This is a genomic window from Ereboglobus sp. PH5-10 (assembly GCF_029504735.1).
In the GTDB taxonomy this organism is placed as follows: Bacteria; Verrucomicrobiota; Verrucomicrobiia; order Opitutales; family Opitutaceae; genus Ereboglobus.
Genome location: NZ_JAQFIP010000002.1, coordinates 287265 through 391083 on the forward strand (window position 1 = coordinate 287265; position 103819 = coordinate 391083).

A 103819-nucleotide genomic window follows, 5' to 3' on the forward strand; every position below is an offset into this window, starting at 1 on the left:
GACATTAGCGGCTCCGCCGTCACCATCGCCACCGCCGGCGGCGCGCACGACATCTCCCCCCCGTCCACGGGCTCCTACACGACCGCCATCATCAACGGCGACGCCATGAGCGACAACGCGATGAACGTCTCCTACTTCCCGCTCATCGCCACCTCCACCGGCGCGCCCTACGCCGGCGTTTACGAACGCACCGAGTTCTGGAGCGAACAAGTCGTCCCCGACCAGGAAATCAAGCAAGGCATCGTCGCCGACGAGGCCAACCCCGCCAACCGCACCGAACCCGAGGCGCAGCAACTTCAGGAAGTCCGCGCCGCCGCCGCCGAGGCAGCCTTCCAGCAAATAGACGCCGAAACCGCCATCAGCGCCGCCACCGGCTCGCAACTCCGCAAACTCGGCATCTTCCCCCGCCCCCTCACCCCGCAAGAACGCAACGAACTTGGCGCCCGCTTCGGCACCCTCCGCCAGATCATCCCCTCCGAAATCCGCGCGCCCGAAAATTACCAGGTCGCCGACGGACGCCTCTCCGAGCAATCCGCCCGCGCCGCCATCGCCGCCTATGAGCGCGCCTTCGAAACCGCCGACGGCGCATCCCGCATCCCCGACCTCCAGGCCGCGATCCAAAAAACCTACCGCGAATTTCGCGCCGCCAACCCCGGCGCCCCCGCCGCCCAATACGTCCGCTACATCGACACCATCGCGCCCGGCACCGAGGAAACCCGCGCCCTCCACGCCTTCTTCGAGGACGTCCGCGCCCTCTTCCTGCGCATCGACCGACTCGGCCTCACCAACAACGAGGCGCTTGTATCCAAAAACGTGATACTGCGCCCCCTCCGCGTCCAGGGCGCCCCCTCCGCCCTCCTCGCCCCCCTCATGCAGGTCGCCCCCGACACCGCCCCCCTCGTCACCGCGTCCTATTGACAAATCCCAAAATCTCAAATGCCGAAATTTCAAAAAAAATATCAAGTCACGCTTGCGCCGGAGCGGCGGTTTTCAACCGCCGGACGAGGCGCGGCCTCGCCCCTTGGCATTTTGAAATTTTGCCCTTTGAAATCTGAAAATTTGGGATTTTCCCCTCGCTCGGTTTGCCCACCCCAATTCATTTAACCGAAAACTTCGCCCCGCCCATGAACACGCGCAACACAACCGCCGCCCGCATCTTCCGCCGCCTGAAACGCGAAGCGGATTTCACCCTGCGCGCCATCCTCTCCGCCGCCATCCTCACCCTCCCCGCGACCGGCCTCCGCGCCGACACGCCCGTGGGCACGGTGGTCTCCGGCGAGGCCTCCTTTGATTACAACGGCAACAAAACCACGATCACCGCGGGCAACAACGCCATCATCGAGTATCCCAAGTTTAACATCGACCGAAACGAAACCGTGCAGTTCGTGCAGCCCACGGACACCTCGCGCGTATTGAACCGCATTACCGGCGGCGATCCCTCCTCGATCCTCGGCAGCCTCCAGGCCAACGGCATCGTTTATTTTGTGAACCCCGCCGGCATCTATTTCGGACAGCACGCCACCATCGACGTCGGCCAGTTCTACGCCGCCGCGGGCAACCTCTCCAACGCCAACTTCCTCGCCGGCCGCGACAACTTCGAGCGGCTCTCCGGCCAGGTGCACAACGAAGGCACGATCAACGCAAGCGCCATCCACCTCATCGGCCAGAACGTGCGCAACACCGGCAACCTCAACGCCCCCGCCGGCCTCGTCATGCTCGCCGCCGGCGACGACGTGCTGATCGGACGCCGTGGCGAGCACGTTTTTGTCAACGCCACCAAAACCACGCCCGACGCCGCTTCCGCCACCGCCGGCGTTGAAAACGCCGGCAACATCAACGCGGAGGGCGGACGCGCCCTGCTCGCCGCCGGCGACCTCTACGCGTTGGCCGTGCAAAACTCCGGAGTCATCAAGGCGCGCAACGTCGAACTCGCCGGCCAGGGCTCCGGCGAAGTCTGGAACCGCGGCGCCATCGACGCCGCCAGCGCCGACACCGAAGGCGGTCGCGTCGAAATCACCGGCCAATACATCGGCATCGATGAAAACGCCATCATCGACGCGAGCGGCGCGCACGGCGGCGGCGAAGTCCTCATCGGCGGCGACTACCAAGGCGCGAACGCCGGCATCCGCAACGCCACCGCCACCTACGTCGCCGAGGGCGCGGCCATCCGCGCCGACGCCACGACCAGCGGCTCCGGCGGCAAGGTGATAGTCTGGGCCGACGAAACCACCCGCTTCCACGGCAGCATCTCCGCGACCGGATTCACGAGCGGCGGTTTCGCCGAGGTTTCCGGCAAGCAAAACCTCCTCTACACCGGCCTCGCCGACCTGCGCTCCGCCGATGGCTCCGCCGGCACCCTCCTCCTCGACCCTGACAACCTCACCATCTCCACTGCTGCCTCCACCCCCGGTGTCATCCCCGGCAGTGTGTTCACCGCCCCCGTCAGCGATACCGACTGGAATCTCAACACCAGCGACCTCGTCACCCAACTCGAACTCGCCAACGTCACCGTCCAAACCCTTACCGGTAACATCACCGTCGCTGATGCCATCGCATGGACCAATCCCTACTCCCTCACTCTCAACTCCGGCAGCGACATCCTCATCAACTCCCCGATTACCGCCGATGCCGGCGACCTCATTCTGCTTGCCGCGCGCGACACGATTCTCTCCGGGGCGGGCGCGGTCAATGTTGGCGGCATCTTCTCCGCCACCTCGAGATTCTTCGAATCCGCCTCCCTTGAAAACACCATCACTGCGGGCGGTGACATAAGCATCGCCACTCCGCAAGCCACTGGAAACGTCAGCATTGGCGGCACCATGATATCGAATGCCGGCGACATCAACATCAGCACCATCGGCCTTTCCATTTGTGCGCCCCTCATCACAAACTCAGGTGACGGCGACATCACCCTTGGATCAGGTGCCCACGGCGGCACCACGATTTCCGAAGCCGGCCTCATCAACTCCGGCGGCAAATTCACCGCAAACGGCTCCACCTTCACGACAAGCAGTGCCACCAATACCATAACCGCCGGCGGCGACATTTACATTAGGGCATTCTACGTCTTGACCGGATATATCCACATCGGCGGCACCGTAACATCGACAGGCGGAGGCATCACGACCGAATCCTATAGCGAAACTGTCATCAGCGCCCCCCTCATCGCGGACATTGGCGGCACAAACGGTGTCTCGGTCGCCGTTGCGTGTGGCAGCCTGACAGTCGGCGACGTCACCAGCGGCGGCGCGCAAACCTACACCATCTCCGGCGATCAGGGCCGTTATATCGCCGCTGCCACAATCACCGGCACCGGACTCCTCAAGACCACCAGTGCCGCCGCGGGCAACATCACGATATCCTCGGGCTCCGGCAGTTCGTTCCTAACCGACGGTGGACGCATCGAGTCAGCCCGCAACTTCACGGTCACCGTCGACACGGCGGATTTCTCCACCGCCGCCGCCAACACCATCACCGCCGGCGGCGACATCTCCATCACCGCCACCGCCGGTAACATCACCCTTGCCGGCAACCTCACCGCCGGAACTGCGGGCTCCGGTGCCATCACTCTCACCTCCACCAACGGCAACCTCTCCCTCGCCGGCATCACCGCCACCTCCAACGGCGACCAAACCTACTCCGCCGGAGGCTCCCTCATCCTCCCTTCCGTGATCAACACCGGCACCGGCGGCATCCTCGCAAACACCTCTGGCGACCTCACCCTCGAATCCATCATCTCCGGCAAATCCTTCTCATTCACCGGTTCCAATATCTACGTCACCAACACCCTCGCCACCACCAACGCCGCCGATGGCGACATCACCCTCAAAGCCACCGGCACCATCACGCTCGTTGACGGATCGACAACCGATGGCCTCATAAACGCCGCCGGGGCCTTCTCCGCCACCTCCGCGTCCTTCCTCTCCGAAAACGCCGCCAACACCATCACCACCGGCGGGGCCATCAGCATCACCTCCCCTAATGTTTCTCTCAAAGGCAACGTCTCCTCCACCACGGGAGGCATTACAGTAAAAGCAGGAGCTTTCTTTCGCAGCACTGGAACGATATTCTCCGATATTAGCGGCACGCATGGTGTCAGCATCAACGAGGATCTCGTCGGCGGGGGGCGGATATCAGAACTGGGCGATGTCATCTCGGGCGGTTCGCAAACCTATTATGCCGCCGACACGATTGACATTAAAGGTTTGCTCAAAACATATGACGCCGAGACCGGCGACATTATGATCGAAAGCGATTCCAGAATTTCCCTCAATAATTCCGGCGAGATCGACTCCGCGGGCAAAATTACAGTCAGCTCAAACGATGTGTTTGTCACGCAAACCGCCGCGAACACCATCTCTGCAATGGGTGATATTGACATTTCAGGCGCCAGCATTGCCCTCGGCGGCGGACTCACCGCTGATACCGGTAATATCACCCTGAGCGCCATACATTCCCCCCTTTCCTCTGACTCCGACATCACAGCCGGCGGCAACATCACCATTGACGGCAGGAGCGGCATCACGCTCAACGGTGCTCTCACCTCCTCCACCGGAGCCATCGCCATCAACAACATCGAAGGCGCCATCACACTTGGCAACGCTATCACCGCCGCCACCGACATCTCCATCGCCACCACATATAACGGCAGCATCACACTTGGCAACGCTATCACCGCAGGCAACGACATCTCCATCGCCACCACATATGACATCACCGTCAACGGCAACCTCACCTCCGGAACCGCGGGCTCCGGAGCCATCACCCTAACCTCCACCAACGGCGACCTCTCCCTCTCCGGCATCACCGCCACCTCCAACGGCGACCAATCCTACTCCGCCGGCGGCTCCCTCATCCTGCCCTCCGTCATTAACACCGGCACCGGCGGCGTTTCCGCCGCCACAACGGGCGACCTCACCCTCGAATCCATCATCTCCGGCAAATCCTTCTCCTTCTCCGGCTCCAACATCTACGTCACCAACACCCTCGCCACCACCAACGCCGCCGACGGCGACATCACCCTCAAAGCCACCGGCACCATCACGCTCGTTGACGGACCGACAACCGACGGCCTCATAAACGCCGCCGGGGCGTTCTCCGCCACCTCCGGCGTCTTCATTTCCGAGAATACCGCCAACACCATCACCACCGGCGGGGCCATCAGCATCACCTCCCCTAATGTTTCTCTCAAAGGCAACGTCTCCTCCGCCACGGGAGGCATTACAGTAAAAGCAGGATCTTCATTTCGCAGCACTGGAACGATATTCTCCGATATTAGCGGCACGCATGGTGTCAGCATCGACGGGGGATTCGGCGGCTGGGGGTATTTGGAACTGGGCGATGTCATCTCGGGCGGTTCGCAAACCTATAATGCCGGCGGCACGATTGACATTAAAGGTTTGCTCAAAACATATAACGCCGGGACCGGCGACATTACGATCGAAAACAATTCCGAAATTCTCCTCAATAATCTCGGCTCGATCGCCTCTGCGGGCAAAATTACAGTCCGCGCAGACGGTGAGTTTGTCACGCAAACCGCCGCGAACACCATCTCTGCAATGGGTGATATTGCCATTTCAGGCGCCAGCATTGCCCTCGGCGGCGGACTCACCGCTGTTACCGGCAGTATCACCCTGCTCTCCATACATTCCTCCCTTTCCTTTGACTCCGACATCACAGCCGGCGGCAACATCACCATTGACGGCAGGAGCGGCATCACGCTCAACGGTGCTCTCACCTCCTCCACCGGAGCCATCGCCATCAACAACCTCGAAGGCGCCATCACACTTGGCAACGCTATCACCGCCGCCACCGATATCTCCATCTCCACCACATATAACGGCAGCATCACACTTGGCAACGCTATCACCGCAGGCAACGACATCTCCATCACCATCTACAACGGCAGCATTGGGATCGCCGGCGACATCACGTCCACCGCCGGTGACATCACCCTCAACGCAAAATACGGCGATATCCTCGTCACTGCCGACGGCCGCATCGACGCCGCCGCCCAATTCACCGCCACCGCCGCCACCTTCACCGCCACCGCCGCCGCCAACACCATCACCTCCGGCGGCGACATCGACATCACCACAGCGGGAGTGGTCGGCAACATCATTCTCAATGGCGATCTCACCTCCACCGCCGGGGCCATTTCCCTCAACGCAGTGAGCGGCGACATCACATCCAACGCCCTGATCTCCGCGACTAACTCCACCGTCACAACCAATGCCGGCGCAATAGGCTCGATCACTCTTGGCGACGTGTTGAGCGGTGGCGCGCAATCGCACTCTACCGCTAACTATTTTACCGGCACAGGACACCTCAAAGCCGGAGGCGACATCACCATCGCCGCCAACCACAACATCACCCTCGACGGCGACATCACCGCCGCCGCCGGAGGCGGCTCCGGCGGCATCACCCTCACCTCCACCATTGGCGACATCGCCCTCTCCGGAATCACCGCCACCTCCAATGGCGACCAGGCCTACTCCGCCGGCGGCTCCCTCATCCTGCCCTCCGTCATCAACACCGGCACCGGCGGCGTTTCCGCCGCCACAACGGGCGACCTCACCCTCGAATCCATCACCTCCGGCAAATCCTTCTCCTTCTCCGGCTCCAACATCTACGTCACCAACACCCTCGCCACCACCAACGCCGACGACGGCGACATCACACTCCTCGCCACCGGCACCATCACCCTCGTCCACAACGTCACAACCGACGGCCTCATCAACGCCGCCGCCAAATTCACCTCCACCTCCGCCTCCTTCGTCTCCCAAGACGCCGCCAACACCATCACCGCCGCCAAAGGCATCGCCATCACCTCCACGGCATCGACCGGCGGCATCATGTTCGCCGGAGACCTCCTTTCCAACGCCGGCGACATCACCCTCGCCTCCAGCGGCAGCATTGTCTCCACCGCCGGCATCACCGCCGACGGATCGTTCTCCGCCACCGCCTCCAGCAACATCATCCTCGTCAACGTCACCAGCGGCGGCTCCCAAGACTACACCTCCACCGCTGGTAGCATCACCCACACCGGCACCATAAGCACCGTCGGAGCCACCTTCCGCGCCCCCGGCGGCCTCACCCTCGACAGGCTCATCTCCGGCTCCAATGTTTCCCTCACCGCGGGCTTCATCACCCTCAACGACCTGCTCCAAACCACCAGCGCCTCCGCGGGCGACATCACCCTCGACGCCACAAACGGAAAAATCCTCGTCACGGGCGACGGACGCATCGACGCCGCCTCCGTTTTCTCCGCCACATCCAGGGTTGACGGCTTCACCACAGAAACCGTCGCCAACACCATCACGGCGGGCACCGGCATCAACATCACCACGGGCGGCGCCGCCGGCCTCGTTCTCAACGGCGACCTCGAATCCACCGCCGGCAACATCACGCTGGTCTCAAGCGGCAGCCTCGTTTCTACCGCCGCCATCACAGCCGCCGCGGGCGCGCTCACCGCCACCTCCGGCTCCGACATGACTCTGGGCGACGTCACCACCGACGGCGCGCAAACCTACACCTACTACAACATCTTCACTGCCACCAGCGGCACCCTCAAAACCACCGGCGCGGGCTCTGACATCGCCCTCAAGCAACTGGTTAAAATCCCCGGCACCGACGAATACTCCGGCGACATCCTCATCAAGGACGTAAGCGCCGCGGGCGCCTTCTCCGCCACCTCCGGACGCTTCACCCTGCTCGGAGGCGGCACCATCGCCGCGATCGGCGACATCTCCATCTCCAATCCGGTGCCCTCGGGCTACACCTACGTCACCGCATGGTATACCAATGTGCACGGCACGATCGACTCGTCCGCCGGCTCGGTCAGCATTATAAGCGGACGCGGCGGCCTCAACATCAGCGGCACCATCGCCTCCTTCGGCGCACAGTATTACGAATCGTGGAGAACCGTCGCCCGCGGCACATTCATCACATCCGACACCGACACTGGCGACATCACCTTCAATTACAACGGCAGTTGGGGAGCGCCTGCCATAAGCTTTGAAACAACCACGATTGTGGACGCCGCCCGCGACATCAAACTCCACTATCCTCCAAACGCCGGCGCGCACTCGGGGACGATCACACTCCCCGCCGGCGCCGTTTTCAACGCAAACAACGCAATCATCATCGACACCGCCGCGGTCTCATTTGTGTCACTCCTTGCCGACCTTAATTCCGGCGCGGGCGGCATAAACGTCAATGCCAGCGGCACCCTCATCCTGGGCAACGCCACCACCACCGGCACCCAGTCCTTTGCCGCTGGCAACATCACGCTCACCGGCACGCTCGGCGGCTCCGGCGACCTCGTCCTCGCCAGCACCACCGGCTCCATCGCCCTCACGGGTGAGGACGCCCTCATCGACATGGGGGGCGACATCACCGTCACCGCCGCCACCACCTTCACCACCGCCGCCGCCGTCAACACCATCACCGCGGGCACTAACATCGCCATCACCGCCAACGACGACATCACCATCAACGGCAACCTCACCGCCGCCTCCGCCGGCGACGCCGGCGCGATTACCCTCACCTCCAACGCGGGCGACATCTCCCTCCTCAAAGTCACCGCCACCTCCAACGGCGACCAAACCTACACCGCCGCCGGCAGCATTCTCCTCACCGACATCCTCGACGCCGGAGCCGGCTCCATCACCGCCAACGCCGGCGGCGACCTCACCCTCCCCACCATCACCGCCGACAACGCCCTCAGCTTCACCGGCTCCAACATCTACATCACCGGCACCCTCGAAACCACCAACGCCGCCGACGGCGGCATCACCCTCGTCGGCACCGGCAGCACCATCATGGTGCACACCGCCACCACCAACGGCCTCATCGACGCCGCCGGCGCGTTCACCTCCACCTCCGCCGCCTTTGTTTCCAACTCCGCCGCCAACACCATCAACGCCGGCGGCTCCGTGAAAATCGAGGCAACCACCGACGACGTCGTCCTCAACGGCGCGCTTACCTCGGGCAACACGATCATGATCGTCTCGCAAACCGGCATCACCAGCGGCTCCCTCGCCACCATCACCGCCGACGGCTCCATCACCATGCGCAACGCCAACGCGCACATCATCCTCTATGGCGACATGGAATCCGCGTCCGGCGGCATCAACCTGCAAAGCCGCGCTCAAGTCTTCCTGCGCGGCGATGTCAAATCCGGGGTCACAGGCACCGACGGCATCCGCGTCGAATCCTCCATCGCCTCCATCGAAACCAAAAACGTCCTCACCGGCGGCGCGCAAACCTACGTCATTAAAGGCAGCGACAGATGGTATTTCAAGGCCAACGGCGCGCTCACCTCGCTCGACGCCGCCACCGGCGACATCACCATCATCGCCCGCCCCTCCGAAGGCGTCACCTTCTCCGGATCAAGCAAAGTGAACGCCGCCGGCAAGTTCACCTCCACCATGGGCGGCGCGTTCACCACCGTCGGCGCGGCAAACACCATCACTGCGGGCGGCCTCATTACCATCAGCTCCACAAGCATCGCCCTCAATGGCGCCGTCTTCAACGACGCGGGCATCCTCCTCACGGCGAACAACGGCTCCATCACGACAACTGCGCAAATCACCGCCACGACGGGCAACGTCATCATGAACGCCGGCGCCGGCTCCATCACCGCCAACGCCGGCATCCTCAGCGGCGGCACCCAATCCTACACCGCCGGCAGCCTCACCGCCAGCGGACAGCTTCGCACCACCAGCGCCGCCACCGGTGACATCGTCATCAGCACCACCGGCGCGACACTGCTCACCGGCGACAACCAAATCGACGCCGCGCGCTCATTCACCGCCAACGCCCGCGAACTCACCACCGCCTCCGCCGCCAACACCATCGCCGCCGCCGCCGACATCACCATCACCACCACCGACGACATCACCATCAACGGCAACCTCACCGCCGCCTCCACGGGCGACGCCGGCGCGATCACGCTCACCTCCAGCGCGGGCGACATCTCGCTCATCAAAGTCACCGCCACCTCCAACGGCGACCAAACCTACACCGCCGCCGGCTCCATCCTCCTCACCGACATCCTCGACGCCGGCGCCGGCTCCATCACCGCCACCGCCGGCGGCGACCTCACCCTCCCCACCATCACCGCCGGCAACGACCTGCGCTTCACCGCCGGCAACAACATCCACGTTGTCGGCACGCTCGCCACCACCAACGCCGCCGCCGGCATCACCCTCGCCGCCGCCGGCACCACCACCCTCGTCCACACCGCCACCACCAACGGCCTCGTCGACGCCGCCGGCAAGTTCACCTCCACCTCCGCCGCCTTCCTCTCCGAAACCGCCGCCAACACCATCACGACCGTCGGCGACATCACCATCACAGCCACAAGCAACGCCGGCATCGCCATCTACGGCGACATCCTCTCCACCGCCGGCTCCCTCCTCACCGACTCCTACGGCAACACCACCGTCAACGCCAGCGTCACCACCTCCGGCAGCCAGATTTACGAAACCATGCACGGCACGGGCGGCATCACTATCACCGGCACCCTCGCGACCACCAACGCCTCCGACGGCGACATCCGCCTCCTCTCCCACAACACCGCGACGCTCTCCGGCGACGCCCTCATCAACGCCGACGGCGCCGTTTACGTTGACGCGCTGACCCTCGTCACGGCGGGCTCCGCCAACACCATCACCGCAGGCAAATGGATATCCGTCCACGCCACCACCGCCACCGGCGACGCCGTCACCCTCAACGGCGCGCTCACCGCCATCAACGACAACATCCAAATCGTCACCGCGGGCGGCAACATCACCGCCAACGCCACGCTCACCGCCGACACCTCCGCCGTCGAACTCGACGCCGGCTCGAATGGTAACATCACCGTCGGCAATGTCCTGACCGGTGGCACGCAAGCCTACGCCGGCGGCAGCTTCACCGGCACCGGCCTGCTTAAAACCACCTACGCCAACGACGGCGACATCGTCATCAACACCACCGGCGCGACATTGCTCACCGGCGATTACGGCCTCATCAACGCCGCCGGCGCGTTCACCTCCACCTCCGCCTCCTTCCGCTCCGAAACCGCAGCCAACACCATCACGACCGTCGGCGACATCGCCATCACAGCCACAAGCAACGCCGGCATCGCCATCAACGGCGACATCCTCTCCACCGCCGGCTCCCTCCTCACCGACTCCTACGGCAACACCACCGTCAACGCCGGCGTCACCACCTCCGGCAGCCAGGTTTACGAAACCATGCACGGCACGGGCGGCATCACAATCACCGGCACCCTCGAAACCACCAACGCCTCCGACGGCGACATCCGCCTCCTCTCCCACAACACCGCGACGCTCTCCGGCGACGCCCTCATCAACGCCGACGGCGCCGTCTACGTTGACGCGCTGACCCTCGTCACGGCGGGCTCCGCCAACACCATCACCGCCGGCAAATGGATATCCGTCCACGCCACCGCCGCCACCGGCGACGCCGTCACCCTCAACGGCGCGCTCACCGCCATCAACGACAACATCCAAATCGTCACCGCGGGCGGCAACATCACCGCCAACGCCACGCTCACCGCCGACACCTCCGCCGTCGAACTCGACGCCGGCTCGAATGGCAACATCACCGTCGGCAATGTCCTCACCGGCGGCACCCAAGCCTACGCCGGCGGCTCCTTCACCGGCACCGGCCTGCTTAAAACCACCTACGCCAACGACGGCGACATCGTCATCAACACCACCGGCGCCACCCTCATCACCGGTGACGACGGTCGCATCGACTCCGCCGCGCAACTTACCGCCGCCGCCGACTCATTCACAACCTCGTCAACAACCAACACCATCACCACCGTCGGCGACATCACCATCGCCACCCTCACCGACATCGCGCTCAACGGCAACCTCGACACCTCCGCCGCGCTCACCCTCACCTCCACCGCCGGCAACATCGCCCTCACCGACATCAACGCACTCTCCAACGGCGACCAAACCCACACCGCCGCCGGCTCCATCCTTCTCTCGAACACCCTCAACGCCGGCTCCGGAGGCATCACCGCCACCGCGGGCGGCGCGCTCACCGTCGTCAACGCCACAGGCAGCTCCGCCATCGCCCTCACCGGCTCGCAAATCACCCTCACCGGACTGCTCGCCACCGCCAACGCCTCCGACGGAGCCATCACCCTCAACGCCACCGACGCGGGCATCACCCTCGCCGACTCCGGCGCGATCAACTCCGCCGACACCCTCTCGGCCACCGCCAACGGCACCTTCCTCTCCACCGCCGCCGCCAACACCATCACCGCCGCCGGCAACATCGGCATCACCATTGCGCAAGACGGACTAGGCGCCAAGGGCGACATCCTGCTCAACGGCGCGCTCACATCCACCGCCGGCGGCATCACACTCAACGCCCACGAACGCAACATCACCGCCACCGCGCAAATCACCGCCGACACCACCGGCGCCGGCGGCATCACCGCCTACGCGGGATGGGGCGACATCACCCTCGCCGGCGTCCTCACTGGCGGCGCGCAAAACTATTTCTCCGCCGGCTTCACCGGCACCGGCCACCTCCAGACCACCAACGCCACCCACGGCAACATCAACATAGACGCCCGCGGCATCCTCATCACGGAAGCCGGCGGCCAAATCACCGCCGCCAATTCGCTCAACGCCACCGCATCCCTCGGCGGCTTCACCACATCCTCCACTGCCAACACCATCACCGCCGGCAACGCCATCACCATCGCCACCGCCAACGACATCCAACTCCACGGCGCCGCGACCGCCGTCAACGACATCAAGCTCACCAGCACAACCGGCGACATTCTCTCCACCGCGCGGCTCACCTCGTCCGCCGCCGGCCTCGCCGCTACCGCCAACAACGGCGACATCACCCTCGGCAACGCGCAAACCTCCGGCACCCAAATCTACGCCGCCACCACCCTCACCGGCACCGGCCTCCTCAAAACCACCGACGCCGCCACCGGCGACATCGTCATCAACACCACCGGCGCCACCCTCATCACCGGTGACGACGGAGCCGTGGACTCCGCCCGCGACATCAACATTACCGCCGACACCCTCACCACCGCCGCCGTCGCCAACACCCTCGACGCCGCCCGCGACATCGCCATCACCACCACCGACGACATCACAATCAACGGCAACCTCACCGCCGCCTCCACGGGCGGCCCCGGCGCGATTACGCTCACCTCCGCCGCGGGTGACATCTCGCTCATCAAAGTCACCGCCACCTCCAACGGCGACCAAACCTACACCGCCGCCGGCAGCATCCTCCTCACCGACATCCTCGACGCCGGCGCCGGCTCCATCACCGCCAACGCCGGCGGCGACCTCACCCTCGCCACTATCATCGCCGACAACGCCCTCAGCTTCACCGGCTCCAACATCACCATCACCGGCACCCTCGAAACCACCAACGCCATCGGCGGCGACATCACCCTCGTCGGCACCGGCAGCACCATCATGGTGCACACCGACACCACCAACGGCCTCATCAACGCCGCCGCCGCCTTCACCTCCACCTCCGCCGTCTTCGTTTCCAACTCCGCCGCCAACACCATCAACGCCGGCGGCCCCGTGAAAATCGAGGCAACCTCCGACGACGTCGTCCTCAACGGCGCGCTTACCTCGGGCAGCACGATCATGATCGTCTCGCAAACCGGCATCACCAGCGGCTCCCTCGCCACAATCATCGCCGCCGGCTCCATCGTCATGAGCAACCCCCTCGGGCATATCATCCTCAATGGCGACATGGAATCCGCTTCCGGCGGCATCAACCTCTGGAGCAATAATGACGTCCTCCTGCGCGGCGATGTCAAATCCGGCGTCACAGGCACCGACGGCATCCGCGTCGAATCCTCCGTCGCCTCCATCGAAACCAAAAACGTTCTCACCGGCGGCGCGCAAACCTACGTCATTAACGGCAGCGAGAGCCGGCATTTCAACGCCACCGGCACGCTCACCTCGCTCGACGCCGCCACCGGCGACATCACCATCATCACCCCCCCCTCCGAAAACACCACCTTCACCGAGTCGGGAAATGTGAACGCCGCGGGCAAGTTCACCCACACGGGCGGGATGTTTCTCACCGAAGGCGCCGCCAACACCATCAACGCCGGCGGCCTCATCTCCATCAGCGCCACAAGCATCGCCCTCAACGGCGCGGTCTTCAACGACACGGACATCCACCTCACTGCGGACGGCGGAGCCATCGCGACAACCGCGCAAATCACCGCCACGACGGGCAACGTCATCATGAACGCCGGCGCGGGCGACATCACCACCGCCGGCGTCCTCAGCGGCGGCACCCAATCCTACGCCGGCGGCTCCTTCACCGGCACCGGCCTCCTCAAGACAACCAACACCGCCACCGGCGACATCGTCATCGCCACCACCGGCGCCACCCTCATCACCGGCGACGACGGAGCCGTGGACTCCGCCCGCGACATCAACATGGCCGCCGACACCCTCACCACCGCCGCCGCCGCCAACACCCTCGCCGCCGGGCGCAACATCACCCTCGCCGCCAACAACGACATCACCATCCAAGGCGACATCACCGCCGCCGCCAACGCCGGCCACGGCGCGATTACGATGACCTCCACCGCCGGCAACATCGCCCTCCTCCACATCACCGCCACCTCCAACGGCGACCAAGCCTACACCGCCGCCCTCGACATCACCCTCACCGACCTCATCAACACCGGCTCCGGCTCCCTCCTTGCCGACGCCGGCGGCCTCCTCACCCTCCACTCCGTCATCACCGGCGGCACCCTCGCCCTCACCGGCTCCAGCCTCCTGGTCACCGGCACCCTCCGCACCACCAATCCCGCCAGGGGCTCCATCGCCCTCACCGCCACCGGCGCGGACATCACCTTCACCGACGCCGGCTCGATCATCTCCGCCGACACGTTCACCGGAACCGCGAAAGGCAATTTTCTAGCCACCACCGTCAGCAACACCCTCGCCGTCGCCAGCACGCTCTCCATCGCCGCCGAAGCCGGAATGGAACTGCACGGCGCGCTCAACGCCGGCAACGCCATCACCCTCGCCAGCGACGGGGGCGACATCCTCTCCACCGCGCAAATCACCTCCGCCAACGCCGGCCTCGCCGCCACCGCCAACAACGGCGCCATCACCATCGGCAACGTCACCACCTCCTCCGCCCAAACCTACACCTCGCTCACCCTCACCGGCACCGGCCTCCTCAAAACCACCAACGCCTCCACCGGCGACATCCTCATCAACGTCACCGACACCGTGCTCCTCACGGGCCAGGGCGCGATCAATTCCGCCGGCGTCATCACCGGCACCGTCGGCGCCATCACAGCGGACGGCGCGGCCAACACCCTCACCGCCGCGAAAAACATCAACCTCACCGCCGCAAACGACATCTCCCTCGCGGGCGACCTCGCCTCCGCCACCGGCAACATCCTCGTCAACACCACCGACGGCGGCAGCGTCACCCTCACCAACCACCTCTCCACACCCTCGGGCGAAATCAAACTCACCACCACCGGCACGGGCGCGATCACACTCCACAACGCCACCAGCAGCGGCGACCAAACCCACGCCACCGAGGGCGGCAACATCAACGTTACCGGCACCCTCGCCATCGGCTCCGGGGCCACGATGCGCTTCTCCACCACCTCCGCCACGGACACCGGCACCACCGTCATCGATGCGGGCGCGGCCCTAGTCGTTCCCAACACCACGCTCCTTGTCCAAGGCGGCATGTTCCTCGACGAAAACGGACGCATCTCCGCCCCCGTCGGAATCGACATCCAGGGCGCGGGCGCGGGCGTCACCTTCAACGCGGCCCTTGGCGGCGCGGGCAATCCCCTCGCCACAATCAACATCGCCGGAGCCGGAGCCATCGACATCAACGGCGGCATCGAAACCACCGGCGCGCAAACCTACAACACCGACGGCGGCGACATCAACATCACCTCCCTCCTCCGCGCCACCGACAACGGAGCCGCGATCACCTTCGACACCCACAACCCCAGCGGCACCACCGGCATGACCACCGTCCACACCGGCGGCATCCAAACCAACAACACCACCGTCACCTCCACCGGCGGACTCACCCTCGCAGCCGACACCACCTTCGACGCCGGCGGCGGCAGCCTCTACATCGACGGACAGGGACGCGCCGCCTCCCTCGGCATCGACCTCGAACTCCCGCAAATCAACATCCTCAACGCAGGCGACATCCACCTCTCCGGAGTCACCACCACCGGCGACCAGTATTACCACTTCGACGACGGCGCCGCCATGCGCCTCACCGGCACGCTCCTCGCCACCGGCAACGGCAGCTCCATCACCATCGAAAACACCCGCACCGACCACGCCGAATGGGCCACCATCTTCGCCGTCGGCGGCAACGGCATCCACATCGAGACCCTCAACGGCGACATCACCATCTCCAAATACAACACCCTCCTCTCCTACGACCCCGACAACGGCGCCGCCTCCCCCACCGCGGGCGACATCTACATCCGCGCCTGGAACGGCCTCGCCACCGTCCCCGACATCTCCGCCTCGCACCAAGTTGACCTCATCGCGCTCGCCATCACCCTCAACGGCACCCTCTACCAAAGCGGCGGCATCAACATCCTCGGCATGGACGGCGCCCCCATCAACTCCGGCCTCTTCACCATCGACGAACCCTCCGTCAACATTGTCGCCATCAAGAGCCGCTCCCTCTACCCTCCCCTGGTGGGAATCAACTCCTACGCCTACCTCCCCTCCCTTTACGACGAAGTCACCCTCCGGGTCACCACCGATTTCTTCAACACCGACACCCCGCCCCCCGCCGGCAGCATCTTCAACGAAATCTACTCAAGCGACTTCCGCAGCTGGATGTATCTCTACACCGAACTCGTCCAGGTCAACATCGCCGCCAACACCTTCGACAAATCCCTCGAACTCTCCGCCGTCGAGGAAAACATGCGCAAGGCCACCGCCGGCTATCTCGCCAGCAACGACGCCGCCAACCGCATCACCGGCGCCACCAAGGAGCACCTCTACAACGTCGGCATCTTCGCCCGCGGAGCCACCGACGCCGAGCGCCTCTCGCAACACCACCACCGCGGCCTCTTCCAGCAAATCATTCCCAGCGAAATCCCCTCGCCCGAGCACCGCAAGGTCGTTGACGGACGCATCTCCGAAACCAGCGCCCGCGAAACCGTCGCCCTCTATCAGGAAACCTTCATGACCATCGACGACGACGGACGCCCCGTTTCCCGCACATCCGAAATCCTCGCCGCGCTCACCGCCACCTACAACGCCTACCGCGCCACCACCGCCACCCCCGGCCCCGTCGGCTTCGGACTCTACATCGACGACAACGCCGCCACAAACACCGACGCCGCCGTCTCGCAAAAATTCGTCCGCAGCCTCCGCACGCTCTTCGCCGCGATCGAGCGCATCGGCCTCACACGCACCGAAGTCGCCGTCGCCAAGTCCGTCCTCCTCCGCCCCCTCCGCTCCCCCGCGATCCCCGGCGCCACCCTCCGCGGACTCATCGAACCCGACACCATCCTCGCCAGCGCGCCACCAGCCGGGGCTCCCAAAATCACCGCCAACTTCTGAATAATTTTCGATTCTCGATTCTCGATTTTCGATTGCGCGTTACCACGCGACAGCGAAATCAAAACGAAACAAAAATCCTTCAAATCAATCGCAAAAACCCGGATCCAAAATCTGAAAGTTCAACCGCATTCCGATCTCCGCATTTTTCACCACTAAAAACCTCGCAACTCTTTGCCGTCGGAGCGGAAGCTCCCAATCAATCGAAAATCGAGAATCGAAAATCCAAAATACCAACACCATGAACATCGACAAATACCTGTCCCCCATCCCCGGCGATGATCCCGCCGGCGCCGACCTCTCAGCCAGCGGCGCCATCTACGAGCTCGACCGCCTCATCGCCGGCAAACCTGAAACGCAATTCGCCCCCGCCGAGGAGGCCGACTGGCGCGCCGTCCGCGAAAAATGCGAGGAACTCCTCGCTCAGTCAAAAGACCTCCGCGTCGCCGCCGCCTACGCCAACGTCCTCCTTCGCCTCAAAGGCTGGGAAGGCTTTGCCGCCGGCCTCCTGCTCATCCGCAACTACCTCGAAACCGCATGGGAAGGCATCTACCCGCGCCTCGACCCCGACGACAACAACGACCCGCAGGAACGCGTCAACGCCCTCAACGTCCTTGGTGCCCCCGTCGGCACCGCGGGTGATCCCTACAAAACGATCGCCGTCCTCCGCACCACCCCCATCACCCAATCCGTGCAAGCCGGCAACTGGGGCCTCGACGCCATCCTCGCCGCGCGCGACAACGTCCCCATGCTCGACGGCAACCCCGCCCCCTCGACCGCCATCATCGACGGCGCGTTCAGCGAAAGCCCGCCCGACTTTGTCTCGGCGACCCTCGAAAACATCACCACCGCGCTCGATTGCGCCCAGGCGATCAACAACTACTTCACCGACACCCTCTCCGCCTCCGCCTGGCCCAACTACGAAATCCTCATCGCCGACCTCCAGCGCATCAAAAACACCATCGACGCGCACCAAAGCGGCGCCGGTGCGTCCGCCGACTCGGACGACTCCGCCGCCGCGCCGGCCTCCGCAGGAGGAGCGACCCCCGCCCGCGCCTCGGCGCCCGGCGGCATCTCCTCGCGCGAGGACGTTGTCCGCACCCTCGACCTCATCATCCGCTACTACGCGCAAAACGAACCCGCGAGCCCCATCCCCCTCATGCTCGAGCGCGTAAAACGGCTTGTCCCCATGAGCTTTATGGAAATTATCAAGGACATGACCCCCGACGCCATGGACCGCGTAACCCTCATCACAGGAGCCAAACCACCCGAGGAAGAATACTGACTCCAAATCCCTTTTATTGCGGGCACAAACACCGCCTTAAAACAACTCGTTAGGAAACCAACAAACAACTAACCAACCACAACAACAACCAACCCCCCTAAAACAACATGGCAAAAGCAAGCAGTCAGAAGTTCATCGCGCGCAATCGCGCCCCCCGAGTCCAGATCGAATACGATGTGGAACTCTACGGCTCCGAGAAAAAAGTTCAGCTCCCGTTCGTCATGGGCGTCATGGCCGACCTCTCGGGCAATCCAGCCGAGCCCCTCGACCCCGTCGCGGACCGCAAATTCCTCGAAATCGACGTCGATAATTTCGACGAGCGCATGAAATCGGCCAAACCCCGAGTCACGCTCCAGGTGCCCAACACCCTCACCGGCGAAGGCAACCTCAACGTCGAGCTCAACTTCGAGTCGATGGACGACTTCTCGCCCGCCGCCGTCGCCCGCAAAGTGGACGCCCTCAACAAGCTCCTCACCACCCGCGAGCAACTCTCGAACCTCCTCACCTACATGGACGGCAAGACCGGCGCCGAGGACCTCATCACCAAGCTCCTCAACGACCCCGCCCTCCTCCAATCCGTCTCCGCCGCCGCCAAACCCGCCGACGAAGCCAAATAACTCCAAACATTAAACCCTAAACTCTAAACTAAACAAAACCATGGCCGACGAAGCCCAACAACAAGCCGCTGGCGGCGGAGCGACCGCCGAATACAGCGAATTCCAATCACTGCTCAACAAGCAGTTCAAACCCAAGACCGACGAGGCCAAGACCGCGGTCGAGGCCGCCGTGCAAACCCTCGCGCAGCAGGCCCTCTCCGCCACCACCCTCATCTCGGACAACGCCATCAACACCATCGAGGCCATCATCGCCGAGATCGACAAAAAGCTCACCGAGCAAATCAACCTCATCCTCCACCATGAGGACTTTACCAAGCTCGAAGGCGCCTGGCGCGGCCTCTCGCACCTCGTCAACAACACCGAAACCGACGAGTCCCTGAAAATCCGCGTCCTCAACATCTCGAAAAAGGACATCGCCAAGACGCTCAAAAAGTTCAAAGGCACCGCCTGGGACCAGAGCCCCCTCTTCAAGAAAATCTACGAGGAGGAATTCGGCATGCCCGGCGGCCAGCCCTACGGCGCGCTCATCGGCGACTACTACTTCGACCACTCGCCCCCGGACATCGAAATGCTCCAGGGCATGGCGCAGATCGCCGCCGCCGCGCACGCGCCCTTCTTCGCCGCCGCCGCGCCCACGCTCCTGAACATGGAGTCCTGGCGCGAACTCAGCGACCCGCGCGACCTCACGAAGATATTCCAGACACCGGAATACGCCTCGTGGCGCTCGCTCCGCGAATCCGACGACGCCATGTATCTCGGCCTCACCCTCCCGCGCTTCCTCGCCCGCATCCCCTACGGCGCGAAGACCAACCCCGTCGAGGAGTTCGCCTTCGAGGAGGACATCACCGGCAACGACCACAACAAATACGTCTGGTCCAACGCCGCCTACGCCATGGGCACGAACATCACCCGCTCGTTCAAGACCTACGGCTGGTGCTCGCGCATCCGCGGCGCCGAGTCCGGCGGCATGGTCGAAGGCCTCCCCGTGCACAGCTTCCCGACCGATGACGGCGGCGTGGACATGAAATGTCCCACGGAAATCGCCATCACCGACCGCCGCGAAGCCGAGCTCGGCGCCAACGGCTTCCTCCCGCTCTCGCACTGGAAAAACACCGACTACGCCGTGTTCGTGGGCGCGCAATCGCTCAACAAACCGCAGCAATACGAGGACCCGGATGCCACCGCGAACGCCAACCTCGCCGCGCGCTTCCCCTACCTCTTCGCCACCTGCCGCTTCGCGCACTACCTCAAGTGCATCGTCCGCGACAAGATCGGCTCCTTCAAGGAAAGGGAGGACATGAAAAACTGGCTCTCCAAGTGGGTAAACCAATACGTCACCACCGATCCGACCGCCTCCGAGGACGCCAAGGCCCGCTTCCCCCTGGCGGCCGCCGAAGTCGTGGTGGACGACGTCGCCGGCAACCCCGGTTACTACTCGGCGAAGTTCTACCTGCGCCCGCACTATCAACTTGAAGGCCTGACGGTCTCCCTCCGCCTCGTCTCCAAGCTCCCCTCCGCCAAGAAATAACCCTCAACCGGATTCGGCGCGCGGCGGCCATACACGCCGCGCGCCAGCCCGCCTACTCTCCACCTTTTTTCGGCACGGCAGCGCCCTAACTGTAAACAGTAAACTGCAAACCCGCGCCGCGGTCATTACAAACAAACCGTCTCATTGTAATCACAAAATCATTTATTCCCCCGCACCGCCCCCCACCTTCAATTTAATATTAAAACTAAAACCACTGCTCCCTGCCCATGTCCTCAAAAGAAACCCTCATCGACGCTTATATGAAGTGTGACGATATCGAAGGCAGCTACTGTGTCGACAAAACCCACGACGAAAATGGCGGCCTGCTCGATCTCATCACCAGCTTTGCCAAACAGAAAGAGCCGCACGAGGGCTGGTCGGAAGTATATGGATTCAACTATTCACTGGCCAAAGAGCATCCCGAAATTGAAATCACAAAACCCATCGATGCGGCATCCAATGAATTGTTCATCCGCTGCATGAAAAAGAACTCCTTGCAAAACCAAGGAGGGAAAAATGCGTCCGCCCACATATTTCAGGAAATAACCCTGCACATGTGCCGCTGGGTCGACACGGATGAAGATGGTGTTATCGACACATTCCAGACGTTTCTTGAATACGTTTTCTACGAATGTTCCATCACAAGTTACGACACCGACATCGACTTCGAGGCTGACGATATTCCCGAGGAAAAAATCTCCATTACATTCAAGAAAATGAAAATGAGACATTTCCACCCGGAGGAATCCACGGAGTTCGGCTGGGATTTCGGCACGCAAGCGGAAATCCAATAAAACCCCTATTCAACCACGCCCGCGCCCAACCTGCAACCGACATGCCAATCTACGCCTATATAAAAATTCCCGGAATCCAAAACTCCGAGTCCACGGACGAAAAATATGGGAAGGAATGGATACCGATCCGCTCATTCAAATTCAAGACCGAGGCCAGTGTCGAAGATGAAACCACGAACAGGCAGAGCGGGGAAGACGATGCCCCGAGTGAGACAGGCGCGGGCGTGCCGCGCCAAACCAGCGATTCAAAGAAGAGGTTCAATCATATCAAAAACCGCCTGGAAAGGTGGGCTCGCGGGGAAAGATCACCGGCGATGAGGGAGAGTGCCGCCGAAGCGGACGGAGAAATAACTGTCGACAAGTGGCTCGATGCCACCAGCCCCAAACTGCACAACCTTTGCCAGGAATGCTCAAAATTTGCCACAGACCAATATATTAAAGGCATGGTGGAGGTTCATATTTGCCGCCAAATCCAATCCGAAGAAGGAGACAAGGCGAGCCGCGAAGCCTATTTGGGATATGTATTGGAGAACTGCCGAATATCCAGTCTCTCCGTCACCGCCTCCACAAGTTCCAACATGGTGGAGACGTTCACCATAAAATTTGAAATGGTGACCTCCTGCATAAGGCAGCCCAAGCAGAACTTGTGGCAAAACTTGAAATGGAATTTTCTCTCCGAGGACACGGATTCCGCCAGTAAACTCTCAACCCCGTAACAACCCTGTCTTCACATGATTTTCTGGCGCCGCGCCGCCAGTCTCCTGACACAAAAAACCGCCTCACGCGCGTAAGGGCAACCAAACTCACAACCTTAGAAAATATATAAAACATCATGGCATTCGATGCATACATGCGGTTTCTCGAACCCAAAGTGGAAGGAGAGGCCAAACTTAGTGCGAATTATCAAACGGACAGCGCCGACGGCAATTCCGGGTGGATAGACATATCCGACTACGGTTTTTCCGCCACCATGGCGGTGACCCCGGCCCGCTCGGGCGGCACAGGCGCCGCCACCACGGGAAAAGGCAAACTCGAGCCTTTCAACTGCAAGAAAAGAGCGGACGCCACCAGCATGAGCCTGGCGTTTCACGCCGCCGCGGGCACCATCTTCAAGCGAATCGTGGTTAATCTTTTTGCCACGCTCGACGAGGGCGGCGCAAAGCACAAGCCCCACCAATTCCTCACCGTCGTCTTGCAAGGCGCGGTCATCAGCGCCTACAAGTTTTCCGGCTCGGCGGGCGATGACCTTCCCGAGGAGGAGATATCGATCACCTACGGTTCCATTGAATACAAATACAATGGTTTTAGCGTGGATGAGGAAACCGGGGCCATCACTCCGGGCGGCAAAAAAAGCGTGTTCAGTTGGAGCACCATCAAAAACTCGGGAAGCAAGGCCTGAGATCAATAATATCAACCAATATACAATTAAAACCAACTCTATAACATCATGGCATTAGAAGCATATCTATACATTGAGGGCGTTCAGGGCGACTCCACGAGCGAGGTGGGCAAGAGCGCCTCGGAGATCCCGGCGGGCGCGGGCCCCATCGAAATAAACTCGTTTTCACTCGACCTCAACATGCCCCTCGTTGAAAACCGCTCGGGAACTGGGGCTGTCACAGTGGGACGCGCCAATTTCGAGGATTTCGAAACTGGAAAGTCGCTGGATATCTCCTCGGGCACCCTTCTTTTTTATTGCCTCTCCGGAAAGCATATAAACAGGGCGGTTGTCATGGTTTATCGCGCCGCTGGCGAAGGCGACCAAGGCAAACCCACGCGTTACCTGAAAATCACATACAGCAATATCGTGATCACCGAAGTCAATATTACCGGAAGCGGCGATGAAATGCCCTCGGAAACGTTGAAGTTCAACTACGGCAAGGTTGCCTATACCTATTATAAGACCGACGCCAGAACTGGCGCGGCCACAGGTCAGCTTGCCAACTTCTTCTGGGATCGCGTCGAAAACTCCGGCACGAAAGCCGGTTGATCGTTGTGATAGCCAGCATATCGCACAGCGCAGCGCAGGAGCCCGCCCTGCGCTGCCTTGCGGGCTTTGCACGACGCGGGTTTCATATCCGTTTGCCGTAATTTCCCTCCACCCTCCGCTTTTCCATCATGTCCGATCCCGCCGACCACCTCAAGCAAGCCGACCTCGACGCCACGCTCGCGGCCGCCAACGCCGCCGTCCGCGCCAACCCCGCCGACCCGAAGGCCCGCGCATTCCTCTACCAGCTCAACTGCGTGCTCGGCCGCTGGGAAAAGGCGCTCGACCAGCTCGCCATCTACGCCGGCCTCATCCCCGACGACCCCGACGCGCGCGTCACCACGCGCCTCCACCAAATGGCAATCCAGTGCGAGGTTTTCCGCGCCGAAGTTTTCGCCGGCAAACGCACCCCGCTCATCCTCGGCGAACCCGACCAATGGCTCGCGCCCCTCATGCAGGCCAACCAGCTCCTCGCACAAGGCAAGCCCGAGGCCGCCGCCGCGCTCCGCGACCAGGCCTTCGACGCCGCCCCCGCCACCTCGGGCAAGATCGACGGCAAACCCTTCGAGTGGATCGCCGACGCCGACACCCGCCTCGGCCCCGTTATCGAGCTGCACATGGAGGGCAAATACTACTGGGTGCCCATGAGCCGCATCAAACGCATCGCGCTCGAAGCGCCGGGCAACCTCATCGACCTCGTCTTCGCGCCCGCGCAATTCGTCTGGAGCAACGGAGGCGAAGGCGCCGGCTTCATCCCCGTGCGCTACGCTCCCGTCGGCGCCCCCGACTCCGCGCCCGACTCCAAGTGCGCGCTCTCCCGTCTCACACAATGGACCGACCTCCCGGGCAACTTCACCGTCGGTTCCGGCCAGCGCATGTTCGCCACCGACGAAACCGAGCACCCCATCCTCGACCTCCGCATCATCGACCTGGAAACATAAAAACATTTTCGATTTTCGATTCTCGATTTTCGATTGGGAGCTTCCGCTCCATTTCCGACCTCGAGATCGCGCGGTAGCGCGCAATCGAAAATCGAGAATCGAAAATCGAAAATTAAATTTCCTCCGTGCCGCCCGACGACCAACACTTCAAACGCATCCACCCGTGCCTCCTTGACCGCCTGCTTGACGACAATTCCGCAAGCAAGGTCGAGGGACGCAACGCGCGTGTCATTTCCTCGCAAGCCTACCGCGAGGGCGTCCTGCGCGACCTCACCTGGCTCTTCAGCACCAGCGCGCACCTCCCCGTCGAGGGATCGCGCCCCGGAACCGAGTTTCGCATCGGCGATTTCCCCGAAGTCGAGCGCTCCGTTTTTAATTTCGGCATCCGCCACCTCTTCGGCCTGACCGCCCCCGACATGGGCGCGCTTGAGGATTCCCTCTACGACGCCATCTGCGTCTTCGAGCCGCGCATCATAAAAAGCACCCTCTCCGTCCGCGCCACCATGCTGAACCAGCTCGTCAGCTTCGAAATCCGCGGCGACCTCTGGGCCAACCCCATCCCCGAAAAACTCTTCATCAAAACCCAGGTCGACATCGAAGCCGGCGCCGGCCAGGCCATCAGCAGCTTTAGCGCGCGCTGACGCGCGCTAATGAAAAATGCATAATGAATAATGTATAATGAAAAACCCTCCGCCCTATTAAACTTAATCTTAAAAACTAGCTCCCAACGGCGCGGCAGCGCCCCATTACACATTATTCATTTTTAATTATAAATTAGACCGAAGGTCGAAACATGGACAAACGCTTCCTCGATTATTATAACAACGAACTCCGCCACCTCCGCGTGTCGGCGGCCGAGTTTGCGCAGGAGTTCCCCAAGATCGCCGGACGCCTCGCGCTCGACACCGCCGGCGCCGACACCTGCCCCGACCCCTACGTCGAACGCCTCCTCGAAGGCTTCGCCTACCTCGCCGCCCGCGTCCACCTCAAGCTCGACGCCGAGTTCCCCCGCTTCACCCAGTCGCTCCTCGAAACAATCTACCCGCACTTCCTCACCCCCATCCCCTCGATGGCCATCGTCCGCTTCGCCGCCGACGAAAAGGAGGCCAACCTCGCCAAGGGCGCCGTCATCCCACGCGGCTCCATCCTGAAAAGCATCCTCGGCAAAGGCGACCGCACCCCCTGCACCTTCCGCACCGCGCACGACGTCAACCTCCTCCCCGTCCGCATCGAGGAAGTCCGTTACTACACCCGCGACGTCGCCGCCCTCAACCTCCCCCGCAACCTCGGCGCCAAGGCCGCCATCCGCATCCGCATCAAGGCCACCGCCGGACTCACCTTTAACAAAATCGCGCTCAACGAACTCGTCCTCCACCTCACCGGCGCGAGCGACCTCCCCGCCTCCATCTTCGAGCAAATCATCGCCCACCAGCTCGGCGTCGTTGTCCAGTCCCCCGCCCGTCGAGGCAAAATCGTCTCCATCTCCGGCCCCGAGCACGTCACCCGCGTCGGCCTCGAGGAAAACGAGGCGCTCCTGCCCCCCAGCCCGCGCTCCTTCGAGGGCTACCGCCTCCTCCGCGAATACTTCGCGTTCCCCCAGCGCTTCCTCTTTTTCAAAGTCGGCAACCTCTCTGAAAACCTCGCCGCCGAGTGCGCCATCGACACGCAACTCGACATCGTCATCCCCCTCGCGCAACAGGAACCCCGCCTCGAAAACCGCATCGACGCCTCCAACTTCGCCCTCCACTGCGCCCCCGTCATCAACCTCTTCCCCAAGTCGCTCGACCGCATCCAACTCTCCGAATGGCTCTCCGAGTTCCACGTCGTCCCCGACCGCAACCGCCCCCTCGATTTTGAAATCTTTCAAATCGACTCCGTGCGCGGCCTCGGCGAAACCGCCGACGAACAACAAACCTTCAACCCCTTCTATATGGCGAAGGACACCGACCTCACCTCCGCCGCCTACTACACAAGCATCCGCCAGCCCCGCATCCTCACCGCCCGCGAAAAACAATTCGGCAAAAAAAGCGACTACACCGGCACCGAAGTCTTCATCTCACTCGTCGATGCCAACGCCGCCCCCTACCGCGCCGACCTCCGCCAGCTCGCCATCCAGGCCCTCTGCACCAACCGCCACCTCCCCATCCAAATGGCCATCGGCGTCACCACCGCCGATTTCACTATGGAAACCAGCGCGCCCATCACCGGCATCCGCTGCATCGCCGGCCCCACCGAGCCGCACCCCTCCATGGCCGAGGGCCGCTTCACCTGGCGCCTCATCAGCCACCTCTCGCTCAACTACACCTCGCTCGTCAACTCCGCCGACGGACGCAACTCCACCGCCCTCCGCGACATCCTCAAACTCTACATCGAGGACGACAACCGCGAGCTCGCCCGCCAAATCGAAGGCCTCACCGCCGTGCAAGCCCGCCCCGTGATCCGCCGCTCGCCCACGCCCGGCCCGATCACCTTCGGCCGCGGCCTCGAAGTCACGCTCACCTTCGACGAACCCGCCTTCGAAGGCACCGGCGTGTTCCTCCTCGCGAGCGTCCTAGAGCAATTCCTCACCAAATACGCCACCATAAACTCCTTCACCGAAACCGTGATCCGCACCGAACAACGAGGCGAAATTGCCCGATGGAAACCCACGGCGGGAAAACGCGCGGTGCTCTAGGCGAAAAACCAGCGACAGCAGCCAGCACAACAACCCAAACCCAATAATACCATCATGGCAAAAATACTAAAAAAAGGCGTCAACAACGACTACGTCACGATCCTCCAGGAAATACTCAACGAAAAGTGCAAGGCCAACCCCAAACTCAAACCCGATGGAGACTTTGGCCAGGCAACCGAAAAAGCGGTCGCGGCCTTTCAGTCGAAATACAAAATCAAAGGCGACAAGAAAGGCACGGTTGGCCCTGAGACGGCGGCAAAACTGCTTGAAATCACGAGCAAGGCCAAAAAACTCGCCGTCTATTGCGGTGTGGTTGCGGAGGAAAAAGCCGAGGAAAAAAAGGAGGCCAAACCGGAAAAAATGGAGCCGCTTTGGGACTTGGCTGTCCGGCACGATGTTATCGCTAACATGCTGCAAATCACAAAAAGAAAAGGCACCGGGATCTGGAGCAATTTGTTCAATGACGGGAAAAAAGCCACGATATGCCACAATTGGCTCAATGGCTATGGCAAGGGCTATGCGGACTACGGCAGAAAGCAAAGCTGGAAGAAATGGGCCATCTTTACCAAAGGGCAAATCCACCCGAATTATGCCAAGGACATCGCCGAGTATCTTGCCCCGCTGTGGCCGCTTTACGAGCTGGATGCGAAGTTTGCCCACTGCATCCCCTCCGCGCTGGTGACTGCGCTGCCCGTCAACGTTGACCTGAAAACGAAAGACGTGGAGTCCGCGATCAAAAGAAGCGGCGCCATCAGGGTTCTGCTCTTCGCATCCCTGAGCAATGCCGGCACGAAACACATGCACAACCTAAGCGGAGCTTCCGGGCAGGCGATAGCCAAGCACACAGCCGAATATTTCTACAAACACTGCAAGGACGCCGTCAAAACCCTGCTCACGGAATCAGGAAGAAAAGACCTGCTCAAAAAAGCGGGCCTTGCATAACACCCTCCGCCTGGCACGGCGGCGATTTTGAGCCCCGCCAAAATCGCCGCCATCCGTCCCATCCGTCCCACCGGTTCCACATAGTCCCATTCCGCAATGTCCGAGCAAACACCAGCCTCCCCCGAGTCCTCCATCACCTCCATGGACTTCTACCGCGCGGTCCGCATGCTCGACGCCGCGCACCCCGACCTCCCGCGCACCGGCGAAGCCTACACCCCCGCGCAAGAAGCCATCCGCTTTGGCCAGAAACCCGAACTCGTCTTTGCCCGCACCCCCATCGAGTCATTCTCCCCCGCGACCGAAACCGCCCCGCCGCGCCTCTACGTAAACTTCCTCGGCCTCTTCGGCCCCAACGGCCCCCTGCCCCTCCACCTCACCGAACACGCCCGCAGCCGCGACCGCCACCACGGCGACCGCACCTTCGCCGCCTTCTGCGACATCTTCCACCACCGCATGATCGCGCTCTTCTACCGCGCATGGATGGTGAACCAACTCTCCGCCGACCTCGACCGCCCCGACCGGCAAACCTTCTCCCACTACATCGGCGCCATGTTTGGCGCGGCGGACGACGCCTCCGCGCCCACCGAAAACGACAGCATCCCCCTCAACGCCAAACTCTACTACACCGGACGCCTCTCCTGCCCCACGCGCAACATCGAAAGCCTTGAGTCCATAATCTCCGAGTTCTTCAGCGTCCCCGCGACCATCGAAACCCTAGTCGGCCGCTGGATACCGCTGCCCGAGGACTGCTACTGCGGCCTCGGCGGACGCACCACCGATTCCACGCTCGGCCAGAACGCAATCATCGGCACCCGCGTCTGGGACACCCAGCTCAGCTTCCGCGTGAACCTCGGCCCCATGCGCTACGCCGATTACAAGCGCCTCCTGCCCCGCGGCGAATCCTTCCGCCGCCTCCGCGACTGGATATTAAACTATGCCGGAGCCGAACTCTATTGGGACGCCCGCCTCGTCATCCGCGCCGACGAAATCCCCATGCTCCGCCTCGGTGGCGCGGACGGCGGCCAGCAACTCGGCTGGACCACCTGGCTCCACTCCAACCCGCCCACCCGCAACCACGGCGACCTCCTAGTCACGCCAAAAACCTGACGGCCCTCGCCCTGTGGATTACAAACAAAACCGCCCATTGTAATCACAATATATTTCCGCTCCGCCCCGCGCCCGGCATTCTTCCCCTTGAAAACCACGCGAGACACCCTCCGAAAAAACAAGCCTCGCATAACACAACATTAACAAAAAACACCACCACAATGCCGCAATTCAAACAACCGCCAGCCCCGCCCAGTATTGACGTAAACTCATGGAATAAAAAACGTGAGCTTCTCTCTAAGAAAAAACCATCGGGCGTTACCGAGGCCATCAAAAGCTTTCAAGACGCGTATAAAAAAGCGGACTGGACCGCCTATAAAAAAATATCCGGTTACGTAATCAAAGCTGACGGACTCGCCGGCAACGCCGGCCCCTCCGTGATCAAGGAATTTAACATGCTGAGGCAAACGGTGGCCGCCCAAAAAGCCTCCGTCGAAAGCGGCCCCATGTCCAAACTATACAAGGCCGCCATCAGCCTCCACAAAACGGCAAAGGAAGCCTCCAAAATGTTTGCCGACGCCAAATACCCGAAAGCCTCCAAGGCCGCCGCCGAAATCGCCGTCGACGCCCTCTTCTTCTCGGGGGAAATCAAGCCCGATGTCATGGTGAAATTCTGGGACGACCTTCTCAAGGAATCCATCACCGAGCTGAACGGCAAAATAGCATACGCCCTCACCATAAAAATAGGCTCCTGCGCCGACAAAAACATCGCGTTTCTAGCCAACATCGGCAAGCAGCTCAAAACCGATAAAAAGGGAGCCGTCGAAGCCTTCAACAAGGCATCGGATGATAACATCGCCCGTCGCACTCTCGTCCAAGTATGCGCTCGCATCACCATGGCCGAACTCTTCAACATCTCCTCATACCCTCTGGCGAAAGCCAAAAAAATTCAGCAAGACCTGAGCCCCTGGGCAATGAGCCACAAGAAAGTCACCGAAGACACACTCTCGGAAACGCTCTTCCTTGTGGTTTCCCTCCTCAAAGACGCCAAGACACTCCCTGACGACGTCGGCCCGATAAAACTGTGACGATGACACCACAACGCCGCGCCCAATTCTAAGCACGCGCCCTCCGCCTTATATCCCCCAATAATACATGACCGCGGATTACACGAATAAACACAGTGGGGGGGCGTCGCTTGCGACGCCCGGTTTGTCATCGGGGATAATCCGTGTAATCCGTGGTCAAAATAAAAACTCGAAACTTCGGTTGCGGCTGCGCCGCGCCAAGTAATCCGCGGCCAAAATATTATCCCCCATAGCCACTAATTAAACAACATCGGCTCCAGCCCCCTCAAAAACAATCAACAAAAACTGCACCACCATGCCCTCTCCAATTCTCATCCCCAAAACTCTCACCAAATCCAACTGGGACAAAAACAAGGGTCTCATGGCAAAACTCCAGGGAGCCACCGGCATCGGCCCCGCCATGGAAAAGCTCGACTCCGCGCACACTGCCATCGACTGGTCCGTCTTCACCCCCCGCGCCACCCGCGACTGGACCGACGCCCTCATCGACGACCTCAAAAAACGCGCCGACACCGAGGCAAAAAAAATCAAACCCCTCGCCGCCGCCGCCCAAGCCCTCGTCACCACCGCCTCCAAAACCGAGTCCGACTGGAAAAAATCAAAACCCATCCCCAAAAAATCCCTCGACCTCATCGTCGCCATAAAAGCCGACGCCCTCAAGCTCGTCTCCGCCATCACCGCATACAACTTCATGGCAGACATCTCCAAGCTCAAACCCGGAGCCTCCGCCGCCCTCCAAATCGACGGAATCACCAAGTTTGAAAGAAACTACGGCGACATCGGGAAAAAGATAAACGACGCCACCAAAAGCAAAGTCTTCACCCTCCCTCCCTCCCTCGTCGTCACCTACATCAGCATGCCCGACATGGGCGGCAAGGAAAACGCCTACATAACCGCCGTCATCTCCGACGCCATGGGAACCGCCGTCACCGACACCATCAGGGACATCACCAATATAATAACAAACGCGGACAAGGTTTTGCCCAAATTCCAGACGGACGCCCGGGTCTCCTTCACCGACAAGGTTAAAAAGACCGTGGAGTCGAAACTCGACGCCCTCTACACGCAACTCGACAAAATCCCCCAGGAAAAATGGCGCGAGTTCACCGCCGCGAAAAAACAATACAAGGCCTACAAGCTCGAAAGCAAAAAGAAGGTCGCCAAAAGCGGCCTCGGCGTCGCCCTCTCCGCCCTCAAATTCGCCGGGGCCAGCGGCCCCGCCGCCATCGCCGGGGCCATCGTCGGCACCCTCACCGGACTCGCGAAACTGGGCGCGGTTTTATACAGCCTCGGCAAGGAGGTCGAAAGCTCCGGAAAAAGCGTGACAAAAACCGCCGCCAAACTGCTCGCTAAATATCAAACCGCCGCGAAAAAGGAGGCCTACCTCAACCTCGCCATCGACACCCTCGACATCCCCCTCCTCGACACCGCCAGAAAACTCAAGGACGAGGTCGAGCTATGGGACAACAAAACCGCCGGCCTTCATTACAACGCCGCCAAGGCCGCCAAGGCGCTACCCCCGCTCATGGAGTCCAATCTCGAATTCAGCGTCAATGGCGGCGACCCGAAGGCCATGGCCAAACTGGAGGCCAAACTCGACGCCCTCCTGGAAAAAATAATCTCCCTCTCCAAAAGATACTCCAAGAACAAGTCGAATATTAAAAAATGCGCACCCGCCGTTGAGATTATATTAAAGAAGGACAAGGAGGTTCTCGGCAAACTCACCATGCTCCCCGAAATAGTGAACCTCGTCACCTCGGTCGTCAGCCTCAAGGACGCCGAGGACATGATCGACGTCGCCCAGGGCCTGATCGACCTCAAGGACAACATCTCCGACTTCAAGAAAGCCGCCAAGGAAGCGTGATTCGCAATACACGCAACAATCCATTAAAATAATATAAACAACACACATACCACTGCGATGAAACTCTCACTCCCCCCCCTCCTCAAAAATCTCAAGAAAAACGACTGGAAACTCCTCAGCTCCAAAAAATCCAAAGTTCCAGCCCTCCTCACCGCCGTCGAAACCGCCTACGCCAACATTGCCCCGGACGATTTTGATATTCCCGAAAACCACGTTGATATTAAGAACTGGAACGCCGTCATGGCGGCGCAAGTCAAGGCCCACATAACGCCCATGCGCGCGGCGCTGAAGGCGCTGGGCGACGCCGCGATCGCCGAATCCGCCGATTATAAAGTCGGCAGCGGCCTCGCCAGCAAGTCTGACGCCCAGAAAATAAGCAAAGCCGCCGGCCAGATGGAGGCGCAACTCAACAAGGCCGTCCTCGATCTGAGCAACCATTACAGGCCCCTTGGCCAAAATGTGGCCGAAGCCTACGCGGCCTATGAAAAATCCCTCGGCACGCGCAAAATGATGATCGCCCGCTTCAAGCTCATCGCCTCCGGCGCCAAGACGCTGATAAAAAACATCAACGATATTATAAACGATAAAAACCGCCAAATCACGGAGGCCGAAATCAAAAACTTCGCAACCCGCATCGATGCCTTGAAAACGGACGTCAAGAACGGTGTGAAAATCATAGATGCCACGCCCGGCGCAAGAATAGCGATGCCCGCCGGCATCTCGATGTATAAAAGCTATTTCAAATCGCTTCACGATGAGTGCCAAAAGGCCATGGCTCCGTTCACAGATGCTCTCGGCAAGGCGCCCGCCCTGATCGACGCCGCCGAAACCCTGCTCAAGGCGGCCAAGGGCAAGCGACCCAAAACCAATGTGAAAGAGTTCGATCTGCTGGATAAGTATTATGCCAAATTGAAGAAGCTGGAGGGGGCGGTGGACACGGAAACGGATAAACTCGTGGCGGAATGGAAAAAAAGAAAAGGGCCAGTGGCCATGATGGCGAAAAACCCGGAACTGCGCCGCGACGCAACCTCCAAGATAAAGGAGATCAAGAACATGGTCGCAAAGCTCTCAGCCTCGGCAAAGCAACTGCAAACGCTCACGGCTGCCTTCATGAAGACAAAAGAATACAAGATCGTCGAAGCCAATTCCATGGCTGTTTATACAAACCTCGCAAAAACCTGCATTCAAACCGTCAACGAAGCCGGGGAAACCATCGGCGGCGCGAATGCTTGGATCGCCGAAATGATTGCGGAAATCAAGGCGTGACACCCGCACCCAAGGCGCCATCAAGCCGGCGACACATACACAAATCAAAAATACAAATAGAAGGACTCCAACCATGCCCAACGTGCAAAAAATCATCGTCCCCGCCCTCTTAACCCGTGCCCAATGGCAAGCGTATAAAAAGTCGAAAAAGACGAAAAACATTCCCGAAAGCGACCTCGGAAAAGCACTCGAATCGCTCGAAAAAATAATCGCATCCGTGAAATGGGACTACTTCTCCGAAAAGAACTGCGCCGCGCTTGCGAAAAAGAAAAACCCCGGCGAAGTCGCCACGCTTTTGACCAACTATTGGAACCCATTTGGGGAAAAAGCGAAAAAAGCCGTGAAGGAAATCATCGCCACCGCCAGTTATCTAAAAAAACTAACGGACGGCGAGGTTGCCAAGCACCTGAATTCCATCAGCAGAACAGCCGGCGATTTTTATGATTTTGAAATCAAAACATTCGTGCCTGACGCCAATTCGGTGACGGGACAGGCAAGGGCGGACACGCAAGGCTCGGACGCCGAAATCATCAAGCAAAGGGATCGCCTCAAAAAAGCGTTCTTGGAAACACAAATGCTCACAGGAAAATCCACCAATGCCGACATCGACGCCGTAATTGCCAAAATCGACCATCCCCTCCGGGATTTGGCCGTCAGCATGGGCAATGCAATTTCGCGCAATAACGCCCCCGCGGTCATCAACAAGGCTCTCGTGCTGAAAGCCGCCAAGGCCCAGCCCAAAATCGTCACTGCGCGCGCCGAGCTAAATAAGGCATGGGACAAATACATGACGGCAAGGCAAACCCTGCTCTCCAACATAGAAAAGGAAGTCTCCGAGCTGCTGGGCGAACTCCAATCCCTCCGCTAAACACTCCTCGATCAACAAGCGCACCCATAGAAAGCACACACCATGGCGCTCCCGTCCAAACTTGATTCAAAATATAATTATACCGCTTGGAAAAAAAGCGGCTACGCCGCCCCGGGAAAACGCCCTCCGGGTTTTTCAAAAGAACTCCCAAAGATCGAGGGTCTGCTGGGAGTTAAAAAGAAAAGCGCGGCGAATCTCAAGGAACTGCAAACCCGCCTTGAAAAGGCCGCTTCGATCGCCAGGGAACGAAGGCTGGATCTCATGACCCCGCTGGCAAGCATGAGCACAAAGAAAGTAAGGGAATTAAAAAATTACCTCGATGCCGCCCAAGAATACTACAAGGACCTGCGAGCGCAGATTACTCAGAAGATGATAGATGAGGCGGAGGAAAAGGATGAAAAAAAGAGGACAAATGATACCAACGAACAAAACGCTTATCGTTCCTGCCTTGCGAACCTAAAAGCTATTCTCAGTGAGCTGACTGCAAAGCGTGACTCCTATAAAGCTGACAAACCGAAGCTAAAACAAGCGCTCGCCAAGGCGAGGGATTATCTAAAAAAAATAGCGCCGGAGGCAAAGAAGCGCAAGGGGGCGCTTCAACTTGATGATGCGGCATTCGGCGCTTTTGATGAGGCTTATCTGGCAAGCGTTGTGCGCACTTATTGGGGGTTCGATGAGAAAGCGTATAATGTGAGTGCTGAATACGACAGGAGAATAAAAGAAATTCTTAAAGACGCCTCCGTTATCGGCAAAAAAGAATATAAGAAGGAATTAGGCGCTCTCACATCAAGCATCCAGTCTTGTCACCGCGAATGCGCATCACTCGCCAAGGAACTCGCGGGATTGCAGGCGCAACTGGCCAAATATTACAAGGACGGACCAATTATCTACAAAGCTTACAGCGGAAGGGATTTCAGGCTTCCTGGAGCCCACTGACAAATTCAAGTAACTATAAATATTATATAACATCATGGCCACGCCAAAACAATTAAAACTCCCCTACACACATGCCCAATGGTCCGCGTATAAGAAAAACGCCAGGAAAAAAAACGGGGCCGATTTGACAACAAAGGTGGACTTCGGTCCCCGGCTTAAAAAAATCGAGTCTTTGTTCGGTAAAATACAATGGACCGAGCTTGAAGCCGCGACTGGTGACAAAATAGACGGACTGTGCGCCAGGCAGCTGGCGCCTGTGATTGAAGCCGTGAGGAAATTGGCCGATGACATTAAAACGGAGGCTGTCATTCCCGCCGGTGTGAAAAAACAAATCATTCCGGGATTTCTCGCCGATTTGATTAACTACGAAAAGTCCATCAAGGAGCATTGTAACAAACTGGACGCCAAAATTGAAAGGGACATGGCCATACTGGACGAGGCCGCACTGGCAAAATTGGTGCTTTCAATAAAAAAACTCATAAAGGAGGCGGACGACTGCGATGAATACCGCCTCATGAATAACAAAATTAAAAACACACGCGCGCTCCCCGGAATAAACAACCGGATTCAACAATTAAACGCTCAAAGGGACGATATTCAAAAAGCCATCAAGGCCTTTGAGGGAGCCATCCGAAATCTCTCGAAACGCCTGGAATCCGCCAACAAAGTTCAGAGGCATAAATTCGAAGTTGCCTTCACCATTCACAAAACGCTTCGGCAGAGCTTCGAAAGGCTCAATTCCAAGCTGATGGAACTCACCGCTATAATCGCCGGTGACATGAAGGCGGGCATCAACGACGAGAAGTTGCTGGAAAAAACCCAAAAAACAGCATTGGACTCGCTGGACACCATGCTCAAATCCGCCGAGGCCGCCCGAAAGGAATTGGCGTCCATTGTCAAAAGCAAAAATTTACTTTTGGGAAAAACCAAGAAAATCAAAAAAAACGACTTTGTAAAACTGGCCTCGCGAATTGTGGACCGCCTGAATTCATTGAATGTCAGGGTGCAAGATTTGAGCGGACGGCAGATGGGCCACATCAGCCAATATGTGGACGCGCTGGCGAAAAAAGAGCCCCTGCGCGGCAAAGAAACAGTGGCGGCGGCTCGCGCTAAATTGAACCAATTCGGGCAAATCTCAGCCAACACAGCCGCCGATATTGATGAGGAACTAAAATTTGTTAAAAAACTATTCAAGGCAAACACGGCAATGGATGTCATTGAGCGAGCAAACATGAGCGGCACAAATATTCGGCAAGAAAAAAAAGTCCTCACAGATTGAGGCATGCTAAGACAAACTGATTCTCTTTTATCATTTCTTAATCACAAAATACAAAAGCCATTCGAGAATAATCCTGTTTTCATTTCACATTCCATCACCACCCATGCCATCCATCCAACGCTCCACCCTATTCGGTAAACTCAATCCGCTCGCGTATAAGGCACTCGAAGGCGCCACCGTCTTCTGCAAAATGCGCGGCAACCCCTACGTCGAGCTCCTGCACTGGATAAACCAAATCTTCCAGACACAGGACACCGACCTGCACCACATCGCGCGGCACTTCTCGCTCGATGCCTCGCGCCTCGCAGCCGACCTCACCGCCGCGCTCGACCGCCTCCCGCGCGGCGCCACCGCCATCAACGACTTCTCGCCGCACATCGAAAACGCCACCCAGCAAGCGTGGACCTACTCCTCGCTCCTCTTCGGCGAAAACTCCATCCGCACCGGCCACCTCCTCCTCGCGCTCATCAGCACGCCCAGCCTCCGTTCGCTGCTGCTCCAGTTCTCGCCCGAGTTCGGCAAGGTCAAGGAGCAGGCGCTCACGGACAACTTCGCCGACATCACCTCCGGCTCTCCCGAGGCGCGCATGTCATCCCCCGCCTCCGACGCCACCGGCGGAGCCGCTCCCGGCGAGGCCAGCGGCGCCATGTCGCCCGCCCAACTCGGCAAACAGGAAGCCCTCAACCGTTACACCACCGACCTCACCGCACAGGCCCGCGAAGGCAAAATGGACCCCATCCTTTGCCGCGAGGACGAAATCCGCCAGATCGTGGACATCCTCATGCGCCGCCGCCAAAACAACCCCATCCTCACCGGCGAGGCGGGCGTCGGCAAAACCGCCGTCATCGAAGGTTTCGCGCAACGCATCGTCAAAGGCGACGTGCCCCCCTCGCTCCGCGACGTCACACTCCGCTCCCTCGACATCGGCCTCCTCCAGGCCGGGGCCAGCATGAAAGGCGAGTTCGAACAGCGCCTCCGCCAGGTCATCGACGAGGTGCAAGCCTCCCCCACCCCCATCATCCTCTTCATCGACGAAGCCCACACCCTCATCGGCGCCGGCGGCGCGGCCGGCACGGGCGACGCCGCCAACCTCCTCAAACCCGCCCTCGCCCGCGGCACCCTCCGCACCGTCGCCGCCACCACCTGGGCCGAATACAAAAAGCACATCGAAAAAGACCCCGCCCTCACGCGCCGCTTCCAGGTTGTCAAAGTCGACGAACCCGACGAAGCCGCCGCCATCGCCATGATTCGCGGCCTCGCCCCCGTCCTCGAAAAACACCATCGCGTGCAAGTCCTCGACAGCGCCGTCGAGGCCGCCGTCAAACTCTCGCACCGCTACATCCCCTCGCGCCAGCTTCCCGACAAGGCCGTCAGCCTCATCGACACCGCCTGCGCCCGCGTCGCCGTCTCGCAGCACGCCACGCCCGCCGAAATCGACGACACCCGCCAGCGCATAATAATCGAGGAAGCCGAGCTCGAAATCCTCGCTCGCGAATCCAAGCTCGGCGCCGACCACGCCGAACGCGAAACCAGGCTCCGCAAAAACCTCGAAGACGACAAAACCCACCTCGCCAAACTCGAGGCCGACTGGACCAAGGAAAAAGAACTCGTCGAAAAAATCATCGCCCTCCGCCGTCAAGTCACCGAAGCCCAAAAAGAGGAAACCCCCGCCACACCTGGTCAGTCCGATCCATCCACTCAGTCAGATCAGTCCGAGAAAAAAACCGGCAAAAAATCCAAAAAGAAAAAGTCCGCCAAGAAATCCGCGAAGTCAGCCCCCGCAAAAACCGCGACTCCCGCCGATCCCCTCATCGCCGAACTCCGCGACCTCGAAACCCAACTCTCCGCCCTCCAAGGCGAGACGCCGCTCATACTCCCCTCGGTCAACGACCAGGCCGTCGCCGCCGTCGTCGCCGATTGGACCGGCATCCCCGTCGGACGCATGGTGAAAAACGAGATCCAGTCCGTCCTCAACCTCGCGGACAACTTGGAAAAACGCATCATCGGCCAGCGCCACGCGCTCGAAGCCATTGCGCGCCGCATCCAGACCTCGCGCGCCAGCCTCGACAACCCGAGCAAACCCATCGGCGTGTTCATGCTCGCCGGCACCAGCGGCGTCGGCAAAACCGAAACCGCCCTCGCCCTCGCCGAAGTCCTCTACGGCGGCGAGCAAAACGTCATCACGATCAACATGAGCGAGTTTCAGGAGGCGCACACCGTCTCCACGCTCAAAGGCGCGCCCCCGGGCTACGTCGGCTACGGCGAAGGCGGCATCCTCACCGAGGCCGTCCGCCGCCGCCCCTACTCGATCGTGCTCCTCGATGAAGTCGAAAAAGCGCACCCCGACGTCCACGAAATCTTCTTCCAAGTCTTCGACAAAGGCTGGATGGAGGACGGCGAGGGCCGCCTCATCGACTTCAAGAACACCATCATTCTCCTCACCACCAACGTCGGCACGGACATCATTACAAACCTCTGCAAGGACCCCGAGCTCATGCCCGACGCCGACGGCATTGCCAAGGCGCTCCGCCCCGCGCTCCTCAAGACCTTCCCCGCCGCGCTTCTCGGACGCCTCGTCACCATCCCCTACTTCCCGCTCAGCGACGAAATGCTCCGCGCCATCATCCGCCTGCAACTCGGCCGCATCGTCAGGCGCATCGCCGCCAACCGCGGCATCGCACTCACCTACACCGACGACGTCGTCGCGCTCATCGCCAGCCGCTGCACGGAAAACGAAAGCGGCGGGCGCATGGTGGACGCCATCCTCACCCAAACCCTCCTCCCCGACATCAGCCGCGAAATCCTCACCCGCCTGATGGAAGGCCGGAACATCAAAACCATCACCGTCGAAACAAAAGACAGCGCCTTCGTTTATAACTACAAAGAGTAACTATATTTTCGATTTTGGATTCTCGATTTTGGATTGGGAGCTACCGCTCCATACCCGCATTCGCAACCGCGCGGTAGCGCGCAATCGAAAATCGAGAATCCAAAATCGAAAATCCTCCCTCCGCCATGTCCGATTACACACAAGACAACCGCCTCCTGCGCATCACCACGCCGCTCGGCAAGGACAAACTCCTCCTCAAAAGCATACGCGGCGTTGAACGGCTCAGCACCCTCTTTGAATACGAGGCCCGCATGCTCAGCGAAGACAACAACATCGACTACAAGGACGTCCTCGGCAAGGACGTGACCATCGAGATCGAAAGCGCCATCAAGGACGGCGGCACCCGCTACATCAACGGCATCGTGCGCTCCTTCGGCCGCACCGGCTCCACCGGCGCCCTCGCCCGCTACGTGGCCGTCATTGTTCCCAAACTCTGGCTCACCTCGCTCACCACCGACTGCCGCATCTTCCAAAAAAAAGACACCAAGACCATCCTCTCCGACATCATCAAAACCGACGCCGGCATAAGCGACTACAAGGACAGCGCCTCCGACTCGGGCAGCACCGAACGCCCCTATTGCGTCCAATACCGCGAAAGCGACCTCGCCTTCGCGTCCCGCCTCATGGAAGAGGAAGGCATCTATTACCACTTCGAGCACGCCGACGGAAAACACACGCTCGTGCTCTGCGATTCCCCAGGCTCGCACTCCGACGCATCCGACGCCGCCACCATCGCCTTCCACAGCAAACGCCTCATACGCGGCGAACAAGGCATCCAGTCTTGGGGCGTGCTCAGCAACGCCATCCCCGGCAACTACGTCCTCGCAGACTACAACTACAAAAGCCCCTCCACCGTCCTCCGCTCCAACGCCACCGAAAGCCGCGGCTACACCGGCGACGACGCGGAAATGTTCGACTACCCCGGCATCTTCGCCGAAAGCACCGACGGCGACAAACTCGCCAAAATTCGCCTCGGCGCGCACCAAGCCACCCACAACACCTACACCGGCACCACCACCGCCGTCACACTCTCCACCGGCACCACATTCTCCCTCGAAAACCACCCCAACACCGCCTTTAACCAAAAATACCTCGTCATCGAAAACGAAATCTTCGCCGAAAATCCCCCCTACACCGACGGCGAGCCCCCCGCCGAGGCAACCTTCCAGTCCCGCATCACCGCCATCATTGCCGACCAGCAATACCGCGCCCCGCAACGCACCCCGATCCCCGACCTCCGCGGCCCGCACTCCGCCATCGTCACCGGGGCCGAGGACGACGAAATCCACACCGACGAATACGGCTGCGTCAAAGTCCGCTTCCACTGGGACCGCGACGACGAGAAAAAAGGCGAGGACAGCACCGTTTACCTCCGCACCGCGCAAATGTGGACCGGCAAAAACTTCGGCACCCTCTTCATCCCCCGCGTCGGCCAGGAAGTCATCGTCGAATTCCTCGACGGCCACCCAGACCGCCCCGTCATCACCGGCTGCCTCTACAACGCCGAAAACCTCCCCCCCTACGCCCTCCCCGACCACAAGACCCGCTCCACCATCAAAACCCACTCCACCCCCGAGGGCGAAGTGTATAACGAAGTCCGCTTCGAGGACAAAAAAGACGAGGAACAACTCCTCATCCACGCCGGCAAGGACCACGAAATCACCACCGCCAACGACCGCGTCGAGCACGTCGGCAACGACACCCACCTCACCGTCCTCAACGACCGCCTCGAACTCATCCACAAGGACCATCACGAGGCCATCGGCGGCATGCACAAACTCAGCATCGGCGCCGGCGCCGAGGGCGTCGAGGGAGCCGACGGCGAAACCAAGGGCGAAGTCGAGGAAGGCGGCGGCCAGCACATCATGATCAAAGGCCCCCGCGTCATCGAAATCGGCGGCAAATCCTCGCTCAAAGTCACCGGCGACGTCGCCGAGACCTTCGAGGCCAACCACGCCACCGCCGTCACCGAGCAACGCTACCTCAAGGCCAAGGAAATCGTCCTCGAAGCCGAGGAAAACCTCACGCTCCACGTCGGCGACCACTTTATAGCGATCACCTCCGACGGCATCAAAATCAGCACCACCGCCGACATCGCCATCAACGGCGACGGCAGCATCGCCAGCACCAGCGGAGGCGACATCACCAGCGAGGCCGGCGGCAAATTTGGAGTCACCTCCACAGGCGACACCACCATCGAGGCCACGGGCAACTTCAGCGCCAAGGGCACGAGTGGCGCGGCCGTCGAATCCGACATGAACACCGACATCACAGCCGGCATCAACCTCACCCTCGAAGGCACCGCAAAAGCCGCGATGCACGGAGCCATGGCCGAGGTCAAATCCGACGCCATCCTCACCATCCAGGGCTCCATGGTGAATATCAACTGACGCCCCTCCGCGCCGCGCCCGATCCCCCCCCCATTACAAAACCCAGCCGTAATTATAATCATTCATTACAAACAAATCTGGTCATTATAATCACAAAAGCATTCTCCGCCTTTATAAAATAATCAACCCTCGCTGGCGTGACACCAAAAACAAAAAATTAAACAATCCAAACCCATGAGCAAACTACCTTCCCAACTGAGCGCCTCCACAAACGCGGCGGCCTGGAAAAAAATCAAAACCGAAAACAAACTGCCGGCCAAGGCTGACTGCGGCCTGGAGGCCGCCCTTGACGAGCTGGACGACGGCCTCAAGGCCTTCAAGCCAAGCTTGGTTCAGCATGGATACACCGTGTTTGCCGCCGCACTGGGCTCCCTTGGCGGAACCAGCGACGATGTTGTGACAGCGGCAAAAAAAGTCCTCAAGCACCCCTCCCTGCCCGCCCCCGCGGCCGGGTTTGCCAAAAAAATAATCGTGGTGGCCCAGGCCATCGCCGGGGCTGTGATTGATGAAAAAATCGCCCTCAAACAGGAAATTTCCCAAGGGGAAAAAGCGTATAAAACCTTTTTCGAAATTCGCAGCCGCGCGCTCAAGCTGCTGACCGCGGCCCAAGCCCGCTTCAAGAAAAACGTCGAGCTCCTGAAACAACGCGCAGCGGCCTTCACCAAAATCACCACCGACATCAAGGCAAAAAAAATCAAGCAGTCCGAGTATGACTCGAAGCTCTCCCTGATGGAAAAAATTCTGGGTGAAACCAAAACCCTCGTCGCCACCGAGCAGTCTTATTACGACGGGACTGTGTTTCCGGAATTCAAATATCAACGCGAGGGAGGGCGTCAAAAAGTGCGCACGGATGCCGGGGTAAACCCCAACGACAAGGCGCTTGTCACACGCATAATACAAAAAGACACCGGCATTTTCGAAAACCTGTCAAACATACACCTGGAGCTGGTTTCCATGCTGAAGCAAATGGACACGCTCGCATCGGGAATGACTGATAGCAGAAAGGCTGCCGAAGCCGCCATCATGGTCAATCTCACGCTCGAAAAAGGCGCGCTAAAAGACGTGCGCGCGTCCATTCTCAACGGGGCGGCCGCCATCGAGCAGCTGAGCAAGGAGGCCGAGTCGCTGGTCAAGAAGCTGGATGGCAAACGGCTCCTCGGATTGATAAAGGAGCAAATCAAAAACCCGGAGGGGAAAACACCGGACGCGGTTCTGAAGTGGATGGACGGCACAGTGGAAACAGTTGATCAAATATTTGACGAACCCATCGCCAACACCGCCCTGGCGCTGGAGAAACTGGACCAAGCCACGCGCATATACAACAAAACCCTGCTCGAGATTCCGCGCGTCGCGCCCAAGGATGTGGAACCGCAGACCAAAAAACTGGCGGAAATTTACAAGACCTCGCTGACCCTGCGGAAAAAAATACAAACCGATCTGGTCGCCACGAAAAATTATAAAAAACAAGCGGAGGACGCCGCAAAAAAAGCATACCAAGCCGCCGCCAAAAAAGTCAAAAAATAGGCGTCACTGCAAAACGAACCAAACCATTGTCACTTTATGACCAAGGCATCCGGCACAGCCATAGAACCCGATCCGCCCGAGGAGCCCACCGCCCCGAAGGAAGTCGACGAACGCAACGACAGCGCGGAGGGCGAAGGCGGCGCATAAGCCCGTCCTCCCGCCCTCCCTCACCCGCGCCGCGCACAATATAACCACACACGACAAGCACACACCATGAAACTAAAACTCCCCCCAAAGCTCAAATCCCCCTACTCCTACGCCGAGTGGCTTGATCTTGAATATACAAAAGACCCCAAGTTCACCAAGACGCTGAAGTTCCTCAACCTCACGCTCATCAAGATCAAGAAAACCAAGCCGCTCACAGTCGAACTCTTTGAGGAGTTTCGCGAGCACGTCGCCTATTTGATGAAGCGCATTAAAAAAATGCTCGGCGACTCCAAGATGCCGGAGGAGGTGCGCGAATTCATCGAGCCATTCTTCATCCTACTGAAAAAATGGCAGAAGGGCGCGGTCAAGGTGCAGGATCTTCTGATTGAGGAAAGCGACGAAGAAGTCGCCGCAGTCACAGCCGCGTCGAAAAACTTGCAGCAAAACGCGGCATTGGCGGCGGCTTGCCTCAAGGACTACACCCTGCTCGCCCAGACAGTTGACAAATCCCTCAAGGACATCACGAAACTCGACACCATTGTCGGCAAGGGCGTGGCCTCGCCGAAACTCACGTCCGCGGTCAACCAAGTGCGCGCGGGCAAATTGCAGGCATCCCTGGCCGCCACCCAGGCCAAATGCGCCAGGGCCGGCGGCAAACTCGCCGATGCCAGGGAAATCGCCCGCATGGCCGCGTCCGCCAAGGCACAAGGCAACCGGGAATTGGCCGATCAATGCGTCAAATTGACCGCCCAAATCCAATCCATTGAAAAAACAAGCAAGGCGGTGGATGCAGGTATCGCCAAATACGACGCAATTGCAAAAAAATTACTAAAAGCTTTTGACGCACGCGCCAAAGCATAACACACAGCCCGTAGATGGAATCCCACGACATAGTCAAAGAATTGCTCAAACGAGTTCCCGCGAAGCATGTCGCGCAGGAACTCGGGGTATCTCTTTCGCTCGTGTATAAATGGGCCGAGGCCCCCATCGTCGGCAGCGGAACGAGCAATCCGCTTGACCGCATCGAGGTGCTCACGCGCCTCGCCGGCGACATGGCTCCGCTCGAATGGCTCTGCTCGCGCTTTGAGGGCACATTTGTCAAACGCCCCACCGAGGAGATCACAACCGAGGATTTTTTATATCGAATCAGCCGGATCATAATTGAGCTCGGCCATGTGCTCGGCGAATTTTCTGAATCCGACGGCAGCATTGAACTGGTTTCGGCCAGCAAAGCCCAGGACGTCCGCTTACGTTGGGAGAAAGCCAAGGCGACCATCGAATCGTTCCTCATCGCCGCCGAACAAGGCCAGTTCAGCAAGACCGCCCGGGCAACAGGGGACGGAGGCGCGGCAAAGCAAAAAATTACCCCCACCCGCTACAAGCGATCACTGGGACTCAATCCGGAACGCCCCCGCGTGCCCCTCAACACCACTGTTAAAAAACCAATGTAGAAATTCTCGCCATGGCTACCTTTACCGCACCCGAAATACCACAAATCCTGACTCTCAAACACTGGCAGGGAGCCAAGGATATTCCCGCCTCGCTGAAGGATAAATCCAAATGCGAAAAGGCGCTCGCCGAGCTCAACAAGGCCTTTAACAAAGCGGGCTTCGGCGCGCTCGCGCCCTTCTTCAAGCAAAGCCCCGCATGGGCCCAATATCATTACAAGCGCTGGAGCAAAACATGCGACGACTTGGTGCGCGAAGTCATTGTCGGGGGAGTCATCACTCTGCGCGAGGCAATCGGTGAAGTGCGCAACGCCGCCGTAACCACGGAAAAAAGCGTCGACAAAAAAGACCCGCTCGCGCCCAAAAGCGCCGCGTTGCTCCGCAAAATGTCGCAAGCCGCCGACGCACTTCTCAAGGAATTGCGCCCCGAAATCATAGAAACGGCGATTCGCAACAAGGAAAAAAACGTCAACAATGAAATGTATAAGCACGCCGCCGCGCCGCTGGAGGACATGAAAAAACATGCGGCCAGGGCGAAGGCGGCCGGCGCGCTAGTGGCTCGCAACCCCGCCGCGGCCATATATAACAAAGTCATCGGAAGCGGAGCCGGAGGTCTCGCGCGCGAAATGGCGGCAACCCTGATATCCATAGCCGCGTTGCCCTCGACCAAGGGAATCGAATACGCCGGTGCCGGTGACGCCGCCCGCTTGGCGAAAGAGCTGATGGCATCGTCCCCGCTGCCCGCCGCCGCCGACAAAAACGCCGTCGCCTCCGCGCTTAAAAATTTCCTGCAAATCGCCGCCATTGCCGCCAAACTTCCAAAACTTAAGTTCTAAGCGATAGCCCCGGACGAAACTCGCGGGAAAAATTGTGGGGCGATTAAAAATCGCGGTCACGGGCGGCGTGCGCCGCCCTTTTTGCGCAACCATCGCCCGTTCGAAACGTCATACTCGGGACGTCATACTCGGGATTCGCACGTTTCGCCCAAATCGCCATTGCGCGCTTCGCCGAAGTCGCAAATAAGAATCTTTCAAAAACAACGCCACCCCCATTACACAATCATGAACACACGCCGCGATTTTATCAAAAAAGGCCTTGTGGCCGGCGCAACCGCAGCCGCCCTCCCCTCCCTCGGAAATCTCGTCGCCGCCGACGCGCCGGCCTCCGGCGGCGTCCCCGACCTCATCACCGTCAAGGGCGAGGATCGCGTCGCCATGCTCGACCGCGCGCTCGAGGCGTTCGGCGGCATCGGAGCCTTCGTCAAGAAGGGCCAGAAAATCGTCATCAAACCCAACATCGGCTGGGACAAGCCGCCCGAACTCTGCGCCAACACCCATCCCGACATCGTCGCGCGGCTCGTCACCCTCTGCCTCGGGGCCGGCGCGAGCGAGGTTTCCGTTTTCGACAACACCTGCGACCAGTGGGACAAATCCTACAAAACCAGCGGCATCGCCGACGCCGCCCGTGCCGCCGGCGCGCGCGTGCTCCCCGCCAACAACGACTCGTATTACCGCGACATCGAAATCCCCGGCGGCGTCTCGATTAAAAAAGTGAAAGTCCACACCGCCGTCCTCGACAGCGACGTCTTCATCAACGTCCCCGTGCTCAAGCACCACGGCGGCGCCACCATGACCGCCTGCATGAAAAACCTCATGGGCATCGTCTCGAAGGCCGACCAGCGCTCGTATCACCGCAACGGCCTGCACCAGTGCATAGCCGACATCCTCAGCTTCAAAAAACCCGATCTCAACATCCTCGACGCCTTCAGCCCGATGAAACGCAACGGCCCCAAGGGCGTCACCGTCGCCGACCTCGACACGAGCGTGAAACAACTCCTCATCTCGCGCGACATCGTGGCGATCGACGCCGCCGCCTCGCGCATCATGGGTCACAAGCGCGACATCGAGCACGTGCGCATCGCCGCCGAGGCCGGCCACGGGCGCAACAATCTCGGCGAGCTAAAAATCGAGCGCGTGCGAATGACCGCATGACCTGTGGCGAGTAGTGTGTGGCGAATGACGAGCATGAAGAAACAAAACAATACCCCGCGAAAAACTGCGCCTGAAAACGCATCCCCCGCCCGCCATGTCCTCCGCCGCCTGCGCATCGTCGCGGCGTTCGCGAGTATTCTGATCGCGCTCGCCGCGTTCATCGACTTCCGCGATCTCGTTCCCAATCACCTCAAGCACGTTTACACATCGGCTCAGTTCGTGCCCTCGGTGCTCACGTTCGCGACCGCGTTCCACGCCACCGCGCTCGCGTGCCTGCTCATCCTCGCGCTCACGTTTGCGTTCGGGCGCGTCTATTGCTCGGTGATTTGTCCGCTCGGGATTTTGCAGGATGTCATTTCACGCATCTCCGCAAAAATCCGCCGCAAACCGCCCTACAAACTTCCCGCCAAAAAAGCGCACAACACGCTTCGCCACGCGATTCTCGCCGCCACGCTCCTCGCCATCGTCGCCGGCTGGGGCGGCGTCGCGCTCGCGTGGCTCGATCCCTACAGCCATTTCGGACGCTTCGCCTCGACGCTCTTCCGTCCGCTCGCTGTGGTCGCCAACAACATCGCCGCCACCGTCGCCAACGCGCTCGGCCACCCCGCCGCCATTCCGCAGGTCAACGTCAGCTTCGCCGCCGCGGGCGCGCTCCTGCCCCCGCTCCTCATTTTCATCGCCGTCGCGATCATGGCCGCCAAACGCGGACGCCTCTGGTGCAACACCGTCTGCCCCGTCGGCACGCTGCTCGGCCTCGTCTCGCGCCGCGCGCTCTGGCGCGTCAGCATCGACAAGACAGCCTGCGTAAAATGCGGCGACTGCCTGCGCGCCTGCAAGGCGCAGTGCATCGACCTGCGCGCCGCCGAGATCGATTTCTCGCGCTGCGTCGCCTGCTACGATTGCATCTCCGTGTGCGACGAGGGCGGCGTGAAATACCGCTGGCACGGCGTGTCCGCGCGACGGGAACCGCGCGGAATTTCAAATCGCAACTCGCAAATCCCAAATTCCATCGCCCGTCCGCCTTCGCGCGCCAACCGCCGCGCCTTTATTTCCACGGCGATGGCCGGCACGCTCGCAACCGTCGGGGCGACCGCGCTTCTTGCCTCGCGCGGCATCGCGCAAAACGGCGGGCGACAAGGCAAGGGGCCAAAAGGCCCGGGCCAGCACGGGCAAGGACACGGACGCGGGCGCGATTTTTCAAAACTCGACAATCCCGAAGTCGTCGCGCCGCCCGGCGCGCAAAGCGTCGCGCGCATCCTCTCGCAATGCACCGCGTGCCAGCTCTGCGTGAGCGCGTGCCCGAGCCACGTGCTCGAACCCGCGTTTCTCGAATACGGAAATCTCGCCGGCCTCATGAAGCCGCGCCTCAATTTCGACAAGAGTTTTTGCAATTTTGACTGCACCGTCTGCTCCGACGTCTGCCCCGACGGCACGATCCTGCATCTCGCCAGGGACGCCAAGCACACCACGCGCATCGGCCTCGCCCACACGGCGCACCCGCGCTGCATCATTGTCAAGGACGGCACCGCCTGCGGCGCCTGCGCCGAGCACTGTCCCACGGGGGCGTTGCAAATGAAAAAGCCACCCGGCCATGCCGACGCCGTGCCGGTGGTCGATCCGCGCTACTGCATCGGATGCGGCGCGTGCCAATACGCCTGCCCGGTGACGCCGAAGGCGATTGTCATAAGCGGAATCGCAAAACACGAAACCGCCGAAAAGCTCGTGCAGGAACAAGTCGCCCCCACGACCACCGACGATTTTGCGTTCTGAGCACGGATTTCCCGAGCAATTCTAAAAACGTCCCCGCGCGTTGAGCCTCAACGATTGAGGATTTCGGCGAGCGGAATTTTTTGGAAAACCATGTTTGCGGCACCGGCTTCGTAGAGAATGCCGATGGTTTGTTCGTCAACCGAGGTGAGGCACGAGTAGGCGCTGCGTTTTTCCTCGTTGAGCAAAATCCAGTGGCGCGCCGGCCATGTGGCGCCGTTGTCGAAACTGACCTTGATGGTCATTTTTTCCCGCGCCTTCTTGGAGTTCGGATTGGCAAACAGCAGGATGCTTTTCCGCGAACCGTCGGGGGCGGTGTATTCATGGCGATGAAGCGCGGCCATGCAGCCCGGCTCGACCAGCGCGCCGGACGAGGGATGTTCCCGCCACGTCTTTCCAAGATCGTGCGTGACCGTAACCGCGCGGCTGCCCTGGTCGCGGCCTCTGCGGGAGTTGAGCATGATGGAACCGTCGTCGAGTTGGACGATTTGATTTTCGTTGGAACCGGAATAAGCGGGATGGCTGGCGGACCATGTTTTCCCGGCATCGCGACTCAAAACGATGTTTGAAAAGGCGAGCCCCTTCTCGTCCCGCCCCTGGGCGGGCATAACAAGGGTGCCGTCCTTCAACATGATGCCGCGTCCGGGCGCGGGTGCGAACAGCCACCATTCCTCCTTTTTTAACGCGCGGGTGAGGTTTTTCGGCGGCGACCAGGTGCGTCCGTCATCGGTGCTTTTGGCTAGAAGAAATTGGGAGGTTTGTTTCACGCCAAAACCCGGTTGCGAGCTTTTCGCGCGCCATTGATGCGTCCACTCGGTGGAATTTTCGCTCAGCCCTTCAATCCAACGACCCTCCGCGTCGAGCAGTCCGTGCATCCACAAGCCCGCGACATAAACGTCGCCAGTGCGATCATCCACGAGGATGCAGGCATCGCTCACGCCGTTGTATCTTTGCGGGAGGCCGCCCCATTCGCCCATGTCGAGCACGATGCGCATGGGCTCCCAATTTTGCCCCCCATCGGTGCTGCGGCTCAGGCCGATGTCGATGTCCCCCTGGAGGTCTCGCGATTTCTCCCTGCGCACGTCGTATATGGCGAGCAGCGTGCCCTTGGGCGTAGTGACGATGCCGGGAATCCGGAAGCGCGCAACGCCGTCGTCCCCTGCCTGACGAACCGCGACACCCACGCGCAATCCCGGCGCGGGCATGGCGGCCCCGGCGATGCGTTTTCCGTCGATTTGCATCCATGCGCACGAGACGTTGATTCGGTTGAGCAAATCGGCGCTTGGTTTGAGACGGATGGAGATTTTGAAAACGCCCGGTGGAACGCCCGCCGCCTGCGAGCCTGCGAACACCATTTCCCCCGCGACGGGCGCGCGCGTTTCACCGAACGGATGGCTTTTTTTGTCGCGCCCCGCATAGTGAATGCGAACCGATGCGATGTCGTTGAGGTCGGTCGTTCCGTCGAGATTGATTGCGATTTTTTCGACGGTGCACGGGTGCTCGTTGTTGAGCCGGATTTCAAGCGCGGTGTTGTTTTGAGCCAGTGTGAGAACCGGCGCTTCGCGACGGGAGAATCGGGGTTCGATATTCTTGGCGTGCGCAAGTGTCGCGCAGGCCAGGGTGAGCAATATTATAACAAGCGTGCGGTGAGTTTTCATTTTAATGCGGGTAAATGCGCGCGCAAGAAACGCGCGTCTCATAACGGCGGCGGGCAACAAAAAACGCGAACTCAATGTTCGCGTTTTTTATTTCGTCAAGCCGGATTGGGCGCGGTTTTTGGAAGCCCGCCGTCGTCGGAGGCGGGTTTTGTGGACGCGGGTTTTGGCTCGGCGGGTTTTTCCGCGGGCTTCGACATGGATTCGTTGATCACGGGGGATTTTATTTCGCCGTGCTGAAGGATTTCCATGATGTGCTTGCCCTCGAGCGTCTCGTATTCGATGAGTGCCTGCGCGATCTTGTCGAGCGCCTCGCGGTGCTCGTTGATGATCGTTTCGGCGCGATCATATTGGAGCGAGATGATTTTCGAGATGGCGTCGTCAACCTTGCGGGCGGTGTCCTCGCTGATGTGTTGCGAGCGCGTGATGTCGCGGCCGAGAAAAACGGTGTCCTGATCCTGCCCGAGCGCGATGGGGCCGAGATCGCTCATGCCGTAATCGCAAACCATGGAGCGCGCGGTGGCGGTCGCCTGCTTGATGTCCGCGGCGGCGCCGGTGCTGATTTCGTGGGTCACGAGTTTTTCGGCAATGCGCCCGCCCATCGCCATGCAGATGTAATCGAGCAGGCGTTTTTTGGACATGGAGCGGATGTCCTTGGTGGGAAGCGTGGCGACAAAACCGAGCGCGCGTCCGCGCGGCAAAATCGTGGCCTTGTAAATGGGGAGCGTGCCGTCGTCGAGGACGGCCTGGAGGACGGCGTGTCCGGCCTCGTGCCATGCGGTGGATTTTTTCTCCTCGTCGTCCATCAGCTTGCGGCGTTCGCGGCCCCAGATGACTTTGTCTCGCGCATCAATAATATCGACCATCTCGACGCGCTTCTTGTTGCGGCGGGCGGCGAGGAGCGTGCCCTCGTTGAGAAGGTTGGCGAGGTCGGCGCCGGAAAGCCCGGAGGTGCCGCGCGCGATGGCGTTGAGATCGACGTCGTCGGAGAGGGAAATCTTGCGGGCGTGCACGCGAAGGATTTGTTCGCGGCCAATGAGGTCGGGCACATCAACGTGAACCTGACGGTCGAAACGTCCGGGACGCAGCAGCGCCTGGTCGAGAACATCGGGGCGGTTGGTCGCGGCGATGATAATGACGCCCTCGGTGGTGTCGAAACCGTCCATCTCGACGAGGAGCGAGTTGAGTGTTTGCTCGCGCTCATCGTTGCCGCCGCCGAGTCCCGCGCCGCGCTGGCGACCGACGGCGTCGATTTCGTCGATGAAGATGAGGCAGGGCGCGTTTTTGCGGCCTTGCTCAAACATGTCGCGCACGCGGCTGGCGCCGACGCCGACAAACATTTCGACAAAGTCGGAGCCGCTGATCGAGAAGAACGGCACATCGGCCTCGCCCGCGACGGCCTTGGCGAGAAGCGTTTTGCCCGTGCCCGGAGGGCCAACCATGAGGATGCCCTTCGGAATCTTGCCGCCCATGCGGGTGAACTTTTTCGGGTCCTTCAGAAAATCGACAACCTCGGAAACTTCCTCCTTGGCCTCGTCGCAACCGGCGACTTCGGCGAAGGTGATTTTGTCGCGATCGCGCGTGAGGAGCTTGGCGCGGCTTTTGCCAAAACTCATCGCGCCCTTGCCCGCGTTGCGGAGCTGGCGGAAAAAGAGGAAATAAATGACGGCAATCAGCACGCCGAACATGAGCAGTTGCGAGCCGATGGTTTCAAACCAGCTCGAGCTTTGTTTCTCGGTGTAGAGGCCGGAGTGCTGGAGGACTTCGAGATTTTTGTCCGTGAGCCGGCCTTCGGCAACGAAACGGGTCGGTTTGGGCGCGCCAGGCTTTAACGTGAGCCCGTCGGGGAGCTTGGCGTCCTGGACGAGCTCGCCGCTGATTGTCATCCAATCGCGTCCGCCGGCGAGCTTGGGCTCGATGACACCGCTCTTGATCTGGTTCACCTGGGTGAGATTAACGACCTGCTGGATGTTGAGCTTGGCAGTTTCGCCGCTGCTGCCCATGCGCCCGCCGAACATGTAAAGAGCCGCGCACGCGGCAATGAGGCCGAACCAAATGATCCAGACCTTCGGCTGGAAGCCTTCCGGCGGAAGGCTTTTCAGGGGACGGCGTTTTTTGTCGTTTTTGGGTTCTGGCATTTCGTTATTTCTGTGAATTGTGTAAAGACTTTGGAAACAAGGTGCGGGTTCCGCGACGATATGTCAAATGCAGCGCCTGTTGTGTATGCGCCGTGATCTTCCAAGCGTCGGCGGGAGGAATACCCGGAACCCAGAGAATTTCAGCGACGTCCGTTTGTTTGTCACGGACAAAACAAACAACCGGCAGCGCCAGCCGGCGCGCATGCGGAATTTTACGATTTATGAGCAGATCGGAAATTTTAGCCGAACCAGGCGCGCCAAGCGGTTGATAACGGTCACCGGGCTGCAAGGAGCGGACGACAAGGCCGCCCGGCCCGGGCGAAACAAAAACCGCGCCACTCGGATCATGGCGGCCCGAGAGGATTTCGTCACGAAGTTCGCCGGTGAGCGCAATAGGCTCCGCCGCAAGTGTCGCGCCGTCGGGCAGGCTGAGCACGAAAGGCGCGGTGGCGGAAAAGTTGAATGAGGGGACGGTGCCCGCGGGCGGCTCGATGCTCAGGATGCCATTTTCAAAAACAGCAACGGCATCGCCAACACTCGTCCGTTTTGCAGCAGCGCCGCCGGGATTCTCGCAAATGGCGAGAAGTGCCTCGAAGCCGGCGCGCGCGAGTTCGGAGGCGGGATGCCAGCGACGAAGCGCGCGTCGAAGCAAGGCGCGGGGTTTGCCCGCGAGCGCGCGCAAGTCGAGCGAACGGGGCGTGAACGCGGACGCGGGAAGCAACTCGTCGAGCCACGCGTCGAGCGCGGCGGCATCCTCCTCGAGAAGCTCGCGCGTGAGCGCGGCACCGGCAAGCGCGTCGTTGTTTTGGGACGCGGCGATGAACGCGGGCAGCATGTCGCGGCGAATGCGATTGCGAAAAAAATCCCCCTCGCGATTGGTCGCGTCCTCGCGCCACGCGACCCCGCGCGCTCGAAGCGCGCCGGTGATTTCGCGCTTCGAAAGCGCGAGGAGCGGACGAAGAAATACGCGCCCGTTCGCATGCGCGTGAACCGGGCGCGGCGCCGCAAGCCCGGCGGTGCTGCTGCCGCGCGCCAGCCGCATGAGCTGTGTTTCGGCGATGTCGTCAAGTTGGTGGCCGAGCCAAAGCACGCGCGCGCCGAGGGCGGTCATTTGTTGGTCGAAAAAACCATGACGCTGTTCGCGCGCCCCGGCCTCGCTGGCGTTTGTGTCGGCGCGCTCCCAATGGCCAACCCGCAATTCCACGCCGCGCGCGGCGCAAACATCACGGCAAAATTGCTCGTCCCCGTCGCTGGCCTCGCCGCGCAAGTGATGGTTAAAATGGAGCGCGACAATTTTCCGCTCCGGCCAGTGCTCGCGCAGCGTGATGAGAAGCGCGAGCGAATCCGCCCCGCCCGAAAACGCCACGCACCAGGGCGCGCCTCCGTCCGCTTGCGCATCCGCCCGCGCAAGCGCGGCGGGATGCAGCGCGGTGCGGGGAAAAAGCGGCGTGGCGTTTGGATTGATGGCGGGCATTTTTGGATGAGCTCGTAAATGAACCCCGCAATGCAAACCCGCGAATACCGCCGGGCAAGCAGATACAATCACCGCGGCAAATACGTGCCGCAGGATTCGCGCACGACGAGGCGCGGTGTGGCCAGGAACGCGCACGCCGGCGCGAGCGGGTTGTTGATGCGGCGCATCATCGCCTCAAACGCCAGCGCCGCCACCTCGTCGCCGGGCTGGTGGATTGTCGTCAGCGGCACCGCGACCAGCGTCGCGTATTTCGCGTCGTCAAAACCGGCCACGCGCAAATCGCCCGGCACGCGGATGCCCAGTTTGATCAGCGACTGGAGCAGTTGCGCCGCCGTGCGGTCGTTGGCGCAAATGCACGCGTCCCATTTCTTTCGCGCAAAAACCGACCGCACAAACTTCGCGTCCGCCGGGTTGCCCTCGATCACATCGCCCCTGGTTTCGGCATTCGCGCGCGCCATCGCCTCCCGCATGCCCGCGATGCGCGCCGCAACCGTGGAGGCGGAATACGGTTTTGTGAAAAACGCGATGCGGCGGCAGCCAAGCAGGAGCAGGTGCGAGGCAATTTTATAACCCGCCGCAAAATTGTCCATGGACGCCAGGTCGAACCCGCTCCGCTGCGGATATTTCTCAATGTCACGGTCCACCAGCACAATTGCGATTCCCGCCTCAGTCAGCCGCGACACGATGCGATGGTTCACCTCCGACTGTGTTTTTGAAAGCTCCAGGGGCGCGAAAAAAACGCCCGCCATCCGGCGCTCGATATAGTCGGAGCACATCCGCTCGGCCTGCTCCGATTCGTCCTTGATTCGCGCGCCGGGTGAAAGGTTCGGCGGAGAGGCTTTGCTCCATGCGATGTCGATGCCATGCGCGCGCGCCAGACTCGCGAGTTGTCCGCAGATTTTCTCGAAAATCTCAGTTGATTCCCACTGGGGCATGAGAATGCCAAGCGTCGGCCTGCCCGTCACCGCCTTGGGCTGGCTCGCGACAAAGGAGCCGGCGCCCGCCCGGCGTTCCACCAAGCCCGCGTCCGCGAGATCCCGCAAGGCGCGTCCCGCCGTCGGGCGTGACACACCATAACTTTTGACGAGCGCCGACTCGCTCGGCAGCCGATGCCCCGGCGCATATTGGCCGGAAAGGATTTTTTCGCGCAATACCGCCGCGATGCGCATGTATTTCGGGTTGGTGTCTCCGGGAAGTTTTTGATGCCTCAAAGCTGACATGACAAATATGCAACCTGTCTTGTCAGGAATATGGCAGGCTGCGCAAGAATGTAATTGGCAGCCGTGCGCGCGACGGGGATTTGTGGAGCAAGTTCATTCCCTGCCATGCGCAATCCCGCCACTCCCCCGAAACATCCCCTCCCCTCGCGCGCTCGACGGTTTCTGTCGTTTGTCGCAACCCGGCTCCCGGCATTCCTCGTGCCGCTTCTTTTTGCCGCTGTAAATGCGCAAACCTCCCATCCCGTTTTCAAGGACCCTGTCGCCGTCTGGAACATGGACGCCTCAAAATCAACCGCCGGCGATTCAGTGACGATTTCCGGCGCGGTCTCGCTCGGGCAGCCGCTTGACAGCGGCGACCGCGCGGCCTCGCGCGCTCGCGGAGGCGACGGGATTGCGGCGCGCTTCTCGGGCGGATTCCTCCGTGCCGACCGTTTCGCCGCGCCGAAGGGTGACCGTCTCACGATTCTCCTTCGCATAAAACCCACCGCCGGCCTGGCGAACAGCGAGCTCTTTTGCAAACACGGCGGCCATGCCAAAACCTCCTTCAACCTTTACGCCAACAACGGCGCCATCGGTTTCCAGATCGGCGTGAAGGGCCGGCCAAATCTTGGCGCGGATGTCCGCCTGCCGGCGTCCGCCATCGAGCGGGGCGCGTGGCACGACGTCATCGCCCGCTACGACGGGCGGCAAATCGCGCTGTTCGTCAACGGCCGCCGTGTCGCGTCCGCGCCGGTGTCCGGCGAGCTGCGCGAAAACGCGGAGCCGCTGATCATCGGCAAAGCCATGCGCGGCGACATCGACCACGCCGCGATCTGGGCGCGCGCGCTTTCCGACGACGAGATTGTTGCGCTGAGCGGGGGTGCCGCGCACGTCGCGAAAAATCAGGAGGCGCTTCGCCCGAAGGTCGAGGCCGTGACCGGCAGGGACGGGCTCGGCACGGTTGACCAGCTCCGCGCCGCGCGCGATCTGCGCGCCAAGCTCGCCGCCGATCCGCACCGCCCGCGCTACCACCTCATGCCGCCCGACGGTTATTGGAACGACATCAACGGCACGCTTTATTGGAAGGGCCGCTACCACGTCATGTTTCTTGGACGCCAGGCACCCGACACGCAGACCGTCCTCGAGGGGCGCGACAACGACCACCCGCGCGAAATCTGGCTGCACGCGTCGAGCGCCGACCTCGTGCACTGGGTGCACCACGCGCCCGCGGTCGCTCCCGTTTTCGACGGCTCGATGCCGCGCGGCATTTACAGCGGCGACGCCGTGAACGACGCGCCCGTGCCCACGCTCATTTACCACGTCCCCGGGCAGGGCACCTGCATCGCCACCGCCGACGATCCCAACGACCCCGAGCTCGTTCGCTGGACGCCCGACCCGCGCAACCCGGTTATCTCCGACAAAACCGCGCCGCCCGAAGTCCGCGTCTTCGATCCCACCGCCTGGCGCGAAGCCGACGGCACCTACTACGCGCTCATCGGCAACAAAAACGGCACGCCCGGTTACGAGGGCGACAGCAACAGCCTCTACCGCTCCACCGACCTCGTGAACTGGGAGTATCGCGGGCCGTTCTACAAATCCGACCGCAAGTGGACCGCCGCGCACGAGGACGCCGCCTGTCCCGACTTTTTCCCCATCGGCAACGGCAAGCACATGCTCCTCATGCACTGCCACCAGCCGTTCAACAGCGTGCATTATTACATCGGCGCCTGGGATCGCGCCGCCGAAAAATTCATCCCCGAATCGCACGGGCGCATGAGCTGGGCCGCCGGCTCCGTCGCCGGCCCCGAGACCTTGCTCGACGGCAAGGGCCGCCGCGTCTTTTGGGGCTGGGTGCAGGAACCCTACCGCCCCACGCAAATCAGGGGGCAAACCGTCGCCTCGGTGACATGGGCTTCCGTCGCCACGCTACCGCGCATCCTCTCGCTGTTCCCCGACAACACGCTCCGCATCCAGCCCGCGCCTGAGCTCGAAGTCCTCCGCCACAACGAGCGCTCGCTCTCGAACTTCACCGTCTCCGGCGAACGCGACCTCGGCGGCCTCAGCGGCGACACGCTCGAAATCCGCGCCAAAATCACCCCCGGAAAATCCGGGCGCTTCGGCATCATCGTCCGCGCCACGCCCGACCGCGCCGAGCAAACCGTGATCTGGATCGACCCCGGCAAAAACACGCTCACCGCCGACATCTCCAAATCCACCCTCAACCCCGCCGCCCGCTGGACCAAGGGCCGCGCCGCGTTCCTGAAAAACCTCCCGCGCGACCAACATTATGTCACCGAGCAAACCGCCCCGTTCACGCTCGCGCCCGGCGAGGCCGCCGACCTGCGCGTGTTCGTGGACAAGAGCGTCATCGAGGTTTATGTGAACGAGCGCCAGTGCCTCACGCAGCGCGTTTATCCGACGCGCCCCGACGCGAAGGACATCGCGCTCATCGCCGAGGAGTCACCGGTCACCGTCGAAAAACTCCAAGTCTGGGACATGCACCCGACGCAGTAATTCTCCCGACGCACAAACAACGCCGGCCTGACATGAGAATTCAAAGTGATATTAGCGAAGCGCGCTTGCGCAAGGAGGGGTGGCGTCCCACCGCCCGACGCGCGCAACGCACGCGCTCGTTTCGCATATCACTGAACAAACACCTCAAACGATTCGATTGCCCGCGCATCCCCAACAACACCGCCTCAAACATCCCCAAAGGGGATGAGTCCCATAGCCCGGGGTTGGCGCGAGCCGCGAGCGCCTACCCCGGGTTTGGTGAAAGAGAAAACACAACCCTGAAGGGGTTGCGTCCCCTGAACGCACATGGCGCACAAACAAAACAAACAAGGAACACAGGCCACAACCCCGTTGGGGTTGGTTGTCATTTTCATTATTCCCGGGGTAGCTCGCCACGCTCGCAACCCCGGGCTAAGGGACGGAAGCCCGTTGGGCTTCATCCAGCACCTCTTTCATTTCGAAAAAATTAACACGATCCCCTGAAACCCATGACCGCCTCATCAACCCAAGACAAAACCGCCTCGCCCAATTCGTTCCTTCTTCGCTGCTCGCTCGTGGCCGCGCTCGGCGGACTCCTGTTCGGCTTCGACACCGTCGTCATTTCCGGCGCGCAAAACCAGCTCAAGGAACTGTTCCAACTCAGCGGATTCATGCAGGGCTTCATGACCGCGTCCGCGCTCATCGGCACCGTGATCGGCGCGCTTCTCGCCGCGCGCCCGAGCGATGCGCTGGGCCGCAAGCGCTGCCTGCAATGGGCCGGCGTGTTGTTTTTTGTGTCGGCGGCCGGCTGCGCGTTCGCGTGGGATTTTTGGTCGCTGATCGTGTTTCGCGTCATCGGCGGCCTGGGCATCGGCGGCTCGACGGTGATCTGCCCGCTGTATCTCGCGGAGATCTCGCCGGCGCGCTGGCGCGGGCGGCTGGGCGCGTTTTTCCAGTTCAACATCGTGCTCGGCATCCTCGTCGCGTATCTGTCGAACTACTTGCTCGGACTCGTTGATTTCGGCGCGGACGAGTGGCGCTGGAAACTCGGCGTCGAGGCGTTCCCCGCGCTCCTGTTCTGGCTGCTCCTGCGCAACATTCCCGAAAGCCCGCGCTGGCTCATCATGCGCGGACGCGCCGACGAGGCTTCGCACGTGTTCGCCGAAACCGGCGTCGAAAATCCCGCCGCGCAAGTCGCTGTCATCCAAGCCTCGCTCGACGAGGAAACCGGCGCGAAAAAAATCTCCGAGCCGCTCTTCCGGCGCATCCACGCGCTGCCCGTATTTCTCGCCGTCTCAGTCGCGATGTTCAACCAGCTCGACGGCATCAACGCGCTGCTCTACTACCTGAGCCCCATTTTTGGCATGGCCGGTTTCGACAAGGTTTCCGGCGACCTGCAATCCGTGCTCATCGGCGCGACCAACCTCGTTTTCACGATGCTCGGCATGGCGATCATCGACCGCGTGGGCCGCAAGACACTGCTCCTCGGCGGCGCGATCGGCACGGGACTGTGCCTGCTCGGCGTGGCGTGGATTTTCACAATCAACCAATACCAGGGCGCGCTTGTCTGGCTGCTCGTCGGCTACATCGCGTGCCACGCCTTCGGACAAGGCGCGGTTATCTGGGTATTCATCAGCGAGGTTTTCCCGAACCAAGTGCGCTCAAAAGGCCAGGTGCTCGGCAGCTCGACACACTGGATCATGGCGGCGGCGATCTCGTGGCTGTTCCCCGTGTTCGCCAAAAACGCCGGCGAACCCGGCGCGGGCATCCCGTTTTATTTCTTCGCGGCCATGATGGTGCTGCAAGTCATCGTCGTGCTGCGCTGGTATCCCGAGACCAAGGGCGTGCCCCTCGAGGAAATCCAAAAACGCCTGTCCGGGAAAAAATAAATAACCACGGATATGTGCGAATTTTTGCGCGCGTCTCCCATGCCGTGACTCAATCAAATCAAAAACAAACTTAACCGCAGATAAACGCAGATGAGCACAGATATTCAAACCATCGAACCGCAAAACACATTGTTTTCCGTATCTGCGTTTATCTGTGTCCATCTGCGGTTAAAAGAATCCGAAAATCTTAATTCGGAATAACCTCTGGAAAAACCAACGCGCGTGAACACAAACGACAAAATCCCCGGCAACCCGCCGCTGCTCGTCTTCGGAGAAATCCTGTGGGACATGCTGCCGGCGGGCGCGCGCCCCGGCGGCGCGCCCGCAAACGTCGCCGTGCTCGCGCACGCGATCGGCGCGCACTGCCTGCTCGCGAGCGCCGTGGGCGACGACGAGCCCGGATACGACATGCTCGCGCTCCTGCGCGAGCGCGATTTCCCGACCACGCATGTGCAAGTAATCACCGGCGCGCAGACCGGTGCCGTCGATGTCACGATCACCGGCGCGGGCATCCCCTCGTATCGGATTCGCGAAAACACCGCGTGGGACCGCATCGCGCTTACGCCGGACCTCGCCAAAACGGCGACGTGCGCGGCGGCGTTTTATTTCGGCTCGCTCGCGCAACGCTCGGAGGAATCCCGCGCGACCCTGAAAAAACTCCTGCAAACAATCCCCGCGAGTTGCCTGCGTTTCTTCGACGCAAACCTGCGCGAACCTTGGCCGGGCGCGGACGTGCTGCACGACTCGCTCGCGCACGCGGACATCCTCAAACTCAACCACGAGGAACTGCCGCTGCTCGCCTCCTGGCTCGGCCTGCCAACGGAAGAGCGCGCCTTCGCCGACGCCGTCTTCGCGCGCCACCCGGTGCGCACGCTACTGCTCACAAAAGGCCCCGCCGGCGCCGATGTATTCGACAAAGGCGGCGAGCCTGTTCGCATCCCCGCCTCGCCCGCCGAAACAATCATCGACACCGTCGGCGCGGGCGACGCCTTCTCGGCGGGTTTCATCGACGGCTGCCTGCGCGGCCTCTCGAGCCGCGAGGCGGCCCAATGCGGCAGCGACTTCGCCGCCCGCGTCTGCGAAAACGCCGGCGCCTGGCTGCCCCCGCGCGCTTTGCGATGACGTGAATGATGTCGCAGTGTGTCAAAATTTCCGACGCCTCTGTGTTTAAAACTAAGTGTAATTTTCTGCAGACACACTCTATTCACGTAAAAGCAGACGATGCATCTCACTCCTTTTGCACGTTTTGTTGCCATGTTCCTGCTGTTTCCACCGCCACGCTGCAAGCTCCTCGCATGTCAAGACGTTCGCGGGCGTTCGCCATGTCGAGCAGTGCTTCCGGCACATGTTCGTCGAATTTTTCAAATTGTTTCATTGGCAAAAGTGGACTCAGCGTTTCGGCAGATATTGTTGTGGTTGCAATCCGACTTATGTGAGCGCGCCATGTATCAACATCCACGTTTTTGTAGTGTATTGTGAATTGACCGAGTGATGTTTGCATGCGGTCGTGTTTAGCAAGAAGTGCAAGCGTTTGCATAATTTTTGTTCCACGCCAAGGGAACCAAACTAAATCATTACCTATGATGAGAATCCCCGCTGACTTCGGCGAAGCAATTTGCCAGCGTGTGGCAAGATCGCGCGCAGAGTCAAAGAGCGTTTGAGCTGCGGTGTCCAACCATGCGAGTGCGGTCGAGGTCTCATTGAGCGCGTTCCTCATTTCGCACACAACTCGGTCAGCTATGTTGCCCCCATTTCCACGGAAATAGGGGAGCTTTGGATTGGTGCTGCTTTTCACATGAACGCGTTTTTCGTCGGTGATAATCTCGACAACTTCCCAACGGCGTCCGCCCAATATGATATTTTCCCCTATCGGTGGCACTAGGTCGGCGGCAAGCATACCGAGATGACGATCGTTGTGCAAAATGTTGAATTCCTCGGTTGATTGAAACGCAGCATAGAACGTCCGATCACGCGTGATATTCTCGCCGGCGAGTCCGAGAATCAGGGTGCCATCGGTCATTTGCTCGATTAGTTCCTGTTCTTTGAGACCGCGAAGCAGTGTGATAAATTGTCGTTGGTCGATATTGCGAAATGGTCCGCGCACAAGGAGCGCATCGTGCAAGTTTATCGCGCGCATGCCTCCAGTCTGGGTAAGATAGCTGAGAATTTGATGCACCAGAGTGCTCAGGTGCATGCGGTTTGAATCGGGTGGCTCCAGCCATTTTTGCATCAGCAAACGCACGAGCGCGACGGAGCGGAGAAGCTCGGGAAAAAGAAAATCCTCGGGGGTCGAAACAAGCTTGGACGTTGGCGTGGAATCGCGTGTGTAAAGTCGAAGAATGGATGGTTCGTCGGCACGGCGGCCCGAGCGTCCCAGACGTTGCACCATTGATGACACGGACCACGGCGGGTCGATTTGTCCGATGGCGCGAATATTTCCGATGTCGATTCCCATCTCAAGCGTGCTTGAACAAAACGCCGTGGCAGGTCGGCCGGGCACGGCGTTTTTAAGATGCGCCTCGACGGACTCGCGTTCGTCTTTTGAGAGTGAACCGTGATGAACATGAAACGGATCGACGGGCCAGTTTTCACGCAAGGCGGTTTGATGGCATGTGTCGGCAACAAGTTCAATAGAGCGTTTTGCGTTGCCGAAAATCAAATTGGTTCCCTTACGAAAATGACGGCAAATATCCGCGGCGATATCATCGAATTCATTGGTGACGTTGCGCGGGTCGGTTTGTGTGTTGCCGTAAAGATGCTCGAAAAATACTTCGTGGCTTTTTTTTGATGGATCGTCAACCGAGGGCGACGAATCGGTGAGCGTTGTTGCACGGCTGTCAAGCGTGGCGAGTGTCGCACGCCATTGTTCGGGGACGAGGCGGCGGCGTGCGATGACGTTGCCTTGTTTGTCCTTCCTGTCTTCGGGCGCAAGATACGCACGAACACCAAGACGAATTTCGCGGCCTTGTCCGGTGCTTTCAATGATGAGGGCGCTGGCCGGGGCGTCGGGAGAAATAAATGCGCGGGCGGCGGCATAATCACCAAGCGTGGCCGAAAGGCCGAGCAGCCGAGGCCGGCAACCGGCATGGTGGGCAATGCGCGAAAGCAGGCTCCTCAGATGAATGCCCCGCACATTTTCGAGAAAGGCGTGGAGTTCGTCTATGACCACGTAATTGAGCGCGGCAAAGAGCGCCGGGATTTCGCGGCCGCGGCGCAAGAACAGCGCCTCGATGGATTCTGGTGTGATGAGAAGCACACCGCCGGGGTTTTTGAGCGTGTCTTTTTTTTCGGTTGCGCTGACATCACCGTGCCATCGGTGAACCGGGATTTGCGCATGCTCGCATATGCGTTCGAGCCGGGAGAACTGGTCATTGATGAGCGCCTTGAGAGGTCCGACATAGAGGGCGCGTATGGAGCGGACTGCATCGTTCTGCCCGGATACGATGCGCGAGAGAATCGGAAGGAACGCAGCCTCGGTTTTCCCGCCCGCAGTGGGCGCGGTGATGATGAGCGGGGCGTCGGATTTGTTGAAGGCGAGAATGCAATCGCGCTGAACTGGATTGAGTTCCTGCCAGCGCATATCCCAGATTGCGCGTTGCACGCCGGGGTGCAAAAGTTCGAATGCCGAGGACACGGAGCGACGCCGGAGAGCGCGTTAGAGTTTTAGTGTGGCGAGATCGTCGTTTTCGTCGGCATCGGGAAGCGCGATTGGATTTGCCTCGAGTTCCTCCTCAATCGAAAGCGGAGTGGTTGCCTTGCGCAAGAAACCGTCGCCAGAGACGAGGTCTTCCCATTTTGTGCCGGGATTCTGTTCCAATACATTGAGCAGGCCGACGAAGGACCGAATAACATCGCGGGGAGTTTTAAAATAGTCGGCGCCGAGGGTGTCGTTTGCGCGCCGCAGGACGGCGAGGAGAGCTGCGTCCGGCACGAGATGGCGGGCAGGATCGCCCGATGCGTGCACATTGCGGATGTTGGCAAGAAGGACATAAAGTTCTTCCGGGCTGAGGCAGGCGAGCCGGATGACAGGGCCGGAGAAATCAATGAGTCCCCCTTGGGCAAAACTGTTGCCTTGGAGGCGCGTGCGGAGTGCTTCGTAGCTGTAGAGTCCGCGGCGCGTGTCTTCGATGCATTCATCGGTGCCGGCAAAAATGAACCCGAGGTGGGCTACGGTGCCTTGGAGGCAGTCGTTGATAAGTGTGAGCACCATTTCGTAATTGGCCTGACGGGCGCGCTTGCTTGGAAGGCGGTGGGAGAGCACGACAAGTTCGTCGATATTGACGACCATGCCAGCATAGCCGGCCTTCACACAGAAGGCTGCCATGAGTTTGAGCGAATCGTAGATAGTCTCATCAGATATGATGCGGCGGACTCCAAGGGCATGGCGGGCGTCGGTCTTGGTGGCAAACTCCCCCCGAAGCCATCGCAGGGCCGACGTCTTGAGCGAGTCGTCGCCGTTCTGGTGTCCTTCGTAATATTTGGAGAGAACCTCGGCGAACTCGTAGCCGCCGACGAGTTGCTGGATATCAGCGAGGTCGGTGTTGAGACGGGCTTTTACTTGGGCATCGTCGCCACCGGCGGATTTTACCTTGTGACTGATGCGGGAAATCCAGTTTTCCACGAGCCCCGGGAGTCCGCCTCCCTCGGGTTTGGAACGCGTGGCGAGATTGCGCAAGAGCTCAGTGTAAAGCGCACGGGCTTCTCCGGTTGTTGCGTATAACCGGCGTTCCATGGTCATGTCGGCCTGGACAACGACCAAATTTTTTTGGAGAGCAAGAGTTCGGACAAGGTTGAGGAAAAAACTTTTTCCGGAACCGAAGCGGCCGACCACAATGCGGAACGCCGCCGAGCCTGCGACAATGCGCTCTATGTCCGTGAGCAGGGCTTCGACTTCACGTTTTCGACCGACTTGAATGTGGTGCAACCCTTGACGAGGAACCAAACCGGCCTGAAGCGATTGGAGGATGGCATCGCGTTCGCGGCGCTTGATTGGAGATGTGTTGTTTGAATTGGCGGGTTTGTTTGCGGACATGAGGTGTGGGCGATGGGAATAATGGGAGGAAGTGTTATTCTTTTGGTGTGGAAACGAGAAGGTGCGAGTTAATCGTAATGGAGCCATCTTCATTCTCGACGAGCAGGAAGTCGCCAAGTGCTTCGTCGGCCCATGCGTTGACTGCTTCAATTACTCCATTGGGGAGCAGGTGATTATCGCGGGCCAGATTGGCAAAATCCGAGGCCGTCCATGTCCGGCGTTTGCAAAGTGTGGATGCCATTGCGTGGTATTGCTGCGGCAGGCCGTCGAAAGAAAAACGCATCGGATTTGTCGATTGAGACTGATTGTTTTCCGGGGTCTGCCTTGTGACGTTTGACGTGGGAGTGCTGGCCGCGGGTGGTGGCGGGGAATTAGTTTCCTCGGATAAAACATCAGCTAGAATTTTTACGACCTCGGATGTTTCGCGTGTGATTGCGGCAATACGATCCGCATCAAGTGCGAAATAGGATGCATGGGAGGAAATCTTTGATGTTGGTTGCGCGGGGATTGTCTCGCCTGTGCTTGGCGCGTCCGCCGCGGCAATGGTTGTTTCGACAAAGTCATCGGCCAGTGTCCACGGAATGATTTTTTCAGCGACGGATTCGGGCAGTTCCAGCGCGGCGGCGGCGCGTGCGATGGCTTTCTTTTCACCATCGGTGATAAGTCCGTCAGCAGCCGCAAGCAGCACCAACGCCCGCATGACTTTTTCCCGACGCTCGGTGTCAAGCCGCCGTGTGATCTTATTAATGCCTGCACCGGCTTGCGCTGGATTGTGCCGGAGAAGTGCGGAAAGCGCGTTGAGCCGGACAGAGTCAGCGGGGTCGGCGGCAAGGGCCGGGGCAAGTTGATCGCGTATCAGTTTTTCCTCAGCCGGGTCAATCGTGCCGTCGGCGCTGGCGACAAGATGCATCAATTGAAGCAATGCAGACGAGCCGAGGTAGGCGGCGCTTGGATGCGTGGCGATGCGTCCGGGAACCTTGAACACGGCCACCTCGTCACGGGCTTTGTAGGAGATGCCGAGCGCGGCGGCATCGGGTTCGACACAATAGCCGTCGGCATTGAGAAGCTCAACGAGTTCACGGCTGCTTTGAGCGCTTGCGCGCGTTTCCGGCGCGAGGCCGACGAGTGTGCGCAAGTCCGCCGCTTTGAGGAAGGCAACGCCGGATGCGTCCGATTTATCCACAAGTGAGGCGAGTTGTTCCGCGTATGAGGGGGGCTGGCGTTGCGCTGCCTCCGCCTCGGCATCAAAATCCTCCGATGTAACAATGGGGCGAATCGAGGATAGCTGATGCGGTTTGGTGCTGAAGACACCGCCGAGTTCATCGAAACAAATGCGAGGCGCTACTTGGGCAAGATTGAGCGCGAGAAAAGCAGATTTTTGGATATGCAGGCTTGCGAGACAAGCTGATTCGAGACGGCCTGTTGCGGGACTCACACCCCGCACCCATCCGTTAAAAGCGACCGAATCAAGCACACCGGCACGGTCTGCTGAACATAACTCATGAATCGAACGCAAACATGACTGGACGAGCAGTTCCGCATAGAGTCGCTGGGCGTCAGTTTCAGTGATATTTTTTTCCGTGAAGGTTTTTTTTGTTTTTTGAAAACGCACTTCGCTCAGGCGGGGGATGCTGGCAAAATCCGGCAGCGTGTAATCAACGATCAGCATGCGCATGTCCTGCCGGTAATCGACGGAAAACTCCTTCGGAAAAAAATCAGGATACTCGGAGCGAGTTAGCACGAGGTCACAATGTTCCGCGACAACACGCGGGTCGCCGTGGCGGTAGGCGATTTCCTTGGCATCGAGAGCGGCGTTGTGAGCGGCGCGTTGTTGCTCAAATGCTTTTTTTGAAGAAATCCACACGGCATGCTGCCGGAGATAGGATTCGTGGGTGCGGATATTTTCCGCTTTTATGGCCGCGACTTTGGCCGAGTATTCAGTTTGAGCGCTGGCGAAGCGAGCTTGCGCGGCGGCTTCCTTTTTACGTCGCAATGGAGGAATAATTTTATCAAGCAGACTCAACTTCGGTGAAAATTCTTCCGCCGCAGCGTTTGGCGGGGGTGGTGACAGACGTTGTTTAAAAACGGGTTCCGGCTCGGGAAACTTATCGGCACGTTTGAATTGCTCGAAAGTGACGGGAGGCTGGTGGCGAAGCGATGATGTGAGAATTGAGCGGCAGTTGGCGAGGGCTTGCTGGGCCTCGGTCGTGCGCTCCTCCGCATCCTCGATTCCCGCCTCAATGGCGGCACGCCTGTCGGCAATGGCTTTGCGCTTGGCGGCGACTTCGCAGCGTTTTTTCCACGTCTCCTCCCAATCCGCCAAAAGCAATTGCGCACGATACTCAAGCTCTGTCTTGCTATTTCCTTTAAGAACGCGTTGGCGGTTGAGTCCTTTGTGTATGACTGTTATCCGGTAATAATAACGCATCGGTAAAATGACATGGAGCTGTTTAAAATTCGTTTGTCAAGCGGTTGGGGAACCAATGCATCTATTAATAATTAGTAAGTGTTGCGCAAGTTTTGGATGATCGAGAAAATACTGTTTTATAAGTAATGCATATTGTCCGTCGAGCCTATCATGCAACCAACTAATCGCTTTCCGAGAATAGCGATGTAGAATTTCGATATAATCGGACGATTGCAGTCGCTTACTCCAAACGTCGCCCATGCCATCAACACGCATATATCATCCGGCGGCCATGCGCCATGCAAACGCGACCAGGCTGCAGAGGGCGACGCCGATGGCGATGGGCATGAAGGTCGCCAGCGCCGTCCATTTGGCCGAACGCGTTTCCTTGTAAATCGTGTAGATAGTCGTGCTGCAGGGGTTGTGGCAGAGGCTGAAAAGCATCAGGTTTATTCCCGTGAGGAGCGTCCAGCCACCCTGGGTCAGGAGCGTTTTCACACTGGCGTTGTCGGTTTCAAACATCACGCCGGCTTCGCTTCCGGGCACGGCGTGGCCGGTCAGCAGCACCGTCAACATCAGAACTGTGGGGATGACGATTTCGTTGGCGGGTATCGCAATGATATAGGCGAGCAGGATGACGCCGTTGAGCCCGATGAACCACGCGAGCGGATCAAGGCCGCCGACAATCCACCCGGCGAGGCTGGTGCCGCCGATGGTGACGTTGGCAACAAGCCAGATGACCGCGCCCGCCGGCGCCGCAAACACGATGGCGCGCCACAGGACAAAGAGCGTGCGGTCAATGAGCGACGTGTAGAGCGTGCGCAAAATGTTCGGCGGACGATACGGCGGCAGCTCCAGACTAAACGTGGACGCCTCGCCGCGCAGCACCGTGCGGCTGAGCGCCCACGAGGTGAGCAGCGTCAGCGCGAAACCGAGCACCGCGATCATGAAAACCGCGAGCGTGGCCGTCACGCCCGCGAGCGCCGCGGGCGCGAGTGCGCCGAGAAAAATCGTGGCGATGAGGATTTGCGTGGGCCAGCGTCCGTTGCAGATGGCAAAATTGTTCGTGATGATTGCGATCAGGCGTTCGCGAGGGGAGTCGATCACGCGCGCGGCGATGATTCCGGCGGCGTTGCAACCGTATCCCATCGCCATGGTGAGCGATTGTTTGCCGTGCGCGCCGACGCGCTGGAAAAGCCGGTCGAGATTGAACGCCACGCGCGGCAGGTATCCGAAATCCTCCAGTATTGTGAACAGTGGAAAGAAGATCGCCATCGGCGGCAGCATCACGCTGATCACCCACGCGGCGGCAAGGTAAACGCCGTCGATCATCAGCCCCGCCAGCCACGGCCAGAGGTGCGCGTGCGCCTGGTCGTGCAGAACGGGATAGATTTTGCCGAGCAGCAGGTCGTTGAGCAATTCACTGGGAACATTCGCCCCGCTGATTGTGATCCACAAAACGACGGCGAATGCCAGGCCCATGATCGGGAAACCCGTCCACGGCCCGGTTAGGAGCGCGTCGAGTTTGTTTTGCAAATCGACGCGACGCGACGCGCCCTTGCGCGCAACCGAGCGCGAAACGATGCGCGAGGACTCCGCGTAGATGGCCTCGGTGAGCCGGTCGCGATAATTTGACGGCAGCTTCCAGCGCATGTGCAGGGCCGTCTCGACAATCGACACGCCTTCGGGATTGTCCGCAGCGGGCGAATTGGCGGCGGATTCGGAGCCTGCGTTCGCGGTGGCGGCGTGATCGCCGGCGAGCGTGCCGATGCGCCCGCTTCGCACCAAGTCGGCAATGGAGCGGTCTCCCTCGAGCAGGCGCAACGCGATCCAGTCGGGATGCGCGAGCGCGGGAAATGTTTTTTTCAAGCGCTCCACGATGAGCGGAAGCGCCTCGCGGAGGCCGGGCACATCGAGTTGAAGGCGGCGGGGTTTGCACACCACAGCGCCCGTGGCAACGGCGTGGATTTCGGCGAGCAATTTGTCGATCCCCTCCCCTCGCCTCGCCGCGCACGGCACGACGGGGATGCCGAGGTCGGCGGAAAGGCGGCGCGCGTCGATCACAAGATTGTTGGCGCGCGCCTCGTCCATGAGGTTCAGGCAGAGCACGGCCTTGTCGGTGATCTGCAACACCTGCAAAACGAGATTGAGGTTTCGCTCGAGCGAGGATGCGTCGACCACGATCACAGAAACATCGGGCTGGCCGAACAAAATAAATTCGCGCGCAACGGTTTCGTCGGGACTCGCCGAGCGCAGTGAATACGTGCCGGGCAGATCGACGATTTTGTAGCGTTTGCCCTGATAGGAAAAACCGCCCTCGGCGCGCGCGATTGTCTTGCCGGGCCAGTTGCCGGTGTGCTGGCGCAATCCAGTGAGGCTGTTGAAGACGGTGCTCTTGCCGGTGTTCGGATTTCCCGCGAGCGCGATGACACAATCCCACTGGTCGATGCGCACGCCGAGCCGCTCCAGCCCTTCGCGCGGAGCGGAGGGGCAAGTTGAGCAGGAGGACGGAGGACAGGCGTCGGACATCGGGAGAAATGATTCTAATTTTGCGCCGCAGGGGCGTTTTCGGGCAGCGGGCAAATCAAGACCTGCTCCGCCTGCTCGCGGCGGAGCGCGATCAACGTGCCGCGCACACTGAACGCCGCCGGGCCGTGAAACGGGCTTTGCATCGCGTATTCGATCCGGCTGCCGGGCACGAAACCGAGGTCGAGCAACCGCGAGCGCTCCACGCCGATGCAGCCGGGCAGCAAAAGCAGCACGTCCGCGCTTTTGCCAATGGTGAGATCGGAGAGTCGGCGCGCGCCCTCGGGCACGCGCTCGTCCGCGGCAACCGGCGGGCGCGCGCGAATCATTGTGGCGAGTTCGGACGGAAGCAATATCTCGCGCGCCTCGACGGAAAGCCGGCAGGCGGCGGCGTTTGTTTCCAACAGGGAGAAACGCATTCCGGCATAAACGCCCGCCTCAACCAGTCGCGAAAACAAGGCCGGCGGTTCGTCCTCGACGTGCTCGATCACTCCGCAATCGCCCGGGCGAAACGCGAGCAGCGACTGCCCCTTGTGCGCCGGCCAGGTGCCCTCGCGGGTCGGTATGGGATCGCCGTGCGGATCGAAGCGGGGGTTGTCGAGCTGGTCCGAAAGGCGGTTGACCTCGTCGCGCGAAAGCTGGTGCTCCTCCTCGTGCGCAATCTCGTGCCAGCGCTCGGGTTTGACGCCCGACTGACGGGCAAGCCGCGTTTCCGTCAACCGGTGCGCGCGCATGATGAGCAGGCCAATTTCGCGCCCTTGCGGCGCAAGCGTCCAGTTGCCCGATTCGGAAACCGTCACCAGCCCGGCCTCGCGCGCCTTGCCCAACGCGCGCAAGACATCCTGCAGCGGAATCCCCGACACGCCCGCCAGGTGCTCGCCCGACGGCGCGTGATTTTGGTATTCGCATTCGAGCATCACGCGGAGGATGTCCTCGATCAACTCCTGCTCCGCGTTGTGCCGCGACGGGGATGGAACTGGCTGCGATGATGGACCGGTTTCAGGTGGCATGGTTTAGCCAAGGTAGCACAGACATTTCTGTCTGTGCGGAGAGTTCGCGCAAATCACGGCACAGACAGGAATGTCTGCGCCACCTTCGTCGAAACACGTTTTTTGAAAAACGTGTTTCATCCGCGCGCGATTTTTTCGTAAACCTTTTCCACGGCCAGGATGCCCTTCTCCATTACGCCGAGGTGAAAGCTTTCGTTCGGCGCGTGCAGGTTGTCCTCGGGCAGAAACAGGCCGAGCAGCATAGAGTCGAGGCCGAGCACGCGCTTGATGTCCGCGATGATCGGCACGCTGCCGCCCTCGCGCAAATACAGCGGCGCGTTGCCGAACACCTCGGTCACCGCCGAGTCGGTGGCGCGAAACGCGCGCGCAAGCACCGGCGACTGGTCCTTCGGCGTGTTGCTCCGGCCGGGCGGCACCACGACATAGGCCTGCGCGTCGTGCTGGTTGACCAGCTCGAACGTCACATCCTTCGGCATGCGCTCCTTGATCGTGTTGTAAACCAGCTCCCTGATTTTCACCGGGTCCTGGTTGGAAACCAAGCGGCAGCTAATCTTCACAAACGCCTTGCTCGGGATGACCGTCTTCGTGCCCTCGCCCTGGTAACCGCCGCCGATGCCGTTGAACTCAAGCGTGGGTCCGTAGCGCGTGGCCTCGAACGGTGTGTAATCCTTCGCCGGATGAAACGCCGGAATGCCGAGGAACTCGCGGTATTCCTCCTCGCTTTGCCCGAACTTCGTCAGTTCGTCGCGCTCCCACTGCTCGACGGGCAGCACGTCGTCGTAAAAGCCGGGCACGTTCACGCGTCCGTCGGGCGAGTGCAGCGACGCGCACACCTCGGTCAGCGCCTGTATTGGATTTCTCAACACACCGCCGTGAAGCCCCGAGTGGAGGTCCATTTTCGGCCCCGTCACAATCAGGTCGAGCAGCATCAACCCGCGCAATCCGCACGTCACCACGAGCTGGTCCTCGCGGGGACTGCCCGTGTCGGACAAAATCACGCAGTCGGCCTTGCCGAGGCGGTCCTTGTATTGCTCAAGAAACGGCAGGAAGCTCGGGCTGCCCATTTCCTCCTCGCCCTCGATGACAAAAGTGATTTGCAGCGGCAGGTTGGGCTCGCGCTCCAGCAGTTTTGTGATCGCCGCGATGTGCACGAGCAGCGGCCCCTTGTTGTCCGCTGCGCCGCGCCCGTAGATGCGCCCGCCGCGAATCTCCGGCTCAAACGCCGGACTCTCCCACAGGTTGAGCGGATCGGCGGGTTGCACATCGTAGTGCCCGTAAACAATCACGTGCGGCCAGCTTTCGTCGCCGCCGCGGTGCGCGCAAATAACGGGATGCACTCCCGTGGGAATCGAAACCACATCGACCTTGAAGCCGGACGATTTCAGCAGGTCGACCACCAGATCGCGCGCCGTCGCCATGCCGGCCTTGGCGGACGAATCCGTGGAAATACTCGCGCAACGAATGAACTCTTTCAGTTTTTCAACAGGATTAAACATGCCGCACACCGTGGCGCAAAAATCCGCGCTGCGCTAGCCGAAAGATGGCGCAACACAGTCCGCGTTGCGCCGAAAAACAAACAAGGGAAAATCCCTCACGCTTTTTCAACCAGTTCGTGCAGGCGCTCGATGGTCGGCTCTTTTTCGCTGATTGAGGCGAGCGAGACGTAGCGCGGCTTGGGAAGCTCGGCTTGCTGGTTAGTTTCCTCGGGGCGGCCGGCAGCGAGCTCGAAGGGCACGGCCATGCGCAGTTTTCTCATGCTGGGAATGCGCATGCGCGTGCCGGAGAGTTTTTGCCCGAAACCCGTGGGTTTCTCGACCGTGATTTGCACGGAAAGGCGATGAAAGCCCGTGAGAATGTTGGCGTTCGTGCGCACGGGCATCGCGTAAACCGCGGCCTGTCCCGCCGCGAGGTGGAACTTCGTGTAGGTGGCCTCGGGGCGTCCGATGTCGGGAAGGTGGCCGAGGCGCACGGTCACCACGCTTTGGCGCGAGCGGTAGTTTTCGAGGAAGAGAAAGAATGTCGTCGAGCCCGAGCGCACCAGCGAGTCGGGCACAAAAAACGCCGTGGCGGCGACGCCGCGGCAGGTGGCGAGCAGGTCGAAGCCGAGCTCGCCCGCGAGCACGTTGTGCGACTTGGGCGCGTCCACCCGGTCGCGATAGCTCCGGTAAATGCACCAGATGCCGTAGACGCAGGGCGCGCCCAGCGCCACCGCGGGCATCCAGGCCCAGGGTTTGCAGCCCTCCACTTGCATGCCCGCAACCGTGAGGACGATGGCGGCGAGGCCGGCCACGATGGTCCAGAACCACACGGCGGTGCCGCCGCGCCGGGTCGGGCCCGCGTCGGGTGTGCGGTCGGGCGTTTCAGTGTAAAGAATGTCAGAGTCTTTGGTGTTCATGGCGGTTTCGGTGTTTGTGTTTCGGCGCTTTCTTGCTCAACCCGAGTGGCGGCGGCGGTAGCCCGTGCGCACGGCGATTATCAGGCCGAGCATGATGAGGACCTTGGGCACGATGCCGTCGAACATGTGCAGCGGATAAAAGATGCCGATGAGCACCTGGAGGGTCACATAAAACACAAGCGCGGTAACGGAGGCGCGGAACGGCGCGTATTTGCCCCATCCCCACAGGATCGCGAGCACCGTGCCGACGACAACCATGCCGATGGCCATGCCGAGGTCTTTTTCCACGGCCGGATTGATGTCCGTTATGGCCATGGCGTAGTTGATGCACCGGTAAATGGGAAACAGCGCCGAGATAAACTGCACAAGGGCGGTGGCGAACAACCAATCGCGGCCCGAGAGTATCTGCTGCTCGCGCGCGGAGCGCGACTGGCACTCGCGCAGCATTCGCAATGTGTTTTGTAGATTTGTGCTCATGTGGGAATTTTCGATTTTGGATTTTCGATTTTCGATGTCAGACCACTCGCGGACTCGTAGAGGGCGCTTCCGCGCCGTGGGATTTCCGCAAGCGTTTTATACGCCCCGAATCCGAAAACGAAAACTCAAAAAATTGTTAATTGTTATTGTTGTTGCTGCTCCTGGACCCAGCCGCCGCCGAGGGATTTGTAGAGCGTGACGTAGTTGGCCAGTTGCGCGAGGCGGGCCTGCACGAGGCCTTGCTGCGCGGAGAAGAGGCCTTGCTGCGCGGTCAGCACGGTGAGGTAGCTGTCAACGCCCTGCTTGTAGCGGGTGTCGGAAAGGTCGTAGCGGCGTTGCTCCGAGGCGACGCGGAGTTCCTGCGCCTTGATCTGATCGACGTAGGTCGTGCGCGCCACGAGCGCGTCGGACACTTCCTTGAAGGCCGTCTGGATCGTTTTTTCATACTGCGCGAGCATGATTTTCTGGTTGGCCTCGGTGACGGCGAGGTTGGCCTTGAGGCGTCCGCCGGTGAAGATGGGCACGTTTATGCTCGGCGCGAAGCTCCACATGAAGGAGTCGCTTTTGAAGAGGTTGTCGAGTTCGACGCTGCCGAAGCCGCCGTTGCCGGTGAGCGAGATCGAGGGGAAGAACGCGGCGCGCGCGGCGCCGATGCTGGCGTTGGCGCCGCGGAGCGTGTGCTCGGCCTGGAGGATGTCGGGGCGGCGCGTGAGCAGGTCGGAGGGCACGCCGGCGGGAAGCTCGGCGATGATGCCCTGCCGTCCGAGCGGGAGCGGCGCGGGGAGGTCGGCGGGGAGCGGCGCGCCGACGAGGAGCACGAGCGCGTTGCGGGCTTGCGCGAGCTGGCGCTTGATGTCGGCCACGCTGGCGCGCGTGCTGTGGACTTGCGTCTCGGCGGTCTTCAGGTCGAGTTCGGAAACGACTTCGCCGTCATACATTTTTTTGATGAGGTCGTATGAGCCTTCGACGGTTTTGAGCGTGTCCTCGGCGATGGCGAGTTGCTCGTCGAGCGCGCGCTCGGCGAGGTATTGCGAGGCGACGCCGGCGATGAGCGTGATCTCGGCGCTGCGGCGCGCCTCCTCGGTGGCGAGGTAGTTTTCAAGCGCGGCGTCCTTGAGGCTGCGGACGCGTCCGAAGAAATCGAGTTCGTAGGACGCGATGCCGACGCCGACGGTGAACTGGTTGCCGGTGGAGGGCTGCCTGGTCATGGAGAACTCCGCGGGCGTGCGCGAGCGGGTGTAGCCGCCCGCGCCGGCGACGGTGGGCAGGAGCGCGGCGCGCTCGATGCGGTATTGCGCGGCGGCCTGTTCGACGCGGAGAGCGGCGACGCGCAGGTCGCGGTTGTTTTCGAGCGTGAGGTTGATGATCGCCTTGAGGCGCGGATCGCCGAAGAAATCCTGCCACGCGATGTCCTTCACCGCGGCGGGTTCGTCGGTCGCGCCCGCGTAGGCGGCCTCGACGGGCATGGGCGGTTGCTCGTATTTCGGAGCCATGGTGCAACCGGCGAGGAGCACCAGCGCGATGGCGCCAAGGGTTAAAGTTTTTGTCTTCATTGAGAGTTCTGGAAAATTTTTGAATTTAAAATTGGTTTGTTTTTTAACCACGGAGTTCACTGGGGAGCACGGAGGCGGACGTTGTTTTTATTCATGTTTCCCCATGCGCTCCGTGGTTAATTCTTTGTTCGTTTATCCGATTTTGTTCGGTTTGCTGCGGAATAGTTTCGTAACGACGACGAAGAGCACCGGGACGAAGAAGAGGGCGAGGACGGTGCCGGTGATGACGCCGCCGAGCACGCTGGTGCCGATGGCGTTTTGCGAGCCGGCGCCCGCGCCGGTGGAGATGGCGAGCGGGACGACGCCGCAGCCGAAGGCGAGCGAGGTCATCAGAATCGGGCGAAGGCGGAGGCGCGCGGCGTGCACGGTGGCCTCGAGCAGGCCCATGCCGCGGTCGAAGCCGTCCTTCGCAAACTCGACGATCAGAATCGCGTTTTTACAGGAGAGGCCGACGGTGGTGATCATGCCGACCTGGAAGTAAACGTCGTTGGTCATGTTGCGCGACCAGACGGCGAGCACGGCGCCGATGAGGCCGAGCGGCACGACGAGGATGACGGAGATGGGCACCGTCCAGCTTTCGTAGAGCGCGGCAAGGCAGAGGAACACGACGATGAGCGAGATGGCGTAGAGGGGGCCGGCTTGCGCGCCGGACTGCTTTTCCTCGTAGGAGAGGCCGCTCCAGGCGACGCTGACGCCGGCGGGAAGTTTTTCGGCCACGATTTGCTCCATGGTGTCCATGGCGAGGCCGGTGCTTTTGCCGGGGAATTCACTGCCCTGGATGGTGACGGAGGGGAAGCCGTTGAAGCGGTCGAGCGCGGTGGAGCCGTATTCCCAGTGGGTGGTGGTGAAGTCCGAGAAGGGCACCATTTCACCCTTGTTGTTGCGCGCATACCAGAGGCCGATGTCCTCGGGCATCATGCGGTATGGGGCGTCGCCCTGGATGTAGATTCTCTTGACGCGTCCGCGGTCAATGAAGTCGCCGATGTAGCGCGAGGCCCAGCCGATGGAGAGGGTCTGGTTCACCTCGGCGATGGAGAGGCCGAGGGCGCTGACTTTTTCGAGGTCAATATTGAGGTGGAATTGCGGGGTGTCGTCCATGCCGTTGAGGCGCACCGCGACGAGGTTTTGGTTGTAGGCCGGGTCCATGTTCGCGGAGTAGATGAGTTGCTGGCGCGCGGCGGTGAGCGCGTCGTGCCCCATGCCCTCGCGGTCGAGGAGGCGCATTTCGAAGCCGCCGGCAATGCCGAGCTCGGCGATGGCGGGGGGCGTGAAGGCGAAGGTGAGCGCGACTTTTATCTTGCTGAAGTGCGCCATGGCGCGTCCGACGACGGCGTCAACGCTGTTGTCCTTTTTGTCGCTCTTCAGGCCGAATAGTTTGCGCACCTTGGCGGTGAAGCTGCTGTCCAGGCGCTCGTCCCAGTCATACAGTTTGATGAAGCCGAGGGAGGCGTTCTGGCCGCGGCCGCCGAAGCTGAATCCGCAAATGGTGAAGATGGTTTCGACGGCGTCCTTTTCCTCCTCGAGGAAGTAGCGTTCCACCTCCTTGAGCACGTTGACGGTCTGCTCCTGGGTGGAGCCGGGGGGCAGGATGGCCTGCATGACGGCGTAACCCTGGTCTTCCGAGGGAAGGAATGATTTCGGGAGGCGCACGAAGATGAGTCCCATGGCGACGGTGATGCCGACATAGATGAGCATGACGCGCAGGGGGCGCTTGACCAAGCCCGCGACGCTGCGTTCGTAGCCGTTGGTGCTGCGGTCGAAGACTTTGTTGAACCAGCCGAAGAAGCCGCGTTTCTTTTCGCCGTGGGCGCCGGGCTTGAGGGGCTTGAGCATGGTGGCGCAGAGGGCGGGCGTGAGCACGATGGCGATGACCACCGAGAGGATCATGGCCGAGGCGATGGTGATCGAGAACTGCCGGTAAATGACGCCGGTCGATCCGCCGAAGAACGCCATCGGGGTGAACACCGCGGCGAGCACCATGGCGATGCCGACGAGCGCGCCGGTGATCTGGCCCATTGATTTTTTCGTCGCCTCCTTCGGCGACAAGCCTTCCTCGGACATGACGCGCTCGACGTTTTCGACGACGACGATGGCGTCGTCAACCAGCAGGCCGATGGCGAGCACGAGGCCGAACATGGTGAGCGTGTTGATGGTGAACCCGAAGGCCGCGAGCACGGCGAAGGTGCCGAGCAAAACCACGGGCACGGCGATCGTGGGGATGATCGTGGCGCGGATGTTTTGCAGGAAGAGGAACATGACGAGGAACACGAGCACGATCGCCTCGAGCAGAGTCTTGACAACCTCCTCGATCGAGATGCGCACGAAGGGCGCGGTGTCCATCGGGTAGATGGCGGCGAGGCTGGGCGGGAAAAACTTGGAGAGGTTCTCGACCTCGGCGTGGATGCGGTCGGAGGTGGCGAGCGCGTTCGCGCCGGAGGCGAGCTTGATGCCGCAACCGGCGGAGGGCTGGCCCTTGTAGCGCGCCTCGAAGTAGTAGCTTTGCTTGTCCTTCTCAATGCGGGCGACGTCCTTGAGGAGCACTTGCGAGCCGTCGGGGTTGACGCGCACCATGATGTTTTCAAATTGCTCGGCGGTGGTGAGGTAGGTCTGCGCGGTGATGGTGGCGGTGAGGCGCTGGCCCTTGGGCGAGGGCGTGCCGCTGAGCTCGCCGACGGAGACCTGGGCGTTTTGCGCGGAGATGGCGGCGAGCACCTCGGAGATGCTCATGTTGTAATTGGTGAGGGCGTGCGGGTTGACCCAGATGCGCATGGCATACTTGGCGCCGAAGAATTGCACGTCGCCGACGCCGGCCACGCGGCTGAGCGGGTCGCGCACCTGCGTCTCGACATAGTCGGCGATGTCGGCGTCCGACATGGAGTTGTCCGTCGAGTAGAAGGACACCATCATGAGGAAGTTGCGCGTGGCTTTTTGCACGGTCACGCCCTGGTCCTGCACTTCGTCGGGCAGGAGCGGGAGGGCGAGTTGCATTTTGTTTTGCACCTGCATTTGCGCGATGTCGGGGTCGGTGCCGACCTCGAAGGTGATGGTCATCGAGAGCGAGCCGTCGCTGTTGCTCGTCGATTCCATGTAGCGCATGTTGTCGATGCCGGTCATCTGTTGCTCGATGATCTGGGCGACGCTGTCCTGCACGGTTTTTGCGGAGGCGCCGGGATACATCGCGCTGATCGAGATCGCGGGCGGCGAGACGTCGGGATATTGCGAGACGGAAAGCGTGTTGATGGACAACAGGCCCGCCAGCATCATGAAGATAGCGATAACCCATGCGAACACGGGGCGGTCGATAAAAAATTTGGCCATGAGAGAATCCTCCTCGGAGGTTTGGAAAACGGTGTGAATTGCTGCGCGCTCGCGCGGTGATTATTCGATGGGCATGGAGCCGGGCGTCTGGCCGGCGGGCCTGGGCTTGACCGGAATGCCGGGCTGGCGGATGTATTGGAGCCCCTCGACGACGACTTGCTCGCCGGCCTTGATGCCATCGGTGATGAGCCACTTGGCGCCGATGGTGCGGTCGGCCTTGAGGACGCGCAGCTCGACGGTGTCGCCGCCGTCCTTGCCCTTGGCGACGACGTAGGCGATGGGCTGCCCCTTGGTGTTGCGCGAGACGCCTTGCTGGGGAACGAGGATCGCCTGGGGCGCGACGCCCTCGACGATCTCAACGTGGACAAACAGGCCCGGCAGCAACTCGGGCACGCCGCCCTTGGTGGTGTTGGCAAATTCAGCGCGCATCATGATCGACGATGTCGAGGGGTTCACGGAAATGTCGGCGAACTGGATTTTGCCGGTCTTGCCGTATTGCTTTCCGGTGAACATGTGGAGGATCGCCTTGTCGAAGCCCTCTTTCGGAGCCTGGAGGAGGCCCGCCTCGCGATATTCCTCAAGCTGGAGCGCCTGGCCCGCCGGCTGGGTGATGTCCACGTAGATCGGGTCGAGCTGCTGCACGGTCGCCAGAAGCGTGGCCGTGGCCGCCTGCACATAGGCGCCCTCGGTGACCTCGGATTTTCCGATGCGGCCGGTGATCGGCGAATACACTTTCGTGTAGGAAAGATTGATCTCGGCGTTTGTGACCGCGGCCTCGGCGGCCTTGACGTCGGCGACGGCGGCCTTGGCCTGCGCGACGACGTTGTCGTAGTCCTGCTTGCTGACCGAGTTGGTCTTGATCAGCTCCGAGTAGCGATCTGCCATCGCCTGCGAGGAAACGAGGCTGGCCTGCGCGCGGGCGAGAGTCGCCTTGGCGCTTTCGAGCGTGGCCACGTAGGGCGCGTCGTCGATCTGGTAGAGTTGCTGGCCCTCCTTGACCTCGGAGCCCTCGTTGAAGAGGCGCTTTTGCACGATGCCATTGACGCGGGCGCGCACCTCGGCGACGCGGTAGGCGGACGTGCGGCCGGGCAGTTTGCGCGTGAGCGTGACCGGCTCCGCCTTGACTGTGTAAACGCCGACTTCCAAGGCGGCCATCTGATGTCCGCCCTGCTGGGCTTTCTTTGAGCAACCCGCGGCGAATGCCGTGGCGACGAGCGTCGCAAGGAGCGGAAGGATGACACGGGAAACGGAGCGTCCGTCTCGGGAGTTTTTGCTAGGCTTCATTGTAGGATTAAAAGTGGATGTTTGTTGGTTTTTTGGTGGGAGATGTTCCGTTTCGCAGTAAAAAAAACATGGATGGTCAACGTGGGTGCCGGACGGTCGCGCTTGGCGCATAAACGGCGTTTGAAACAAGCGTCCGCCTAATGCGCGCACGCGCCGTCAAGCGACGCCCTCATGCCCGCCGAGCAGAACGTCAGCAGGCGGCGCAGCTCCTTTTTCACGCTGAGGTTTTTGCCGAGCTTGTGGCAGCGCAGGTCGGCGAAAAGCATGTGGTGGTGCAGTATGGCGAACACCTGGACGGTGCGCCATTCCAGCTCATCCTTGTTCATGTCGGGCAGCGCGCGGGCGAGCATTTTCAAAATGCGATCCTTGAACGGAAGGATAAACGGCGTGAGGAACGAGGTGATCTCGTCGTCGGGATCGAGAAAAAAGCGGCTGATCATCTTGGCGGTGTGCGCGTATTTGTTGCGCTCGTCCTGGTCGGTGTGCAGCAGCGGACGGATCGCGGCCTCAAGGATCGCCTCGACCGTCGGCGCGCGGTCGCCCGCCGCGGCTTCCACCTCCTTGAGCAGCGCCATGCGCTCGTCGTTGAGGGCGGTGATGCGGTGCGCGAGCACCTCGGCGATGAGCCGTTCCTTGGAGCCGAAGTGGTAATTGATCGCGGCGAGGTTGACCCCCGCCTCCTGGGTGATCTCGCGAATGGAAACCTGCTGGACCCCGCGCCCCGCGATCATGCGCTCGGCGACGTCGAGAATGCGCGACTTGGTGTCGCGCTCGGCCTCGGCTGCGTGGTTTTTGTTTCTATCGGTCATTTGAAACGGTTGTTTGAAACGCACGTTGCAATTTTTGGTTTTAGTGTCAAGCGGCTGTTTTTTGCGGCGCATGAAAAAGGCATGGTGCCGCGCCGCGCAACCCGCGCGCAATCACGCTGTTGTCAAAATTATGGCAAAATGTTTTTTTTATTTTTCCAAGCGGGCGGCTCCCCTGCCCCGCCCCCATGCGGTGACGGCGCGATGCGCGAGCACCAAACCCGCGGTTGCGCGTTTGCCTCGCCTATTTTTTCAACCCGTGCAGGTAGCTGTCGATTTTATTGGCGGTGATCACGCCGTAGTTGATCGTGCCGAGCCAGCCGGACATGATGATGCCAACGCTGCCGGCGTGATAAAGGCCGGGGAGTTTTTCGCCGAGATTCATCGACACGGGCAGCCCCTCGAATTTCGTGCCGAACGACGCGCCCTGGTAATGCCGCGTGTAGCGCTCGACCGTGCGCGGCGTGGCGGCCTCGGTCCAGTCGATCTTTTCGCGCACGCCGGGGATGAAGCGTTCGAGCGCGGTGACGGCCTCGTCGATGAGGCGCGTTTTGTTTTCCTCGTAAGTGGCGTCGTCCATTTTTTCCCAGTCGGGATAGCGGCCGTTGAGCGAGGCGACGACGGTGTGGCGGGGCTCGGGCGCATGGGGGCGCGTTTCGGGATAATAGACGGAAAAGGTGCGGCTGGTCGTGCGCAGGTCGGTGAGCGCGGCGCTGTCGTATTCGGGCTCGTCGGACGTGAAGATAAGGTCGCCGATGCGCGGAATCGTTTCGCCCTTGCGAATGCCGAGATACACCTGGCACGAGCTCGTGTTGATGCGCACGGCGCGAGCCTGCGCGACAAAATCGGCGGGGAAGTTTTCCGCGCCCGCGAGCTTGAAGATGGTGTTGTGGATGTTGGCGTTGGAGAGGACTGCCTTGGCGCGGATGACGCGGCCGCTGGAGGCGACGATGCCGCGGGCGGTTTTGCGCGTCACGCCGTCCGCGCCGGTTGTTTCCTCGACGAGGATTTTTTCGACGAGAACTTTTTTGCGCAGCTCGACTCCGTTTTTGCGGAGTTCTGCGCACATTTTTTCGATGAGCACGTCGGAGCCGCCTCGAAAGGTGAACACGCCCGCGCCCATGAAATTCGAAAAAACGATGCCGTAAGTGATCGCGGGGTCGTCGAAGTTGGAGCCGTTGGCGTAGGAGATCGGCTCCATGAGAAGGCGGTGCACATCGGGGCGGCCTGGGAAGAAGCGCTCGAACATTTGGCCGGTCGTCTCGGTGTTGTTGTCGTAGTAATTCATCGCGCGCAGGTGGTCGTAGAACGCCTCCACCTGGGCGCGCGGGAGCTTGAACTGCTCGACGAGCACGCGCGTGTAGTCCTCGCGGGTGAATGTCGTCCACACGTCCATTTGCGGATTCACGAAGCGCACGTCCTTGAGTTGCTCGATGGAGTCGGCGATTTCCCGCGTCCAGTAGCGGCGGCAGGATTTGATCATGCCGGAGGGGAAGCCGTGGAGCGAGATGTCGAAAATGTGCCCGCCCTTGCGCGTGAACCAGGTGGCGAGCCCGCCGAATTGGTAATGGTGTTCGAGCAGGAGCACGCGATGGCCGGCCTTCGCGAGGACGTTTGCCCCGGTCAAGCCACCCAAACCGCTGCCGATAACAATGACGTCATATTCATCAGCGACTCCTTTTAACCAATCGTAAGCCATGCAAAATAAACAGAAATGCAAATCGAAGGGCGCGGCGCGCCCTTTGGAAAAATTTTGGATCAGCGTTACTCGACCGCCGCGTCGATCAGGTCGCAGAAATGGTGAACGAGGAACAGGTGCGCCTCCTGCGCGCATCGTCCCGAGTCGCCGGGGATGATCAGGTCGACCGTCGCCATTCCCCTGGCCTTGCCGCCGCCCCTGCCTAGGAAGCTGATGCTTTCGAGGCCGAGCTTTTTGGCCGTTTCGAGGGCGGCGAGGATGTTGGCGGAGTTGCCGCTCGAGGTGATCCCAATCACGACATCGCCCGGTTTCGCGAGCCCCTCGATTTGGCGCGAGAACGCGGCGTCAAACCCGTAATCGTTGCCGATGCAGGTGATCAGCGAACCGTCCGCATTCAACGCGACGGACGGGAGCGAGCGCCTGTTCTTGAAATAGCGTCCGACGAGTTCCGTTGAGAAATGCTGCGCCTCCGCCGCGCTGCCGCCGTTGCCGCAAATGAGCAGTTTGTTGCCCGAGCGCACGGTCTTGAGAATCAGCTCCGCCGCGCGGTCGATTTCGGCGCGGATTTCCTTGAGCGATTCGATGCAACGCGCGGTTGCGGCGATTGAGTTGTCGAGAAGGTTGGTTGGTGTCGTGCTCATGGTTGGTATTTTCTATTGGAGGAAAATGGATTTCGCGATTCAGTGTGCAGGAAAATGCGGCGGGGCGCGAGGAGGGGCAGCCGGACAGGCTCAATCAAAGTCGTCCTCGGCGGGCAACTCTATGGCCTCGCGGCAGTCCTCCATCATGCGGAGTGATATCTCGCGCAGATCAAAAAGCATGCACAACGCCTCGGCGCGATACTTGGCCAGCGCGGACGAATGCCTGGCCGCCTTTTCGTCGAGGATGGCGATGGCTCTGTTTATTTCGCCAAACATCCGTTTGAACAAGCTGACCGCCATGGCGAAATCCCCGAAGTCCAGCGCGTGCACGGCGAGCACGGCATGCGATTCGCCGCGATGCAACGCGGCCGCGAATGCGACGGCGAGCGGCTGGGGCACGGACGCCGGGTTCGCGGCGATGCGCTCCCATTCGCGCGAGAGCTTCAGGTGGATGGCCCTGAGCGCCACGTAAATGTAATTTTTGTGAACAGTGTAGGGCCCCTGGTCATCGTCCTCGTCGTCGTCATCGTCATCATCCTCCTCGTTTGAGCTAAGCCGCCAGCCCATGTGCGCGGCTGCTTTTTCGAGCCGGTTCTCATCGCGAAGCAGCAACTCGTAAAAGCCGATATAGCGATGAATCGTGTCGTCCTGTTCGCGCAGGTAATGCTCCCAGTCGAACTCATTCCAAGCCACGCCGCCGACATCGTCGTCGTCGGAATCGGATGGGTTGTTTGGATCGAAGCTACTCATTGCGGCATTAAGGAACGCAACGTGTTGCGCCATTTAGCAAAAGGCAATGTTAGAAACGAAAAAAATCACAACATGTTGCGTTTCAAAGCAATGCCAACCGTTTCCGTGAAAACGAAAAAGCCGGTTGGCGAATTTCATGCAGCAACGGGGCATTGAGTAACTCCCAAGCTCCCCGCATCCCTTGACGGGGGTAATTGTTACGCGCCACATTGGCATCGCAAGAGGTGGCGTGAATGAGCCGAAGTGGCGTCGCAAGGGCGATGACATTGTGACGTGAACGCGGCAGCATATATCAGTGCCGCGAGGCCGGCGCGTGTATTGCTCCAATCGCGGGCGGCGCAGCGGATGCGGCCGCACGTTTGCAATCTATCTGTCCACGACTGTGCCGCGTCACGGCGTGGACACGGCGACGCTTTCGCGATTGTTCGCCGGGCTGCTCGCGAGGCTTTCTCTCAAGGCCGACGACGAATCGTTGCGCGCGCCCTTCGCGATGGAAACGTATTTATCATTTGCGGGCACGCTTGCGGCGGCGCATGGACGCGCCGCGCGTTTTGCGTTGCCGTGAGCGAGACCCGCCGGACAACAACCGCGCCGATCCGCCCGGCATGTGCGCGTGGTTTCAAACGCGCTTTCATCGGGCGCTTTGGGCTAAAAACAACCCGCCGCGCTTGCGTCCACCCACCTTTGACGCGCGCCGGCGAGGAAGGCAATCCCGCGCCAGGCGTGTCGTAATACACACAGCGCAAAGCAGCTCACCGGGTCACCGCCGTCGTATGCACGAGCACCGTGGCACCTCGTTTCTGTCGCAACATGACACGGCGATGCACCAAAAATGGGGGACGCCAAACAAGCGCCGGATGGCCGAGCCGGTCGTATTTGCGATGTGTGCGCGGCTATTGCTAGTTCGGCAGCATGCTGGAATTATCATAAAAACCCTGCGACGCCAGATCGGCAAAATTTCGGATTTCAATTCGACTCGTAACACTTACCCAACAATGCCTCTCACCTTGCAAGAGGCACCAAGCTTTGCTTGACGCACGCGACCTCAATTCGGCTCGTAACAGGCAACACGTAACACTTATTCGTTCGTTGATATGATGTTTGCTATTGTTGGCTTGGATGGCTCACTTTCACTTTTCAAAACGGATTCGAATTCATCAGCTGGGATTTCTAAAATGCACACTAGAGATCCGAAATAAATATAGGTATCAAGCACGTCTTTTTCTGTAGAATAAAGCCCTGTATAAACTTTGACAACATATTTGACTCTTGGCTTAGTCTTCGGAACAAAACGTCTATTGAATGCCTTAAGAACAGCCTTGCTGCTAAAGCTTCGTGATATTGCTTGTTTGGGTTGCAAAACTTGGGCAACATCATCTAACATCACCAATATTGAAGGTTGTATTTTATCGCTATATCCTTCATCATATTCAGGTAAAGTTCGGACATTATTCCCTTCCGTGGTGCCGTCCGCATAAACACAGTAGGTGCGCATATTAAGCGCTGTTGTTTCATATTTGATTCTGTCAAATAGCCCGTCGGTAAAAACAACCGCCTTATCTCCATTGTTTGCCAGCGTGACATAAAACTTACGGTCCTGTTTAGAGTAATCAAATGACAGGCTGATTTTATGGTTTTTATCAAAATCGGCCACTCCAGCAAAAAGCACCGATGTAGAAACAAGAGTCAGCAACAATATAATTTTAGTTTTCATTTTTATATATTTATTCGCTTTGGGTTTAACACCTCGAAGCTTGCTTCGGCTTGGTTGGTCGAACGTGCATGAGGGTTGTTTGCGTGGTGGTCGAATGAGTGTTGGCGGGATTGTTCAAATGCCCCGGAGCTTGCTCCGGGGATATTTACTTTAAATTGCCATGCTTCGGGACTATTGCAAGCAGGCACTGAGAAGTGACCCGGTAGCAAGCACGAGGAATTGCCCCACCTTGGCCAGCACTGGCGCTCATTGCGAACAAACAACCCGCTGGAACGGCTCATGCGCGAGATACGAAGGCGAATCCGCGCGGTCGGAGCGCTTCCCGGCGGCAACTCTGCGATGATACTGGTGGCCGCGCGGCTGAGGCAGGTGGCCGGCAGCCAGTGGGGCCAGAAACGTTACATGGACATGAGCCATCTGAAAGCCGTGAACATAATCGAAAAGCACGCAGCGCGGCTCTCAACCCTCAGGAAAGAACCAACAACAAAACAACACATAACCTTCCTCCGCCGACTATATGCTTTTTAAAATGTGCGAAACTTGACGGACACTACCTGCTTTGCACCGTTGCTGCGGAAGGAACCACATTGTTATCGTTTCTCTTACAGTGAACGTCTCTCAAAATTCCGACAGCAAATTTAAGCGCATTGATGGTAGTATTTACGACCGTCGCTACATTTGAAAATCACATCCGAATATTATGAGTGTTGTGCTTTTTCAAATAGCATACGCTGACGATTCGGTTGGCACATCTAATGCTAATGGTTGGCTTGTTGGCTCACTTCATTGCGCTTTAGCCGAAGCTGGCACGTTGTTTGCTATGGTTGGCTTGGATGGTTCACTTCTTAATACGGATTCGAATTCATCAGCTGGGATTTCTAAAATGCACTCCAGCGACCCGAAATAAATATTGGTGCCAAACACATCTTTTTCTGTAAAATAAAGCTCTGTGTGAACCCTGACAACATATTTAGTTCTCGGCTTGGCTCCGGGCACAGCGACCCTATTGAATGCTTTGAGAACAGCTGTGCCATCAAATCCTCGTGAAATTGCTTGTTTTGGCGTCAGATCTCGAAAAAATTCATCCACACTCACTTTGAATGCGGGTGTTATCTTATCGCTATAACCCTTATTATATTCGGGCAGAGTTCGAACATTATTCCCTTCTGTGGTGCCGTCCGCATAAACACAGTAGGTGCGCATATCAAGCGCTGTCGTTTCATATTTTATTCTGTCAAATAATCCATCAGCAAAAACAATGGCCTTGTCTCCATTATTCGACAACGTGACATACAGCATATTGTCCTGCTTTGAATAATCCAGCGACAGGCAAATTTTATGACTCTTGTTAAAATCGGACACACCAGCAAAAAGCGCCGATGTAGAAACAAGAGTCAGCAATAACATAATTTTAGTTTTCATTTCTATATATTTATTCGCTTTGGGTTTAATACCTCGAAGCTTGCCTCGGCTTGGTTGGCCGAACATGCATGAGGGTTGTTTGCGTGGTGGTCGAATGAGTGTTGCGGGATTGTTCAAATGCCCCGGAGCTATCTTTACTTTAAATTGCCATGCTTCGGGACCATTGCAAGCAGGCACTGAAAACTGCCCCGGTAGCAGGCACGAGGAATTGCCCCACATTGACCGAGGCGGTCACCGGCGAGCGCGCGTGGTAGGCATACTGGGTGAGCTTTCGCTTTCCGTCAGCACCAGCCCATGCCACCTGATAGACAAAACCGGATTTCATGGTCTTGTGCGCCATACAGCAAACCTTCACGGTAACATTGTCCGACTTGACCAAGCGCGGCCACTCCCTGCGTTTGGAACGGGGTTTTCTCATACAGTCTCATACAAAAAACCTATACTACCACACAGGTTCAAAGTCTCCTCATAGGGAGAGGTGGTAAATTGGCGCCCTCACGGGGAATCGAACCCCGCTTTGAAGAATGAGAATCTTCCGTCCTAACCGATAGACGATGAGGGCGTTTGCTGTGCAAGAACACAGAACAGTGCGCATTGCCGTGCTCAGGTCAAGCATTGCGTTTCCCTTTTCACTGTGCCAATGCACTCCCCATGTCACAACCAGCCGCCCGCGAACAATTTTTCGACCTGTTGCGCGCGTCCATTTCCGACGGTTCGCTTTCGAAACTCACGCTCGGCAAATATCGCGGCGCCGACGCCTCGTTGCGCAATGTCTTTGTCCGCCCGGTCTCCCTCAAGGGCGGCCCGCACCTCAGCTTCGTTTATCGCCATGCCACGCGCGACATAACCAAAAACCATCAGCCGGACGAGGCGCTCACCCTTCTTGAAACACTCATCGGCGCCGAGTTTCTCGACGCGCACCTTTTTACCGCCGCGCAATCCGCGCAGCTCTCGCACGATTCAAATGGGGGTGCTCGTCTTCGCGTCAAAAAAACAGACGCCGTTCCGAACGCGCCGGCATCCGCCATCGGCGGCATTCCCGCCGCGCATGATCGCGCGCGACGGCAGGCCATTCCGCTCGACGCGCCCTGGCTGCACGCGCTCGGCATCACAAACAAATACGGAAAGCCGCGCGAGGGCATGTCGGCGAAACTTCGCCAGATAAACAAATTCGCCGAGCTGCTTTCGCACCTCGCAACGGAGGCCGCTCTCATCGAAGCGCCCGCAATCATTCCGGGGCTTGGTGAAGAAGCGCGTCGCGACGACGCCTCCGCGTTGCGCATTGCCGACATGGGTTGTGGCAAGGGTTACCTCACCTTCGCCACCGCCGCGCTCCTCGGGTCGCGCGCAAGCATTCAAGGCATCGAGACCCGCCCCGAGCTCGTCTCGTTTTGCAACCGCATCGCAAAGGAAACTGGATTTTCCAATCTGAAATTTGTCCAGGGAACCATCGCTGATGCGCAACTGGATGCGGATGCGGAACTCGCGCACGACGCGCCGCAAAACACACTCGACATCCTCATCGCGCTCCATGCCTGTGACACGGCGACCGACGACGCCATTGCCAGGGGAATCCAATCCGGCGCGCGCCTGATCGTCGTTTCCCCCTGCTGCCAAAAGGAACTCCGCCCGCAACTGACCGCGCCGCCCGTCCTTGCCGGGGCGCTGCGCCACGGTATTTTTCAGGAGCGGCAGGCCGAGTTTGTCACCGACGCCCTGCGCGCGCAACTCCTCGAATACGCCGGCTACCGCGCAAAGGTGTTCGAGTTCATCTCGACCGAGCACACCGCGAAAAACCTCATGATTGCCGCGATTAAGACGCGCGCGCCGGGCGACGAAACCGCGCTGGAAAACGCGCGCGCATTCGCCCGTTTCTACGGCATTCGAAAACACGCGCTCGCGACGCATCTCGGCATTGACCTGAACTTTTGATCCACAAATAAAATCACCGCATTCATGACACACGAAGAATTCCGCGTCCGTTACTACGAACTTGCCCCCGATGGCGCCATCCCGCTGCACAAGCTCTGCGATTATTTTCAGGACGCCGCCGGCATCGACGCGCACACACTCGCCTTTGGCAGCGAAGACCTGGGGGACGCCGCCGGGCTGACATGGGTGCTCACGCGCATGCAACTCACCCCGCTATGCCCCGCCAGGGCCGCGGGCGGCGACACTTTCACCGTGCACACATGGCACAGCCGCTCCGAGCGGCTCATGAGCCGGAGGGAATTTTACATAACCAACGGAAAAGGAGAAACCGTTTTGAAGGGGTCAACGTGGTGGCTGTTGATAGACATCTCCACGCGCCGAATCGCGCGCACACCGCAAATGCTCATCGACATGAACCCGCCAACCCCGGAGTTCGTCGTTGAGGAAAACAATCCCAAGATGCCCGATTTCAGCGGAGTCCAACCGGCGGCGACACTTCCAATCATCGTGCGCAACGAGGACATCGACAGCAACGCCCACGTGAACAACACCCACTTCACCGCATGGGCGCTCGAAAGCGCGCCGCCGGAAATCGCCTCCAGCCGCGCGCTCAAGGAATTGGTGATCACCTTCAAGAACGAGTGCTTCGCAAAGGACAAGCTCACCATGTCCGTCCATGAACAGCCCGTCGAAAACGGCAAAGCCCTCTGGCACATCCTCACCCGCGAAAACGACGGCAAGGAAACCGCGCGCATTTACACGCGCTGGGAGTGAGAAAACCGTTCGCGTGACAGTGGCGCGGAAAAATTTTTATCGGTAGGGGCGAACCCTCCGGGTGAGCCGCAACATTAACGGCTTGCCCGGAGGATTCGCCCCTCCCCAAAGGCATTTCCTTGCGACAATTTATGCCGAAAAAGCCTAACCGCGCCGGCCTTTTTTGGCCGCGGCCTTGGGCGCGTAGGATTCGAGCGCAACGCGCAAAATTTCGCCGATGCTGACCTTTTTCTTTTTGGCCGCCTTGGTGAGTTTGGCCTTCATCTCGGCGGGCAAACGGACGGAAATCTGCCTGTGCGGCTCGCCGGCGGAAACACAACGCTCAATGTCAAAACTCGCGACCGCCTCGCGCACCAATTCGCTTGTGAAGCGGAATCCGTGTTTTTTCTGAGTGGCGTCAATTTTTGCAATCAGCGACACCGGCAAATCAAATGTGAGGGGGGAGGTAACGGGGTTCTTCTTTTTTCTGGCCATGATGGTGGATGGGTTTGGTTCAGTGATGGATGGAGGTCGAGGCGATGGATTTTAAAAGAATGCACAACTCCATTTCCAGCAACGCCAAAACGCAATTCTTATTGGCGCCAACTTCCTCCGCGTTTGGACGCGCCAAATGCCGCGCTTTCATCCTTTCCAACCATGCCCACCGCCTCCATGCTGCGCCGCGACAGCAACAGTTTTGCTCCGTCGCCCCTCACATTATGAAAACACGCCAAGACATAGTCGAAAACTGGCTGCCGCGCTACACGGGCGTGCCGCTCAACGAATTCGGAGACCACATCCTGCTCACGAACTTTCAGCGTTACGTGCAGCTCTTTGCCGAATGGCACGGCGTCCCCGTGCGCGGGCTCGACAAACCCATGTCCAGCGCCACCGCCGGGCGCATCACGATGATCAACTTCGGCATGGGCAGCGCCACCGCAGCGACAATCATGGATCTGCTCGGCGCCATCCGGCCCAAGGCGGTGCTCTTCCTCGGCAAATGCGGCGGCGTGAAACACCGCGCCGAAGTCGGCCAGCTCATTCTGCCCATCGCGGCCGTCCGCGGCGAGGGCACGAGCAACGACTACTTCCCGCCCGAGGTTCCCGCCCTGCCCGCCTTCGCGCTGCAAAAAGCCATCTCCACCACGATCCGCGATTACGCGCGGGATTACTGGACGGGCACTGTTTACACGACCAACCGCCGCGTCTGGGAACACGACGATGACTTTAAAAAATACCTGCAAAAAATCCGCGTCATGTGCGTGGACATGGAAACGGCGACGATCTTCACCGTCGGCTTTTTCAACGACATTCCCACCGGCGCGCTCCTACTCGTGAGCGACCATCCGATGACGCCCGAAGGCGTGAAAACCACGGAAAGCGACCGGCGCGTTGACGCCGACCATGTCGAGCCGCACATCCGAATCGGCATTGATTCATTAAACCAGCTCATCAACCGGGGATTAACGGTGAAGCATCTGAAATTTTGACCGCCGCCAAGCCCGGCGGCAGGCTCACCGCGCCTCCGTGGATAAGTGCCTTTCCACAAACAGCACATCCACCACGTTGCGCACGAACTGCTCGTTGCTCACACCGTCGGTCACACTCTCGGGAAAAGCCGTCAGCGATTTGAAATGCTCCGCGAGATCGGCAAACAACTCCGCGCGCGCCGCGTCATCAAGCATGTCGCGCCGGGCCAGCGCCAGCCACGCCACGCGCGCCTCCTCCGGGGAAACCGCCTGCCGCAAACGCGCCACCACCGGCGCGTGGCCGCGCAGCGTGTTGTATTTTTCACTCCCCAGCAACGCCGGATCGGGCGCCGGCTCAGGGGCCTCCCAAATCACAAGCGTTCCCGCCGCCAGGTCACCGAGCCGCTGGCAGCGCCGGCTCAACAACGCCGTCGCGCCGCCCGCGAAATAACCAAGCGGAAGCGCGTCAATCGCCCGCAGCAAATTGCGCAGCACCACCTGCCACAGGGACAGCCGCAAGCCTCGCTCGTCGATCACGCGCAACCGCAGCATCCGCTTGCCCGGCGTAAGGCCGCGCCAGCGCCACTCGAAAAAAATCGAGTAACCCTGCGACACCACAAAATACCCGATCACGCTCACCGCGCGCATCGCGTCCACGCTCACGATCGCCAGCAGGCTGATCGCCACGCTCACAATCCCCCACCCCGCGCTCACAATCATCCAGTCGGCCAGCAGCGCGAGCATCCGCGGCACCGGACTCGCCAGCCGGTGCGAAAATACCGCGCACTCCGGAGTGCGCACGCGGATTGTATCCAGCCTTTCAATACCTTTCACGCCGTTCATGAATTTTCCTCCCCCTCTTTTTTGCGTCCGCAAAACCCCAAATACCACAACAGCACCGCGCCTTCGATCACACCAAGGCCGATCTTGACCCAATACGGCAGCACCGGCGCGTGGTATTGCGAAATGAACGCCTCCACAACGCCCGCCCACACGAGCATCAACGCCGCGCCCGCGCACAACGTCACCACATCCGGCGCGGCCGCCCGCAGGCGCATCGCAAGCCCCTTGCTCTGGCCGCGCCCAATCAACGCGCCCGCCAGCACAAACCCGGCCTGCCCGCCCACGAGAATCGCGGGGATTTCAATCATGCCGTGCGGCAGCAGCCATCCGAACAGGAACGTCGTCTGCCCCGCGAGCACGTAGTCCGCCACCACCGCGCCGAGAATCACGCCATTGTAGAACAACAGCACCAGCGTCCCCGCGCCCCACGTCATGCCGAGCGCCATCACGAGCAAGGTCACGCGAATGTTGTGCGTCATCAAATAACCGGCAAACGTGCCCTTCGAGCCGTCCAGCCGATTGTAATCCTCGCCCGATTCCTCCTTCGCAACGCGCTCCGCCGGATCGCCGAGCAAGTGCGAAAACGGCATCAGCACCTGCTTGGCATCGGGATCAAGCGCCACCGCGAAGCCCCCGAAAACCGCGCCTCCCAGCATCAACGCCAGCGCGAACCAGAACGCGCGTATTCGTTTCCTGAATACACCGGGCAGCGTGACAGCGAACCATTTCCCGGGCCGCCAGTGCTCGACTGAGCGCCCGCCCGCGCCGCCGTGGATTTCCGCGTAACCGCGCGCGACAAGATTCTCCAGATACGCGCGCGTCTCCGGCTCCGCGGAAAACGTGGCCAGGCGCGCCAGGTCCGCCGAGGCCCTTTGATATAAATGCTCCATCTCGCGCACTTCCTCAAGCGGCGGCCTGCGCCAGGGATCGTTCGCCATGCGGTTCAGAATTTTGTCGAGCCGCTCCCACTTTGGACGTTCCGTCTCGATGAATTTGTCCAGGTTTACGATCATGAAAAATCCTCCTGAAAAAAAACGCGGAAGGCACGGGAAATTACAGGGGACGCCACGCCCCGACCCGTTCCCAGTGCTCCGTCTGTTCGATGGTCGGCCTTCATAGCAACTGCCTCCGCTTCACCTGCAAATATTGCGTCACCAAGTTCGCCACAAACGCTTCGTCATCAATCACCGCCGCCGTGATGTTGACCTGCTTGAGCGCGCGGATCAGCGCCTGCGTTTCCTCCCAGCGCATGTGGCCCGCAAGCCTCGCGTAAAGATCGCCGCGCCCGTCCGCCCTCCTGCTTGCGAAAAGCGGCTCCACGCCCGGCCCGCGCAACTGGCTCACCAGCATCAAATGCTGGCGCGCCAGCAATGGAGCGTGTCTCGCGAAATCCTCCGCCAGCACGGGGTCGCCCAGGTCGGTCAGAAAAAACAACAGCGCGCGCTGGCGTTGCCGCAACCGAATGTGACGCGCCACCTCGGCCATGTCGGGTGTCACGCCGCCCGGTTGGAGCGTGTGCAACGCCTCGCGGCATGCCGCGTAATGCGCGGCGCCGTTGCCCGCGCGCAAGCTCACGCGCACGCGATCATCGTAGGCGATCACGCCGAAGCGGTCCCCCTGCCGCTGCGCGGCGAGAAACAAAACCAACGCCGAAGTCAGGTAGCGTTCGAGCACTGTTTGCGTGACACCCTCGTGCGTGACGAGCCGCCCCGACAAACGCGACATGTCGATCACCACATAAATCTCCTGCGTGCGCTCGGCCTGAAAAACCTTCGTCACCGGATGACCGCGCTTCGCCGTCGCCTTCCAGTGGATTTCGTCAAACCCGTCGCCCGGCAAATACTCGCGCAATTTTTCAAACTCGCGCCCGCGCCCGACCGTGCGCTGCAGCTTCGCGCCAAACTGGCCGCGATCCAGAAAAACCGCCGCGAGCTGACGCCGCTCGGAAAACAAATTCGGATACACGCGCAGCTCGCACTCCAGCCGCGCGCGCGCGCGCAACCGCCACAAACCCAGTCGCGACCCCGCCTCGCAACACGCCAGCGCCGCATTCGAAAAACGCCCGCGCCGCGAAGGCGTGCACGCCCATTCGATTTGCGCGCGCGATTTGTCCGCCCCCGCCGGCAGGCGCACCCACAACTCATTGTCCTTTGCCGCAAACACCTTCGGCAATCCGAGCGCAAAACGCAGCTCCATCGCGCGCCCTGTCTCATTTAAAAAACGCACCGGGATCGCGCCGGGCCGGTCCTTCGAAAAACGCACGACCTCCGGAGCCGACACAACCGGCATCCTCACGCTGCGCAGACTCAACGCCAGGTCGGCCAACGCCAGCAACGCCACGATTGCCAGCGCGGCGAAGCACACCGGCATCAACCCGGGCATCGGCCCCGCCGGTATCGCAAGAATCACGACGGCGAAGACAAGCCAGAGCAAACGTGTTGAGGGAAGAAAGGTCATGTTGTTATTTTCGATTTTGGATTTCCGATTTTCGATTGGGAGTTACCGCTCCATTTTCGATTTCGAGACCGCGCGGTGGCGCGCAATCGAAAACCCCAAACTTCTTCATCTTGGCACCGCCACTTGTTCGAGTATCCGCGAGAGCACCTCGTCGATTGTCAGTCCCTCGATTTCGAACTCGGGGCGCAATATCAGGCGGTGTCCGAGCACCGCGCTTGCAAGGCCGCGCACATCGTCCGGCGTCACATAGTCGCGGCCGTCGAGCGCGGCGCGCGCGCGGCTGCCAAGCAGCAGCGCCTGCGTGGCGCGCGGCCCCGCGCCGACCAGCATGCTCTCGTGGCTGCGCGTCGCGCGCACAAGATCGACCACATAGCTCGTCAACTCCTCGCGCAACGTCACCGTGTCGAGCGCGGCGCGCATTGAGGCCAGTTCGCCCGCGCCAAGCACAGCGCGCACTTCGCCCGCGGCGAGCGCGCCCTCCGGCGTGTTGTTTCCGACCATGCGCCGCGCCAGCGAAAGCTCCTCCTCGCGCGACGGCGGCTCCATTTTGATCTTGAGCATGAAACGGTCCTTCTGCGCCTCGGGCAGCGGATAAGTGCCCTCGGAATCCGCCGGGTTTTGCGTGGCGAACACGGTGAAGTTTTCATCAAGCGAGTGGGTCTCGCGGTCGATCGACACCACGCGCTCCTGCATCGCCTGCAAAAGCGCAGCCTGGGTTTTCGCGGGCGCGCGATTGATTTCATCCGCGAGCAGGAACGACGTGAACACCGGCCCGCGAATCAGCGTGAATGAGTTTGCCTGCAAATTAAACACGTTCGTGCCCGTGATGTCGGACGGCATGAGGTCGGGCGTGAATTGCACGCGCCCGCCCGGCACGCCGAGCACGTGCGCGAGCGTGCGCACGAGCAGCGTCTTCGCCACGCCCGGCACGCCCTCGATGAGCGCGTGCTGGCGCGACAGCAAGGTGATGAGCGAAAGCTCGACCGCCTCCTGCTGGCCGATGACGACTTTCGCCACCTCGGCGCGGGCGGCGGTTAGTTTTTCCGTAAACGATTCAATGGTTGGGTTCATAAAATTGATTTCTATTTTTGGCGGGGCGAAACCCCTCCTGATTTTCTCAGCGATTCCCGCGCTGTTGTGTAGATTGTCCACGGCGACGCGTTTCGCTCCAGCGTCGCGAGCGCCTTGTCCACGCGCGCAATGTCGGCGGGCGAAGCCGTTTTTTTCCACTCGTCGAGGCACACGCGCGCCACCTGCGCGCGGGGCACCGAGCGGCGCAGCAACGCCTCCAAGCCCGCCGTCGGCTCGTAGCCCGCGCGCTCCTCATCCTCGTCGGCGGGCGGCGGCACGAACAGCGCCATGCGATGCCACACCCACAACACCGCCAGCAACATCGCCAGGCACGCAGCCCCCGTCAGCCCATAGCGCCGCGCAAGCGCGGCCACGCCATGATCCTCCGTCATGCCGAGATGATATTCGTCGAAAATAACAACGCCGTCGCCGCCCGGCGCGGTCACGAGCCATGCGAGCAATGAGGTCGCGCGCGCGCGTTGCAGCGCCTCGTTGCTCAGGAAAAACGAATCCGCCGCCAGCACGATCGAGCCTGTTCCAAGCGCGCGCTCAATCATCACGGGACGCCCCTCGCGCGTGTAAAGCACGCGCCAGTCCGCGCTTTTTTCCGTGTCGAAATACAACTCGCTCATCCAGTCGAGTCTCCCCGGCCATTCGCCCGGTTGTCCTTCCGCGCGCACCGCGGGGGGCAGCCTGCCGTCGTCGTCGGGCTTGATGATGCGCGTCACGATTTTCACGCCCCATTGCCCGCCCGCATCGACAAACACATGTTTCTTGCGACTGCCTTTTTTCTCCGCGGGCTCCGGGGTTTCCCCGGGCGCGACCTCGGGGGCGTCGCGCTTCTCCAAGGCATGCGCGGCAAAATCCGGCGCGCCCGCGAAATTGTATTTTGAATAATCGTCATCGGTGCGCGAATCGCGCCAGCGCTTCAACTCGCGCTCGCCGAAGCCCGCCTTGAACGTCACGACCACGCGCGCGCCGCCGCGAGCGAGCGAGTCGAGTTTTTTCGCGGTGACGCGGTCAGTCCGCAACCACCCGGCGGAATTCACCCCCGCAAACACAATCGTCCCTCGCATGCCGGCCGGCAATTTTTCCGGCTCGCGCAGCCATCGTTGCGCGCGCGCGCCGGGCACAAGCTCCAGGCTTTCATAAAACGCCTTTGTGCCGAGCGGGTCGGCGCGATAGGTCGAGTAAAGCGGATACACATCGCCGCGCGAAATCCTCATGCGCAGCAATTCGGCGATGCCGCCGAGCAACAGCACGACCAGCGCGGCGAGCAGAATCATCGAGGCGCGGCGCCTCATATTTTCGCTCCTTTCTCCATCTCGTCGAACCACGCGCGCACGCGCGCCTCGTCCGTCTGCTCGCGGCCATACCACGCCGCCTCGAACTCGCGCCGCCTCGCGGCAAACCATTCCGGCAGTCCCGCGCGCTGCAGCGCGCGACGCCGCAGTTCGCGCTCGTAATCAAGATTCGTCTTGTGCCGGCGCAGCGTCAGCAATCCCTCCGCGCCGAGGCGCGCGAGTTGCGCGAGGTAGAGCGCGCGCAGCGCCAGTCGCCACTCTCCGAGCGCGATCTGCTCGCGCGCGAGTTGCAGCCACTCGTCCCAAGGCAGTTGCGCCGCCTGCACGTTTTCATCGCGCAAATCCGGTTTCCCCTCGATCTCCGCGACGCCCGCCGCCGCCTCCACAATTTTGCGCCGCCCGCCTCGCACCGTTATATAAATCACCCAAACGAGCAACCCCGCCAGCACCGCGAGAAGCGTGTAGAGAAAAAATTTCAACAGCGACAGGTCTCCCGTGCCCGATCGCTCCTTCATTACAACCGGCGAGGAATTATCATTGTCGCTCGAAAGCAGATTCGCCAGCCATTCGACAAAACGCCCCAGCGCGCGAAAAACTGATTTCACACCGCTCCCCATCCAGTTAAAAAAACGCTCGATTGCGCTCGCCTCGTCATCCGAAGGGCGCGCTTTTTCATCCGGCTGCAACTGCCATTGAAAATCGCTGCGCGCCAGCACTTCGTCGATGGCTTGGTCGAGCTCGGCGGGCTGGACTTGTTGCTGCTGTTGCCGGACGGAATCGGAGTCTTGCTCCGCGGCCGGCGCGTCCCCCGAAAACATCAGCGCGCCCGCGAGCAGCGCGACGAGTGTGAAACCTGTTTTGGCGCGCCCCTGTTTTCGGGCGGCGGCAATTTCGATGCGCAAATCCGCGCCGGTGCGCAGGGCGCGCCCGCGAAAAACACGCAGCACGCAAAACGCCTTCGCAAGCGGATCGACCGCGAGCCATGTGAGCGCCGTCACGCACATGAGGAATGTGGTGTTGAGCATCGACCAGCCGTCCAGCGACATGAAGTTTTCCATCCCGAGCAATGTGCGCGCCAGCCACGGCAGCATGTAGAACAAGGCCGCCACGTTTGCAAAAACCACAAGCGAAAGCGCGCTGATCACGAGCAGCCCCACATGCCCCTGCCGCGGCCAGAGTTTCGCAAGCCGCCACACATCCGCCCCCGCCGCTCCGGGTTGCTCCGGGACTTGCCCGGAGCCAAGCGCCGTCGCCGTTTGAAAATACAGCCACACATAACCGAATGGCAGCAGCAGCACACCCGACACCGCCAGCGCCGCCGGTCCCCACGCGTGGATTTTGAATTGCGAAACCGCCAGGCGCGCCGCCCTGCGCCATGTGAATTTCTCCGGCTTCGCGCCAAGGCGAAACGCCAGCAACCGCGCGCACATTTCCGCCTGCGCGACCTTCATCCACGCATACAGCAGCACGAGCGCGCACGCGCCCAGCGCGAGCTCGTCGCGCGACGGCCTGAACCACGAGACGTAAGCCCACGCGAACAAAACCGCCAGCGCCCACGCCCCCGCGCCGAGAAGGTGAAGCACAAACACTCCCGCCGGCGCGCGACGGAGCAGGTGCGCGGATTCCTCGATCAGTGCCAGCGCGGACGGTTCCGTCTCGCGACGGCGCGCGGTTGTTCCCTTGCGCGTCATTCTTCGCCCAGCGCCTCCTCCGCCGCCTGCGCCCACACCGTGCCCTCATGCACCGACTGCGGCAGTTTTTCGATCAGCAAACCCGCCAGGTAAAAACACAACCAGAGCCACGCCACGCCCGCCGCGAGCGACGCCGCGCGTTTCACCGAGTCCGCCGTCAGCGCGAAAAGACCGCGATTGCTCCCGTCCGCATCCGCCTTCGCGTTCGCAACGATTTTCTCCAGGCACGCCGCGCACAACAAGCGCCCCTCGTATTCCGAGACGCACTCGCGGCAAAACGGCAGCCCGCACTCCGCGCAACACGCCGCCGCCTCGCGTTCCGAGTGCCGCGTGCAACGCAGCCTGCGCATCGGTCCGTCGGCCCGCGACGGCAAAGGTGGATTTTCCGCCGTGCTCATGCCGCGCCCGGGCCTCCGTCCGGATTTTGCGCGTCCGAAGTTTGCCGCGGTTGCATTTGCGGCAGCTCCGGCTGCGAGGGCAACTCGGGCATCGTCGGTTGCGCGCGCGTCAAATCCGCCTGCGACGCATTGATCAACGGCGTGAGTTGCTCGATCAATTTGTCCGCCTGCCATTTCCGCGCCACGGAGCGCAACAGCACCGTTTGCAATTCCGTCACCACGTAAACTTTCACCGTGCGCCCGCGCCACAGGAACAGGAGCGCGACCGCGAGCATTATCAAAAAACACACCAGCAAACCGGGCGAGCCGCCGCCCTCCCTGCTTGTCATCGCGGTCAAAAACCACATGAGGCCAAAAAAGAACGCGATGAATCCGCAGACAAAGCCGCCGACCTTGGCCGAAAAACCCTCGCCAACCATGATCGCCTTGATGTCGCGCAAATAGAAACGCCGGTAGCGCTCATGCAGTCCGGTCGAGGTGATTTGCAGCACATGGTCGTCCGCGAGCCACAGGCTCCCGCGCGAAAACAGCCCGCCGTTTTGACAGCGCAGATGTTTGTATCGCGGATTGTTGCCGTCGTTCGCGCTCATTTTGAAAACATCTCCACAAACAGCCACACCCATCCGGCAATCTGCGCCAGCGAAAGCGCGCCCGCCACCCAGCGCTGCCAGCGAAAGCGCCTCACGATGCTTGCGGGTTTGTTCCAGTTCAACAACACCAGCGCGAACGCCGCCGGCGCCGTCGCAATCGTGAGCGGCCAGGCAATCAGCGGCAGCACCGCGAGCCAAAGCGCGGTGGTGTCCGCCATCCACTTGTCCCGCTCAACCCGCGCCGGCGATGTTTTCCCGCCCGCGATGCACGCCGGGCACAAAACGCGTCCGCCAAAATCGACCGCGCACACGGGGCACAAAAATCGTCCGCACGACGAACACACGCCCTCGGCCTGGTTTTGCGCGTGGAAGAAACAAGTCGCGTCGTCACCGCCCGCCAGTTCGTGCGGCTTCGTCACGACGCGCTCCGCCCGAAACGCCGGGAACTCCACAAACTGGTAGCCATCCTTGCACACCTCGCATTGCGCGCGCCCCGGCGTGAGCAAATAACGTCCGCCGCAAGAGCACGGGCCGTTCAGTGTTGGAGATTTGTTGCTCACGGAATCAAAAAATGCGCATGGAAGATTAAACGCGCGCCGGAAGCTCGCGATTATTTGCGCACCACGCGCGTGTCGCAGATGATGTCATGCAACGCGCGCTTCTGCTCGTCCCAGCCGGCCATTATGTAGCCGATGCACAGGATCAACGCGCTGACACCCTTCGCAAAATTGCGCCCGATAATCCGGCCCACCGAAAGTTTCTCTCCATCGGCGCGCAGAATCTTCAAGCCCAGCGCAAGTTTGCCGGGAGTCGCGTCATACTTTCGAATGAAAAACACGTCGTAGGCCAGCGCCACGGCAAACTGCACAAGATAGAGGGACAATTGCAGAATCAAGACAACCGGTGTCATGCCATCGCTTCCAGACGCGGACGCGATGCCGCCAAGCGCCATCAGGACAAACATGAAACCCATGCTGAAAACCATGTTGATCGCCCACAGGCACATCATGTCGATAATGACCGCGGCGAACCGAATCCAGAATCCCGCGTAACGCATCTCCCCCGGCATCGCGGTGTGTTGCACGCCCTCGCGAATGCGCTGGAAAAACGCGTCCTTGTGCTCGGCGCTCACCCAGCGCCCCTGGTATTCGAGCATCTCGCGCTTCGGGTAAAGGCGCCCGCTCACCGCGCACACGGCCGAGTCGCTTTCCCCGGCGATCCGCGCCGCCGTTTGCGCCCACGGCAGCCACTCCGCCATGCCCGCGTGCCAGACGAGCGTCTCGCCCATGATCGTGCCCGCCTGCGCAAGCTGGTCAAATTGCTCCTGTGAAACCGGCCCGACGCGCTCGCCGTTTAAAACATAATACCATTGCATGAGATTAAAAAAGATTTGGGAAATTTAAACCCAAACGCAAATGTCGGGCGGAAAGCTTGGCAACGGTATATTAACGTCGCGTTTACAATGAATTTGGTCGCGTCGCCTGCCATTGTCCCGAGGGTATGTTTCGCCCGCATCCAAAAAACAATGACACTCGAAAAAGGGATTGCTCCACACTCATGCGATTCTAGCGTTGAACCTTTTCGCGTCATGCAAAAGCACGCCGCAAAACGCATCTACAGTCCGCAATCGCTCGAGTTTTGGTTTGAGAAACTCGAAGGCGATTGGTTCGCCGTGTTCACGGACAGCCAGCTCGCGCACGGCCGCCGCATTTACCGCGACAGCGAAATCCGCGAACTCGAACTCACCAACAAGGACGCCATCATCCACCGCCGCGTTGAAAAACGCGACGAATACGCCGTCATCGAATGGGAAAACGGCGAGCTCAACATCCGCGCATCGACCGACGACACCGAAAAAGCCCGCGCCATCGCGGTCGCCGGCATTCACGAAATCGAGGAGCTCCTTTGCGACGAACTCCCTCCCCTGCCCGCCGAGCCGTCCGCCAATGGCAACGGCGCCCGCGCGCCCGCGCCGCAATCCTCCGGCGCGACAACCAACGGCAAAACCGCCCCGGCACCCTCCGATGCGCCGCCTCCGCGCACCCTCGTCCTCACCTTCGCCACCAGCCACAACGGACTCTCGTTCGAGGCGTTCTGGAAAGACCCGGCCAATGCCCGCGCGCCGCGCGCCCCGGCGTTCACACCGGACAACACCGCCTCGTCCGCCCGCCCCGCAACCACGCGGGCGGAACGCGCCAAGCTCATCGGACTCGCCGCCCTCGCGCGCAAATCGCACTTCACCTACAACGCCCAAACCGGCCACTACCTCCTCTCGAACATCATCGAGATTCCATCTTATCTGAAAAACACCCTCCCCGCCTGGCGGCGCGCCTACGAAATCGAGCTCGCCCCCGAAACGGAAAAACTCCTCCACACCGCGCAAACCCTCGAAGTCAGCGTCATCGCCACCCGGCGCAACGGGAAAAAAACACCGGGCGCAAAAACCACATCCAACGACAACGATACCGCCCTCGACTTGCGCTGGATATTCAAATCCGGCGAACGCCTTCTCACCGACGACGAAGTCGCCCTCGTCACCAAACGCGGCGCCTCGCCCACCCTGCTCCCCGGCGTGGGCATCGTCACCCTCCCCGCCGACCGCCTCGAAACGCTGGAAAACTGGCAACGCAACATCGCCGAGGCGGAAACACCCGACGGCAAACTCCCCCCCTACCTCATATTCTCCCTCTTCAATGACGCGCGCCTCAAACTGACCCTTTCGCCCGAAATCGAGACGTGGCGCCGGGCCGTCACCACCCCCGCGCCCTTCACCAAGCCACTCCCCGAAATTCTCCGCCCCTACCAACGCCACGGCGTCGAATGGATGCACCACCTGTGCGACACCGGATGCCACGGACTCCTCGCCGACGAAATGGGCCTCGGCAAAACCCTTCAGACAATCTCGCTTCTCTCCGTCCGCCCCGCCAACGATCCCGCGCTTCCCACGCTCATCGTTTGCCCCGCCAGCGTCGTTCCCGTCTGGCAGGAGGAATTCGCGAAATTCGCCCCGCACATTCGCATCAAAGTCCTGAAAAACGGAAATCCCTTTGTCGGCAACGCCACCGAAACGAATCACGACGCCGAGCCCGAAGCCGGAATCGCAAACGGCAAACTGCAAACCGCGCCCCCCACTGTCTCCGAGCGCATCGTCTGGATCGCCAGCTACGCGCAACTCCGCAAACACCGCGCCCGCCTAGACACCGCGCGCTTCGGCTACACCATCCTCGACGAGGGCCAGTTCATCAAAAACCCCGTCGCCAAAACCACGCAAACCTGCTTCGCCATCCGTGCCCAGCACCGCATCGTCCTCTCCGGCACCCCGCTCGAAAACCGCCAGCTCGACCTGTGGTCCATCTTCCGCTTCCTCCTGCCCGGGCTGCTTGGCACGCGCGCCGTTTTTGAAGCCGCGCTCGCCGCCGACCGCGAAGGCGCGTTCACCCGCCTCCGCGCGCAACTCGCCCCCTTCATCCTGCGCCGCACCAAAAGCGATGTCGCCACCGAGCTTCCGCCCAAAGTTGAAATGGAACTCGTCTGCCCGCTCACCGATGTGCAACGCGCCGAATACGCCCGCGTCTGCGCCGAGGGCCTGCAACGCCTCGGTGACGACATGGACGCCGCCCTGCGCGAGCGCAGCTTCGGATTCCTCGCCCTGCTCACGCGCCTGCGCCAGATCTGTTGCGACCCCGACATGCTCCCCTGGCTGAACACCCCGCTTGCCGACTCCGGCAAAATCAACCTCCTCGTTGAAAAACTCGCCGAAATCATCAGCGGCGGGCACAAAGTTGTCATCTTCTCGCAATTCGTGATGCTCCTTGAGCGCGTCCACGAAGCCATCGCCCTCGCCTACCCCGACCTGCCGCGCTATGAAATCACGGGCATGACCAAGGACCGCCTCAAACCCGTGCAGGCCTTCCAAAACGCGAAAGGCGCCGCCGCAATGCTCGTCTCGCTCAAGGCCGGCGGCACCGGCATCACGCTGCACGCCGCGGACTACGTCTTTCTCCTCGATCCATGGTGGAACCCCGCCGTCGAGGCGCAGGCCGTTGACCGCGTCCACCGCATCGGCCAGTCGAACACGGTTTTCGTTTACCGCATGGTGACCGCCGGAACAATCGAGGAGCGCATCCAAAGCCTGAAGGACAGCAAACGCGGCCTCTTTGAGCGCATCGTTGGCGGCACCGAAGGCAACGACCTCGCCGCGCACTTCAAGACGCTCCACGAACTGGTGCAACTCACGACAGCCGAAGTCGTGGAGCCCGAGCAAACCCCCGACTACGTCCCGATCTGATAAAAGCCGGCCCGGGGTGAAACCAAGCTGGTTTGATTGTGGAAACCGAGAAGTGACAAAAAAATGATTTTTCGGGAGGTCCAGACAGAAGTTGACCCATCGGGGCATCGAGAAGGAGTGGGGATAGAAGCAGGACGCGAGGGTCGATTTGAGGGGACTTTTCGCGGAGCAATTGAGCCGGGGTTTTGTTGGCGCGGGAGCGGTTGGTGCGCGCGAAGTTGTAGTAGTGCTGGTAGGTTGTTACCGCAGCCATGAACTG

69 protein-coding genes, 1 tRNA gene and 1 pseudogene (1 of these 71 running past the window's edge) are annotated in these 103819 nt (G+C 60.5%); 37 read left to right on the forward strand and 34 right to left on the reverse strand.

All coding sequences use genetic code 11. The features are described from left to right. The 28 genes from M2447_RS03100 to M2447_RS03235 form a co-directional block, all read left to right on the forward strand. A protein-coding gene (locus tag M2447_RS03100) for a filamentous hemagglutinin N-terminal domain-containing protein (RefSeq protein ID WP_277557356.1) crosses the window boundary here: on the forward strand, positions 1 to 918 show its 3' end. It extends 5517 nt beyond the left edge of the window; the window shows 918 of its 6435 coding nt (coding positions 5518-6435); its start codon lies off the left edge, out of view; the stop codon is at positions 916 to 918. A gap of 206 nt (positions 919 to 1124) precedes the next feature. After that, positions 1125 to 17612 (forward strand): filamentous hemagglutinin N-terminal domain-containing protein, encoded by a 16488-nt coding sequence (locus tag M2447_RS03105; protein WP_277557357.1) that lies wholly within the window; start codon positions 1125 to 1127, stop codon positions 17610 to 17612. Between the two features lie 238 nt (positions 17613 to 17850). Beyond that, a complete protein-coding gene (tssA, locus tag M2447_RS03110) occupies positions 17851 to 18894 on the forward strand; it encodes a type VI secretion system protein TssA (protein WP_277557358.1) in 1044 nt (347 codons plus the stop codon). 107 nt (positions 18895 to 19001) lie between these two features. Then, a complete protein-coding gene (tssB, locus tag M2447_RS03115; protein ID WP_277557359.1) occupies positions 19002 to 19511 on the forward strand; it encodes a type VI secretion system contractile sheath small subunit in 510 nt (169 codons plus the stop codon). A gap of 40 nt (positions 19512 to 19551) precedes the next feature. After that, a complete protein-coding gene (tssC, locus tag M2447_RS03120) occupies positions 19552 to 21039 on the forward strand; it encodes a type VI secretion system contractile sheath large subunit (RefSeq protein ID WP_277509065.1) in 1488 nt (495 codons plus the stop codon). A 227-nt stretch (positions 21040 to 21266) separates the two neighbouring features. Continuing rightward, positions 21267 to 21833 carry a hypothetical protein gene (locus M2447_RS03125; RefSeq protein WP_277509068.1) on the forward strand — a complete coding sequence of 189 codons (567 nt, stop codon included), beginning with the start codon at positions 21267 to 21269 and terminating at the stop codon, positions 21831 to 21833. Positions 21834 to 21874: 41 nt separating this feature from the next. Next, entirely contained in the window at positions 21875 to 22549 is a 675-nt protein-coding gene (locus tag M2447_RS03130; RefSeq protein WP_277509070.1) for a type VI secretion system tube protein Hcp, read from the forward strand. Between the two features lie 116 nt (positions 22550 to 22665). After that, a complete protein-coding gene (locus M2447_RS03135; protein ID WP_277557360.1) occupies positions 22666 to 23232 on the forward strand; it encodes a type VI secretion system tube protein Hcp in 567 nt (188 codons plus the stop codon). Positions 23233 to 23280: 48 nt separating this feature from the next. Next, entirely contained in the window at positions 23281 to 23823 is a 543-nt protein-coding gene (locus tag M2447_RS03140; protein ID WP_277509073.1) for a type VI secretion system tube protein Hcp, read from the forward strand. A gap of 128 nt (positions 23824 to 23951) precedes the next feature. Continuing rightward, a complete protein-coding gene (locus tag M2447_RS03145) occupies positions 23952 to 24761 on the forward strand; it encodes a type VI secretion system accessory protein TagJ (protein ID WP_277557361.1) in 810 nt (269 codons plus the stop codon). 125 nt (positions 24762 to 24886) lie between these two features. Further along, complete coding sequence (locus M2447_RS03150) at positions 24887 to 25402, forward strand: GPW/gp25 family protein (RefSeq protein WP_277557362.1); 516 nt, start codon at positions 24887 to 24889, stop codon at positions 25400 to 25402. 152 nt (positions 25403 to 25554) lie between these two features. Further along, positions 25555 to 27435, forward strand: a complete 1881-nt coding sequence (gene tssF, locus M2447_RS03155) for a type VI secretion system baseplate subunit TssF (protein ID WP_277557363.1) — start codon at positions 25555 to 25557, stop codon at positions 27433 to 27435. Between the two features lie 54 nt (positions 27436 to 27489). Continuing rightward, positions 27490 to 28377 (forward strand): peptidoglycan-binding protein, encoded by an 888-nt coding sequence (locus M2447_RS03160; RefSeq protein WP_277557364.1) that lies wholly within the window; start codon positions 27490 to 27492, stop codon positions 28375 to 28377. Between the two features lie 96 nt (positions 28378 to 28473). Beyond that, positions 28474 to 29484, forward strand: a complete 1011-nt coding sequence (gene tssG, locus M2447_RS03165; protein WP_277557365.1) for a type VI secretion system baseplate subunit TssG — start codon at positions 28474 to 28476, stop codon at positions 29482 to 29484. Positions 29485 to 29645: 161 nt separating this feature from the next. Then, positions 29646 to 30512, forward strand: a complete 867-nt coding sequence (locus M2447_RS03170; RefSeq protein WP_277509079.1) for a hypothetical protein — start codon at positions 29646 to 29648, stop codon at positions 30510 to 30512. Between the two features lie 295 nt (positions 30513 to 30807). Beyond that, complete coding sequence (locus M2447_RS03175) at positions 30808 to 32376, forward strand: hypothetical protein (RefSeq protein ID WP_277557366.1); 1569 nt, start codon at positions 30808 to 30810, stop codon at positions 32374 to 32376. Positions 32377 to 32433: 57 nt separating this feature from the next. Next, complete coding sequence (locus tag M2447_RS03180) at positions 32434 to 33642, forward strand: hypothetical protein (RefSeq protein WP_277509081.1); 1209 nt, start codon at positions 32434 to 32436, stop codon at positions 33640 to 33642. Positions 33643 to 33715: 73 nt separating this feature from the next. Next, positions 33716 to 34510 carry a hypothetical protein gene (locus M2447_RS03185; protein ID WP_277509083.1) on the forward strand — a complete coding sequence of 265 codons (795 nt, stop codon included), beginning with the start codon at positions 33716 to 33718 and terminating at the stop codon, positions 34508 to 34510. A 42-nt stretch (positions 34511 to 34552) separates the two neighbouring features. Then, positions 34553 to 35446: a hypothetical protein gene (locus M2447_RS03190; protein ID WP_277509084.1), complete on the forward strand. Its 894-nt coding sequence runs from the start codon at positions 34553 to 34555 to the stop codon at positions 35444 to 35446. Between the two features lie 34 nt (positions 35447 to 35480). After that, a complete protein-coding gene (locus M2447_RS03195; protein WP_277557367.1) occupies positions 35481 to 36725 on the forward strand; it encodes a hypothetical protein in 1245 nt (414 codons plus the stop codon). A gap of 103 nt (positions 36726 to 36828) precedes the next feature. Beyond that, positions 36829 to 39615 carry a type VI secretion system ATPase TssH gene (gene tssH, locus M2447_RS03200; RefSeq protein ID WP_277557368.1) on the forward strand — a complete coding sequence of 929 codons (2787 nt, stop codon included), beginning with the start codon at positions 36829 to 36831 and terminating at the stop codon, positions 39613 to 39615. 125 nt (positions 39616 to 39740) lie between these two features. After that, positions 39741 to 42005 (forward strand): type VI secretion system tip protein TssI/VgrG, encoded by a 2265-nt coding sequence (tssI, locus tag M2447_RS03205; protein WP_277557369.1) that lies wholly within the window; start codon positions 39741 to 39743, stop codon positions 42003 to 42005. A gap of 174 nt (positions 42006 to 42179) precedes the next feature. Next, a complete protein-coding gene (locus M2447_RS03210; RefSeq protein WP_277509089.1) occupies positions 42180 to 43529 on the forward strand; it encodes a hypothetical protein in 1350 nt (449 codons plus the stop codon). A 213-nt stretch (positions 43530 to 43742) separates the two neighbouring features. After that, positions 43743 to 44537: a hypothetical protein gene (locus tag M2447_RS03215; RefSeq protein ID WP_277557370.1), complete on the forward strand. Its 795-nt coding sequence runs from the start codon at positions 43743 to 43745 to the stop codon at positions 44535 to 44537. A gap of 14 nt (positions 44538 to 44551) precedes the next feature. After that, positions 44552 to 45127, forward strand: coding sequence for a hypothetical protein (locus M2447_RS03220; RefSeq protein WP_277557371.1), 576 nt, complete (start codon positions 44552 to 44554; stop codon positions 45125 to 45127). 11 nt (positions 45128 to 45138) lie between these two features. Then, positions 45139 to 45960, forward strand: coding sequence for a hypothetical protein (locus M2447_RS03225; protein ID WP_277557372.1), 822 nt, complete (start codon positions 45139 to 45141; stop codon positions 45958 to 45960). Between the two features lie 225 nt (positions 45961 to 46185). After that, the gene (locus tag M2447_RS03230) at positions 46186 to 47115 is read left to right on the forward strand and encodes a DUF362 domain-containing protein (RefSeq protein ID WP_277557373.1); all 930 of its coding nucleotides are present in this window, start codon (positions 46186 to 46188) and stop codon (positions 47113 to 47115) included. A 33-nt stretch (positions 47116 to 47148) separates the two neighbouring features. Beyond that, a complete protein-coding gene (locus M2447_RS03235; protein ID WP_277557374.1) occupies positions 47149 to 48885 on the forward strand; it encodes a 4Fe-4S binding protein in 1737 nt (578 codons plus the stop codon). A 47-nt stretch (positions 48886 to 48932) separates the two neighbouring features. On the opposite strand, the gene M2447_RS03240 is transcribed toward M2447_RS03235, so the two are convergent. The 4 genes from M2447_RS03240 to M2447_RS03255 form a co-directional block, all read right to left on the reverse strand. Further along, complete coding sequence (locus M2447_RS03240; protein ID WP_277557375.1) at positions 48933 to 50540, reverse strand: sialidase family protein; 1608 nt, start codon at positions 50538 to 50540, stop codon at positions 48933 to 48935. 95 nt (positions 50541 to 50635) lie between these two features. Next, the gene (ftsH, locus tag M2447_RS03245; RefSeq protein WP_277557376.1) at positions 50636 to 52675 is read right to left on the reverse strand and encodes an ATP-dependent zinc metalloprotease FtsH; all 2040 of its coding nucleotides are present in this window, start codon (positions 52673 to 52675) and stop codon (positions 50636 to 50638) included. Positions 52676 to 52679: 4 nt separating this feature from the next. Then, positions 52680 to 54149, reverse strand: coding sequence for a tRNA lysidine(34) synthetase TilS (gene tilS, locus M2447_RS03250; RefSeq protein ID WP_277557377.1), 1470 nt, complete (start codon positions 54147 to 54149; stop codon positions 52680 to 52682). A 68-nt stretch (positions 54150 to 54217) separates the two neighbouring features. After that, a complete protein-coding gene (locus M2447_RS03255) occupies positions 54218 to 55369 on the reverse strand; it encodes a substrate-binding domain-containing protein (protein ID WP_277557378.1) in 1152 nt (383 codons plus the stop codon). A gap of 105 nt (positions 55370 to 55474) precedes the next feature. On the opposite strand from M2447_RS03255, the gene M2447_RS03260 reads away from it, so the two are divergent. The 3 genes from M2447_RS03260 (at position 55475) to M2447_RS03270 (ending at position 60852) form a co-directional block, all read left to right on the forward strand. Then, positions 55475 to 57862, forward strand: a complete 2388-nt coding sequence (locus tag M2447_RS03260) for a GH32 C-terminal domain-containing protein (RefSeq protein WP_277557379.1) — start codon at positions 55475 to 55477, stop codon at positions 57860 to 57862. 488 nt (positions 57863 to 58350) lie between these two features. Next, entirely contained in the window at positions 58351 to 59730 is a 1380-nt protein-coding gene (locus M2447_RS03265) for a sugar porter family MFS transporter (RefSeq protein WP_277557380.1), read from the forward strand. Between the two features lie 222 nt (positions 59731 to 59952). Further along, positions 59953 to 60852 (forward strand): carbohydrate kinase, encoded by a 900-nt coding sequence (locus M2447_RS03270; protein WP_277557381.1) that lies wholly within the window; start codon positions 59953 to 59955, stop codon positions 60850 to 60852. 106 nt (positions 60853 to 60958) lie between these two features. Here M2447_RS03270 and M2447_RS03275 read toward each other — a convergent pair whose 3' ends face one another. From M2447_RS03275 to M2447_RS03345, 15 genes are all read right to left on the reverse strand, one after another. Then, positions 60959 to 63310 carry a DEAD/DEAH box helicase gene (locus M2447_RS03275; RefSeq protein WP_277557382.1) on the reverse strand — a complete coding sequence of 784 codons (2352 nt, stop codon included), beginning with the start codon at positions 63308 to 63310 and terminating at the stop codon, positions 60959 to 60961. Positions 63311 to 63385: 75 nt separating this feature from the next. After that, positions 63386 to 64762 carry an ATP-binding protein gene (locus M2447_RS03280; protein WP_277557383.1) on the reverse strand — a complete coding sequence of 459 codons (1377 nt, stop codon included), beginning with the start codon at positions 64760 to 64762 and terminating at the stop codon, positions 63386 to 63388. Between the two features lie 34 nt (positions 64763 to 64796). After that, positions 64797 to 67190 (reverse strand): tellurite resistance TerB C-terminal domain-containing protein, encoded by a 2394-nt coding sequence (locus tag M2447_RS03285; RefSeq protein ID WP_277557384.1) that lies wholly within the window; start codon positions 67188 to 67190, stop codon positions 64797 to 64799. A 258-nt stretch (positions 67191 to 67448) separates the two neighbouring features. Continuing rightward, on the reverse strand, positions 67449 to 69698 hold the full coding sequence (gene feoB, locus M2447_RS03290; RefSeq protein ID WP_277557385.1) for a ferrous iron transport protein B: 2250 nt from the start codon (positions 69696 to 69698) through the stop codon (positions 67449 to 67451). Positions 69699 to 69712: 14 nt separating this feature from the next. Beyond that, positions 69713 to 70705 carry a FeoA domain-containing protein gene (locus M2447_RS03295; RefSeq protein ID WP_277557386.1) on the reverse strand — a complete coding sequence of 331 codons (993 nt, stop codon included), beginning with the start codon at positions 70703 to 70705 and terminating at the stop codon, positions 69713 to 69715. Positions 70706 to 70821: 116 nt separating this feature from the next. Continuing rightward, positions 70822 to 72201: a M20/M25/M40 family metallo-hydrolase gene (locus M2447_RS03300; RefSeq protein ID WP_277557387.1), complete on the reverse strand. Its 1380-nt coding sequence runs from the start codon at positions 72199 to 72201 to the stop codon at positions 70822 to 70824. A gap of 95 nt (positions 72202 to 72296) precedes the next feature. Further along, a complete protein-coding gene (locus tag M2447_RS03305; RefSeq protein WP_277557388.1) occupies positions 72297 to 73100 on the reverse strand; it encodes a hypothetical protein in 804 nt (267 codons plus the stop codon). Between the two features lie 36 nt (positions 73101 to 73136). After that, a complete protein-coding gene (locus M2447_RS03310; protein ID WP_277509942.1) occupies positions 73137 to 73577 on the reverse strand; it encodes a hypothetical protein in 441 nt (146 codons plus the stop codon). Between the two features lie 143 nt (positions 73578 to 73720). Then, the gene (locus M2447_RS03315; RefSeq protein ID WP_277557389.1) at positions 73721 to 75130 is read right to left on the reverse strand and encodes an efflux transporter outer membrane subunit; all 1410 of its coding nucleotides are present in this window, start codon (positions 75128 to 75130) and stop codon (positions 73721 to 73723) included. 132 nt (positions 75131 to 75262) lie between these two features. Further along, complete coding sequence (locus M2447_RS03320; protein WP_277557390.1) at positions 75263 to 78448, reverse strand: efflux RND transporter permease subunit; 3186 nt, start codon at positions 78446 to 78448, stop codon at positions 75263 to 75265. Positions 78449 to 78508: 60 nt separating this feature from the next. Then, the gene (locus M2447_RS03325) at positions 78509 to 79732 is read right to left on the reverse strand and encodes an efflux RND transporter periplasmic adaptor subunit (protein WP_277557391.1); all 1224 of its coding nucleotides are present in this window, start codon (positions 79730 to 79732) and stop codon (positions 78509 to 78511) included. 137 nt (positions 79733 to 79869) lie between these two features. Beyond that, positions 79870 to 80541 (reverse strand): TetR/AcrR family transcriptional regulator, encoded by a 672-nt coding sequence (locus M2447_RS03330; RefSeq protein WP_277509949.1) that lies wholly within the window; start codon positions 80539 to 80541, stop codon positions 79870 to 79872. 241 nt (positions 80542 to 80782) lie between these two features. Next, entirely contained in the window at positions 80783 to 82237 is a 1455-nt protein-coding gene (locus tag M2447_RS03335) for an NAD(P)/FAD-dependent oxidoreductase (protein ID WP_277557392.1), read from the reverse strand. 65 nt (positions 82238 to 82302) lie between these two features. Beyond that, the gene (locus M2447_RS03340) at positions 82303 to 82878 is read right to left on the reverse strand and encodes an SIS domain-containing protein (protein WP_277557393.1); all 576 of its coding nucleotides are present in this window, start codon (positions 82876 to 82878) and stop codon (positions 82303 to 82305) included. Between the two features lie 90 nt (positions 82879 to 82968). Further along, positions 82969 to 83628: a hypothetical protein gene (locus tag M2447_RS03345; protein ID WP_277557394.1), complete on the reverse strand. Its 660-nt coding sequence runs from the start codon at positions 83626 to 83628 to the stop codon at positions 82969 to 82971. 295 nt (positions 83629 to 83923) lie between these two features. On the opposite strand from M2447_RS03345, the gene M2447_RS03350 reads away from it, so the two are divergent. Continuing rightward, entirely contained in the window at positions 83924 to 84193 is a 270-nt protein-coding gene (locus tag M2447_RS03350; RefSeq protein WP_277557395.1) for a hypothetical protein, read from the forward strand. A gap of 513 nt (positions 84194 to 84706) precedes the next feature. Here M2447_RS03350 and M2447_RS03355 read toward each other — a convergent pair. Continuing rightward, the gene (locus M2447_RS03355; RefSeq protein WP_277557396.1) at positions 84707 to 85342 is read right to left on the reverse strand and encodes a hypothetical protein; all 636 of its coding nucleotides are present in this window, start codon (positions 85340 to 85342) and stop codon (positions 84707 to 84709) included. A gap of 234 nt (positions 85343 to 85576) precedes the next feature. Here M2447_RS03355 and M2447_RS13705 point away from each other — a divergent pair. After that, a pseudogene (locus tag M2447_RS13705) lies at positions 85577 to 85762 on the forward strand (transposase); the annotation flags it as partial. 363 nt (positions 85763 to 86125) lie between these two features. Here M2447_RS13705 and M2447_RS03365 read toward each other — a convergent pair. From M2447_RS03365 to M2447_RS03375, 3 genes are all read right to left on the reverse strand, one after another. Continuing rightward, positions 86126 to 86764 carry a hypothetical protein gene (locus M2447_RS03365; protein WP_277557398.1) on the reverse strand — a complete coding sequence of 213 codons (639 nt, stop codon included), beginning with the start codon at positions 86762 to 86764 and terminating at the stop codon, positions 86126 to 86128. Between the two features lie 139 nt (positions 86765 to 86903). Then, a complete protein-coding gene (locus M2447_RS03370; protein ID WP_277557399.1) occupies positions 86904 to 87104 on the reverse strand; it encodes a hypothetical protein in 201 nt (66 codons plus the stop codon). A gap of 147 nt (positions 87105 to 87251) precedes the next feature. Beyond that, positions 87252 to 87326 (reverse strand) — tRNA-Glu (locus M2447_RS03375). A gap of 89 nt (positions 87327 to 87415) precedes the next feature. Between M2447_RS03375 and M2447_RS03380 the strand changes: the two genes are divergently transcribed. Next, on the forward strand, positions 87416 to 88696 hold the full coding sequence (locus M2447_RS03380) for an SAM-dependent methyltransferase (protein WP_277557400.1): 1281 nt from the start codon (positions 87416 to 87418) through the stop codon (positions 88694 to 88696). 24 nt (positions 88697 to 88720) lie between these two features. Continuing rightward, positions 88721 to 89470, forward strand: coding sequence for an acyl-ACP thioesterase domain-containing protein (locus tag M2447_RS03385; RefSeq protein WP_277509955.1), 750 nt, complete (start codon positions 88721 to 88723; stop codon positions 89468 to 89470). 144 nt (positions 89471 to 89614) lie between these two features. On the opposite strand, the gene M2447_RS03390 is transcribed toward M2447_RS03385, so the two are convergent. Further along, complete coding sequence (locus M2447_RS03390) at positions 89615 to 89944, reverse strand: ribbon-helix-helix protein, CopG family (protein WP_277557401.1); 330 nt, start codon at positions 89942 to 89944, stop codon at positions 89615 to 89617. A gap of 224 nt (positions 89945 to 90168) precedes the next feature. Here M2447_RS03390 and M2447_RS03395 point away from each other — a divergent pair, with 224 nt between their 5' ends. Beyond that, positions 90169 to 90939: an AMP nucleosidase gene (locus M2447_RS03395; protein ID WP_277509958.1), complete on the forward strand. Its 771-nt coding sequence runs from the start codon at positions 90169 to 90171 to the stop codon at positions 90937 to 90939. Between the two features lie 24 nt (positions 90940 to 90963). Here the strand turns inward: M2447_RS03395 and M2447_RS03400 are convergent, their stop codons facing one another. From M2447_RS03400 to M2447_RS03445, 10 genes are all read right to left on the reverse strand, one after another. Then, the gene (locus tag M2447_RS03400; RefSeq protein ID WP_277557402.1) at positions 90964 to 91761 is read right to left on the reverse strand and encodes an RDD family protein; all 798 of its coding nucleotides are present in this window, start codon (positions 91759 to 91761) and stop codon (positions 90964 to 90966) included. Beyond that, positions 91758 to 92774: a stage II sporulation protein M gene (locus M2447_RS03405; protein WP_277509960.1), complete on the reverse strand. Its 1017-nt coding sequence runs from the start codon at positions 92772 to 92774 to the stop codon at positions 91758 to 91760. Before M2447_RS03405 ends, M2447_RS03400 begins: the two co-directional genes overlap by 4 nt. A 100-nt stretch (positions 92775 to 92874) precedes the next feature. Next, entirely contained in the window at positions 92875 to 94218 is a 1344-nt protein-coding gene (locus tag M2447_RS03410) for a DUF58 domain-containing protein (RefSeq protein ID WP_277557403.1), read from the reverse strand. A 105-nt stretch (positions 94219 to 94323) separates the two neighbouring features. Continuing rightward, entirely contained in the window at positions 94324 to 95289 is a 966-nt protein-coding gene (locus M2447_RS03415; RefSeq protein ID WP_277557404.1) for a MoxR family ATPase, read from the reverse strand. 11 nt (positions 95290 to 95300) lie between these two features. Beyond that, complete coding sequence (locus M2447_RS03420) at positions 95301 to 96593, reverse strand: DUF4350 domain-containing protein (protein ID WP_277557405.1); 1293 nt, start codon at positions 96591 to 96593, stop codon at positions 95301 to 95303. Continuing rightward, entirely contained in the window at positions 96590 to 98284 is a 1695-nt protein-coding gene (locus M2447_RS03425; protein WP_277509967.1) for a hypothetical protein, read from the reverse strand. The genes M2447_RS03420 and M2447_RS03425 overlap by 4 nt, the downstream gene beginning before the upstream one ends. Further along, positions 98281 to 98658 carry a hypothetical protein gene (locus tag M2447_RS03430; RefSeq protein WP_277557406.1) on the reverse strand — a complete coding sequence of 126 codons (378 nt, stop codon included), beginning with the start codon at positions 98656 to 98658 and terminating at the stop codon, positions 98281 to 98283. Before M2447_RS03430 ends, M2447_RS03425 begins: the two co-directional genes overlap by 4 nt. Before the next feature lie 20 nt (positions 98659 to 98678). Then, on the reverse strand, positions 98679 to 99272 hold the full coding sequence (locus tag M2447_RS03435; RefSeq protein WP_277557407.1) for an ABC transporter permease: 594 nt from the start codon (positions 99270 to 99272) through the stop codon (positions 98679 to 98681). Continuing rightward, entirely contained in the window at positions 99269 to 99832 is a 564-nt protein-coding gene (locus tag M2447_RS03440) for a hypothetical protein (protein ID WP_277557408.1), read from the reverse strand. The genes M2447_RS03435 and M2447_RS03440 overlap by 4 nt, the downstream gene beginning before the upstream one ends. 50 nt (positions 99833 to 99882) lie before the next feature. Continuing rightward, a complete protein-coding gene (locus tag M2447_RS03445) occupies positions 99883 to 100647 on the reverse strand; it encodes an RDD family protein (protein ID WP_277509971.1) in 765 nt (254 codons plus the stop codon). 213 nt (positions 100648 to 100860) lie between these two features. Between M2447_RS03445 and M2447_RS03450 the strand changes: the two genes are divergently transcribed. Beyond that, positions 100861 to 103560, forward strand: coding sequence for a DEAD/DEAH box helicase (locus M2447_RS03450; RefSeq protein WP_277557409.1), 2700 nt, complete (start codon positions 100861 to 100863; stop codon positions 103558 to 103560). Positions 103561 to 103819 lie beyond the last annotated feature (259 nt).

What these genes read in the sequence shown, in the direction of transcription:
- M2447_RS03105 (WP_277557357.1), top strand. Translation starts at nt 1,125, where the DNA reads ATGAACACGCGCAACACAACCGCCGCCCGCATCTTCCGCCGCCTGAAA.
- tssA (WP_277557358.1), top strand. Translation starts at nt 17,851, where the DNA reads ATGAACATCGACAAATACCTGTCCCCCATCCCCGGCGATGATCCCGCC.
- tssB (WP_277557359.1), top strand. Translation starts at nt 19,002, where the DNA reads ATGGCAAAAGCAAGCAGTCAGAAGTTCATCGCGCGCAATCGCGCCCCC.
- tssC (WP_277509065.1), top strand. Translation starts at nt 19,552, where the DNA reads ATGGCCGACGAAGCCCAACAACAAGCCGCTGGCGGCGGAGCGACCGCC.
- M2447_RS03125 (WP_277509068.1), top strand. Translation starts at nt 21,267, where the DNA reads ATGTCCTCAAAAGAAACCCTCATCGACGCTTATATGAAGTGTGACGAT.
- M2447_RS03130 (WP_277509070.1), top strand. Translation starts at nt 21,875, where the DNA reads ATGCCAATCTACGCCTATATAAAAATTCCCGGAATCCAAAACTCCGAG.
- M2447_RS03135 (WP_277557360.1), top strand. Translation starts at nt 22,666, where the DNA reads ATGGCATTCGATGCATACATGCGGTTTCTCGAACCCAAAGTGGAAGGA.
- M2447_RS03140 (WP_277509073.1), top strand. Translation starts at nt 23,281, where the DNA reads ATGGCATTAGAAGCATATCTATACATTGAGGGCGTTCAGGGCGACTCC.
- M2447_RS03145 (WP_277557361.1), top strand. Translation starts at nt 23,952, where the DNA reads ATGTCCGATCCCGCCGACCACCTCAAGCAAGCCGACCTCGACGCCACG.
- tssF (WP_277557363.1), top strand. Translation starts at nt 25,555, where the DNA reads ATGGACAAACGCTTCCTCGATTATTATAACAACGAACTCCGCCACCTC.
- M2447_RS03160 (WP_277557364.1), top strand. Translation starts at nt 27,490, where the DNA reads ATGGCAAAAATACTAAAAAAAGGCGTCAACAACGACTACGTCACGATC.
- tssG (WP_277557365.1), top strand. Translation starts at nt 28,474, where the DNA reads ATGTCCGAGCAAACACCAGCCTCCCCCGAGTCCTCCATCACCTCCATG.
- M2447_RS03170 (WP_277509079.1), top strand. Translation starts at nt 29,646, where the DNA reads ATGCCGCAATTCAAACAACCGCCAGCCCCGCCCAGTATTGACGTAAAC.
- M2447_RS03175 (WP_277557366.1), top strand. Translation starts at nt 30,808, where the DNA reads ATGCCCTCTCCAATTCTCATCCCCAAAACTCTCACCAAATCCAACTGG.
- M2447_RS03180 (WP_277509081.1), top strand. Translation starts at nt 32,434, where the DNA reads ATGAAACTCTCACTCCCCCCCCTCCTCAAAAATCTCAAGAAAAACGAC.
- M2447_RS03185 (WP_277509083.1), top strand. Translation starts at nt 33,716, where the DNA reads ATGCCCAACGTGCAAAAAATCATCGTCCCCGCCCTCTTAACCCGTGCC.
- M2447_RS03190 (WP_277509084.1), top strand. Translation starts at nt 34,553, where the DNA reads ATGGCGCTCCCGTCCAAACTTGATTCAAAATATAATTATACCGCTTGG.
- M2447_RS03195 (WP_277557367.1), top strand. Translation starts at nt 35,481, where the DNA reads ATGGCCACGCCAAAACAATTAAAACTCCCCTACACACATGCCCAATGG.
- tssH (WP_277557368.1), top strand. Translation starts at nt 36,829, where the DNA reads ATGCCATCCATCCAACGCTCCACCCTATTCGGTAAACTCAATCCGCTC.
- tssI (WP_277557369.1), top strand. Translation starts at nt 39,741, where the DNA reads ATGTCCGATTACACACAAGACAACCGCCTCCTGCGCATCACCACGCCG.
- M2447_RS03210 (WP_277509089.1), top strand. Translation starts at nt 42,180, where the DNA reads ATGAGCAAACTACCTTCCCAACTGAGCGCCTCCACAAACGCGGCGGCC.
- M2447_RS03215 (WP_277557370.1), top strand. Translation starts at nt 43,743, where the DNA reads ATGAAACTAAAACTCCCCCCAAAGCTCAAATCCCCCTACTCCTACGCC.
- M2447_RS03220 (WP_277557371.1), top strand. Translation starts at nt 44,552, where the DNA reads ATGGAATCCCACGACATAGTCAAAGAATTGCTCAAACGAGTTCCCGCG.
- M2447_RS03225 (WP_277557372.1), top strand. Translation starts at nt 45,139, where the DNA reads ATGGCTACCTTTACCGCACCCGAAATACCACAAATCCTGACTCTCAAA.
- M2447_RS03230 (WP_277557373.1), top strand. Translation starts at nt 46,186, where the DNA reads ATGAACACACGCCGCGATTTTATCAAAAAAGGCCTTGTGGCCGGCGCA.
- M2447_RS03235 (WP_277557374.1), top strand. Translation starts at nt 47,149, where the DNA reads ATGAAGAAACAAAACAATACCCCGCGAAAAACTGCGCCTGAAAACGCA.
- M2447_RS03240 (WP_277557375.1), bottom strand. Translation starts at nt 50,540, where the DNA reads ATGAAAACTCACCGCACGCTTGTTATAATATTGCTCACCCTGGCCTGC.
- ftsH (WP_277557376.1), bottom strand. Translation starts at nt 52,675, where the DNA reads ATGCCAGAACCCAAAAACGACAAAAAACGCCGTCCCCTGAAAAGCCTT.
- tilS (WP_277557377.1), bottom strand. Translation starts at nt 54,149, where the DNA reads ATGCCCGCCATCAATCCAAACGCCACGCCGCTTTTTCCCCGCACCGCG.
- M2447_RS03255 (WP_277557378.1), bottom strand. Translation starts at nt 55,369, where the DNA reads ATGTCAGCTTTGAGGCATCAAAAACTTCCCGGAGACACCAACCCGAAA.
- M2447_RS03260 (WP_277557379.1), top strand. Translation starts at nt 55,475, where the DNA reads ATGCGCAATCCCGCCACTCCCCCGAAACATCCCCTCCCCTCGCGCGCT.
- M2447_RS03265 (WP_277557380.1), top strand. Translation starts at nt 58,351, where the DNA reads ATGACCGCCTCATCAACCCAAGACAAAACCGCCTCGCCCAATTCGTTC.
- M2447_RS03275 (WP_277557382.1), bottom strand. Translation starts at nt 63,310, where the DNA reads ATGCGCTGGCAGGAACTCAATCCAGTTCAGCGCGATTGCATTCTCGCC.
- M2447_RS03280 (WP_277557383.1), bottom strand. Translation starts at nt 64,762, where the DNA reads ATGTCCGCAAACAAACCCGCCAATTCAAACAACACATCTCCAATCAAG.
- M2447_RS03285 (WP_277557384.1), bottom strand. Translation starts at nt 67,190, where the DNA reads ATGCGTTATTATTACCGGATAACAGTCATACACAAAGGACTCAACCGC.
- feoB (WP_277557385.1), bottom strand. Translation starts at nt 69,698, where the DNA reads ATGTCCGACGCCTGTCCTCCGTCCTCCTGCTCAACTTGCCCCTCCGCT.
- M2447_RS03295 (WP_277557386.1), bottom strand. Translation starts at nt 70,705, where the DNA reads ATGCCACCTGAAACCGGTCCATCATCGCAGCCAGTTCCATCCCCGTCG.
- M2447_RS03300 (WP_277557387.1), bottom strand. Translation starts at nt 72,201, where the DNA reads ATGTTTAATCCTGTTGAAAAACTGAAAGAGTTCATTCGTTGCGCGAGT.
- M2447_RS03305 (WP_277557388.1), bottom strand. Translation starts at nt 73,100, where the DNA reads ATGAACACCAAAGACTCTGACATTCTTTACACTGAAACGCCCGACCGC.
- M2447_RS03310 (WP_277509942.1), bottom strand. Translation starts at nt 73,577, where the DNA reads ATGAGCACAAATCTACAAAACACATTGCGAATGCTGCGCGAGTGCCAG.
- M2447_RS03315 (WP_277557389.1), bottom strand. Translation starts at nt 75,130, where the DNA reads ATGAAGACAAAAACTTTAACCCTTGGCGCCATCGCGCTGGTGCTCCTC.
- M2447_RS03320 (WP_277557390.1), bottom strand. Translation starts at nt 78,448, where the DNA reads ATGGCCAAATTTTTTATCGACCGCCCCGTGTTCGCATGGGTTATCGCT.
- M2447_RS03325 (WP_277557391.1), bottom strand. Translation starts at nt 79,732, where the DNA reads ATGAAGCCTAGCAAAAACTCCCGAGACGGACGCTCCGTTTCCCGTGTC.
- M2447_RS03330 (WP_277509949.1), bottom strand. Translation starts at nt 80,541, where the DNA reads ATGACCGATAGAAACAAAAACCACGCAGCCGAGGCCGAGCGCGACACC.
- M2447_RS03335 (WP_277557392.1), bottom strand. Translation starts at nt 82,237, where the DNA reads ATGGCTTACGATTGGTTAAAAGGAGTCGCTGATGAATATGACGTCATT.
- M2447_RS03340 (WP_277557393.1), bottom strand. Translation starts at nt 82,878, where the DNA reads ATGAGCACGACACCAACCAACCTTCTCGACAACTCAATCGCCGCAACC.
- M2447_RS03345 (WP_277557394.1), bottom strand. Translation starts at nt 83,628, where the DNA reads ATGAGTAGCTTCGATCCAAACAACCCATCCGATTCCGACGACGACGAT.
- M2447_RS03355 (WP_277557396.1), bottom strand. Translation starts at nt 85,342, where the DNA reads ATGAAAACTAAAATTATATTGTTGCTGACTCTTGTTTCTACATCGGTG.
- M2447_RS03365 (WP_277557398.1), bottom strand. Translation starts at nt 86,764, where the DNA reads ATGAAAACTAAAATTATGTTATTGCTGACTCTTGTTTCTACATCGGCG.
- M2447_RS03370 (WP_277557399.1), bottom strand. Translation starts at nt 87,104, where the DNA reads ATGGCGCACAAGACCATGAAATCCGGTTTTGTCTATCAGGTGGCATGG.
- M2447_RS03380 (WP_277557400.1), top strand. Translation starts at nt 87,416, where the DNA reads ATGTCACAACCAGCCGCCCGCGAACAATTTTTCGACCTGTTGCGCGCG.
- M2447_RS03385 (WP_277509955.1), top strand. Translation starts at nt 88,721, where the DNA reads ATGACACACGAAGAATTCCGCGTCCGTTACTACGAACTTGCCCCCGAT.
- M2447_RS03390 (WP_277557401.1), bottom strand. Translation starts at nt 89,944, where the DNA reads ATGGCCAGAAAAAAGAAGAACCCCGTTACCTCCCCCCTCACATTTGAT.
- M2447_RS03395 (WP_277509958.1), top strand. Translation starts at nt 90,169, where the DNA reads ATGAAAACACGCCAAGACATAGTCGAAAACTGGCTGCCGCGCTACACG.
- M2447_RS03400 (WP_277557402.1), bottom strand. Translation starts at nt 91,761, where the DNA reads ATGAACGGCGTGAAAGGTATTGAAAGGCTGGATACAATCCGCGTGCGC.
- M2447_RS03405 (WP_277509960.1), bottom strand. Translation starts at nt 92,774, where the DNA reads ATGATCGTAAACCTGGACAAATTCATCGAGACGGAACGTCCAAAGTGG.
- M2447_RS03410 (WP_277557403.1), bottom strand. Translation starts at nt 94,218, where the DNA reads ATGACCTTTCTTCCCTCAACACGTTTGCTCTGGCTTGTCTTCGCCGTC.
- M2447_RS03415 (WP_277557404.1), bottom strand. Translation starts at nt 95,289, where the DNA reads ATGAACCCAACCATTGAATCGTTTACGGAAAAACTAACCGCCGCCCGC.
- M2447_RS03420 (WP_277557405.1), bottom strand. Translation starts at nt 96,593, where the DNA reads ATGAGGCGCCGCGCCTCGATGATTCTGCTCGCCGCGCTGGTCGTGCTG.
- M2447_RS03425 (WP_277509967.1), bottom strand. Translation starts at nt 98,284, where the DNA reads ATGACGCGCAAGGGAACAACCGCGCGCCGTCGCGAGACGGAACCGTCC.
- M2447_RS03435 (WP_277557407.1), bottom strand. Translation starts at nt 99,272, where the DNA reads ATGAGCGCGAACGACGGCAACAATCCGCGATACAAACATCTGCGCTGT.
- M2447_RS03445 (WP_277509971.1), bottom strand. Translation starts at nt 100,647, where the DNA reads ATGCAATGGTATTATGTTTTAAACGGCGAGCGCGTCGGGCCGGTTTCA.
- M2447_RS03450 (WP_277557409.1), top strand. Translation starts at nt 100,861, where the DNA reads ATGCAAAAGCACGCCGCAAAACGCATCTACAGTCCGCAATCGCTCGAG.